Here is a 113,712-nt window from a genome sequence, read left to right as displayed (position 1 = left end):
TGGCGAGCGCGGTGCGCGAGGTGGAGCTGGTCCTCGCCGACGGCTCGACGCTCACGATCGGGCGGGGTGAGGAGCGCTTCGGCGGTGCGGTGACCTCGCTGGGCGCGCTCGGGGTCGTCACCGCGCTGACGCTGGACCTGGAGCCGTCGTACGACGTCGAACAGCACCTCTTCACCGAACTCCCCTTGGCGGAGCTGGACTTCGAGACGGTGATGGCGGCGGCGTACAGCGTCAGCCTGTTCACCGACTGGCGGGCGCCGGGCTTCCGGCAGGTGTGGCTCAAGCGGCGGGTGGACCAGCCGCTCGCCGACTTCCCCTGGGCCGCGCCCGCGACCGAGAAGCTGCACCCGGTGCCGGGGATGCCCGCGGTCAACTGCACCGAGCAGTTCGGGGTGGCGGGCCCCTGGCACCAGCGACTGCCGCACTTCCGGGCCGAGTTCACCCCGAGCAGCGGGGCGGAGCTTCAGTCGGAGTACCTGCTGCCGCGCGAGCACGCCGTCGCGGCGCTGCACGCGGTCGACGGCATCCGGGAGACGGTCGCCGGGGTGCTCCAGACCTGCGAGGTGCGCACGGTCGCCGCGGACGAGCAGTGGCTGAGTCCGGCGTACGGCCGGGACACCGTGGCCCTGCACTTCACCTGGATCGAGGACACCGCGGCCGTGCTGCCCGTGGTGCGGCGGCTGGAGGAGGCGCTCGACGGATTCGCGGCACGGCCGCACTGGGGGAAGGTGTTCACCACGCCGGGCGCGGCGCTGCGCGAGCGCTATCCGCGGCTCGACGACTTCCGGGGGCTTGCGCGTGACCTCGACCCGAGCGGTAAATTCGCCAACGTCTTCGTGCGGGACGTACTGGGCGACTGACTTTATAAAGCCCCTTTCCTAACCCCTTGTCGAAAGGCTGTGGCGGTCATAGCCTTGCCGCGCGCCGGTGCCGACGTCGTCCCGGCACGAGCCGAAGGGACGGGGGGCCACCTGGTGAAGCGCACCTCACGTGACATCCGCACCGCGAACCGCTACGAGGTGCTGCGCCAGATCATCGCCAAGTCGCCCACGTCCCGGCAGGAGCTGGCGGCCGCCACCGGGCTGAGCCTCGCCACCGTCGCCACGCTCGTCGGGGAGCTGCTCGACCTGCGGATGATCACGGAGGTCGGGTTCGAGGACTCGGCGGGCGGCCGTCCCCGCGGGCTGGTCGCGGTCAACGCGTCGGGCGGCGCGCTGATCGGTGTCGACATCGCGGAGACGTACGTCCATGTCGAGCTGTTCGACCTCGGGCTGAACGTGCTGGCCCGGGCCGAGGAGGACGTCCGGCCGAGCGAGAGCCGGCCCGAGCAGGTGGTCGGGCATGTGGCCGCGGTCGTCGGCTCGGTGGTCGCGCAGGCCGGGATCGAGGGGGCGCGGGTCCTCGGCGTCGGGGTGAGCGTGCCGGGCCAGGTCGACCGGGCCACCGGCATCTCGGAGTACGCGCCCAACTGGGACTGGCACGACGTGCCGTTGCTCGACCTGCTGACCGAGCACATCGCCTACCCCCTCTATCTGGACAACCCGTTGCGCGCCTCGGCGGTGGCCGAGCTGTGGTTCGGGGCGGCGCGCGGGCGCGGGGACGCCGTGGTGGTCAACCTCGGGACGGGCGTGGGTTCCGGGCTGATCCTCGGTGGCGGGCTGCACCGGGGTGTCAGCAACAGCGCCGGGGAGTGGGGCCACACCACGATCGTGCTGGACGGCCGGCTGTGCCGCTGCGGCAAGAACGGCTGCGTGGAGGCGTACGTCGGCGCGTCCGGGATCATGCTGACGCTGCGCGAGTCGAGCGCCGACAGTCCGCTGCTGCACCCGGAGGACCAGACGGCGACGATCGCCGCGCTGGCGCGGGGGCTGGCCGAGCGGGACCCGGTGGCCGTCAAGGTGGTCCGCGACACCGTCCGTTATCTCGGCGCCGGCATCGCCGACCTGGTCAACCTGTTCAACCCGGAAGTGGTCGTGCTCAGCAGCTGGGTCGCGGCCGCCCTCGGCGAGCCCCTGGTCGAGGAGGTGCGCGAGGCCGTCGCCCGGCACGCGCTGCCCCGGCCGAACGCCGCCACCGAGATCGTCCTCTCCCCGATCCCCACCGACCCGGTGTGCCTGGGCGCGGCCACGTTCGCGCTCGAAGGGGCACTCCAGTCGGTCGGGCAGAGGCAGCAGAAACGCATCCCGTCGGCGCGAGCCGAAGCACACCACCGCCAGTAGCACAGACCGCCGAGAGAGGGTCGCGGGCCGCCGGGACGACGGTCCGCACCTCGTGACGTCCGACATCCCGAACGTCACACAACGCTTCGCACAGACTTCGTCCAACCCCTTGCCGAAGCCTTAGCCGAAGGTTAACGTCCCGCACCGCAACTCCTTTTGAGCCAGGGGCGCTGAGCCGCAGCCGTACTCGAGACAAGGACGTCACATGTCGGCACTGAGCAACAACAACTGGTCCCGCCGATCCCTCTTCCGGGCCGCAGCGGGGATGACGGCCGCCGGGACGCTGGCCGCCTGCGGCAGCAACACCGGCCGTGGCAGCGGCTCCGGGGACACGCTCGTCCAGTACTTCCACGCGTACGGCGAGGCGGGCACCGAGCAGGCCATCAAGCGGTACGCCAAGGCCTACAAGGACGCCAACGTCACGACTCAGTGGATCACCGGCAGCAACTTCGAGAACAAGCTGTTCCCGGCCCTGCTCACCAAGAACGCGCCCGACGTCTTCGAGTTCCACCCGCAGCTTCAGCTGGTGACGAGCGGCCAGGTCGCCGACCTGTCCGACATCATCAACCCGGTCAAGGACGACTTCAACCCGGCCGACATCGCCTCGCACACGGTCGACGGGAAGATATACGGCGTCCGGATGATCGACGACCCGCAGTTCTTCTACTACCGCCCCTCGCTGTTCGAGAAGGCCAAGGTCGAGGTCCCCCAGACGCTGGAGGAGCTGATCGAGGCGGTCAACAAGCTGACGACCGACAAGGTCAAGGGCGCCTTCCTCGGCAACGACATCACCCCCGTCCAGAACCCCCTGATCTGGTCGGCCGGCGCGGACACCCTCAACGCCAAGAACGAGATCGCGTACCACACGGACGCCGTGGCCGACGGTCTCGGCCAGCTGCGCAAGCTGTTCACCAGCGGCAACCTGCTCCTCGACGCCCCCGCCGACTGGTGGGACCCGTCCGCCTTCACGCAGGGCCTGACCGCGATCCAGTGGTGCGGCATGTGGGCCATGCCGGTCATCCAGAAGGCGCTCGGCGACGACGTCGGCATCTTCCCCTTCCCGAAGGTCGGCTCGGCCGGCAAGTTCTCGGTCACCAACGGCGGTTGGTCGATGTTCGTCAACGCCAAGGGCGACAACGTCGACGCGGCCAAGGAATACGTCAAGTGGCTGTGGATCGACCAGAAGAAGTACCAGGAGGACTGGGCGCTCTCCTACGGCTTCCACATCCCGCCGCGCACCTCGATCGCCCAGTCCGCCACCAAGCTCAAGTCGGGTCTGCCGGCCGAGGGCGTCAAGCTCTTCAGCGAGTACGGCCACTTCGACAACATCGGCTGGACGCAGGCCATGATCGCCGCGATCAACGACGTGATCGCCAACTCGGTGCGCAAGGGCGGCAGCCCGGACGCCGCGCTCAGCGCCGCCGACAAGAAGGTCAACGCAGAGCTCAAGAAGCTCTTCGGATAGACCGGCGGACGGATCCCGACATGTCGACCACCACCGAGATCGACCTCGCGAACCCCGCCCCGGCCAAGCCTGCGAAGGCACGGTCGCGGCGGGGCCTGCGGGCCAACGCCACGCTCAACTTCTGGCTGTTCACCGGTCCCTTCCTCATCGGCCTGATCGTCTTCGTGTTCGTGCCGATGGGCTGGAGCATCTACCTCAGCTTCTTCGAGGCCCGCTTCACCGTCTCGCCGAGCAGTTTCATCGGCTTCGACAACTACAAGGCGATCCTCGACAACCCGGACTTCACCGGGTCGCTGGTCACCTTCACCGTGTTCGCCGCGTTCATCGTCCCCACCACCTGGGCGCTCTCGCTCGGGCTGGCGCTGCTGGTGCACCGCATCCGGTTCATGAAGGCGTTCTTCCGGTCGGTGTTCTTCCTGCCCACCGCCGTGTCCTACGTGGCCGCGGCGCTGATCTGGAAGATGTCCATCTTCAACGGCGTCCGCTTCGGCATGGCGAACACGATCCTGAGCTGGTTCGGCGTCGAGAACGTCGCCTGGCTCGCCAACCCCGACCCGCCCTGGTACTGGCTGGTCATCGTGACGCTGCGGCTGTGGTTGCAGGCCGGCTTCTACATGATCCTGTTCCTCGCGGCACTCCAGAACATCCCGGCCGAGCTGTACGAGGCCGCGGCCATCGACGGCGCCAAGCCGGGCTGGCAGACCTTCCGGTACATCACCCTGCCGCAGCTGCGGGCCACCTCCACCGCGGTGATCCTGCTCCTGCTGATCGCCGCCTACCAGGCCTTCGACGAGTTCTGGAACCTGCTGAGCAAGGCGACCTGGGGCCAGCCGCCGCTCGTCGAGCTGTACAAGACGGCACTGGGCGAGAACCAGGACTACGGCCAGGGCAGCGCGGGCGCGGTCATCCTGACCCTGCTCATCCTGGTCATCACGCTGTTCCAGGGCAGGATCATGGGCTTCGGAAGGGGTGAGGAGTCCAAGTGACCACCACCGCACCTGACCTCGGGAAGACTCCCGCGAACGCGAAGAAGAAGCGCGGCGGCGGGGTCATCGGCAACACCGGTCTCTACCTCGCCACCGGCGTCGCCGCCCTGCTCTTCCTCATCCCCTTCTACCTGATCGTCCGCAACGCCCTGATGACGGACCCGGAGATCACGGGCGAGAACTGGAAGTGGTTCCCCACCGACATCCAGTGGGGCAACATCACCGAGCCGTTCAAGGACGAGACCGTCGACTTCGGCCGCGCCCTGTGGAACTCGTGGGTCGTCGCGATCCTGCACACCAGCGGCATCCTGCTGATCTGCTCGCTCGCCGGTTACGGTCTGGCCCGCATCCCGTACAAGCACGCCAACAAGGTCTTCTACGGCGTCCTGGTCACCCTGATGATCCCGACCGCGGTGACCTTCGTGCCCAGCTTCGTGCTGGTGTCCTCGCTGGGCTGGGTCGACACCTATCGCGGTCTGATCATCCCGGGCCTGTTCAGTGGTTTCACCTGCTTCCTGTTCCGGCAGTACTTCCTGGGGTTCCCCAAGGAGCTGGAGGAGGCGGCGCGCGTGGACGGACTCTCGTACTGGGGGGCGTACTGGCGGGTCGTCGTGCCCAACTCGCTGAACTTCTTCGCGGCGATGGCCACGATCACGTTCATCAGCGGCTGGAACTCCTTCCTGTGGCCCCTGGTCATCGGCCAGGACCCCAGCGCCTGGACCATCCAGGTCGCGCTGTCCGCGTACATGACCAACCAGACCGTGAACTACCACCTGATCTTCATGTCCACGGCCATCTCCATCCTGCCCCTGGTGCTGGTCTTCCTCTTCCTCCAGCGCTGGCTGGTGCAGGGGATCGCGCAGACCGGCATCAAGGGCTGACATCCCGTTCCGAACGACCTGGAGACCGATGTCCTTCCGCACCACCGACGTCGACTACATAGAGGACGTCTCGCCCGGCAGCGGGGCCCTCCCGCCCCGCGCCTGGTACGCCTCCTCCGACGCCACGTCCCTGTCCCTGAACGGCAGCTGGCGCCTGAGGGTGTCCCCGACCGCCGACGCCGAGGACGACTCGTTCGCCGAGGAGGGCTACGACGCCGGGGACTGGGCCGAGGTCACGGTCCCCGGGCACTGGGTCCTCCAGGGCGACGGCGCCTTCGGGAAGCCCGTCTACACCAACCACCTCTACCCCTTCCCGGTCGACCCGCCGCACGTGCCGACGGAGAACCCGACCGGCGACCACCTGCGCGTCTTCGACCTGCCGGACGACTGGCCCGCGCTCGACGAGGGCGGAGCCGTCCTGCGGTTCGACGGTGTGGAGTCCTGCGCCCGCGTCTGGCTCAACGGCACGGACATCGGCGAGTTCAAGGGCTCGCGCCTGGCGCACGAGTTCGCGGTCGGGCATCTGCTGAAGCCGTCCGGCAACGTCCTCGCGGTCCGCGTCCACCAGTGGTCGGCCGGCTCCTACCTGGAGGACCAGGACCAGTGGTGGCTGCCCGGCATCTTCCGTGACGTCACCCTGCTGCACCGCCCGGCGGGCGGCGTCCTCGACTTCTTCGTGCACGCCGACTACGACCACGTCACCGGCGAGGGCACCCTGCGCGTCGACTCCGACGTCGACGGGCGGGTGCTCGTGCCGGCCCTGGACATCGATGTCGCGACCGGTGCGCCGGTGACGGTCCCGGTCGAGCCGTGGAGCGCCGAGACGCCGAAGCTGTACGACGGTGAACTGGTCACCGAGGGCGAGCGGGTGCCGTTGCGGATCGGCTTCCGCACGGTCGTCCTGGAGGACGGCCTCATCAAGGTCAACGGCCGGCCGATCCTCTTCAAGGGCGTCAACCGGCACGAGTGGCACCCGCGGACGGGCCGCGCGCTGGACCTCGCGACCATGCGCGAGGACGTGCTGCTGATGAAGCGGCACAACCTCAACGCGGTGCGCACCTCGCACTACCCGCCGCACCCGGCATTCCTGGACCTGTGCGACGAGTACGGCCTGTGGGTCATCGACGAGTGCGACCTGGAGACCCACGGCTTCACCGAGCAGGACTGGCGGGACAACCCCGTCGACGACGACCGCTGGACCCCGGCCCTCCTGGACCGTGCGGCCCGCATGGTCGAGCGCGACAAGAACCACCCGTCGATCGTGTTCTGGTCGCTGGGCAACGAGGCCGGCACCGGTCGCGGCCTGACCGCCATGGCCGAGTGGATCCACAGCCGGGACACCTCGCGCCTCGTGCACTACGAGGGCGACTGGAACTGCCGTGACACGGACGTGTATTCGCGCATGTACGCGAGCCACGCCGAGGTGGAGGCCATCGGCAAGGAGCTCGACGGCGGCACCCTGAAGCGGCGCGGGCTCCCCTTCATCCAGTGCGAGTACGGGCACGCCATGGGCAACGGCCCGGGCGGGATCGCCGACTACCAGGAGCTGTTCGAGAAGTACGACCGCATCCAGGGCGGCTTCATCTGGGAGTGGATCGACCACGGCATCGAGCACGCCGAGCTGGGCTACGCCTACGGCGGCGACTTCGGCGAGGAGCTGCACGACGGCAACTTCGTCTGCGACGGCCTGATCTTCCCCGACCGCACCCCCTCCCCCGGGCTCGCCGAGTACAAGAAGGTCATCGAGCCGGTCCGCATCGAGGGCGACGGCGCCGACGGCACCGTACGGGTGACGAACAGGTACGACTTCGCCGACCTGTCGGCGCTCGCCTTCGTGTGGTCGTACCAGGTGGACGGCGCGACGGTGGAGTCCGGCTCGCTGTCGGTGCCCGCGCTGAAGCCGGGCGAGTCCGCCGACGTGAAGCTGCCGGAGCCGCCCGCTCACCAGGGCCCGGCGGAGACCGGGTGGACGGTGCGGGCGACGCTCGCCGCCGACACGGCGTGGGGCGAGCGCGGGCACGAGGTGGCGTGGGGTCAGTTCCCGGGTGCCGTACGGGTGTTGCCGTCCGTGGCGGCCACCGACGGGCCCGTGCGCGACGGACGGACGATCACGCTCGGCCCGGCCGCCTTCGACGCCCGCACCGGCACGCTCACGTCGATCGGCGGAGTGTCCGTCGAGGGGCTGCGCCTGGACGTGTGGCGGGCGCCCACCGACAACGACGAGGGCACCGACTGGGTGTCGGGCGTCCAGTACTCCGTGCTGTGGCGCACGCTGGGCCTGCACCGGATGCGGCACCGGCTCGACGCGGTGGAGCTCACCGACGACACGCTGACGGTGCGCACCCGGGTGGCTCCGGCCGCCCGTGAGGTGGGACTGGCCACCGTGTACCGGTGGACCTCCGACGGCAGCCGGCTGAAGCTGACGGTGTCCGTGGCGCCCGAGGGCGAGTGGAAGGTGCCGCTGCCCCGCCTCGGCGTCCGGCTCGGGCTCGCCGAGGCCGAGGCGGTGACGTGGTTCGGCGGCGGTCCCGGCGAGGCGTACCCCGACACCCGTGCGGCATCGCGGATCGGCCTGTGGACGTCCACCGTGGACGACCTCCAGACGCCGTATCTGCGTCCGCAGGAGAACGGCGCCCGGGGCGACGTCCGGTGGGCGCGGCTCGGCGGTCTGCGGATCGAGGGCGACCCGGAGTTCGCGTTCAGCGCCCGCCGCTGGACGAACGAGCAGCTGGAGGCGGCCTCGCACCTGACCGACCTCAAGGCCGGGGACACGGTGTGGGTGAACCTCGACCACGGGCAGAACGGCGTCGGTTCACAGTCGTGCGGCCCTGGCCCGCTGCCGCGGCACCAACTGACGGCCGCACCGGCCGAGTTCTCGTTCGTGTTCTCGACCGACAAGTAAACAGACCATTAATCGATTGACCGATTGATCGACTTTCCGACACTGTCGGGACGTCGTCGGCGGCCGGTCGGCGCCTCTGCCGACCGGCCGCACTTCTTTTGTCCTGCGAAGGAGTTGATGCCACTTGAATGCCGGTATAGAGGTCCGCGGACTGTCCCGCACCTTCCACACCACCGTCCGCCGTCCGGGCTTCACGGGAGCGGTCCGCTCCCTGGTGAACCCCGAGCGGGTCGCCAAGCACGCCGTCACCGACATCACCTTCGACGTCGCCCCCGGTGAACTCCTGGCCCTGCTGGGCCCGAACGGCGCCGGCAAGTCCACCACCATCAAGATGCTCACCGGCATCCTCACCCCCACCTCCGGGCATGCCCGGGTCGCGGGCGTGACGCCCTACGAGGAACGGGAGCGCAACGCCCGCAACATCGGCGCGGTGTTCGGGCAGCGCACCCAGCTGTGGTGGGACCTGCCGGTGCGGGAGTCGTTCGCGATCCTGCGGGACATCTACGCCGTGCCGAAGGCCGAACACGCCGCCCGGCTGGAGGAGTTCGACGCGCTGCTCGACCTCTCCTCCTTCTGGGACACCCGGGTGCGCCACCTCTCCCTCGGCCAGCGCGTGCGCAGCGACCTGGCCGCCGCCCTTCTCCACGACCCGCAGGTCGTCTTCCTCGACGAGCCCACCATCGGCATGGACGTGGTGGTGAAGGAGCAGGTGCGGGAGTTCCTGCGCCACCAGGTCACGGAGCGCGGCCGTACGGTCCTGCTCACCACCCACGACATGACCGAGGTCGAGCGGCTGGCCGAACGGGTCGTCCTCGTCAACCACGGGCGGCTCGTCCTGGACGGCACCCTCGACGAGATCCGCCGCAAGTTCGGCTCGACCTGGCAGGTCCGGGCGACGCTGGCCGACGCGCACGCGGAGGTCGCCGCGCTGCCGGGCGTCGCCCTGCTCCAACGGACCGGCCCCCAGGTCGTGTTCGGGCCGGACGGCCCCGACGCCCCGACCGTGCACCAGGCGCTGAAGGCCGTCATCGAGCGCCACGAGGTCACGGACGTCGCCCTCGACGAGGCGGACCTGGAAGACGTGATGCGGGCCGCCTACGTCCACGGGGAAGAGGTCTGACATGGCGATGCTCCACGCCTGGCGCGCCGCCCGCGTCACCCCGCTCGGCGAGCTGCACACCCCGCCCCGGATGACCGCCGTACTGCTGCGCCTCACCGTGCAGACCGTGCTGGTGGCATCGCTGTGGCACGGCCTGTACGCCGACACCGGCACCACCGCCGGACTGAGCCGCGACCAGGCGGTGACGTACGCCGTGCTGGCCGTACTCGCCTCCAGGATGCGCGAGTTGGACCAGTACGCGGGCCGCGACACCGTGCTCCAGCACATGCACTTCGGCACGATCGTCTATTGGTACCTGCGCCCGCTGCCCCCGCAGCGCTACCACGCCCTGCGCGCGCTCGGCGAGAAGCTGTACGGGTTCGCCTGGGCGCTGGCCGGATACGCGGTGTGCCGCACGGCCGGAGTCGTCGAACCGCCCGAGTCGGCGGCGACGGCGGGGGTGTTCGTGCTGAGTCTGCTGCTCGGCCAACTCGTCCTGTACTACGTGCTGCTCGTCCTGGACCAGCTGTGTTTCTGGACGGTCCGCAACAACGCGGCGATGCTCATCCTGATCTTCGCGCAGAACCTGCTGTCCGGCGTGTACGCGCCCTTGTGGTTCTTCCCGGACTGGTTCGTGACCCTGAGCGCGTTCCTGCCCTTCCAGGCGACGCTCAACGTGCCGCTGTCGCTCTACATCGGCCGCATCCCGCTGTCGGACGCCGGTCTCCAACTCGCCGTGCAGGCCGCCTGGGTGGTGGCGCTGCACCTGTTCACCCGGTTCCTGTGGCGGCGGGCCGCCCTTCGTGTCATGTCCCAGGGAGGCTGAGGACCGTGCATTCCCTGCGGATCATGTGGCGCATCACGCTGCTCAACTTCCGTGCCCAGCTGGAGTACCGCACCGAGTTCCTGCTGATGGTCGCGATCGGCGCGATCTGGCAGGTGTCGGTGCTCGTGTTCGCGACGGTGCTGCTGGCCCGGTTCACCGGGATGGGCGGCTGGGACAGCTCCGAGGTCCTGCTGATCCCGGCGACCCGGATGCTGGCGCACGCCCTGTTCGTCCTCTTCCTGGGCCGGGTGCACGGCGCCGGCCGGCAGATCCAGGAGGGCAGGATCGACACGTACCTCCTGCGCCCGATGCCGGTGCACCGCCAGCTCCAGCTGGCCTTCTTCCCCACCAACGCGATCGGCGACCTGACGGTGGCGGTGGGCCTGATGATCGGTGCGCTCAGCCGCAGCGAACTGGACTGGACGCCGGGCCGGATCGGCTACCTGGCCGCCGCGGTCATCGGCGGGCTGTTCCTGGAGGCCGCCCTGTTCACGGCGCTGGCCAGTGCGTCGCTGCGCTTCCCGGCCGCCGACTACTGGAGCTACTGGCTGGAGGAGCTCCTCGGCACGTTCGGCAGCTATCCGCTGAACGTCCTGCCGCGCGCGGTGGGCGGCTTCCTGACGTACGGTCTTCCGCTCGCGTTCGTCGCGTACTTCCCGGTCGCCGTCCTGACCGGCCACGGCCATGACACCGGCGCCCCCTACTGGCTGGCGGCGGCCTCGCCGCTGCTCGGGGTGGTGGCGTATCTGGGGGCGCGGTGGCTGTGGCGGTGGAGCCTGCGGCACTACAGCGGGATCAACGGCTGACGCCACTGGCCGGGCCCCTTGCAGGCGGCCCGGCCAGTGGCATGCGGAGTGATCGTCAGGGACAGCTGAGGCGGGTGTCGCCGGTGTCCGTCGTGCAGGTGTCGGTGCCGAAGCCGCCGTTGGCGGTGTCGTTGCCGGAGACGCTGTCGACCGTGTTCAGGCGGTCGTTGCCGTAGTTGCCGATCAGGTTGTCGTTGCCGGGGCCGCCGTTGAGGGTGTCGTCGTCGAAGCCACCGTCGACGCGGTCGTTGCCGTAGTTGCCGTACGCGGTGTCGCTGCCGTAGCTCGCGTTGATGGTGTCGTCGCCGCCGAGGCCGCAGATCACGTCGGTGCCGTAGGTCCCGGTGATCGTGTCGTTGCCGCTGGTGCCGATGCGGGTGCAGCCGCGGGCGTTGTTGACCGTGGTGGTCACCGTGGCGGTGTTGTTCGCGGTCGCCGGGTCGGTCTGGGTGGCGGCGACCGTGGCCTTGTCGGTGAGGGTGCCGGTGGCCCGGGGTTCGGCGACGACGGTCACGGTGGCCTTGGCGCCCGGTGCGAGGGTGCCGAGGGCGCAGGAGACGGCGGTCGTGCAGGTGCCCTGGGAGGCGGTCGCCGAGACGACGGAGCCGGCCGGGCCGGTGAGGGTGTCGGTGAGGGTCACGCCGGTGGCGCTCGTGGTGGTGCTGGTGTTGGTGACGGTCACGGTGTACGTGGCCCGGTCGCCGATGCTCACCGTGGCGGTGCCGGTCTTGGTGACCGACAGGTCGACGCCGGTGGGCGGGGGCGGCGGAGGGGTGCCGGTGCCGCCGAGGTAGCGGGCGAGGGCGCGGTCGTCGCCGGTGTCGCCGGCCGCGACGATCTTTCCGTCGGTCTGGAGGGCGAGGGCGCCCACCCGGTCGAAGGCGCCGAAGTCGGTGGTGGTCCGGCCGCCGGTCGCGAAGCCCGTGTCGGCGGTGCCGTCGGCGTTGTAGCGGGCCAGCGCGAAGTCGGTGCCCGCGGAACCGCCGGCGAGGATCCGGTCGTCGGGCTGGACGGCGAGGTCGTTCACCGCGGACGTGGGGCCGAAGTCGGTGGTGACGACGCCGCCGGTGCCGAAGCCGCCGTCGAGGGTGCCGTCCAGGTTGTAGCGGACCAGGGTGAAGTCCTCGCCGGTGCCACCGGACATGAGGATCTTGCCGGTGGACTGGACGGCCACGGTCTCGCCCCAGTTGTAGCCGCCGAGGTCCGTGGTGACCTTGCCGTCGCCGCCGAAGGTGGTGTCGAGGCTGCCGTCGGGGTTGTAGCGGGCCAGGGCGAAGTCGAAGGAGGTCTCGCCCGAGTAGCCGACCAGCACGATCTTGCCGTTCGACTGCACCGCCATGTCCTTCGCGATGGCGCCGCCCTCCGCGCTGAAGGAGGTGTCGACGACACCGTCGCCGTCGAAGGAGGTGTCGAGGGTGCCGTTCGGCAGAAGGCGCACCAGCGCGAAATCGCCGCCGGCGCGGGCCCCGGCGAGGATCTTGCCGTCCGGCAGCACCGCGACGCCGGCGGCGTCCTCGGCCCCGCCCGCGAGACCGGGGCTGATCCAGCCGTCGCCGCCGCCGAAGGAGGTGTCGAGGCTGCCGTCGGTGGTGTAGCGGGCCACCGTGAACCAGCAGCAGCCGGCGAACTCGTCGTCGGTCTCCTGATGGCGCCCGACCACGACGATCTTCCCGTCGCCCTGGAGCGCCACCCCCTGGGCGATGTCCTCGCCGAACTCGAAGTCGGTCAGCACCTCGCCGTCGCCGCCGAAGGAGGTGTCCGGGGTGCCGTCGGGGTTGTGGCGCAGCACGGTGAAGTCGGACGCGTCGAAGTCGGAGCCCTGGCTGGAACCGACGGTGACGATCTTGCCGTTGCCGGCCTGTACGGCGACGTCCTGGGCGTCGGCGCGGAACCCGCTGTCGACGACGACTTTCCCGCCCGTGCCGAACGAGGTGTCGAGATCACCGGGTGCGGCGAGGGCGCTGCCCGGCAGGGCGACGACGAGCGCGAGTGCGGCTGCGCCCCGCAGGACCGCCGCGCGCAGAGATCCCCGTAGGGAGTCAAGGGTGGACATGCGCCCAGCTTCCGGACGCCGGTACGACACGGTGGCGTGGCTGGCCGGTGCCTGGTCCCACTGGGCCGCACACTTCCACCCCACGGGGTGACCGGACCGACAATCGGCCCGCGCGGCCTGCGGCATAGGGTCGGGCGCGATGGACGAGCGACAGGAAAAGGAACGGGCGTACGCCGCCGAGGGGGCCGTGTGGTCGCGGCTCGCCGGGCTGCTGCCGGGCGCCGAGGACGTGGACGGGATCCAGGGGTGCTGGGACATCGGTGAGCAGGAGGCCGGTCTGTTCCGGCTGGTGGACCGGCTGTTCGAGCTGGGGCTGTCCGTGGACGACCGGACGCGGGCCGACCTCGCGGCGATGGCCCAGCAGTGGGGGGTGTGGGACCAACTGGCCACGGACATCGTCGATCTGCCCGGCTTCGAGGGGAAGGTGCGGGTGGTCGAGGGTCTGGAGCCGGTCCACCGGGCCGGTGGTCTGGCGCTGGTGCCGTGGATGCGGTGCGAGCCGTGCGGCCGCATCCTGGCGCTGGAGCACCGGCGCGAGGCGTGGGGCGCCCTGTCGTTCTCACCGGTGTCGTACGTCGTGTCCGTCCCGGACGGCTCGGGCACCCAGCTCGTGATCGACGCCGAGGGGGCGGACGCGGTGTGGCGGGCGCTCGACGCGTTGACGGCGAGCTGCCGGTAGGGAGCTGGCCACCGGCGCGGCTCAGGCGTCGACGAGGTCGTACCGCTCCATGGAGTCCAGGCCGCGGATGCCCGGTATCGGTGACGGCAGCAGCCACAGGAGCGACAGCATGCCGCCGACTGCCGCCACGACAAAGGTCGTTCGCAGTCCGACGCCGGTGGCGAGCGCGCCTCCGGCGACGGCGCCGAGCGGCCGTATCCCGTAGTTGACGGTGCTGTACGCGCCGGTGACCCGACTGCGCATCTCACCCGGAATCGCCGCGGCCATCAGCGAGTTGAGGTTGACGTCGAAGATCATGACGCCGAGGCCGATGAGGAACTGGGCCCCGCCCAGCACCCCGGCACGCGCCCACAGCGGACCGTCGGCCACGACCACGAGGGCGAAGGGCGCCGGGAACAGCACGGCCCCGACGGCGACGGCGCGGCCGATGCCGATCCGGCGCGACACCCAGGGCGCGAGCAGCGCGCCGACGAGGGAGCCGCTCGCACCGATGCCGAGCGTCAACCCGATGACTCCGGGCGGGAGATGGAGCTCACGGTCGGCGAACAGCACGACCAGGCCGCTGCCCGTCAGGAACGTGAAGAAGTTGATGGTCGTCGTACAGCCGAGACTAGCCCGCAGCACCGGATGACGGAGGACGAACACCAGCCCCTGCCGGGCGCCGTGCCACACGCCTCGCCGGTTCCGGCGCTCCGGCACCGGTTCCTCGACCCGTACCCGGCGCAGCAGGAGCGCCGAGCCGAGGAAGGACACGGCGTCCACGACGACCGCGACCGGCGCGGTGAGCGCCTGCACGAGCCCTCCGCCCAGCGCGGGCCCGGCGATGAAGGAGGCCGAACGGGCCGCGCTGAACTTGCTGTTGGCGTCGACGTACGACGTCCGCGGCAGCAGCCAGGTGAAGAGGGGCGTGAACGCGCAGCCCGCCACCACGCCCGCGACACCGCACAGCAGGACGACGGCGAAGAGGTGCGCCGTCGTCAACATGCCCCACAGGTAGGCGGCCGGCAGGGTCAGCAGCACGGCCGCGCGGAACACGTCGCACCCGATGATCAGCCGCCGTTTCCCCGCACGGCCGTCGACCCACGCCCCCAGCAGCATCCCGAGCAGATTCGGCGCCCAGGCCAGCGCGGTCAGCCACGCCACCTGGCCGGCGGAGGCGTCCAGCACGGTGACGGCGATGAGCGGCACGGCCACCTCGGAGACCCGGTCGCCGACCTGCGAGACCGCGCTGCTCGCCCATGTGAGAAGAAAGGGCCGCTCACGCCACAGGGAGCCGGCATCTCGCCCAGAAGCAGCGCGCGCGGCGTCATCTCCCCCCGGGGTCACTCCCCCTCGCCCGCTTCCGGCAGCGCGTACCGCAGCAGCCGTACGCCCCGTGTGCCCGGTGGGCGGTCCGCGGCGTCGCGTGTCACGTACGGCGCGAGTACGGCCTCCACCGCGTCCTCGATCGCGGCGAGCTCCTCGGCGGAGACCACGACACGGGTGTTGGCGAGCCGGGCGACCCGGCGCCAGGCGGGCTCCAGTTCCGGCTCGGTCTCGGCCGCCCAGCGTTCGATCTGCTGGGCGCCCCGGGCGAACATCTCCATGCCGAGGGCCCGCGCGGCCGACAGTCCGTCCTCGTCGTCCGGCATCTCGAAGCGGAACCCACGGGCCACCGCCTCCCACCGCCGTTCGCGCCGGTCGACGCTCCCCTCGGCGTCCCGCACCAGCCCGAAGCCGGCGAGATGGCGCAGATGCCAGCTGGTCACGGACGGGGTCGCACCGACGTGCGGCGACAACTGGGTCGCTGTGGCGGGCCCGTTGCGCTGGAGCCGCTCCAGGACGGCCAGCCGTACGGGGTGCGCGAGCGCCCGCATGGTCTTCGGGTCGGTGATCTCGATGTCACCGAGGCGGTTGCCGGACGTGCCGTGAGGACGAGCGTCGGGTTCCATGACGTGAGAGTGTCCTCTCACAAAATATGAGAGTCAACTCTCACGTCACCTGTGAATGTTGAACAGTTTTCTCAACTACCCTTTTTAATCACTCGCGTTGACATGAACATGGACCCATGAGACGACTCCTCGGCACCCTCGCGGCCGCGGCCCTGGCCCTCACCGGCCTCACCGCCACCGGTACGACACCGGCCGCCGCTGCCACCACCGGCACCTTCAACGTGCTCACGTACAACGTCGCCGGCCTCCCGGAAGGCCTGAGTTCGGGACATCCACAGACCAACACCCCGCTGATCTCCCCCCGGTTGGCGCCGTACGACATCGTCAACGTGCAGGAGGACTTCAACTACCACGCGGCCCTGTACGCGGGCGACAACCACCCCTACCGCACCGCGACCAGCGGCGGCGTCCCCTTCGGTGACGGCCTCAACACCCTGTCGGACTACGCCTTCGACGACTTCGAGCGGGTGAAGTGGAACGACTGCACCGGCACCAACTGCCTGACTCCGAAGGGCTTCTCCCTCGCCCGGGTGCGGCTGGCCGAGGGCGTCTACGTGGACCTGTACAACGTCCACACCAACGCCGACGACACCGACGACGCGCTGGCCGCCCGCCGCGCCAACGTCAAGCAGCTCTCCGACTTCATCCAGGCGAACTCCGCGGGCAACGCGGTGATCGTCATGGGGGACACGAACACCCGCTACACCCGCTCCGGCGACAACATCCGCACGCTGGCCGACGAGAACGGCCTCACGGACGCGTGGGTGCAGCTGGTGAAGGGCGGGGTGCGGCCGACGCAGGGCGCGGACCCGCTGGTGTGCCCGACGACGGCGCCCACCAACAGCTGCGAGGTCGTGGACAAGGTCCTGTACCGGGGCAGCAAGCTGTTCTCCCTCACGGCCACCCGCTACAACGACGAATGGGCGTCGTTCCTCGACTCCGCGGGCGGCAACCTCTCCGACCACTTCCCGCACACGGTCGACTTCTCCTACACCCTCAACTCGTCCCTGAAGGCGAGCGACTTCTTCGGCGGCCCGCACGGCACCGCCTTCAACGACGCGGACGACCTCCCGTCCACCGTCTCCCCGCGCACCCTCACCCTGCGCGGCGCCTCCCGCCTCGACGGGGTCTCGCTCACCCACGACGGCGGTACGACGATCGGTCACGGCGGTACGGGCGGCACGGCGACGTCGCTGACCCTGGCGTCCGGCGAGCACCTCACGTCCGTGAAGCTGACGCAGGGTCAGAAGGACGGCCGCACCAGGATCTTCTCGGCGGCGTTCACCACGGACAAGGGCCGCACCCTGTCCTCCGGCACGGCGACCTCGGACACGAAGACCTTCACGGCACCGACGGGCTGGCAGATCGCCGGCTTCACGGGCCGCGCGGGCGACGAGATCGACAAGCTGGGCGTGCTGTACGCGCCGATCGGCTGACGGGGCCGCCGAGCGGCCCGAGTTGGAGTTTCCGGGGTCCGGCCTGTACGTAAGGAGTGATCCGTACACGCTGGAGGGGGACCGGTGACGCCGGAGGCTCTTGGACCGTTCAACCGCCGGGTTCGCCTGGTCGTCGAGGTCCGCGACGACCAGGACGAACGAGAGCTGGCCGGCCGCCTGTTCGAGGCCCAGGGCTGGGGGGTGCGGCCGGTCCGGGACAGTGACGCGGTCACCCCCGACGACGGGTACACGGCGTTCATCGTCGAGATACCCGTGCACGGCTCGCGCTGGACGGCCCGCGGGGCGGCCGTCGAGCGGCTGACCTCGCTCGCGGACCGGCGGAAGGTCGACGTATGGGTGCGGGAGACCAAGCTGGTCCCGCTCAAGCCGGCCGTGCCGCACACCACTTATCACGTGCATCACAAGGTGCCCGAGGGGGCGGGCCCCGTCCTGCGCCGGCTCGCCGAGCAGTGGATCGCCGTGGGCGGGTGGGACGTACGGCACACCCTGCATCTGCGCGGGGAGCCCGGCGACGACCAACGCGAGCGGGCGCTGGCCGAGTTGGAGGCGCGCAACATCGGCGGTCGGCCGTTCGACCGGGAGGTGCACGACGTCCGGGTGGCGATGGGACCGGCGAGCAACGAGACGTCGGCCGATCCGCGACGGCGGGCGCTCACGGTCGGGGTGGTGATCACGGTCGCCCTGGCATGCCTGGCGTCCGGCATCGTTCTCGGCGCCTTCTCGACCCCGTGGCGATGGGCGGCCCTGCTGCCTCCCGCCGGGCTCGCCTGGCCGGTGGGCGCCTGGCTGACCTCCAACGCGCCCCGTCCGTGGCCGGTCAGGCTGGGGTGCGGTGCGGTGTTCATGGCGGCCCTGACCTTCGGGGGCTACCTCTGGGTGAGCTCCCAAGAGGCGAGCCTGTCCCAGCAGTTCGTCTGGCTCCTCGTCACCCTGGGCATCGGCTTCGTCGCCCTCGGCCTCTGGTACGCGCTCAGTGCGTCGTGGTTCAGCCGCAACGTGCAGTGGTTCCTGCCGGTGCTCGCCGCGCCGCTGCCGTTCGTCGTCCCGTGGGTCGGGGCGTTCCTGCACGCGGTGTACCTGGAGGACATGTTCGGCATCCCGGCGGACTCGGTGCACGTCGGCTTCTTCTGGCAGTACGCCGTGGCGCTCAAGCCCCTGGCCGTGGCGGTGGCGTGTGTCCTGACGGCCCTCGCCGTGGGCGGCTGGGCCCGGCACTTCAACGTGGCGCCGTCCGTCAGCGGCTTCTTCCGGCTGATGCTGGTACTGGCCGGGCTGGTCGCGGTGCTGACGACCGTGACACTCTCCCTGCACACGACGGAGAAGGCCGCCGACCGGGCGATGAACGCGGCAGCCGAGGGCCGCCGTCCCCCCGCCTACTACGGCCTCCAGCCCGAACTGGTCTGCATACACCCCCTCGCCCGGCGGATCCCGGTCATCAACGGCCCCGCCCCCACCACCCACCCCGTCCTGTCCTTCCAGGCGAGCGGCGACACCCTCTGGCTCTGGGACCCATCCCCGTCCCACGGCGACGACACCACCCGCCACGCCCTACGCCTGCGCGCGGAGGACGTGACGCTGACGGCGGCGACCGGCAGACACTGCCGGTGACCCTGTGGGCACTAGCGTGTAACCTAGGGTCTCTAGGTTGGTCGGAGAGCCGGAGACGAGACCCCCATGGCCCGCGCAGGAATCACCGCCGATCGGCTCACCGAGGCGGCGGCCGAGCTCGCCGACGAGGTCGGGTTCGAGAAGGTCACCATGTCCGCGCTCGCCCGGCACTTCGGGGTCAAGGACGCGAGTCTGTACTCGCACATCAAGAACCTCCAGGAACTGCGCACCCGCGTCGCCCTGCTCGCCGGGGCGGAGATGATCGACCGGATCGCCGTCGCCGTCGCGGGCCGGGCCGGCAAGGACGCGCTGGCCGCGTTCGCCGGGGCGTACCGGGAGTACGCCCTGGAGCGGCCCGGCCGCTACGCGGCCACCCAGATCCGTGTCGACCAGGCCCTCATCGCCGACTCCCCCGGCTTCCGCCGAACCGCCGAGATCACCTACGGCATGCTCCGCGCCTACGGCCTGAAGGAACCCGACCTCACCGACGCCGTACGCCTGCTGCGCAGCACCTTCCACGGCTACTGCGCCCTGGAGTCCACCGGCGGCTTCGGTGCCGCCCGCGACGTACGGAAGTCCTGGGCCCGCGCGATCGACGCCCTGCACGTCCTGCTGGAGAACTGGCCCCGCGAGGCGTCCACGGACGAGTGAGCGGCGCACGAGGCGCTCGTCGACGCGTGCCGGTGGTCCGCCCGCGGAGAACGTGATCGACCATGCCGGTGACGGCCCGGGCGGGGGTGTCGTGCGGATGCTCGGTCATGGACCGGCACGCCGGAGCCGTAACCGTTCGGCCCCCGTCGAAGTGTCCTCGCCCGCTACTCGCCGCGTTCCGCCTGGCTCCGCTCCACGCAGAACTCGTTGCCCTCGGGGTCGGCCATCACCACCCACCCGGTCCCGTCGGGCCTGCGCTGGTCGTCCACGACGGTCGCGCCGAGGGCGAGGAGGCGCTCGACCTCCTCGTCGCGGGTGCGGTCCTGGGGCTGGAGGTCGAAGTGGACGCGGTTCTTGACCGTCTTGGTCTCGGGGACGCTCACGAAGAGCACACCCGCGGCCTCGATCAGCGCCATGGGGTCACCGGGCTCGTCCTCCTCGTGGAGGGGCTGGTCGAGCACCTTGGACCAGAACGTCGCGAGGGCGTAGGCATCGGAGCAGTCGATCGTCACATGGCGAATCAGAGAGGTCATGTGAGCGATCTTGGTGCCCTGCCGTGAAGCCAGGCAACCCATTACCCGACCCGCGGATGGTCAGTCCCGCCCGCCCTGGGCGGCATCCATGGCCCCGACCATCCGCCGCATGACCTCGACCGGCAGCCCCGGGTTCCGCGCCGCCGTCTCCACCCCGCCCCCGCGCAGCAGCCCGACCAGCAACCGGGCCGGCATCCGCGGGTGCAGTGCCGCGGCCTGCCGTACGTGCTCGTACGGGTCCTCCAGCAGCCGTGCCACGGCGGTCGCCGACAGCCGTGGGTCGGTCGCGGCGCGGTACCGCACCTCCACGCTGCCGTCCCGGCTGAGCCGCTCGACCAGCTCGGGCGTCGACTCGGGGTCGTCCAGGGCCAGTTGACGCATCCGCGGGTTCGGGTCGTCGGCGTACCGGACGAGGCCGCGGCGGGGGAAGTTCGGGTGGCCGCGCGGCCGGTCGGGGGTGCTGAGGCTGCCGTCCCACCACTGCCACACCCGCAGCAGCAGGTCGGCGGGCGCGTCGTCGCAGGACTCGGCGAGGAACAGCTGGACGATCCGGTCCTCGTCGCGGGCGAGGCGTTCGACGACGTCCGGGGGCAGACGCCGGGCCCTGGCCACGCCTCTGCGCACGAGGAAGTGGGCGGAGGCGGCCAGGCGCCGCATGGCGTCCTCGTCCTCGTGCAGGTCCTTGACCCAGTCCAGCTCGAAGTAGCGGATTCCCGGGTCGCGTTCGACCGGGACGGCGGCCCGCTGCTCCTCGGTGAGGTCGGGCCGGGTGGACACCTGGAAGCGAACCCCGTCGTCCGGGTCCTCGGCGAGAAGGGCGACCAGGTCAGGGTCCAGACGCGGGTTGGCGGCGAGGGACCAGCGCTGCGCACGGTCCCCGTGGCGGACCAGGTGCTCGGCGAGGTCACGCTCCAGGAGGCAGGTCTCCAGAGCCGCGCTCTCCACGTCCTCGGCGTCGAACACCGACCGGGGCATCGGGTGGTCCCGGTGGTACAGCACCCGCGCCCTGGCCCGCACGACGGCGTGCGGGTCGGCGAGGAGCGCCTCGCGGCCCGCCGCGTCGAGATGAGGCCAGGCGGTCCGGCAGGCCACGGCACGCACACCGTCGGCCGGGTCGGCGGCCAGCGCGACCGCCACGGAGGCGGGCAGCCCTTCGAGGCGCGCGGCCTCGGACCGCACGCGCGCGGACGGGTCGGCGGCGAGGACCCGGCAGGCGTCCTCGGCGACCCGGGCCCGGAACTCCCCCGCCGTCATGGCGAGGAGCCACCGCTGCCGCTCGTCCCGCTCGGCGAGGAGCACGCGGCCCCACTGCTCGGGGGTGATGCCCGGCTGGGTGCCGGCGGTCCTGAGCCGGACCTCCCAGTCGGGGTCGGCGAGCAGTCCGTCCACGACCTCGGTCGGCAGGGCGCCGTACAGGGCGTAGGAGGTCAGCACCGGCAGCAGCGGCCGCAGTTCGGTCGGCAGGGCGGGGTTCAGCGAGAGCCCGCTCGCCCAGGAATCCAGCACCCGCGGCGGGCACTTGGGCCCCTGGAACAGCGCCTCCCAGGCAGCCGCCCGCTCCTGCGGGCTCTCCCGCCCCGCGACCCGGGCAGCCTCCTCCCGCCGCGCCCGAACCCCTTCGACGGCGACGAGCCGCACCGCGTCCTCCCCGGTGCCGGCCCCCACCAGGGCGTCCCCGTCCAGCGCCATGGTGACGAACCCGGTGTGCCCGGGCCGCTCCCCGAGCACACCGGCGAGATCCCACTCGCCGCGCAGCCGCACCCTCACCCACCCGTCGGTCCGGCTTCCGGGAAAGTCGACGAGGAACACCCCATCAACACCGAAGACCCCGGCCTCGGACGCCAACCGATGCCACGCGGCGTTGAGTTCACCGACGCGGGCGGCCCGCTCCAGGGAAACCGACACGGCCGCCTCGACCTCCCCCGCGACGACGTACCGCCAGGCGAACGGAGGCGGCAGCACCTCCTCGACCCGCCGCTCCCCCACGACGTCGAGCCCGGCCCGCCCCAGCAGTTCTACGAGTTCGTCTCCCCCACCCATGATCCCCATACTGCCCGAGCCGGCTCACCGCACGGCGTTGACGTCCACACCGGCACTGTCCACCCGAGCCTCGACCGCCCCCTCGCCTCCCCAACGCACGTGCAGCACACCCGAGTTGTCGAGACGCACGCGCACCGCGTCCTCCAACGGCTCGGCCTCCGCCTCACCAGTGAGCCGGACCACGGCGACGAACAGGCTGTCCCCGTCCCCGGTCACGCCGGACAGCCCGGGCCCCAACCCGACGACCGGCAGGATCTCCGCCCGCACCCCCTCGACACCGGCCCACCCCGTGACCCGCACCGGCGTCCCCGGCTCCACCCCCGCCACCAGGTGCGCCCGTACCTCCACGGCTCCGTGCGCCAGCACCAGACTGGTCACCCGCGCTCCCCCACCCGCCGCGTGCCGCGAGGCCGCCCAGCCGTCCCCGACGCCCAGCGGCTCGATGTCCGTACGGCTCGGATCGTCCCCGACGATCACGCTGTTGTCGTACGACGGTGAAGGCGTCGTCACCGTCGAATAGGCGAGGCGCGTGTAGTACGGGTCGTAGCGGACGTCCTCGCTGCCGTGGTTGTGGAGACGGACCAGACCATCCGAACGCGTCGACTGGATCAGCCAGTTGGGGGCGCCGATCGACCGCACCACGTCCGCGCGCTCCGCCGGTCCGGGTTCCTCGGGGGCCGTCCACACCTCGTGCTCGGGCGGCAGCAGCAGCCCGAGGAAGGCCTTGCTGGCCCAGTACGGGGAGGCGGGACCGGAGTACCCCTGAAGGACGGCCTCGTCAGGACCGTGCCAGCCCAGCGTCAACAGCCCGTCCGTGTTCACCGCACCCCGGTCCAGGAAGTACTTCAGCGCCCCGGACGCCAGCCGCCGCGTCTCCCCCGGCGTCAGCGGGGTACGGCCGGTCAGGGCGCCGAGCCACAGCGGGGCGGTGGTCGCGAAGCGGTAGGTGAGGGAACGCCCCTGGTGCAGCGGAGCGCCGTCGCCGCCGAACAGATGGGCGTAGTCGGCGAGATGGGCTTCGAGGCGGTCGCCGTACCGGCTCAGGAGCCGGCTGTCGTCGGCCAGCCAGGCGTGCAGCACCGGGTAGAGGTGCATCGCCCAGCCGTTGTAGTAGTCGTACTTGCGGCCGTCGCCGTCGGTGTACCAGCCGCCGCCGACGTACCACTCCTCGATCCGCTCCAGACCACGGTCGATCGCCTTGCCGGCCGCCTCGGTCTCGTACCCGATCTCCTTCAGGAACCCGCCGACGGTGACAGGGAACAGCTCCCAGTTGCAGGGCCAGGCCTCGGCGCCGAGCGCATCACCGAGCCAGCCGACCGCCCGCTCCCGCACACCGTCGTCGAGCCGGTCCCAAAGGAGGGGTCGCGTCAGCCGCAGCGCGAGGGCGATCGAGGCGGCCTCGACGAGCGGCTGGCTGCGGTCCTCGATGCGCGGCCAGACACCGGAGACCCCGGCGGCGAGCCCGTCCGCGTACCGCCCCAACGCGGTCTCGTCACGCCGGAAGGCGGCGAGCAGCAAGGTGCGGGCGTACCCCTCCAACCCGTCGGAAAGCCGCCCGGACCAGCTCGTGTGCGTACCGGGAAACTGATAGAGAGCGCCGCCTTCGACGGCATACGGCTCGGTCGCGGCGAGCAGCCGGTCCGCGGCGGCTTCCCAGTGGGCGCGGGTGTAACCGGTGTAAGGGCTCACGACACGGTCTTCGGAGGGAAGGTGCATGGGCTCGCTTTCGATCTTGGCGAAGTATGACGTCCCGAAGGGGCGCGGGGCTGTATCCCTATGCGGCTCCGCCGCGTGGGCGCGACCAGCCCCCACCGGCCCGCCGACGCATACCCGCCCCTCGGCCGGTAGGCCTGGGGCGCCCCGGTTCCGGTCGAGGCGCCCCAGGGGCTCATTCCGCCCGCACCAGGCCTTCCGGCACCAGATGCTGGGCAAGCAGTTCGTCCCGGACGAGCCCGGCGTACACCGTGGCCCCCTGCACGGACGTATGCGTGTTGTCCCGCTTCTCGTTGTACAGGTACAGCGCCTTGGAGCCCTCCGTCCCGAGCGACTCCACGAGCGACTTCGTCCTCGCGGTCAGATCGATCAGCGGGACGCCGTTGTCTGCCGCGACCGAGCGGATGACGGCGGGGTGGTCGACGCCGAGGCCGTTGACCAGGAGTGCGGTGTTGTTGTTCAAGGTGCCGTCCGAGTTGAACCAGCGTCGCACGATCGGCGTCACGAGGACAGGCTCACCGCCCTTTTCGCGGATCCCGGCGACCAGAGTCTCCAGGTTCGCCCGGTAGGTCGCCCCGTCGGTCGTCTTGTCGTTGTGGGCGAGCTGGACGAGAACGAGATCGCCGGGGCGGATCAGCGGCTGGACGGTGCCCCAGAGCTGGGGACTCGCGAGGTAGCTGACCGTGCTCTCGCCGGAGTCGGCGTAGTTGGCGACGGAGAGCCCCTTGCGCAGGTACTGGGGCAGTTGCTGGCCCCAGCCGGAGTAGGGGTCGCCGGGCTGGTCGCAGACGGTGGAGTCGCCGACGAGGAGGATCTGGCGGGCATGACGCGCCGGGGTGACCTTGATGTCGGCGAGCGCCGGGGCCGTGCCGCCGATGACGAGGTCGAGGCCGGGGCTGCCCTCGGCGCCGGTGGGCTCGCCCTCGGGGGTGCGGACGTTCACGGTGAAGCTGCGGGCCACCCGCTCACCGGCGGGCGCGGCCGTCGCCGGCAGCAGGGAGCGCCGGGTCTCGCCGCTGATCGCGGTGCTGGAGTCGGCGTCGCCGCCGAGGAGGACCTTCACGTCGTACGTGCCCGCCGGGACGTCGAAGTGGCAGGCGCCGGCGGTGCAGTTGGCGATGCCGAGCGGGGCGTGCGCCTCCCCGGCGCGCACCTCTCCGGCGTGCGCCGGTACGGCGGTGAGTCCGGCGCCCAGAGTGAGGGCCGCCAGCACGGCGAGGTTGAAACGTCTCATTCGCTGCTCCTCCGACACATGGCAAGACCTGGCGGCTGGACCGTACCCCTATCGGCAAGCGCTTTCTAGACCTCGGATCGATTTCACAAGATTGCCAACCTCCCGCAAGCGAAAGCCCTTTCGCGAAATCGATTCAACTGTCACTCTCACTGACACCCGCACCTCCCCCACATGTCTCTCGAAGGAGGCACCCCCATGTCCGGAGCCGCATCCCGCAGAGCGGTCGGCCGCCGCGCCTTCGTCATCGGCAGCGCCGCCGCGGCCGGTACCGCCGCGCTCGCCGGGCCGCTCGCCCGGCCGGCGTCCGCCGCGTCCTTCGGCTGGACCGACGACGGCTCGAACTACGTCGTCGACACCGGCGCCAACCTCGTCTTCAAGGTCAGCAAGACCAACGGCGACCTGACCTCGCTGGTCTACAAGGGCACCGAGTACCAGGGCTACGGCGGAAAGAACTCGCACATCGAATCCGGCCTCGGCACCTCGACGGTGACGATCCGTCAGTCCGGATCGACGATCCTGGTCTCGGTCGCGTACGGCACGCTCAGGCACTACTACGCGGCCCGCAGCGGCGAGAACAACGTCTACCTGTGGACCAACCGCGCCGACACCTCGGTCGCCTCGACCCGCTTCATCCTGCGCGTCAAGGCCGGCCTGTTCCTCAACGACGAGCCCGATTCCTACACTTACGCGCCCACCACCATCGAGGCCTCGGACGTCTTCGCGAAGTCCGACGGCCAGACCCGCTCCAAGCACTACTCCAAGCTGCGGGTCATCGACTACAACTACATCGGCTGGAGCGCCAACGGCGTCGGCCTGTGGATCGTCCGCTCCAACCACGAGAAGGCCTCCGGCGGCCCCTTCTACCGCTCCCTCCTGCGCCACCAGAGCGCGGACGGCGGCGGCCTGTACGAGATCCTGCACTACGCGCAGAACCAGACCGAGGACGAGCGCTTCGGCCTCCAGGGCCCGTACGTCATCGCCCTCACGGACGGCGGCGCCCCCTCCTCCTCGCTCTACCCCGGCACCCTGACCACCTCCTGGGCGGACTCGCTCGGCATCGCCGGGTACGTGGCGGCGAGCGGCCGCGGCCGGGTCGCGGGCGTCGGGATCACCGGCCGCGACACGGCGTACCCGTACACGGTCGGCGTAGCCAACTCGGCCGCCCAGTACTGGGGTTCGGCGCGGTCGTCCGACGGCTACTTCTCGATCGCCGGAGTACTGCCGGGGACGTACACGCTGACCGTCTACAAGGGCGAACTCGCCGTCCACACCACCTCGGTGACGGTGACCGCGGGTGGCACGACCACCCTCAACACGATCGCGATCCCGTCCTCGAACGATCCGAGCAACGCGAGCGCGATCTGGCGCATCAACGACTGGAACGGCACCCCCAGCGGCTTCAAGAACGCCGACCTGATGACGTACGCCCATCCGTCCGACGTCCGGGCCGCGGCCTGGACCGGCAACGTGGTCATCGGCAGCGGTACCGAGACCTCGGCCTTCCCCTGCTATCTCTGGAAGGACGTCAACAGCGGTCTGCTGGTGTACTTCAAGCTGACCGCCGCCCAGGCCGCCGCCGCCCACACCCTGCGCATCGGCGTGACGACGGCCTACGCCAACGGACGGCCGCAGGTCGTCGTCAACGACACCTGGACGTCGGCCATCCCCTCCCCGCCCACCCAGCCGAGCACCCGGTCACTGACCAACGGCTCCTACCGGGGGAACAACTACACGTTCACCTACAGCGTCCCGGCGAGCGCCTGGCTCACGGACACCAGCCAGTACAACATCCTGAAGATCAACGTGGTGAGCGGTTCGGGGTCGACCGCCTATCTCAGCGCGGGCACCTCGATCGACGCGATCGACCTGCTCGCCTGACGTAGGGTCACGTTCCGCGCGTCCACTGCTGGTTGGTCGCTCCGTTGCAGGTGTACGTGATGATCGCGGCGGAGTTGGCGGTGGACGCGCCGTTCACGTCGAGGCACTCGCCGGTGGCGCGGGCCTTGATGGTGACGTACGAGCCCGAGGCGGCCACCGACCACTGCTGGGTGGTGGCACCGGAGTTGCAGTTCTCCTGGGTGACGTCGGCGGCGTTCTCCTGGAGGCACAGGGAGCTGCCGCGGCCGACCAGCTGGTAGTAGCCGGTGCCCAGGTCCTTGAACCACCACTTCTGGTTGCCACCGCCGTTGCAGGTGTACTGGCTGATGGCGACGCCCTGCCAGAGCGACTGGTTGGCCACGTCCGCGCACTTGGAACTGTGGCGCGCGATCAGCGTGTTGTACGTGGCGCTCGTCCCGCCGATGGTGCCGGCGGCCGTGTCCACGGTGATCTCCGGGTACCAGGACATGGACATCGTGGTGGAGGTGGGGAAGGTCAGCGGCAGCCACACGTACCGGGAGTCGCTGACGGTCCCGCCGAAGGAGTTGCCCCAGCGGTCGCCCATGTAGAGGTACGAGGTGCCGGACGTCCCGGAGATCGGGAGGACGTACGCGGTCTGGGAGTTGTACGTCGTGGAGTCGCCGACGTTCGCCATCGAGGACCACGGTCCGGCGAGCGAGGTGGCGGTGGCGTACTGCTGCTGGTTGGCGCTCCAGCCGGTGGCGCCCGAAGTGAGCATGAAGTAGACGCCGCCCCGCTTGAACAGCGCCGGTGCCTCGCGGTGGCCGCCCGGCCAGGGGTTGGCGACCAGGCTGTCGATGCCGGTGTAGGAGGCGTTGAGCCTGTAGATGTGCAGGTCGTAGTTCTCGTTGGCGGCCGAGACCATGTAGGCGGTGCCGTCGGTGTCGACGTACGTGGTGATGTCCCGGGACATGTACTGGCCGAGCGGGCGGAAGCTGCCCTGGTAGGTGTAGCTGCCGTCGACGGTGTCGGAGACGGCGACGGCCGCGCGGGCCTCGCTGTAGTCGGTGCCGTTCTCCTTGTGCATCCACATCACGAACTTGCCGGTGGCGGCGTTGTAGATGACCTTGGGCCGCTCGATGTAGGCGGTGCCCAGCTCCGAGGCGGAGGACTGGGTCAGGACGTTGTTCCTGAACTCCCAGTTCTTCAGGTCGGTGGAGCGGTAGACGGAGACGGCCTTGAAGGTGTTGTCGGCGTTGCGGTTCTCACCGAACCAGTAGTAGTACGACCCGACCTTGATGACGCCGCCGCCATGGGCGTGCAGGGCGTTGCCCGAAGTGTCGGTGAACTGGACGCCGTTGGGGATGGTGAGGGCCGCGGCCTGGGCGGGACCGGCGGTCACGAGGGCGCCGGCGAGGGCCAGACAGAGGGCGAGCAGTACCGCGTACGCACGTCTCATGACGCGACCTCCAGGTCCGTGACGGTGGTGTCCGCCACCGGGATGCCGAAATCGGGGGTGCCGTCCGCGTGCCAGCCGAGCTTCTGGACGCGGGTGTGCCGGTTGGGGTCGTTCAGCGGGTCGCCGACGATGTCCTTGTACGGGCGTGCGTGGTAGACGAGGACGTCGCTGCGGCCGTCCTCGGCGACGGTGAAGCAGTTGTGGCCGGGGCCGTACTGCTTGGTCGTGTCGTTGCTGGTGAAGACCGGCGTCGGCGACTTGGACCAGTTCGCGGGGTCCATGAGGTCGGCGTTCGCGTCGACGGTCAGCAGGCCCATGCAGTAGTGGAAGTCGGTGGCGCTGGCCGAGTACGACATGAAGAGCCGGCCGTTGCGGGCGATGACGGACGGGCCCTCGTTGACCTTGTAGCCGACGCACTCCCAGTCGTACTCGGGCGTGGACAGCCGTACTTGAGGGCCCGTCAGGGTCCACGGGTTCGCCATCTTCGACAGCCACAGGGCGGTGTTGTTGTCCATCCCGGGCTCGTGCTGGGCCCAGGCGAGGTAGCGGGTGCCGCGGTGGGTGAAGGTGGTGGCGTCGAGGGAGAAGGTCTCCCAGGCGGTCTTCATCTGGCCGCGCTCGACCCAAGGGCCCTTGAACGGGTCGTGGTTGGCGTTCTCCAGGACCCAGATCCTGATGTCCCACACGCTCTCGGCGGGCGCGGACGCGAAGTAGATGTACCACTTGCCGCCGATGCGGTGGATCTCCGGCGCCCAGATGTGCGCGCCCATCGGGCCGGTGGCGTGCTTGGTCCAGATGACCGACTCGGCGGCGGTCGCGAGACCGTTCAGGGTGCGGGAGCGGCGCAGGATGATCCGGTCGTACTCCGGGGCGGTGGCCGTGAAGTAGTACGTGCCGTCGGAGTGCCGGTGGATGTGCGGGTCGGCGCGATTGCGGACCAGCGGGTTCACGAACGCGGCGGCCTTCTCCGGGCTCGGTGCGGCTACGGCGATGGTGGGGGTCGCGGCCAGGGCGCCCGCGGCCAGGGCGCCCTTCAGCAGCAGTCGTCGGTCGGGGGCGGGGGGAACGCGGCTCATACGGACTGCCTCTCGGGTGGGGGTGTCCTGAGAGTGATGTTCGATATTGAGAACATCTGTTGTTATTGCGAACAGCCGAAAGGTACGGCGGGTAACAGGGGAGGTCAACGGGTTGGACGCGACGAGAGAAGGCGCTTTCTGCGAGCGCTTTCTGTTGGCGTGTCCCGGACGCCTGCGGAGGCGTGTCCTCAGGGCCGACTTTCTGTTATCGCCCGCCGCCCCGCCGCGTCTCCCCTCCCGTGCACAGCCATACCCACAAGACAGCAGCGGCCGCCGGCGCCCTCGCCGCGGTCGCCGCCCTCCTCGCCACCGCTCCCCCTGCCCAGGCCGCCGGTGCCCGGGACGTCACCGCCGACGTGCTCGCGGGCCGGGACGTCACGCTCACCGGCGACACGGTCGTCACCGTGCCGTCCGGGACGACGACGTACGACGGGGTCTTCCGCGGCGAGGGCACGCTCACCGTGCGCGGCAGCGGGACGCTGATCCTGACCAGGGACAGCGACTTCACGCTCCCGAAGGCACGGCAGCGGCAGAAGGTGTCGGTCCAGGGCGGCAACCACCCCTACGTCACCACCGCCACCCCCGACCCGCCCGCCATCACGGTCGCCCGAGGCGCCACGCTCCAGTACGGCAACGGCGGCTCGGCCGGGGTGATCGGCCACTACCCGTACAACACCCCGGCGTTCCGCCTCAACCAGGACAACATCCGGGTCGACGGCACCCTGCGGCTGTCCCTGAAGGACGTCGCCTACAACCTGGGCACCATCAGCGGCACCGGCCTGATCACCCAGCCCCGCTTCCTCTGGGCCACGTGGGACGTGACGTCCGGCCCCTTCTCGGGCGTCATCGACAACGGCACGCAGACGAACGCCGGACGGCCGGAGTACGCGACCTCCCTGCCGGGGACGCGCAAGGTCCTCAACCAGGGCACCTGGACCGTGGACACCCCGCTCGGCCAGACGGTCACGATGGGCATGGACTTCTACCAGCGCGAGTACGGCAGCGACATCAACGTCCAGTCCCGGCCCGGCAGCAAGGTGATCCTCAGGGGCCAGTACAGCTGGTCGGACCAGGGCGGCGACACCGACCCCTCGCTGAGCGACCCGGCCCTGAACTGGACGCCCGCCCGCAAGAACGTCAACAAGCGCGGCACCAACATCAAGGGCGCCAACGTCCAGTGGGGCGACGGCACCACGCACAAGATCTTCATGCCGGGCACGGCGGAGACGGTCTACATCAACCTCCTGGCCGCACGCTCCCGTTCCCTCCTCACCTTCGACTACAACGGCCCGGTGACGCTGGGCGCCCCCATCGGCGGCGGCAGGTTCCACGACACGCTGGCGGCGCCCGGCGCCGGGGACATCGTCATCGCCGGGACACGCGGCAACGACGTCACGTTCGCGGCCGTCCAGTACTACGACGGCTCCACGACCGTCGAGAAGGGCGCGGTGCTGCGGTTGGGCAGCGGCCGGGCGGGCGCCGACGGTGGGCTGTACACGGCAGGAAGCCTGTACAAGGTCGTCAACAACGGCTCGCTGGTCCTGAACAACGTGACCAAGCCCCTTGCCCTGCCCCGGATCAGCGGCAGCGGCTCGCTCACGCAGACGGGCAGCGCGACGACGACCCTGACGGGGACCTCGGTGACGTACACCGGGACGACGACGGTGAAGAAGGGCACGCTGGCGCTGCGCGGCGGGGCAACTCTGCTGCGCAGCAAGGCGATCCGGCTGACCACGCCCGGCGCACGCCTCGACGCCGGTACGGCGGGGCTACGAGTGGCGACCTCGCTGAGCGGCGAGGGCACGGTGAAGGGGGCGGTGACGAACGACGGCGTGGTGCGGGGCGGCCTCACGGTCGCCGGGGCGTACACGCAGCGCGCGAAGGGTGAACTCGTGCTGGGTGCCGAGCCGTTGAAGGTGACCGGCGCGGTCCGGCTGGCCGGTGACCTCGACCTGGCGGCGGCCGGGGCCGACCCCGCGAAGAAGATCACCGTGCTGGACCACGAGGGGGCGGCGAAGACCAAGGGCGCCTTCACCGGGCTGAAGGAGGGCACGAAGCTCAAGCTCGACGACACCACCTACCGGATCAGCTACCAGGGCGGCGACGGCAACGACGTCGTCCTCACCGCGGCCGCACCCAAGACCACCAAGGCAGCAGCAACCCCGCCCGCCGCAGCCGACGTGACCCGCACCGCGGGCGCCGAACAGGACGACCGGCTCGGCTGGTGGCCGTACGCCCTGGGTCTGGGCCTCCTGGGTGGCCTGGCGGTCCCGGCGACGCGGTACAGGCGCGGACGGGGTGGGCGAGGTGGACGGCACGCGGCACACTGATGAGCACCGCGGAGTCACGCCCCTCGGGGGCGCGGGGCTGTGTCGATGTGCGGCTCCGCCGCGCGGGCGCGACCAGCCGCCGCCGGCCCGCATCCGGCCACGACCATCGACAGGCACCCCCGTAGCCGCAACGACTACTGTCAACACCATGACCAGCACCTCCACCCTCGCCCAGGCACTAGCCACCCGCACCGTCGTCCTCGACGGCGGCATGTCCAACCAGCTCGAGTCCGCCGGGCACGACCTGAGCGACGAGCTGTGGTCGGCCCGTCTGCTCGCCGAGCGCCCCGAGGCGATCACCGAGGCGCACCTCGCGTATTACGAGTCGGGCGCGGACGTCGCGATCACCTCCAGCTACCAGGCGACGTTCGAGGGCTTCGAGAAGCGCGGCATCGGCCACGACCGCGCCGCCGAGCTGCTGTCCCTCAGCGTGGAGCTGGCCCGCGAGGCGGCCCGGCAGGCGCAGGCGAAGGGCGTCACCCGCCCGCTGTACGTCGCCGCCTCCGTCGGCCCCTACGGGGCGATGCTCGCGGACGGCTCCGAGTACCGCGGCCGGTACGGGCTGAGCGTGGCCGAGCTGGAGGCCTTCCACCGCCCGCGCCTGGAGGTGCTGTCCGCGGCCGGACCCGACGTCCTGGCCCTCGAAACGGTGCCGGACGCCGACGAGGCGCAGGCGCTGCTGCGGGCGCTGCGCGGTCTGGACACGCCCGCCTGGCTGTCGTACTCGGTCGCGGGCGACCGTACCCGCGCCGGGCAGCCCCTGGAGGAGGCGTTCGCCCTGGCCGCCGAGGCGGACGAGGTCATCGCGGTCGGCGTGAACTGCTGTGCGCCCGAGGACGTGGACGGGGCGGTCGAGATCGCGGCCCGCGTCACCGGCAAGCCGGTCGTGGTCTATCCGAACAGCGGCGAGGCCTGGGACGCCGAGGCCCGTGCCTGGAACGGCCGTTCCAGCTTCGCGCCGGGCGAGGTGCTGGCCTGGGAGGGGGCCGGGGCGCGGCTGATCGGCGGGTGCTGCCGGGTGGGCCCGGAGGCGATCGCGTCGATCGCGGGGACGCTGTCGTCGCACGCCTAGTCCGCACCCTCCCTCTCCTCCCGGCTCGCTGCTAGCCTCCGTTTCGGGAACCGGTTGCCGTCACGTCGCCGCAGTTCCCGCGGGGTGGGCGCGAACTCGGGGCGAGGGGCGGGGGCGGCGATGACCAGGAAGAGCGAGGACGCGAGCCGGAGCACCATCCGGGACGTGGCGGCCCGCGCGGGGGTGTCCGCGTCGACCGTGTCGCGGGTGCTCGGCGGGGTCTATCCGGTGAGCGCGACGACCCGGACGCGGGTCCTGCGGGCTGTTCGCGAGCTGGACTATGTCGCCGACGCGCGCGCCAAGGCGATCGCGGGCGTGGCCACCCCCACGCTGGCGTTCGTGCTGGAGGACCTCACCGGCCCGTCGTTCGCGCTGATGGCGCACGGTGTGGAGCGCGAGGCGAGCCGGCTCGGGCAGCTGTGTCTGGTGTGCAGCACGGAGGGCGACGCCCGGCGCGAGGTCGAGTTCGTGGAGATGATGCGCGCCCAGCGGGCCGCCGCGGTGATCCTGGTCGGCGGCGGCGCCGACACCGCCGAGTACCGCGACCGCACCCGACGCATGGCCGACTCCCTCGCCTCGGCCGGCTCCCGGCTGGTGCTGTGCGGACGTCCGCCGCTGGGCCCCGGGGCGCCGGTGACGGTCATCGAGTACGACAACGAGGGCGGTGCCTACGCCCTGGTCGCGCACGTCCTCGCGCAGGGCCATCAGAGGGTGCTGTTCCTCGGCGGCAAGCCGGACCACACCACCGCCCAGGGCCGTGCGCGCGGCTATCTCGCCGCCCACCGCGCCCGCGGCCTGGAACCCGATCCGGAGCTGGTCCTGCACGGCGACTTCACACGCGAGTCGGGCCATCGGCTGATGCGCCAAGTCCTGGAGCGGGGGCCGCAGTTCACGGCGGTGGTCGCCGCCACCGACATGGTCGCTGCGGGCGCCCTGACCGCGCTGCGCGAGGCGGGGCTGAGGGTGCCGGACGACGTGTCGCTGGCCGGGTACGACGACATCCCGTTCGCCCGGGATCTGCATCCGGCGCTGACGACCGTGCATGTTCCGTACGAGGAGCTGGGCAGGCTCGCGGTGCGGACCGCGCTGGGGCGCGAGCCGGACACGCCGGACGAGCATCTGCTGTTGGGGACGCATGTGGTGGTGCGGAACTCGGTGGCGAAGGCGGCGGAGGCCGCGGCGTAGCACGGCCACGGCGCCCCCTTGTCGCCGAACCGGGCGTTTCCTATGCTCACGGCGACAGCAACCGGTTTCCGTCCGGGGAGTACCGCGTATGCCCATCGGCCCGATCCGTCTCACCGACCGCGCGTCGAGCGCGCTGCGCCCGGCGACCGCCGCCCGCGTCACCGGCGGCTTCTGGGCCGAGCGGCGCAGGACCAACGCCGAGGTGAGCATCCCGCAGGGCCCGGCCCGGCTGGAGTCGGCCGGGAACCTGGCCAACCTGCGGGCCGCCGCCGTGGGCAAGGGCACCTTCACGGGGGACTTCCCGTTCCAGGACTCGGACGTCCACAAGTGGCTGGAGGCGGCGTCCTGGCAGCTGGCCGACGCTCCGGGCGACACCGAACTGGCCGCACAGGTCGCCGAGTTGACCGGTCTCCTCGCCGCCGCCCAGCAGGCCGACGGCTACCTCCAGACGTACTACCAGCTCGCCCACCCGGAGAAGCGCTGGCAGGAGCTGGGCTGGGGGCACGAGTTGTACTGCGCGGGCCATCTGATCCAGGCCGCGGTCGCCCACCACCGGGCGACGGGCCGCCGCGAACTCCTGGACGTGGCCGAGCGGTTCGCCGTACTCGTCGACTCGGTGTTCGGCGCGGACAAGGAGATCGACGGGGTGTGCGGGCACCCCGAGGTCGAGACCGCGCTGGTGGAGCTGTACCGGGAGACCGGGGAGCGGCGCTGGCTGGAGCTCGCCGGGTACTTCGTGGACCGGCGCGGGCACGGGCTGCTCGACGCCGACGTCAACCCGCATCTGGGCAAGGCCTATTGGCAGGACCACACACCGGTGCGCGCGGCCACGTCCGTCACCGGGCACGCCGTACGGCAGTTGTACCTGCTGGCGGCCGTGACGGACCTGGCCGCGGAGACCGGCGACGGTGAACTGCGGGCCACCGCCGAACGGTTGTGGGACGCGATGGTGTCGTCGAAGACGTATCTGACGGGCGGGCTCGGGGCCCGGCACGAGGGCGAGGCGTTCGGGGAGCCGTACGAACTGCCGCCGGACCGCGCCTACGCGGAGACCTGTGCGGCGATCGCGTCGATCCAGTGGTCGTGGCGGATGGCGCTGCTGACCGGCGAGGCGAAGTACTCCGACCTCGTGGAGCGCACGCTCTACAACGGTTTCCTGGCCGGTGTCGGCCTCGACGGCGACAGCTGGCTCTACGTAAACCCGCTCCAGGTCCGCGAGGAGTACGAAGGAGCCTTCGAGCCGGACAAGACGGCCCGCCGCACCCCGTGGTTCCGCTGCGCCTGCTGCCCGCCGAACGTCATGCGGCTGCTGGCCTCGCTCCCCCACTACCTGGCGAGCGGGACCACCGGGGACGCCGCGGGACTGCAACTGCACCAGTACGCGACCGGCGTGTACGAGGCCGGTGGCGGCCGGGTCCGGGTGGAGACCGCGTACCCGTGGCAAGGGCGGATCGCGGTGACCATCGAGGAGGCGCCCGCCGACGCCGACTGGACGCTGTCGCTGCGCATCCCGGCCTGGTGCACGGACTTCACCGCCTCGGCCCCCGACGGCGCGGCGCCCGCCGAGACCCACCCGGGCTGGCTGCGGCTGCGCCGCCGCTGGTCCCCCGGTGACACCCTCACCCTCGACCTGGAGCTGGACACCCGGCTGACCCGCCCCGACCCCTACGTGGACGCCGTACGGGGCTGTGTGGCCATCGAGCGCGGGCCGCTGGTGCACTGTCTGGAGGCCGTCGACCAGCCGCCCGGCGTCCGCTTCGAGGACCTCACCCTCCCCGACGACGCCCGCCTCGCCGCCCACCACGACCCCGGGCTGCTCGGCGGGGTCACCGTGGTCACGGCCGACGGACGGAGCCGGGGAGGCGAAGACGTCGTACCACTGACCGCAGTTCCGTACTACGCGTGGGCGAACCGGCGGCCAGGGGCGATGCGGGTGTGGATTCCACGGGAGTGACCTCCGGGGCCCACAGGGCCAGCTCGGCGTCGAGCGGGCCGTACGCGAGATGCGGCTCGCCGTCGCCGAAGATCCGCACCGGGTGCGTGGCGTCCCACGCCTGCCACCCAGGGTTCCCGTCCTTGACGAACCGCACCCACGCCCCGTGCATGGCGTCGCTCAGCTCCTGCGGCGCGCCGTCGCCCGCCAGCTTGGCCGACTCGGGGCTCTCCCCGGTGTCGAAGACGAACCCGAGTTCGAGGGCGTGGCAGGAGCCGAGGTCGGGGAGGTTCGAGGGCCAGGCGAACTCGTAGACATACGACGTGCCGGGGCGGGCGTCGGCCAGCCGGTGCAGCGGGATGCGCAGCAGGTGGTCGGTGACCATCTGGCCGACGATCTCGGCGGTCCCCGCGTCGGGGTGCAGGGCGCGGTAGCCGCGCGGCACCTCGTGGCCGGTGTGGCAGCGGGCCATGGCGCCGGCGAGGGCGACCGGGCCGAGCCGGTCGACGCGTTCCAGCAGGCCGCCGGGGACCAGCCAGAGCCGGTACTCGTCCCGGGTCCAGCCGGTCATCAGCTCGACGTCACGGGCCGCGTCGCCCTCGACCAGGGCGTCCAGGGGGTCGCGGGGGACGAGGTCGCCGTCGACGACGATGCCGAAGGCGGGACCGCCGAGCACCGGGCTGCTGAGCTTGCCGACCTCGGCCTGGGTGCGCAGCAGCAGCTCGCGGTCGACCTCGGCGAAGGCCGCTGCGGTGGCGGGGATCTTCAGCCGGGTCGCCATCCGGCGGACCATGCGCCGCACCTTGTCCCGGTCGGAGGCCTCGGGCGGGCCGCTCTGCAGGATCGCGCGCCGGACCAGGCCCTGGGCCTGCGGTGCGGCGAGCAGGGCGCCGGTGCTGATCGCGCCGGCCGACTGACCGGCCAGCGTGATGCGGGCGGGGTCGCCGCCGAACTCGGCCACCGACCGGTGGACCCACTCCAGGGCGGCGAGCTGGTCGCGCAGGCCGGGGTTGGCGGGGGCGTCGGGGAACAGTCCGTAGCCCTCCACCCCGAGCCGGTAGTTCACGGAGACGAAGACGACGCCGTCCCGGGCGAAGGCATGCCCGTCGTAGACCGGCACGGCCGAGGACCCCCTGGTCAGGGCGCCGCCGTGCAGCCACACCAGGACCGGGAGCCGGGCCCCGCGGCCCGGCTCCGGTGTCCACACGTTGAGGTTGAGGCAGTCGTCCCCGGGCACCACCGGGTCGGACAGGTACTGCGCGAAGGCCTCGGAGTACGGCGGTTTCGGGGCCGTCGGCCCGAAGGCGACGGCGTCCCGCACCCCGTCCCAGGGCTCGGGCGGCAGCGGCGGCCTGAACCGGCGTGCTCCGAAGGGCGGCGCCCCGTAGGGGATGCCCCGGAACACCGCCACACCCCGCTCGTACCGGCCGCGGACGGCCCCGTAGGGCGTCCTGACCACGGGGTTCGCCTGGTCTGCCGTCATGCGCCCACCAGCCCTTCGCCGCGCTCGTGCACCGGTAACACAAGAGCATCACAGCCCTGGCTCGTATTCCGGTGCACGGGCACTGGTGAGGGCCATTCGGTGGACGCGGCTGCCGCTTCGGCGGGTTCCGACTCATCTGTGAGTCAGGAGCAGTAAGCGCATTCCCTGTTTCGAAAGTCATGGAGCACCCAGCCATGCCAAGTCCGGCCTCCTCCGGACTTCATGGGCGACCTAGGGTAGTAAGCAGGACAGGAAGCGCTTACTGTTTTCCGCGCTGGTCGAAACTTTCCACGGCCCACGGGCGGGCCGGAGAGGCGGTTCCCGATGGTCCGTACGGGAGGTACGAGCGTGGCGGCCGGGCCGACCCTCGCGGTCGTGGCACGGGAGGCCGGGGTGTCCGTGCCCACCGCCTCCAAGGTCGTCAACGGCCGCGAGGACGTGGCGCCCGAGACGCGACGCCGGGTCACGGAGGCCCTGGACCGGCTGGGATATGTGCGCAGGCCCCGGTTCGACGCGACGAAGCCGCCCGGACTCGTCGACCTCGTCGTGCACTCGCTGGAGACGTCCTGGGCGGGCGCCGTGCTGCACGGGGTGGAGGAGGCGGCCCACGACGCGGGTCTGGAGGTGGTCGTCTCGGCGGGGCTCACTCGGACCCGGGGCGGCCGCCCCGAGCGGGGCTGGCTCGACAAGCTCACCGCCCGCGGCTCGTCCGGGGTGCTGTTCGATCTGGCCGAGCTGACGCCGTCCCAGTACGCGTGGCTGGAGCAGCACCGCATCCCGTTCGTGATGATCGACCCGGTGCTCGAACCGCCGCCGGGCGTGGTGTCGGTCGGGGCGGCGAACTGGCAGGGCGGGGTGAGCGCGACCGAGCATCTGCTGGGGCTGGGCCATGAGCGGATCGCGGTGATCGCCGGGCACCGGCGCAGGATGTGCAGCGGCGCGAGGGTGGCCGGCTACCGCTCGGCGCTCGCGTCGGCCGGCGTCCGGCAGCGTCCCGAGTACGTGCGGTACGCCGGTTTCGACGAGGGCGAGGCCCGCCGCCGCACACTGGAACTCCTCGACCTGCCCGAGCCGCCGACGGCCGTCTTCGTCTGCTCGGACCGGATGGCGCTGGGGGTGTACGAGGCACTCGCCGAGCGGGGCCTGCGGGTGCCGGACGACCTGAGCGTCGTCGGCTTCGACGACTTGCCGGAGGCCCGCTGGGCGAGCCCGGCCCTCACCACGATCCGCCAGCCACTGTCGGAGATGGCGGCGACGGCCACGCGGCTGCTGGTACGGATGATGGACGGCGAGCGGCCGGAGGGGACGCGGACGGAGTTGTCTACGCGGTTGGTGGAGCGGGGGAGTACGGGGCGGCCGCGGGGGTGACATCGGGGCCCCGTACGGGGCTTGGCGGCAGAGTGTTCAGCAGCCCTGAGTATTGGTGTGCACCGGCATGGTCACCTTTCCTACGTCGGGATTGGGATGCTCCCAGACGATCCAGCCGGTCGCCGCGACGCAGTAGTTCGCCGTGCCGGTCACACCAACAGGCCCTGCGTGGTAGGCATAGTGGCCGAAATCCGTGTCGGAAATGGTGGCGTCGCAGCCCTGCCCCTCACCCGATCTCTGTGAACATCGATAGATGGTGACCTCAGTACCGGCGTAGACACCATAGGAAGCACCGCGGTGGTAAAGGCACGCGCTGTTGGTGCCACCGTTGCTGCTGTTGTAGTAGATGACCAGCTCACCGATGACGGTGCTGCGGCCGATGATGTAGACCGGCTGGCTGTGGGTGATGGTGCCGGAGCAGGAAGTGGCAGCCTGCGCCGGGCCGGCGGCGAACAGGTTGATGCTCAGGAGTGCGGCCACGGCGGTGAGGATGGCCAGGGCACGGCGGGGGAAGAGCACGGGGTTCCCTCCATCACCTGGTGACGGTTCATCAAAATCCTTTTTCCTAAAGCCACTTGGCGTGGCCCTACGGTGCCGGCCAGACCGTCATGTCCACGTACAGGGAGCTCATCCCAGGCGTGTCCCACATGGCCGTCGACTTCAGCTGGATGACGAGCAGTGCGATGTCTCCGGAGGGATGCTTGACGCAGTACTCGGTACCGGCGGCGGCCGAGGCCAACGACCAGTCACGGAACCTGTCTTCTTTGGCGCCACCGAGGAACAGTTCGCAGTCCTCGAAGGTGGTGCCCGGGTCGCCGAACATCTGGACCATGTGGCTGGTGTCGCTCTCCAACGCGCAGCCGATTTTCTCGCAGTTGAGGCGGATGTCCCCCTTGCGGTCGTCCCGCGTGCCCGGCTTGTCCACATGGATGTACAAGGAGTTGTCCTCGTCCAGCCGCTGCTGTGGGTAGGCATGTGCTCGCGGCGGCCCGGACGCGCTCGGCGACGGACTCGAAGCGGGCTCCACGGAATCCTTGCCCGCCGAGCCCGCGTCGTCCGCCGACGACGATCCCGCCGACTCCCCGGACGCCGTCGCATCCGGTGTCGAAGAGGACGATGACGTCGTGTCCCGGTCCCTCGTGTCGTCCGCGTTCTGTCGGGACTGCCACACCAGCCCCGTGATCAGCAGCACGCCCGCCGTCACCGCGGCCGCCGTGCTCGCGGCGATGCGGCGGCGTCGGCGATGTCTCTCCGGCGTCACCGGGACCGTCGCCCGCACCGGTGCGATCAGTGGCTCCGGGTGGGCCGGCGCGATCAGAGGCTTGGTGGGCGCCGGGGTGCTCAGCTGCTGGGTGTGCGCCGGTGCGGGGGCGGAAGGCGGTCCCGGGATCGTCGGCTCGGGGCCCGTGATGTCCCGCCAGACCGTCGGCCCGGCGCCCGCGTCGGCCTGGGTGCCGAGTTGGCCGCGGCACCATTCGACGATCTCGGTCAGCGTGGCCCGTTGCGTCGGGTCGGGGGTCAGGCAGCGGGCCAGCAGCGACCGCAGGGGCTCGGGCAGGCGGGAGAGGTCGGGTGCGGAGTGGACGATGCGGTAGAGGACGGTGGCGGCGGGACCGTTGCCGTACAGGGGCTCGCCCAGGGCCGCGAACGCCGCCGTCTGGCCGAGCGCGAAGACGTCGGTGGCCGGCGTGATCTCCCCCGCGACGGCCTGTTCCGGCGCCATGAACTGCGGTGTGCCGATGGCCGCGGCGCCGGTCGCCGTGTACGCGGTGAGGTCGGCGGCCAGCGAGATGCCGAAGTCGATGACACGGGGGCCGTCGGCGGCGAGCAGCACGTTGGACGGCTTCAGGTCACGGTGCACGATCCCGGCGGCATGGATGGCCGCCAGCGCCTCGGCCACGCCCGCCATCAGCCACAGCACGGCCGGGACCGGCAGCGGACCACGCCGGTGCACGGCCTCCGCCAGCGAGGGTCCGGGGACGTAGAGCGTGGCGAGCCAGGGCGGGGCGCCGTCGGCGTCGGCGTCGATCAGTTCGGCGGTGTAGGCGCCCCGGACCCGCCGGGCGGCCTTGATCTCGCGGCCGAAGCGCCGCCGGAAGTCCGGGTCGTCGGCGAGTTCGGGGCGTACGACCTTGATCGCGACGGGTCGGCCGCCCGCGGTGTGGGAGAGGTACACCCGGCCCATGCCGCCGGCGCCGAGCCGGGCGGCGAGACGGTAGCCGGCGATCACGGGCGGATCGTCCACCTGGAGTGGCTGGAACACCTCAGCCGCGTCGTTCACCGGTCCCCCTGATCCCCTAGTCCCCAGGTCCCCAGCTCCCCTGGGCCCTCTGCTCCCCCGTCACGGCGGTGCGATCATCCGTGCGACAGCAGCAGCCTAAAGGGTTTTCTGTGACGGCACTCCTGCTCATCACCCGGAGCGGACGAGGCGGGGGCCCCAGCGCTCCCCCTCTTGCCGCACAGGTGTTCCATCACGGACCCGCCCCTGCGTAGCCTCGATCGCACGATGAACACGATTCCCGCACGCCTTGACCACCTCGTCCTCGCAACCCCCGACCTGGCGGCAACGGTCGCCGACTTCACCCGGCGTACGGGAGTGGCGCCCGCTCCCGGCGGGGTGCACATCGGCCGGGGCACCCGCAACTTCCTGGTGTCGCTGGGCGGCACCGCTTATCTGGAGATCATCGGCCCCGATCCGGAGCAACCCGAGCCCGTGGGGCCGCGCCCCTTCGACGTCGACGCCGTCAGCCGTGCGCGCACGGTCACCTGGGCGATCAGCCCGCCCGACCTGGACGCGGCGGTCACGACCGCCCGGTCCCGGGGATACGACCCCGGCGACATCCATCCCATGAGCCGCCGCACCCCGGACGGCACTCTCCTGGCGTGGCGGCTGACGGACGGCGACACCCAACACCCCTCCGGGCTCGTGCCGTTCCTCATCGACTGGGGCACCGCACGCCATCCGTCCGCCTCCGGCCTGCCCAGCACGCCGCTCCTGGCGGTCTCGGCGAGGGCCCCCGACCCGGACGAGATCCGCCGCCGGCTCGCCACTCTCGACACCGAACTCCCGGTCACCGAGGGCCCGGTGGGCCTCACCTTCACGGTGGACACCCCGCGCGGACCGGTCACCTTCGACTGACGGGGCATCAGCCCCCACGCCGGTGCCGAGTTCGAGAATGCGGCCCACGGGACGGCTCGCCGCGAGCACCGCCAGGAGGCTTCACCGTGCCCGCGTAATGCCCGCGCCATGTCCGATTCCTTCAAGACCACACCCCTGCGCGCTGCCTACGGTGGCCGCATGACTCCACGATTCGACGCCATCGGCCTGATCGTCTCCGACATGGCCGCCTCGGTCGCCTTCTACCGCCGCCTCGGGTTCACCTTCCCGGAGGGCGCGGCGGACGAACCGCACGTCGAGGCCCAACTTCCGGGCGGGCTGCGCCTGTTGCTCGACACCGAGGCGACGGTCCGCTCCTTCCACGCGGGCTGGCGGCCGCCGGCCGGAGGCGACAGCCGCACCGCCCTCGCCCTGCGCTGCGACAGCCCGGCCGAGGTGGACACGGTGTACGAGGAGATGGTGAACGCCGGTCACCACGGCGAGCTCAAGCCCTGGGACGCCTTCTGGGGCCAGCGCTACGCGACCCTGCACGACCCGGACGGCAACGGCGTCGACCTGTTCGCCCCGCTACCGCCGGCCCAGTAGCTCCCCGAGCGGCAGGCCCGCCAACTCCCGTACGTCCCGGGCGAGATGAGCCTGGTCGGCGTACCCGGCACGGGCCGCCGTCTCGGCGTACGGCACCCCGCGCCGGGCGAGCCGCAAGGCCCGCTGGAGCCGCAGCACTCGGCCCAGGGTCTTGGGCCCGTACCCGAACGCGGCGAGGCATCGCCGGTGCAACTGGCGGGCCCCGAGGCCGAGTCGGTCGGCGGTGGCGGCGACGGGCCGGCCCGCGCCGAGGGCGTTCACGACCTCCCCCAGCAACGGATCGGGAGCGTCGGCGTCGGCTGCCAGCCGCAGAGCCGCCTCTTCGAGCCCGTGCGCGGGATCGGCGGCGGCGTTCACCCGCGAGGTGAGCCACCGTACCCGGGCGGCGGGCCAGAGGTCGGCGAGCTCGACCCGCCGGTTGAGCACCTCGGGGGCGGGGACGCCGAGGAGGGTGGGCGCGGTGCCGGGGAAGAAGCGGACACCGGCCCAGGCACTCCGCTCACCCCCCGTGACGAACGCGCGCGTATCGGGACCGGCGACGAGCAGCCGCCCGTCGTGCCAGAGCAGATCCATACAGCCGTCGGGGAGAACACGGCCGGGCTGTAGCAGGGACGGGGTACTGGTCCACACAACGGAGCCGGGAAGCCGTCCAGTTCTCTCCGTGTACATGAGAACAAGGCTAGGGGCCACGCCCTCGACGGGCGCGGGTCCGTGTCGATCTGCGGCTCCGCCGCGTGGGCGCGACCACCCCCGCCGGCCCGCACCCGACAACGGCCCCTGCGCGCCCTACACCCCCCTCCCCCGATGCTCCTGCGGACTCACCCCGTACACCCTCTTGAACGCACTCGACAAAGCGAACGCGCTCCCGTACCCCACCTGCCGGGCGATCGCCTCCAGCGTCGCGTCCCCCTCCCGCAGCCGGTCCGCCGCCAACGCCAGCCGCCATCCCGTCAGATACGTCATCGGCGGCTCCCCCACCAGCTCCGTGAACCGCCGCCCCAGCGCCGCCCGCGACACCCCCGCCTTCGCCGCGAGCGACGCGACCGTCCACGGATGGGCGGGGTCGTCCTGGAGGAGCCGCAGGACCCGGCCCACGACAGGGTCCGCCAGCGCCCGGTACCAGCCGGGTGCCGCCGCCTCCGGGCGGGCGAACCAGGCGCGCAGCGCGGCGATGACGAGCAGGTCGAGGAGGCGGTCCAGGACGACTTCCTGGCCGGGTTCGTCGCGGACGATCTCCGTCATGAGGAGCCGCGTGAGCGGGCAGTCCCACACCTCCGGGGTGAGCGTCAGCAGCGGCGGCAGCGCGTCCAGCAGGCGCCCGCTGACCTCGCCCTGCCACAGATACGTGCCGATCAGCATCACGGCCGACCCGTCGAGCCGGTCGCCCCAGGTGCGGACGCCGAGGTCCATGACGCCGTTGAGCGAGCGCCCGTCGGGGTAGCGGCACTCCCCACCCGGCAGGATCAGCGCCTGCGGCTCGGTGCCGGGGTCGTCGGCGCAGGTGTACGGGTCGGGGCCGCGGGCGATGGCGAGGTCGCCGGCACGCAGCCGGACCCTCTCCCGGCCTTCGGCCGGGGGGAACCCCGTCTCGCTTCGCTCGCCCGCGTCCGGCATGACCCACGCCTCGCCGCGGACCATGAGCATGACGGTGAGCGGGGCGCGGTCCTCGACGCGCACGCTCCAGGGCGGTTCGAAGCATGCCCGGATCATGAAGGCGCCCCGCGCGCGGGGCCCTTCGAGAAGGCCTGCGAGAGCGTCCATGGCGTCAGCGTAGACGCCCGCGCATGGGAATGAGCCGTTCAGCGATGGGGTCCTGGCGGGCCCGGGCGTTGACTCGAGGACATGACGCAGAACGCGAAGAAGCACAACGCGAAGAACATGACAGTGGTGGTGACCGGCGCCTCGGGTCGTACGGGCAGCCGGGTGGCGACGGCGGTGCGGGCGGCCGGTCTCGAGGTGCGGGCCGCGTCCCGGGCCCGGGGCTTCGACTGGGAGGACCCGACGACCTGGGCCGGGACCCTGCGGGGCGCGGACGCGGCGTATCTCGTGTACCCGTCGGACGTGGGCGCCCCGGCGGCGACCGAGGGCGTCGGCGCGCTGGCACGGGAGGCCGTGGGGCTCGGGGTGCGGCGGCTGGTGCTGCTGTCGGCGCGGGGCGAGCGGCAGGCGGCGGCGACCGAGGAGGCGCTCAAGACGTCGGGGGCGGACTGGACCGTCGTACAGGCGTCGTGGTTCTCGCAGAACTTCAGCGAGGGGCCGCTGGTGGAGGAGGTGCGGCAGGGCGGGCTGACGCTCCCGGCGGGCGAGGTGCGGGAGCCGTTCATCGACGTGCGGGACATCGCGGACGTGGTGGCGACGGTGCTGGCGTCCGGGGAGCGGTACGTGGGGCGGTCGGTGGAGGTGACGGGGCCTCGGCTGCTGTCGTTCCGGGAGGCGGTCGCGGAGATCGGGGCGGCGACCGGGCGGGAGCTGACGTACACGCCGGTTCCCGCGCGCGCCTACGGGGAGGCGCTCACCGGGTTCGGGGTGCCCGCCGAGGAGGCGGAGTTCCTGGTGGAGGTGTTCGAGGGGCTGCTCGACGGGCGCAACGCGCGGGTGACGGACGGGGTGCGCGAGGTGCTGGGGCGGGCGCCGCGGGACTTCGCGGAGTTCGTACGGGAGTCCACGGCGGCCTGGGTGTAGCGGTTACGTACCGTCGGGCGACTTGTGCGGCGGGTGGGTGCTCTTCACATGGGTGCGCAGCCTGGACGTCACGTCCTCCGGCGGGAGGAAGCGGGACCACCGCTCGGGGAACTCGGACGGCATGTCCGGGTCGTCGGGGTCGTCCGGGTCGAGGTCCCGGTGGGCGGCGGCCCGGGCCACGTACCCGGCGACCTGCGCCTCGCGGACGCGTTCGTTGGCGGCGCGGGCCGCCGCGGTGGCGGCGGCCGGCCAGACGCGGTCGATGGCGGCGTTCACGGCGGCGCCGACGAGGACGGCGAAGGCGGAGACGCCGATCCAGAGCATGACGGCGACGGCGGCGGCGAGCGAGCCGTAGATCGAGGCGCCCTCGATGGTGTTGGTGAGGTAGATGCGCAGCAGGAAGCTGCCCAGCACCCACATGGCGAGGGCGACGAGGGAGCCGGGGACGTCCTCGATCCAGGGCGACCGCACGGGGACCGAGACGTGGTAGAGCGTGGTCAGGAAGGCGATGGACAGCACGATCACCACGGGCCAGTACAGGATCTGTACGAGCGTCGCCGACCAGGGCACGATCCGGACGACGGCGTCGGGGCCCGCGACCATCAGCGGCAGCGCGATCGAGCCGATGACCAGGGCGGCGAGGAAGAGCAGGAACGCCACCACGCGGGTCTTGACGATGCCGCGGACGCCGTCGAGGCCGTACATGACGGTGATGGTGTCGATGAAGACGTTCACCGCGCGCGAGCCGGACCACAGGGCGAAGAGGAAGCCTATCGAGATGACGTCGGGGCGGCCGCCCTTCATGACGTCGTCGAGGATCGGCTGGGCGATCTGCCGGACGCCCTTGTCGGAGAGGACCGTGCGGGAGGCCTCCAGGAGGTTGGCCTCCAGGCTGCTGATGGAGTCGGTGCCGGTCCAGTCGTCGACGTAGCCGAGCAGGCCGATCATGCTGAGGAGCAGCGGCGGCACGGACAGCAGGGTGAAGAAGGCGGCCTCGGCGGCGAGGCCGAGGATGCGGTACTCCATGCAGGAGTTGACGGTGTCCTTGAGCAGCAGCCAGGCGGTCCTGCGCTTGGAGACGTTCCGGTAGAGGGCACGCGCCCGGTGGAGACGGCCGGAGGGGGGCCGCTGAGGGGATTCACTTGCTGGCTGCACGACCTAACGGTATCCGCCGTACGAGGCTGTACTCATCCCCCACGGGCCCGCGGCCTCGGTGATTCAGGGCGTTTTCCTGTCATGTCCTCGTTGGTGGACGGTTCGACCACTCCTGTGAACCGCCTCCCGGGGCGGTAGGTTCGCAGGTATGGCAGGCAGCACCCACACCGTGACCAACCAGCCCCCGCCTCTGACCGGCTACGACGTCTTCACCGCCGACAAGGCCCTGACCGCGGCGGTGGAGCGGCATGTGGAACCCGGTGCCCTGGACGACGTGCGCGGTGAGCTGGAGGCCCTGGGCCGGGCCTCCGGGTCGGCGCAGCTCCAGGAATGGGCCGTACAGGCCAACGACAACCCGCCCCGTCTCAGGACCCACGACCGCTACGGCCACCGCGTCGACGAGGTCGAGTTCCACCCCGCCTGGCACCGCCTCCTCGGCAAGGGGGTCGCGGCCGGCCTCACCGCCGCCTGGAACCGCCCGGCGGGCCATGTGCGCCGCGCGGCCGCGTTCCTGGTCTGGACGCAGGTGGACGCCGGCAACCTCTGCCCCCTGTCGATGACCCACGCCGCCGTGCCCGCCCTGCGCCAGGAGCCCGTGCTCGCGGCGGAGTGGGAGCCCCGGCTGACGTCGATGATCTACGACCGCGAAGCGCGCCCGGCGCACCGCAAGGCCGGCGCCCTCTTCGGCATGGCGATGACGGAGAAGCAGGGCGGCAGCGACGTCCGCGCGAACACGACGACCGCGACGCCGCTCGCGGAGGAGGGGAGGTACGAGCTGACGGGGCACAAGTGGTTCTGCTCGGCGCCCATGTCCGACGGCTTCCTGGTGCTGGCCCAGGCCCCGGAAGGCCTCACCTGCCTCCTCCTGCCCCGCGTCCTGGAGGACGGCACGCGCAACACGTTCCGCATCCAGCGGCTGAAGGACAAGCTCGGCAACCGGTCCAACGCCTCGGCGGAAGTGGAGTTCGACGGGACCTGGGCGCGCCGGGTGGGCGAGGAGGGGCGCGGGGTGCGGACCATCATCGAGATGGTCGCGGCGACCCGGCTCGACTGCGTCCTCGGCTCGGCTGGTCTGATGCGGCAGGCCGTGGCGCAGGCGGTCCACCACTGCACGCACCGCGCGGCGTTCGGCGGAAAGCTGGTCGACAAGCCGCTGATGCGCAACGTTCTGGCCGACCTCGCGGTGGAGTCCGAGGCGGCGACCACGCTCGCGCTGCGCCTGGCGGCCGCGTACGACGACGGCGGCGAGCAGGAGCGGGCGTTCCTGCGGATCGCGGTGCCGGCCGCCAAGTACTGGGTGACGAAGCGCTGCGCCCCGCTGGTCGTGGAGGCCGCCGAGTGCCTGGGCGGCAACGGCTATGTGGAGGACTCCGGCCTCCCCCGCCTGGTCCGCGAGTCCCCGCTCAACTCCGTCTGGGAGGGCGCGGGCAACGTCCAGGCCCTGGATGTCCTCCGAGCATTGCAACGCGAACCGGCGGCCTTCAACGCCTACCTCCAGGAGATCGGCACGTCCCGGGGCGCCGACCACCGCCTGGACGCGGCGATCAAGGACCTCCTGACGGACCTGGCGGACCTGGACGGCATCGAGTCCAGGGCAAGGCGCCTGACGGAGCGGCTGGCACTGGTCCTCCAGGGCTCGCTCCTGGTCCGTTTCGCGCCGTCCGAGGTCGCGGACGCGTTCTGCGCGTCAAGGCTGGGCGGGGACGCAGGCGCAACGTTCGGCACCTTGCCGTCGACGCTGGACCTGGCGTCGGTGGTAGACCGAGCCCGACCGGTCAACTGACCTCGGGGCGACGTACCCAGGGGCGCGGGGAACTGCGCGACAAGCCCCCACCGGCCCGCACACGCCGACGGACCCGAACCAGGCACCCCGTCCCGCGAAAAACCGCCAAACCGCCAACCCGCCGGACGGCAAGGGGTGGTGCTGCGCCGACACGGCACCACCCCCGCCTTGGCCCGTTCGAGGCCGCGAACGCCGCTCGGGACGGCGTCGCTCAAGTTTCAATCAGCTGCGCCCGGTTCACCAGGGTTGCAGGGGGTTGCAACTTGCTGCTGTCTGTGGCCGGACTGTATCCCTCCGCGACGGGCGAACGGCACTATGAGACGAACAGTCAGGACGGACATCCAGGCCGTGGCCGAAAGCCGAGGGGAAACCGGTTGTCCGCAGCCCCTCCGGGAGGACCAGTGGCGCTCTCGCCGACGGATGTCACCCAGCTGGCCGCCGTGGACTCGGCACGGGCGGCACGGCTGCTGAGCGACGTCCGCTCCGCCACGCTCTCCGGTCAGCGCGCGCCGGTGGCCCCCCGCCCGGTGATCGAGCAGTCGTGGGGCCGGATGCTGCGCGGCGGCGTCGATCCCGACCACGACTTCCGCACCGGGCTGCTGCCCCGGGAGGAGGTGCAGCGGCGCCGGGAGAGCTCGGAGCTGCGGCATGTCCTGCCGGTGCTGCGCGAGGGGTTGCTGTCGGTCGCGGACGTCGCCCACCACATCATGGTGGTCGCCGACGAGGAGGGCCGGGTGCTGTGGCGGGAGGGCAGTTCGCCGGTGCTGCGCAAGGCCGACGGGACCGGGTTCGAGCTCGGTGCCGACTGGCGGGAGGGCGTCGTCGGCACGAACGGCATCGGCACACCGGTGGTGGCGCGCCGGCCGGTGCAGGTGTTCGCCTCGGAGCACTTCGTGCGCTCACAGACCTCGTGGACCTGTACCGGGGCGCCGATCACCGACCCGCGAAACGGCCGGCTGCTCGGCGTCGTGGACGTGAGCGGGCCGCTGGAGACGATGCATCCGGCCACCCTCGCGTGGGTCGACTCGGTGGCCAAGCTCGCCGAGTCCCGGCTGCGCGAGCTGCACCAGTCCTCGCTGGAGCAACTGCGCGCGGTGGCGGCGCCGGTGCTGGCGCGGCTCGGCGGCCGGGCCGTGGTGGTGGACCGGGACGGCTGGACGGCCGCGGTGGCGGGGATGCCGTACCAGGGCCGGGTCGCGTTGCCCAAGTCGCCGCCGGCGGGCCAGCGGTGGCTGCCGACGCTGGGGCTGTGCACGGTGGAGCCGCTGGCCGGGGGGTGGTTGATCCGGGCGTCCGACGAGCCGTTGCCGCGCAGCGCCACCCGGATCGTGCTCGATCTGTCGCTGCCGCGCCGCTGGTCGATGACGGTGTCCGGGGACGCCGGCACCTGGAGTCATGAACTGAGCCCACGGCACGCGGAGTTGCTGTATCTGTTGGCACTGCACCGCAGCGGGCGCAGTGCGGCGGGGCTGGCCGAGGACCTGTTCGGCGATCCGGGGCGTACGGTGACGGTGCGGGCCGAGATGTCGCGGGTGCGCCGGTATCTCGGGGGATTTCTGGAGCATCGGCCGTATCGTTTCTGCGAGGACGCGGAGATCGAGGTGCTGCTCCCCGACGACCCGCGTGACCTGCTGCCGCACTCCACGGCCCCGGCGGTGGTCGACGAACGGCTGTCCCGCCAAGCCCCTTGAGAACACCGGCCGGTACACCGGCCGGTACCTCCGCCGGTACAGCAGCCGGTACACCCAAGAAGCGGCATCTTCCGCATATTTGCAAGGTCTTCGTCCCCGGCACGCCCTCACTGCCGTAGCATCCCTCTACGGGCCACCCCACCTGCTCCTCGGTCAACGTACGGATCACCAGGCGCAGTTGGCCCGCCTCGGGAGGTACGACATGATGCATCGCGGGAGACACCGCAGGCGGAAGCGGGGCAAAGCGCTGCGCGCGTTCCTGGCCGGGACCGCCCTCGCTCTCACCGCCGCGGCCACCATGATCAGCGCCTCGCAGGCCACCGTCGCCGCCGATCCGGGCGCACTCAAGCCGCTGGCCACCGCCGCCGAGACCGACGCCTTGCGGCTGCACGAGCAGCTGGAGCCGCGGTCCACTCTCGACCGGCTCGCCTCCGCGATGGGGCGGCCGGAGGGTGTCGGTGCCGTCCTCGCCGACGCCGACCACTCCCTGCGCGCCGCGGCGGACTGCGCTCCGGCCGAGCGCAAGGCCCTGCCCGTCGAGCCCGCGGCCACCCGCGCCTACTGCTGGGGCGCCGCCGACACCCGCTCCTGGCGGCCCGGCGCGGTCACCACCTCGGGCGACGCCGACGACGACGGCCTGTGGGGGCAGAACCGGGTGATCCTCTCCGCCTGGAGCCAGGGCGCCCAGAACCTGGCCCGGGTCGCGTTCATCGACGCGAACGACATCGACCGCCTCACCTACACCTGGGTGCTGCTCGCCGTCCCCACCGACGGCGGCCGCGACTTCCGCGCGCTCGACTCCCAGGTCTCCGGCATGGTCTGGTACCAGGACAAACTGCTGGTCACCGCGGCCGACGGGCTGTACGTGTACGACATGAACCGCGTCCAGCGCGCCACCACGAACGCCTCCGCGGTCGGCCGGGTGCCCGGCGGCTGGGCGGCGCACGGCAACCGCTGGGTGCTGCCCGCCGTCGGCAGCTACCGCGCCGACGCCACGCACCCCGACTACCTCTCCCTGGACCGCAGCACCTCCCCCGACAGCCTGGTGGCGAGCGACTGGGTCTCCACGGACAGCGACCGCGACGTCCGGCTGTGGCGGTACGACCTCAGCTCGTCCTCCGACCGCTCCGGCCTGCTCACCACCGACCCGGCCGGGTACACCCCCGTCGACGAGGCGTACGAGACGCGCACCCCCGGCGTCGGGGCCGTGCTGTCGTACCGCTCGGAGTGGTACCTGGGCCGTACGTCGGACGACCAGGACGGCCGCGGGACGCTGTGGCGCCAGGACGCGACCGGCGCCCGCGCCACCCGCTGCGGCACCGACGAGACGACCCGCTGCTGGAGCGGCGAGGCGGAGTCCCTGTCCTACTGGGAGGCGACCGGCGAGGTCTGGTCCCAGTCGGGCCGCATGCTGTTCGCACTACCGCTGAGCACGATCGACAGGTCGCTGCGGTAGATCGTCGAGCCCGGGTGGATCGACAGATCGCCGGGCCTCGGCGGCAGACCGACGGGGCCCGCGGCGGATCGCCAGTGACAGGGGTGCACCGACAGGTCCCTGCGGCAGATCGCCGAGGCCCGGGGCAGGTCGGCGGCTCTCTGCGGCACATCCGGCGGGGCCCGGCGGACCAGCGGGTCTCGGCGATACATAGGCAGGCCCTCGCCCCAGACCGTCGAGGCCCCGCAGTAGATCGTCGGCGCCCGGGGTGGATCGACAGATCGGCGGGGCGGATGGTTGCCTGGGGGGCATGCCCAACATCCCCGTGACCACCTGGTCCCTTGAGCAGACCGCCCCGACCGACCTCCTCCCGGCCGCCGCGCCGGACGGCGATGTCCGGATCGTCCGCGCCGAGGTGCCCTCCCCCGAGTTCAGCCGTTTCCTCTACGCCTCCGTCGGCGGCGACATCCGCTGGATCGACCGGCTGGGCTGGACCTACGCCCAGTGGGAGGAGCACCTGAACCGACCGGGCGTGGAGACCTGGGTGGCCTACGACCGGGGCACGCCCGCGGGGTACGTGGAGCTGGAGCCGCAGGACGACGGGGTCGTGGAGATCGTCTACTTCGGGCTGATCCCGGGCTTCCGGGGCCGGCGGATCGGCGGCCATCTGTTGTCGTACGGCGCCGCGCGCGCCTGGGACCTGGCGGACCGCTGGCCGGGGCTGACCGACACCAAGCGGGTGTGGCTGCACACGTGCAGCCTGGACGGCGAGCACGCGATGGCCAACTACCAGCGCCGGGGCTTCACGCTCTTCGACACCAAGGTCGAGGAGCAGCCGCAGGTGACCGCGCCGGGCCCCTGGCCGGGGGCACACCCCGCCTGACCTCGGCCGCCCGCTCCGCGGCATAGCGCGGCTGACCTGCGCGGACAAGACCTCCCGCGGCGCATGTGATCGACGCCACCCTTGTCTCACCCTACGAGACAAGGGTGTCCGCATGATGGACGAAGCTGGACTGTGTCCAGATCGCCGTGACACGCTTCCGTCATGTCTGGAACTGGAATTGCCTTGGTGAGTCGGCGGCACGTCGACCTCGGCCGCATGTCCAGCGCCATCTGTCCGGCGCGCTGACGAGCCGCAGCCGCCCGACGCCTCCTGACTCTCTGCCTCCCCCTGCGCAATGCCGCGCACGTATTTCCATGCGCCTGTACGCGCAGGTCAGAGCCGCATTCCCGCCTGTCCCGAAGGACGTAACAACCATGGCCGCCACCCCGCAGAACCCTGCCGCCGCGACTCCCCGCCGCAAGGTGAGCCGTCACCGCGGTGAGGGTCAGTGGGCCGCGGGGCACCACACCCCGCTGAACGGCAACGAGCAGTTCAAGAAGGACGACGACGGTCTCAATGTGCGGACACGCATTGAGACGATCTACTCCAAGCGCGGGTTCGACTCGATCGACCCCAACGACCTGCGCGGCCGGATGCGCTGGTGGGGGCTCTACACCCAGCGCAAGCCCGGGATCGACGGCGGCAAGACCGCGATCCTGGAGCCGGAGGAGCTGGACGACAAGTACTTCATGCTGCGGGTGCGGATCGACGGCGGACGCCTCACCACCCAGCAGCTGCGGGTGATCGGCGAGATCTCGCAGGAGTTCGCGCGGGGCAGCGCGGACATCACCGACCGGCAGAACATCCAGCTGCACTGGATCCGCATCGAGGACGTCCCGGAGATCTGGAACCGCCTGGAGGCGGTCGGGCTCTCCACGACCGAGGCCTGCGGTGACACCCCGCGCGTGATCATCGGCTCACCCGTCGCCGGGATCGCCGAGGACGAGATCATCGACGGCACCCGGGCCATCGACGAGATCCACGAGCGCTACATCGGCAGCAAGGAGTTCTCCAACCTGCCGCGCAAGTTCAAGACGGCGATCTCCGGCTCCCCGCTGCTGGACGTGGTCCACGAGATCAACGACATCGCCTTCGTCGGCGTCGAGCACCCCGAACACGGCCCCGGCTTCGACCTGTGGGTCGGCGGCGGCCTCTCCACCAACCCCAAGCTGGGCGTCCGGCTCGGCGCCTGGGTGCCGCTGGAGGAGGTCCCGGAGGTGTGGGCCGGTGTGGTCGGCATCTTCCGCGACTGGGGCTACCGCCGGCTGCGCACCCGCGCCCGGCTGAAGTTCCTCGTCGCCGACTGGGGCCCGGAGAAGTTCCGCCAGGTCCTGGAGGACGACTACCTGGGGCGCAAGCTGGTCGACGGCCCCGCCCCCGCCGAGCCCTCGGGCCGCTGGCGTGACCACGTCGGTGTGCACCGGCAGAAGGACGGCCGCTACTACGTCGGCTTCGCGCCGCGCGTCGGCCGGGTCGACGGCGCGACCCTCACGAAGATCGCCGAGGCCGCCGAGGCCCACGGCTCGGGCCGGGTCCGGACGACCGTCGAGCAGAAGATGATCATCCTCGATGTCGAGGAGGCGCAGGTAGAGCCGCTGGTCGAGGCGCTGGACGCGCTGGACCTGACGGCCAAGCCCTCCTCCTTCCGGCGCGGCACCATGGCCTGCACCGGCATCGAGTACTGCAAGCTCGCCATCGTCGAGACCAAGGCGCGCGGCGCCGCGCTGATCGACGAACTGGAGCGCCGTATCCCGGACTTCGACGAGCCGCTCACCATCAACCTCAACGGCTGCCCGAACGCCTGCGCCCGTATCCAGGTGGCGGACATCGGTCTCAAGGGCCAGCTGGTCCTCAACGACCGGGGCGAGCAGGTCGAGGGCTACCAGGTGCACCTGGGTGGCGCGCTGGGTCTGGAGGCCGGTTTCGGCCGCAAGGTCCGTGGCCTGAAGGTCACCTCCGAGGAACTGCCCGACTACGTCGAGCGGGTCCTGAAGCGGTTCCAGGCCGAGCGCGAGGAGGGCGAGCGGTTCGCCGCCTGGGCCTCGCGTGCCTCGGAGGAGGCGCTGTCGTGAGCGTCGGCGAACGACAGCGAAAGGAGGGGCCATGAGCGAGCGGGCCGCCCCCTTCTACTGCCCCTACTGCGGCGACGAGGACCTGCGCCCGTCCGAGCAGGGTCACGGCGCGTGGGAATGCGCGGCGTGCAACCGCGCATTCCAGCTGAAGTTCCTCGGGCTGCTCGCCCGGGGCCTTCAGACCGACGACGCAGGGGGAGACGAGACATGACCGCGGTTCAGGAAGACCGTACGACCGACGAGCTCAAGGCCCTCGCCGAGCAGGCGGGCCGTGACCTGGAGGACGCCTCCGCCCTGGAGATCCTCCAGTGGGCGGTCGACACCTTCGGCAAGCGCTTCTGCGTGACCTCCTCGATGGAGGACGCGGTCGTCGCCCATCTCGCGTCCCGCGCGATGAAGGGTGTCGACGTCGTCTTCCTCGACACCGGTTACCACTTCGAGGAGACCATCGGCACCCGGGACGCGGTCGAGGCCGTGATGGACGTCAACGTCATCACGCTGACCCCGCGTCAGACGGTCGCCGAGCAGGACGCGCAGTACGGCCCCAAGCTGCACGACCGCGACCCGGACCTGTGCTGCAAGCTGCGCAAGGTCCAGCCCCTGGAGCAGGGCCTGACGAACTACCTGGCCTGGGCGACCGGCCTGCGCCGCGACGAGTCCCCGACCCGGGCGAACACCCCGGTCGTCGGCTGGGACGAGAAGCGGCAGAAGGTCAAGATCTCCCCGATCGCCCGCTGGACCCAGGACGACGTGGACGCGTACGTCGCCGAGCACGGCGTCCTCACCAACCCGCTGCTGATGGACGGTTACGCCTCCGTCGGCTGCGCCCCCTGCACCCGCCGGGTGCTGGAGGGCGAGGACGCGCGCGCCGGCCGCTGGGCCGGACGCGGCAAGACCGAGTGCGGGCTGCACGGATGACGACGACAACTCAGGAGAACCAAGTGACGACCGGAGCCACCGTCTGGCTCACGGGTCTGCCGAGTGCCGGCAAGACCACCATCGCGTACGAGCTGGCCGGCCGGCTGCGCGAGGAGGGCCACCTCGTCGAGGTGCTCGACGGCGACGAGATCCGCGAGTTCATCTCCGCGGGCCTCGGCTTCAGCCGCGAGGACCGGCACACCAACGTGCAGCGCATCGGCTTCCTCGCCGAGCTGCTCGCCCGCAACGGCGTCAAGGCGCTTGTCCCGGTGATCGCGCCGTACGCGGACAGCCGTGACGCGGTGCGCAAGCGCCATCAGGAGGGCGGGGCCGCCTACATCGAGGTGCACGTGGCGACTCCGGTCGAGGTGTGCAGCGAGCGCGACGTGAAGGGGCTGTACGCCAAGCAGGCCGCGGGCGAGCTGACCGGGCTGACCGGCGTCGACGACCCGTACGAGGCGCCCGAGTCGCCCGATCTGCGGATCGAGTCGCAGAACCAGACCGTCCAGGAATCCGCGGCCGCGGTCCACGCGCTGCTCACCGAGAGGGGACTGGCATGACGACGACCGTCGCGGCGGTGACGGAGGGCACCCAAGCTCCGTACGCCCTCTCGCACTTGGACGCGCTGGAGTCCGAGGCCGTGCACATCTTCCGTGAGGTGGCGGGTGAGTTCGAGCGGCCGGTGATCCTCTTCTCCGGCGGCAAGGACTCCATCGTCATGCTGCACCTGGCGCTGAAGGCGTTCGCCCCGGCGGCGATCCCGTTCTCGCTGCTGCACGTGGACACCGGGCACAACTTCCCCGAGGTCCTGGAGTACCGGGACCGCACCGTGGCCCAGCACGGGCTGCGGCTGCATGTCGCCTCCGTGCAGGACTACATCGACCGCGGTGTGCTCAAGGAGCGTCCGGACGGCACCCGTAACCCGCTCCAGACGCTGCCGCTGACCGAGAAGATCCAGGCGGAGAAGTTCGACGCGGTCTTCGGCGGCGGGCGACGGGACGAGGAGAAGGCGCGCGCGAAGGAGCGGGTGTTCTCGCTGCGGGACGAGTTCTCGCAGTGGGACCCGCGCCGGCAGCGGCCCGAGCTGTGGAACCTGTACAACGGGCGGCACGCCCCCGGCGAGCACGTCCGCGTCTTCCCGCTGTCCAACTGGACCGAGCTGGACGTCTGGCAGTACATCGCCCGCGAGGGCATCGAGCTGCCGGAGATCTACTTCGCGCACGAGCGTGAGGTGTTCCAGCGGGCCGGCATGTGGCTGACGGCCGGCGAGTGGGGCGGCCCGAAGGAGAGCGAGACCGTCGAGAAGCGTCTCGTGCGCTACCGCACGGTCGGCGACATGTCCTGCACCGGCGCCGTGGACTCGGACGCCGTGACGCTGGAGCAGGTCATCACGGAGATCGCCGCCTCCCGGCTCACCGAGCGCGGCGCGACCCGCGCCGACGACAAGATGTCCGAGGCCGCGATGGAAGACCGTAAGCGCGAGGGGTACTTCTAAGCATGAGCACGACCACTTCCGAGGCGCTCTCGGAGACGACCCTGCTGCGGTTCGCGACCGCGGGCTCCGTCGACGACGGCAAGTCCACCCTCGTCGGCCGGCTGCTGCACGACTCCAAGTCGGTCCTCACCGACCAGCTGGAGGCGGTCGAGCGTGCCTCCGCGTCGCGTGGCCAGGAAGGCCCCGACCTCGCGCTCCTCACGGACGGTCTGCGGGCCGAGCGCGAGCAGGGCATCACCATCGACGTGGCCTACCGCTACTTCGCCACGGCCAAGCGGCGGTTCATCCTCGCCGACACCCCCGGCCATGTGCAGTACACCCGCAACATGGTGACGGGTGCCTCCACGGCCGAGCTGACGGTGATCCTCATCGACGCCCGCAACGGCGTCGTCGAGCAGACCCGGCGGCACGCGGCGCTCGCGGCCCTGCTTCGCGTCCCGCACGTGGTCCTCGCGGTCAACAAGATGGACCTCGTCGACTACCAGGAGTCCGTGTTCGCCGCGATCGCCGAGGAGTTCACGGCGTACGCGACCGAGCTGGGCGTCCCCGAGGTCACCGCGATCCCGATCTCGGCGCTCGCCGGTGACAACGTGGTGGAGCCGTCCGCCAACATGGACTGGTACGGCGGCCCGACCGTCCTGGAGCACCTGGAGACGGTCCCGGTCACCCACGACCTGAGCCACTGCCACGCGCGCCTGCCCGTGCAGTACGTCATCCGCCCGCAGACCGCCGAGCACCCCGACTACCGGGGGTACGCCGGTCAGATCGCCGCCGGTTCCTTCCGCGTCGGCGAGGCCGTCACGGTGCTGCCCTCGGGTCACGCCTCGAAGATCGCCGCCATCGACCTGCTCGGCGAGCCGGTCGACATCGCCTGGACCACCCAGTCGGTGACCGTCCTCCTGGAGGACGACATCGACATCTCGCGCGGCGACCTCATCGTGCCCAGCAAGGACGCGCCGCCGACCACCCAGGACATCGAGGCGACGGTGTGCCACGTGGCCGACGCCCCGCTGACCGTCGGCCACCGGGTGCTGCTCAAGCACGGCACCCGCACGGTCAAGGCGATCGTCAAGGACATCCCGTCCCGTCTCACGCTCGACGACCTGTCCCTGCACCCGCACCCGGGACAGCTCGTCGCCAACGACATCGGCCGCGTGAAGATCCGCACCGCGGAACCGCTGCCGGTGGACTCCTACGCCGACTCGCGGCGCACGGGCTCGTTCATCCTGATCGACCCCAGCGACGGCACCACGCTCACCGCGGGCATGGTCGGCGAGTCGTTCGCGTCCCCCGAGCCCGTCAAGGACGCGGCCGAGGACGACGGGTGGGACTTCTGACATGAACTCCACCGACTACTTCTCCACGTTCGCGAAGGAGGGCGGCCGCGTCGGCAGCGGCGACCTCGGCAGCGGACAGGGCGGAGTCGCGCGATGTGCGCGATGACGTACGCGCACCGCTTGCGCGCCCTGTCCCCCCACCCGACGTCCCGGAAGCGACGAAGACCTGCCGACCTCCCGGCCACGACCTGAGAGACCGTGACCGCCGGGCCTCCGAGAGGAACACCTCCCGTGCCTGCCACACACGCCTTCCGCCGCACCTTCGCGGTCATAGCCGCGCTCCCTCTCCTCACCCTCGCCGCCTGCGGCTACGGGTCCGACGCCAAGGACGACGACACCGCCAAGGTCGCCGCCGGCGCGAAGAAGATCGACGGACTCGACTCCGTCAAGATCGGCTACTTCGGCAACCTGACGCACGCCACCGCGCTGGTCGCCAACCAGAAGGGCTACTTCCAGAAGGAGCTCGGCGCCACGGAGGCGAAGTACCAGGTCTTCAACGCCGGCCCGTCCGAGATCGAGGCCCTCAACTCGGGCTCCATCGACATCGGGTGGATCGGCCCCTCCCCGTCGATCAACGGCTACACCAAGTCCAAGGGCACCAACCTGCGCATCATCGGCGGTTCGGCGTCCGGCGGTGTGAAGCTCGTCGTCAACCCCAAGAAGATCAAGTCCCTGAAGGACGTCAAGGGCAAGAAGATCGCCACCCCGCAGCTCGGCAACACGCAGGACGTGGCGTTCCTCAACTGGATCGCGGACCAGGGCTGGAAGGTCGACGCCGAGAGCGGCAAGGGCGACGTGTCGGTCATCCGCACCGACAACAAGGTCACCCCGGACGCCTACAAGGCCGGTTCCATCGACGGCGCCTGGGTGCCGGAGCCGACCGCGTCGAAGCTGGTCGCCGAGGGCGCGAAGGTGCTGCTCGACGAGTCCGACCTGTGGCCGGACAAGAAGTTCGTGATCACGAACATCATCGTGTCGCAGAAGTTCCTCAAGGAGCACCCGAAGGCGGTCGAGGCGGTCCTGAAGGCCTCCGTCGAGACCAACAAGTGGATCAACGCCAACCCGGACGAGGCGAAGGCGGCGGCGAACAAGCAGCTGGAGGCCGACTCCGGCAAGGCGCTGCCGGCCGAGGTCCTGGACCCGGCGTGGAAGTCCATCCAGTTCACCAACGACCCGCTGGCCTCCACCCTCAACACCGAGGCGGAGCACGCGGTGAAGGCCGGTCTGCTGGAGGACCCGCTGCTCAAGGGCATCTATGACCTCACGCTGCTGAACAAGGTCCTCAAGGCCGACGGCGAGAGCACGGTCGACGACGCCGGGCTCGGCGTCAAGTAAGCCCTGATCCCGAGAGTTCCCAGGAGGTGACGACCATGGCCACCGCGGTTGCCAAGGCCGAGCAGGCCGAGTCAGTCGAGTACGCCGCCCGCATCGAGCACGTCTCGAAGTCCTTCGGCGGGCCCGCCGGGCAGCAGCTCGTCCTCGACGACATCACGCTCGATGTCGCGCCGGGCGAGTTCGTCACCCTCCTGGGGGCCTCGGGCTGTGGCAAGTCCACGCTGCTCAACCTGGTGGCGGGTCTCGACGACCCGAGCGCCGGCAGCATCAAGACCGACGGGCGTCCGGCTCTGATGTTCCAGGAGCACGCCCTGTTCCCGTGGCTGACCGCGGGCAAGAACATCGAACTCGCCCTGAAACTGGGTGGAGTCGCGAAGAACGACCGGCGCGAGCGCGCCGAGGAACTGCTCGAACTGGTCCGGCTCAAGGGCTCGTACGGCAAGCGGGTGCACGAGCTGTCCGGCGGTATGCGCCAGCGTGTGGCGCTCGCCCGGGCGCTGGCCCAGGAGAGCCGGCTGCTGCTCATGGACGAGCCGTTCGCGGCACTGGACGCGATCACGCGGGACGTGCTGCACGACGAACTGACCCGGATCTGGGAGGAGACGGGGCTGTCCGTCCTGTTCGTCACGCACAACGTGCGCGAGGCGGTGCGGCTCGCGCAGCGGGTCGTCCTGCTGTCGTCGCGCCCGGGCCGGATCGCCCGCGAGTGGACGGTCGCCATCCCGCAGCCGCGCCGCATCGAGGACGCCCCCGTGGCCGAACTGTCCCTTGAGATCACCGATCAACTGCGTGGGGAGATCCGCCGTCATGGCCAGCAGTGACACGAAGACGGCCCGGACGGACGAGACGCGGGAGCGGTCCGCCGGTCTGGAGGCCGGTCTGGACGCCCTGGAGACGTCGGCCACCACACGGACGCCGTTCTCCGTGACCGCCCGCACCAAGATCCTCCCGCCGCTCGTGGCGACGGCCGTGGTGCTGGTGATCTGGCAGGGGCTGATCTCCTTCAACATCGTCACCGACCCGACCAAGCTGCCCTCCCCCGGTGACGTGGCGGCCGAGTTCAAGGACGCCTGGCTGGAGGGCAAGCTCCTCGGCTACATCTGGACCAGCGTCGAGCGCGGTCTGCTCGGCTTCCTGCTGGCCCTGGCGATCGGCACCCCGCTGGGGCTGGTCGTGGCCCGGGTGAAGTTCATCCGGGCGGCCATCGGGCCCGTCCTCTCCGGCCTCCAGTCACTGCCGTCGGTGGCGTGGGTGCCGCCGGCCGTGCTGTGGCTGGGGCTGAACAACTCGATGATGTACGCGGTGATCCTGCTCGGCGCGGTCCCCTCCATCGCCAACGGTCTCGTCTCCGGCATCGACCAGGTGCCGCCGCTGTTCCTGCGGGCGGGCCGCACGATGGGCGCGACCGGCTGGAGGGGCGCCTGGCACATCGTGCTGCCGGCCGCGCTGCCCGGCTATCTCGCCGGTCTGAAGCAGGGCTGGGCGTTCTCCTGGCGCTCGCTGATGGCGGCCGAGATCATCGCCTCCTCGCCCGACCTGGGCATCGGACTCGGCGCGCTCCTGGAGAACGGCCGCAACGCCAGCTCCATGCCGATGATCTTCGAGGCGATCTTCCTGATCCTGTTCGTCGGCATCGCCGTCGACCTGCTGATCTTCAGCCCGCTGGAGCGGCGGGTGCTGCGCAGCCGCGGCCTGCTGGTGAAGGGGTAAGTCCGTTGTTCAGGAAGCCCGTTCTTCTCGTCATCGCCCACGGCAGCCGCGATCCGCGGCACGCCGCGACGGTGCACGCCCTCGTCCGCCGGGTGCGCGCGCTGCGCCCGGACGTACGGGTGGAGACGGGCTTCCTGGACTTCAACATCCCGTCCGTACAGGGCGTGTTGGAGTCGCTGGCGACGGAGGGTGTACGCGAGGTCGTCGCCCTTCCCCTCCTGCTGACCCGCGCGTTCCACGCGAAGGCGGACATCCCGGCGGTACTGCGGGACGCGCCGCCGCAGCTGCGGATCCGGCAGGCCGAGGTGCTCGGCCCGTCGCCGCTGCTGCTGTCCGCGCTCGAACGGCGCCTGTACGAGGCGGGGTTGACGCCCGCCGACAAATCCTCGACCGGGGTCGTGCTGGCCTCGGCGGGGTCCACGGACCCGGAGGCGATCGCAGTGATCGCAGACATCGCGCGGGAGTGGCGGCACACCGGTTGGTGCGCCGTGCGACCTGCGTTCGCCTCCGCCGCACTGCCCCGGACCGAGGACGCGGTACGGGAGCTGAGGGAGATGGGCTGCTCCCGGGTGGCCGTCGCGCCGTACGTCCTCGCGCCCGGATTCCTGCCAGACCGGATCGCGCGAGGCGCGGTGGACGCGGATGTGCTGGGGGATGTGCTCGGGGCGTCCGCGGAGGTGGCGCGGGTGCTGGTGGAGCGGTACGAGGCGGCACGCCGGCCGGTGTTGGCCGCGCTCGGTGCCTAACGGCAGAGCTGGTCGCCCAACTCCGTGCGCGCGTACCGTACGACTCTTCCGTTGCGCGTCCTGCTGAGCAGTCCCGCGTCGTAGAGCACCGTGAGGTGCTGGCTCACCGCGCCCGGCGTCACCTTCAGGCGGTGGGCCAGTTCGGTCGTCGAGGCCGGTTCCGCGAGGAGCAGGAGGAGGCGGGCGCGGGGGCGGCCGAGGAGGCGGACCAGGGCGTCGCCGGTGACCGGCGGCGGTTCCTCGGAGAGCGTGGCCCTGCCCCGGGCCGGATAGATGATCGTGGGCGGCCGGGTGGGGTCGATCAGGGGCTGGGCGCCACGGGCGAACAGTGACGGCAGCAGGACCAGTCCGCGTCCGGCGATGCTCATGTCGGTCCAGGGTGCCTGGAGCATGAAGTCGTCGGTGGACAGGAGCAGTTGGCCGTCCACCCAGCTGAGCCGCCGGTCGAGTCCGGCGAACAGCGCCCCGGCGCCCTGCTCGGCGAGCACCCGGGCCTGGTGGGCGAGGTCGGCCTCCATGATGCTCTGCAAGCGGGGCCACCAGTCCGGTGCCAGACAGGTGTGCCAGTAGGCGTCGAGGGCCGTGACGACGCGTTCGAGGAAGCGGGCCGGCGCGGCGAGCCCGCGGGCGACGACCGGCGGCAGCGCGTTCTCGTGGCGGTAGGCGGCCCGGAAGTCGGCGTCGAGCAGGTCCGGCGGAGTGGCGCCGAGCCGTACGAGTTCGTCGGCGAAGGCGGGGCGGGCCCGGTCGGGGCGCGGCATCAGACAGTCCGGCACCCACAGCCAGGGGGCCGTCAGCGCGCTGAGCAGCTCGTGGTCGAGCGTGTCCAGGCGCGGGCGGATGCGGCGCAGCCAGGGCCGGTGATGGGGATACCGGGCCGGGTCGTGCAGACAGCGCAGCGAGAACACGGCCTCCTGGAGCGGGGAGTACGCGAAGGAGGTGGTGGCGAGGTCACCGACCTCGAAGCGGAACTCAATCATTGAGCGCCACGCTAAATCATTGTCGGCGTGGTGCCGCCGCCGGGTGGGATGTCCGCATGACCACGACACCCGTCACCACGCCTGTCGAACCCGAGCTACGGCCCTCCCGGCTCCCCACCGACCCCACCCTGCGCCGCGCCACCCTGCTGACCGCCGCCAACTCCCTGGGCAACGGGCTCTACTTCCCGCTCGGCGTCCTGTACTTCACCCGCATCGTCGGCCTCGACGCGACCTCGGTCGGCCTCGGCATGACGGGTGCGGGGCTGGTCGGCGTGGCGGCCGGGGTGCCGGCCGGACGGGCCGCGGACCGGTGGGGCGCCCGGCGCGTGGGGGCGTGGCTGTGGGCCGGGACGGGCGTGGCGACGGCCGCGTACGTGTTCGTGCACTCGTACGTCGGTTTCCTCGTCGCGGTGGTCTGCGCCACCGGGCTCCAGATGGCGAGCCGCGGGGTGCAGGGCGCCATCTACGCCGACGTGCTGCCCGCCGCGACCCGGGTGGAGGCGCGGGCGTATCTGCGGATGATCACCAACGTCTTCATGGGCGTGGGCGGCGCGTTCGGCGCGATCGCCCTGCAACTCGACACGAGAGGCGCGTATGTGACGGTCATCCTGGTCAACGCGGTGTCGTTCGCGGGTCCCGCGCTGCTGCTGCCCCGGCTGCCGCTGGCCCCGCACGCCCTGGAGCGCAAGGCCCCCGAGGCCGGCGCTCCGGCGGCCGACCGCTGGCGTGCGGTGCGCGACCTGCCGTTCCTCGCGGTGACGGTGCTGAACGCGATCCTCGTCGTGCAGTACACGCTGTCGGAGGTCGGGCTGCCGCTGTGGATCGTGGAGCGGACCGAGGCACCGCGCTGGACGGCGGCCCTGCTGATGATCCTCAACTGTGTGCTGGTGGCGCTGCTTCAGGTGCGGGTGGCCCGCAGCGCCTCCCAAGTCCCCACCGCGGTCAGGGCGATGCGCTGGTCGGGTCTGCTGCTCACCGTGGCCTGCGCGGCGTACGCGGTGTCGGCGGGCCTGTCCCCGGTGTGGGCGGTGCTGGCGCTGACGGTCGGCGCGATCGTGCAGGTCTTCGCCGAGGTCCTGTCGGCGGCGGGCGGCTGGACCCTCGGCTACGAGCTGGCCGACGCCCGCGTCCACGGTGTCTACCAGGGCGTGTTCGGCGCGGGCATGTCGGCGGGCATGATGGCGGGCCCCGCCCTGGTCACGGTGACCGCGATCCAGCACGGCAGGGCGGGCTGGGCGATCCTCGGTGTCCTGTTCGCCCTCGCGGGCCTCGCGGTGAGCCCGGCGGTGAGGTGGGCGCTGCGGAACGGGGAGTGGCGGGGCGACCAGGCCTAGTCGAAGCTGAGGCCTCCGGTCCGGGTGCGCTTGAGCTCGAAGAAGTCCGGGTCGGTCGCCAACACACGGAAGCTGTCGAAGAGTCGCGCCGCCCGGGCGCCTCGCGGGATCGCCCGCAGCACGGGCCCGAACCACACCGTGCCGTCGACGTGCAGCGTGGGCGTGCCCACGTAGCCGCCGGAGTCGGGCTCGACGCCCGCCTCGTGGCTGCGGCGGACGGCCTCGTCGTACGCGGTGTCGTGCGCGGCGGCGGCGAGATCGGTCCCGAGCCCGAGTTCGGCGAGGGACTCGGTGACGACGGCGTCGAAGTCCTCCTGCCTCCGTTCGTGGATACGGGTGCCGAAGGCCGTGTAGAGGTCACGGAGCACCTTCTCGCCGTGGCGTTCCGCGGCGGCCACGGCGACCCGCACCGGGCCGATCGACTTGTCCACCAACTCCCGGTACCAGTCCGGGAGTTCGTTGCCGATGTTGTGCAGGTACAGGCTCATGGCGTGGAAGCGGAGGTCGAGGGGACGCTCCCGCTCGACCTCCAGCAGCCAGCGGGAGGTGATCCAGGCGAAGGGGCAGGCGGGGTCGAACCAGAAGTCGACGCGGGTGGGTTCTGCGGTGGTCATGGCATCGACGGTAAGGGGTCATTGGCCCAGTGTCCTGGTCCAATCAAGCGCCGCTTGAGTGGTCCACTTGGTCCGTGTCAGGCCGCTTCGGAAGGGGCCACGGCTTCCTCCGCCAGCCGCACCAGCTCCCCCACCGGCATCGACCCCGGCGCCCGGTGCTCCCGCGCGAAGGTGTTGGCGAGCCGCTGGAGCAGGTCGTTGAGCGGGGTCGGGACGCCGTGCAGGCGGCCGAGGAGCGCGATCTCGCCGTTCAGATAGTCGGCCTCGATGGTGCCGGTGCCGCGGTTCAGGGACTGCCAGGAGGAACCGCCGCCGCGGGGGACGCCGTCGAGGGGGACGAGGGTGACCTTGTCGCCGCGGGCCGCGCGCTGCTCCTCGGCGCCGGCGTACGCGATACCGGCGGCGTCGAGAACGGCCGCGCCCTCGGCCCGTACGCGTGCGGCGAGCCCTTCCGCGTCCTCCCCGGCCACGGGACCGCTGACGGCCTCCACCGCGTTGACGAGGTTGGCGAGCAGCTTGGCGTACTGCCAGCGGGCCACGTCCGGCACGACCGGCGCCTCGAAGTGGGACTTCTCCAGGTCGGCGGCGATCAGGCGGGCGGTCTCGTCGGTGCCGTGGGGGTGGCGGCCGAGGTGGAGGATGCCGGTGAGCGGGGCGCCGGCGGCGCTGACGACGCCGGGCTCGACGAGCGTGCAGGGCAGCCAGACGCAGACGCCGTACACCCTGCGGAACGTCCGCAGGGCCAGCCGCTGGCTCTCCACGCCGTTCTGCGCGCAGACCAGCGGCAGCCGCTCGGCGGCCGTGCCCCCGCCGGCGACCGGGGCCGGCCCCCAGGTCCGCAGTGCGGCCTCGCTGTCCTGGGTCTTCACGGCGAGGACGAGCACGTCGTCGGCGCGCAGTTCGCCGAGTTCGGCCGGTCCCTCGACGACGGGCAGCCGATGGGTGAACTCGCCGTCGGGCACCCGGAGTCGCAGCCCGCCCTCACGCAACGCCGCCTGGTGCGCGCCCCGCGCCACGAGCACGACCTCGCACCCCGCCCCCGCGAGCCGCCCACCGACGACGCCTCCGACCGCTCCTGCCCCGATGATGATGTAGCGCATGCTTCGAGCCTCGCACAGTTGACCTTGCCCCTGGGTAAAGGATCAGGGTCCTCGGCGCAGGCCAACTCGCTTCGCTGGTTCGCCGGTTGATCATCCACCGGCTCCAGGGACCGCGTTTCGGCTACGACATCCGCGCGGCTTCTCCAGGACCTCGCCCTCACGGACGCGGCGGGGAGCCGGTAGCCGTGCCGGATGAGATCACCTCGTACACGACCTACGCCGGCGTCCGGCAGGTCACTCTGCTGCGGTCATCTCCACCAGCTTGAGCACGGTGTTCCAGTTGCGGCTCGTGGCGGTCAGGCCCTTGTTCACGCGGGGCTTGGCGAGTTGCTCGGCGAGTTTGGAGCGGCCCAGGCCGTCCGGGACGTACAGATACAGGGCGCGGTCGCCGAGGCGGAACTCCTCGGGGAGGAAGGCCTGTTGATCGATGCCGGCGAAGCGGTCCGCGTCGACCGCCTGCGAGAAGTAGGTGACATGGAGCTGTTTCGCCTCCAACTCCGCCGCCGGGAAGGGGCAGTCGTCGGCGATCGCGGCGAGGTAGGCGTGGTCGCGGACGATGACGTCGACGGAGAAGCCGAAGTGCTTCTCGATCGCGGCGGTGAGTTCGGCCGCGAGGGATTCCTCGTCTCCGTGGTCGGCGGTGAAGACCGCCTGGCCGCTCTGGAGGTAGGTCCGCACCCCTGAGTGGCCGAGGCCGTCCATCAGGGTGCGCAGGTCGGCCATCGGGACCTTCTTCGCGCCGCCCACGTTGATCCCGCGCAGCAGCGCCGCATACGTCGTCATGCGCTCACCATAGGACGACCGTGTGTAGTTGTAGGGGACATACTCCTCCCCAGTGCGGAGACGGCCCTGGTCCGCGAGGACGAGCCGCTCACCTGCACTTCACCGGGCAGCACGACGTGACGGGTTTATCCGGCCCATACCTTCGAAACGAAAGGTGGCGGCAGGGGGCCGCGACCGTTGTCGAGGGGGCAAGCCCGTCATGGGGAACGGAGAAACAAGGGTGCGGGGCCTGGCGGCCCGGGCCGGCGGCTGGAGTGCCCGGCACCGCTGGGCCGCGGTCGGCATCTGGGTGCTGTTCGTGGTCCTGGCCATGGGACTCGGTTCGGCGGCGGGCCGGGTCGACGTCGACGAGAGCGAGGGTCTGAAGGGCGAGACCCACACCGCCGCGCGGATCGTGAAGGACGCCGGTATCGAGGAGCCCGCCGGTGAGACGGTGCTCGTCCAGGCCAAGGACGGCCGGCTCAAGGCGACGGACGCCCAGTTCCGCGCCGCGGTGAACGCCGTCGTCCAGGCGGTCGACGCGACCGGCAAGGTCACGGACGTCACCTCGCCGTACGACACGGACACCGTCTCCAAGGACGGCCGCAGCGCGCTCGTGCAGTTCGACATGAAGGGCGACGCGGAGACGGCTGGCGAGCGGGTCGAACCCGTGCTGGACGCCGTGGCGAAGGTCCAGAAGGACCACGGCGACCTGCGGATCGAGGAGATCGGCGGCGCCAGCATGCAGAAGACGTTCGACGACGCATTCGGCGACGACTTCCAGAAGGCCGAGTACTCGGCCGTGCCCGTGGCGCTCGGCATCCTGCTGATCGCGTTCGGCGCGCTGGTCGCGGCGCTGCTGCCGGTGGCCCTGGCGCTCACGGCGATCATGGCGACGATGGGCCTGATGGGCGTCATCAGTCACGTCATGCCGATGGGCGATGTCGCCAACTCCGTGATGCTGCTGGTCGGTCTGGCCGTCGGCGTCGACTACTGCCTGTTCTATCTGCGCCGGGAGCGCGAGGAGCGCGAGGCCGGGCGGGACGCCCAGACCGCGCTGCGGATCGCCGCCGCCACCAGTGGCCGCGCGATCATCGTCTCCGGTGTCACGGTGTGCGTGGCGATGGCGGGCATGCTGTTCACCGGGATCGCCGACTTCGAGGCGATGGGCCTGGCCTCGCTGATCGTCGTCGCCGTCGCCATGATCGGCTCCATCACGGTGCTGCCCGCGCTGCTGTCCCTGCTGGGCGAGCGGGTCGAGAAGGGCCGTATCCCGTTCCTGCGGCGCCGCAAGCGCACGGGCAACGGCGAGAGCCGGCTCTGGACGGCCGTCCTCAGTGGGGTGCTGAAGCGGCCGATGGTCTCCGTCGTCGTGGCGGCCGGCGCGCTGCTCGCGATCGCGGCGCCCGCGGTCGGCATGAAGACCCAGAACCTCACGCTGGACCAGGAGTTCGGCGACTCGCTGCCCATCGTGCAGACCTACGACCGCGTCAACAAGGCCTTCCCCGGCGGCTCCGAGCCGGCCGAGGTCATCGTCAAGGCGGACAACATCAACTCCGCGGACGTGCAGAACGCGCTCGCCGACTTCAAGGAGCAGGCGGTCGCCTCGGGTGCGTCACGCGGCCCGGTCGAGATCAAGCTGCACGAGAAGCAGAACCTCGCCTTCGTCTACGTCCCGCTCGTCGGCGGCTCCGACCTCGACAAGGCGGGCGCCAGCCTGGAGAAGCTGCGCGACGAGGTGCGGCCCGCGACCCTCGGCAAGGTGGACGGCCTCCAGGCACCGATCAGCGGTCAGGTCGCCGGGTCGAAGGACTTCAACGACCAGCTGACCGGCGCGGTCGTCCCGGTCTTCGCCTTCGTGGTGGTCTTCGCCTTCTTGCTGATGCTGCTGTCCTTCCGCTCGCTGACGATCGCGATCACCTCGATCGTGCTGAACCTGCTGTCGGTGGGTGCGGCGTACGGCATCCTCGTCGCGGTCTTCCAGCACGGCTGGGGCGCGTCCCTGGTGGGCGCGGAGGGCGTCGGCGCGATCATCTCCTGGCTGCCGCTGTTCCTCTTCGTGATCCTGTTCGGCCTGTCGATGGACTACCACGTGTTCGTGGTCTCGCGCATCCGTGAGGCCCGGCTGAAGGGCCGTACGACCAAGGACGCGATCCAGCACGGCGTGGTCACCACGGCCGGCGTCGTCACCAGCGCCGCCGTCATCATGGTCGCCGTGTTCGCGATCTTCGGGACGCTGTCCATGCAGTCCATGAAGCAGATGGGTGTGGGCCTGGCGACGGCGGTGCTCGTCGACGCGACGATCATCCGGGGTGTGCTGCTCCCGGCGGTCATGGCGCTGCTCGGCGAGCGCAACTGGTACCTGCCGAAGTGGCTGGACCGGCTGCCCGACCTCACGCACGACGAGGCGGCGGACGTCGTGGCGCACGAGGTGGAGGAGCCCGCCCGGGTGTGACACCTCCGCAGGAACCTGCCCGGGCGCGACCGCCCGCGGCACGGCGCAGGGCCCGTTGGTCACCGGGGAGCCAACGGGCCCTGCGCATTCCCCTGCCGGGCCTTACCGGGCGGGCAGTTCGGCCTCGATGAGGTCGGCTGCCCGCCGCGTACCGCCCTCCTCGGCCATCCCGGCCTGGATGTCCTTCAGCCGCCGGGCGACCTCGGGGTCGTCGACGAGCGCGAGGGCCAGGTCCCGCAGGGTCTCGGCGGTGGCCTCCTCGGTGGGGACCCGCCGGGCCACGCCCAGCGCCTGGAGCATGTCCGCGTTGCCGAACTGGTCCACGGCCTGCGGTACGGCGATCATCGGCGTGCCGGTCGCGAGGCCCTCCTGGCTGCCGCCGGCGCCGGCGTGGGTGACGAACAGGTCGGCCTGCCTCAGCACCGCCAACTGCGGGACCCACGAGGTCACTTCGACGTTCGCGGGAACGTCCCCCAGCTCGGCCGGGTCCACGCTCGCGCCAATCTGGAGCACCAGATGCCAGCCGGGCAGATCGCCGAAGGCCTTCACGCACTCCCGGTAGAAGCCGGGCTGCTTGGTGAAGGCCGACCCGAGCGACACGAGCACGACCTTGTCCGCGCCGGCGGGCCGCTGCCACTCCCCCTCGGCGCCGCGGTCGCCCTGACAGGCGCCGACGAACGAGTGGACGCGCTCGTCGACCCGGTCGGCGTGGGGCTGAAGGGCCTTGGGGATGAGGACGATCGACCGGTCGGGCCGGCCGGCGAACGGGTCGGGGTGCAGGGTGATCCCGTTCTCCTCCAGCCAGCCCTGGAAGCGGGCGTAGTACGCCTGCCCCCGCTCGGTCTTCTTCGGCTCCGCCCACATCGGCTCGGCGACCTCCTCCTCGTAGCCCTCCCAGGCCACGAGGTTCGGCGAGAGCGAGACCGCGGGCACGCCCCAGCGGTGGGCGAGCACTCGGGCCGGGTAGGAGGTGATGTCGTGCAGGACGAGGTCCGGTTCGTCCCCCTCGTACGCCTCGATCAGCTGTGGGAGCGCCTGGATGGCGTCGGCGAGGAAGGGTTCGACGTTGTCGAGGAGGGTGCTGCCCCATTCCTCCGGGTCGGCGCCGGGCCCGGGCAGGGTGGAGTTCCAGAGCTTGGGCTCGGCGCCGGTCGCGGCGACCTTCTCCGCGAACACCGGCGGGATCGCGTACGTCACCCGGTGGCCGCGTGCGACGAGCTCACGGATGACGTCGAGGCTCGGGTTCACGTGGCCGTGGGCGGCGATGGAGAACATGGCGATGTGTGCGGGAGTGGTCATGCCGTCGAGGCTAAACGAGACGAGACGTCTCGTGCAATTCATTAAGCCGCGTGTGCAGCCGCAGCCACCGCGCCGGAGACACCTCCCCGACCAGGGCGTCCCTGTCGAGGCCCGCCGCCCTGAACGCCGCGTCGACCTGACGTCGTGGGTACGCGCCCCGCAGCGAGGCATGGAGGCTGCCGCCGACGCCGGAAAAGCCGAGCTCGACCAGCCGGCACCAGCTCGCGTACCCGGCACGGTCGAGGAGCGGTGCGCGGCGGCGCTCGATGCGGACGATCCCGGCGTCGACGCGCGGCCTGGGGCGGAACCTGCTCCGGTCCACGCGCCCGACCAGCCGCCACTCGTGACGCGGCCAGCTGCGGACGGTCAGCAGCGTCCAACTCCCGTAGTCCCCCGTGCGTTTACGGGCGTACTCCAGCTGGGTGAGCAGGGTGGCGTCGGTGAGGTGCGGGGCGCGCAGGCACCAGTCGACGATGTCGGCGGTGCGGGAGAAGGGGACGTTGCCCGCGACGGCGAACGGGGTGCGGGGTGGCGGTGCGGCGAGGAAGTCGCCGTGCACGATCCGCACGTGAGGTGTCCGCGCGAAGCGGGCACGCAGCCCTGGGAGCAGGCGCGGGTCGATCTCGTAGGCGTGCAGTTGTCGGCAGCGTGGGGCGAGCGCGGCCGTCAACGCGCCTTTCCCTGCGCCCACTTCGAGCAGCAGAGGGGTCCTTCCGGGCTGCGGTACGGCGAGTCGGGCGATGCGTTCGACGGTGGCACGGTCGGTGAGGAAGTTCTGCGAGAGCGCGCGGGAGACGCGCGTGGGCCGGGCCATGGCCTGGGGTCCTTGTCTTCCGGGAAAGGTGGGATGGGCAGCCGAAGGCCCTGACCGGAAGACAGAGGGAAAAAGCGAGGGTGGGTCACCGCCGCGTCAGCGGGCGCCGCTCCCCGGGCCGGTCAGGGCTCCGAGGCAGCGACGCATCCGGATGGAGTGCGTGCAGCCCCGGCCGTGACCGGAGTTGATGATCGCGTTGAAGGCTCCCACGGACGGCACGCTAGGCGCGGTCCGCCGGAGCCGACAACCGAATTTCGCCGGCTTCGCTTCAGCGCTGGTAGCGGGCGAGGACGAGGTTGCCGTCCTTCTCCAGGCGTGCGCGCAGCTCGTCGAGGCCGATCGCGCCGCTGTAGTACTCCTGGAACGCCGGGGTGGCGACCTTGTCCTTCCACTCGGGGTAACCGCGCACGGACTGGGCGGGCGCCGAGCGCAGGTGGGCGGCGAGGGCGGTGCCGGTGGCCCAGCCGTTCTCGGCGGTGTGCAGGGCGGGGTCCTTCAGGGCCTGGGTGCCGGTGGGCAGCATCCAGTCGCCGAGCGCGAGGCGCACCATGTTCTTCGGCCGGAGCAGGAAGTCGACGAACGCGACGGCCTCCTTCTGGTGCGGGCTGTCCTCGGCGACGGACAGCGTCTGCGGGCTGACGCCCTGACTGAGTCCGTCGGCGCCGGCCGGCGCGGGCAGCACCTGCCACTCGAAGCCCTTCGGCGCCTGCTGCGCGATCTGCTGGCGGTAGGAGAAGCCGAGCGGGACCATCGCGTACTTGCCGCCGAAGAAGCCGGGCAGGGTGTCGGAGCCGCCGCTGCCCAGGGTGGTGGGCGAGGCGCTGTGGTCGGTGTTCGCCTGGTCGTGGATGGTCCGCGGGACGACCTCGTCGCCCTTCCCGAACCGGATGGTCACCTTGCCGTCGGCACCCCGGTGGAAGAGCTGTCCGCCCGCCGACAGGGACAGGTTGAGGGTGGCCGAGACGGGTTCCTTGAGCGGCCAGGCGACGCCGTACGTCCCGTCGCCGCTGAGCTCCTCGGTGATCCGCCGGAACTCGGGCCAGCTCCAGGGCCTGTCCGGCGTCGGGACGCGCACGCCGGACTCCTTCAGCCACTTCGCGTTGGCAACAATCACCCGTGGCTCCTGGAGGAACGGCACGCCGTAGATCCCGTCCCCGAAGGTCGTCGTCTCCCAACTGCGCCGCGGGATGTCGGACTTGAGCCGGGCGGGCAGCAGGTCGGTCAGGTCGGCGAGATAGCCGCCGTAGGCGAAGTCCGCGAGGTCGTCGGAGGCGTCATGGATGATGTCGGGGGCCTCGCCGCCCTCGAAGGAGGTGAGCAGCTGGTCGTGGACGCTGTCCCAACTGCCCTGGACGTACTCGACCTTGACGTCCGGGTGGGTCGCGTTCCACTCCTTCACCAGCTGCTTGTTGGCCGCGACGGACTCCTCCTGCCAGGCCAGGGACTGGAAGCGCAGGGTGACCGTGCCGTCGTCGGAGGTTCCGCCGCCGCCGGTGCAGGCCGTCAGCAGGAACAAGAGGACCAGGATCGCTTTCGTCCGCATCAGCTCTTCACCGCCCCGGCGAGCATGCCGCTGGTGATCCGCCGCTGGATGAGGGCGAAGACGACCAGCGAGGGCAGTGTCGCGAGGAACGCGGCGGCGGCCAGCGGGCCCAGGTCGGCGACACCCTCCGCGCCGATGAAATGGGTGAGGACGACCGGCAGGGTCTGTTTCTCCGGGGTCTTCAGCAGGACCAGCGCGAAGAAGAACTCGTTCCACGCGGTGATGAACGCGAACAGCGCCGTCGCCACGATCCCCGGCGCCAGTAGCGGCGCGGTCACCGACACCAGCGTCCGCAGCCGCCCGGCGCCGTCGACGGCCGCCGCCTGCTCCAACTCCTCGGGCACCGCCCGCACATAGCCGACCAGCATCCACAGCGCGAACGGCAGCGCCCACACCACGTACAGCAGCACCAGCCCGAACAGCGAGTCGATCAGCCGCAGGTTCTTCAGCACCAGGAACAGCGGGATGATCACCAGCACCAGCGGGAACGCCTGGCTGACCACCACCCACCCGGTCGCCGCCCGCGCGAGCAGGCTGCGCCGCCGGGCCATCACATACGCGAGCGGTGTCGCGATCAGTACGGCGATCAGCGCGGCGCCGAGCGCGGCGAGCAGGGAGTTGCCCGCGGCGCGCAGCAGCGGCTGTTCGTCGAAGGCCTGCCGGAAGTTGTCGAGGGTGGGGTCCCTCGGGATCCAGGTGGGGTGCAGGCTGCCCAGTTCCCGGGGGGACTTGAAGGCGACGGAGAGCAGCCAGAGGAACGGGAAGGCGAGGAAGACGAGATAGGCGAGCAGGGCGGCGTACTGCCCGACGCGGCCCGTGGTGCTGGTCCTCATGCCTCGTCACCGCCCTTCAGCCGGCCCGCCAGGAAGACGGCGAGCAGCACCGAGATCACGGCGACCATCACGCATCCCATGGCCGCCGCGTAGCCGAACTGGCCGTAGCGGAAGGCCTCTTCGTAGGCGAACAGCATGGGCAGCCGGGTACGGCCGCCGGGTCCGCCGCTGGTCAGGACGTAGACCAGGGCGAAGGAGTTGAAGTTCCAGATGAAGTTGAGCGCCGTGATCGCGAGCGCGACCGGCCGGAGGGCGGGCCAGGTGACCGTGCGGAACCGGCGCCAGGCGCCCGCGCCGTCCATCGCCGCCGCCTCGTGGAGTTCGCGCGGGGTGTTCTGGAGGCCGGCGAGCAGGGCGACCGTCGTCTGCGGCATGCCGGCCCACACGCCGACGACGATGACGGCGGGCAGGGCGGTGGACAGGCCCGCGAGCCAGTCCCGGCCGTCGCCGAGGCCGAGGTCGCGCAGGGTCTCGTTGAGGACGCCCGCGTCCGGGTTGTAGACGAGCCGCCACATGACACCGACGACGACCTCCGGCATGGCCCACGGGACGATCGCCAGCGCGCGGGCCAGCCAGCGCAGTCTGAGGTCCTCGTCGAGCAGCAGCGCGAGGCCGAGCGCCAGCAGGAACTGGGGCACGGTCACCCCGACGGCCCACACCAGGCCGATCCGGAACGACTCCCAGAACAGCGTGTCGTGCAGCAGGTCCTGGAAGTTGAGGCCGCCGATCCACTGGGTGGACCGGGTGCGCCCCGACTGGGCGTCGGTGAACGCCAGCAGGATGCCGTAGAGCAGCGGTCCGACGCTCAGGACGAGGATCGGGATCAGCGCGGGCAGCACCAGGAACCAGGCGCCGCGGTCCACCGCCCCGCGGCCCCTCTCGGCGCGTGGCGCACCCCGCGTCGACCGCTTCGTCGCGGTCAGCGATGTCACGTGATCGGCTCCTTAGCGGCTCGGGACGCTCCGGGGGCCGACGGGCCCCGGTCATGGTCGTGAAGGGGGTGTGCGCCGTCAAGGCACCGTGCACACCGTCCGACCTGTACGAATGCGAGACTGGGCGTCGGATGGCGGGAACTCGACGCCCGGTGTGCGCGGTGCGCACGCACAGCGGCGGGAACGGGACACGGAGGCGGGACGATGGACGAGGCACGGGCGCGCGAGGTGCTGGCCGAGGCGGCGGTGCTGCCCGGGGCGGCCGGGGAGGCGCGGCTGCTGGCGCTCGGCGAGAACGCCGTGTTCGCCGCCGGTGACCTGGTCGTGAAGGTGGGCCGGGACGCCGAACTCCTGGACCGGGCGCGCCGGGAGCTGGACATCGCGCTGTGGCTCGCCGAGGCGGAGGTGCCCGCGGTACGGGCGGCCGAGCCGAAGCCCCTGCTCGTCGCGGGGCACCCGGTGACGGTGTGGCACCGGATGCCCGACGCCGTACGGCCCGCCGAGCCCCGGGATTTGGCCGAACTGCTACGGGTCGTCCACGCCCTGCCCTCCCCTTCCTTCGAACTGCCGCCCCGCGAGCTGCTGGGCGGTGTGGAACGCTGGCTGCGGCTCGCGGGCGACGCGATCGACCCCGCGGACGCGGCGTATCTGCGGGAGCGCCGGGACGGCTTCGCGACGGCCGCCGCCGCGCTCACCCCGCACCTTCCGCGCGGCCCCATCCACGGCGACGCGCTCCCCCGCAATGTGCATGTCGGCCCCGACGGTCCCGTCCTGGTCGACCTGGAGACCTTCTCCGCGGACCTGCGCGAGCACGACCTGGTGGTGATGGCGCTGTCCCGGGACCGGTACGGGCTGCCGGCGGCGGCTTACGACGACTTCACCGAGGCGTACGGCTGGGACGTGCGCGCGTGGGAGGGCTGCTCGGTGCTCCGGGGCGCCCGGGAGACGGCGAGCTGCGCCTGGGTGGCCCAGCACGCGCCGAGCAACCCGCGGGCGTTGGCGGAGTTCGAGCGGCGGGTGGCGTCGCTCAGGGACGGGGACGAGACCGTGCGCTGGTATCCGTTCTGAGCGTGGGGCGGGACGGGTCAGACCGTCTCGTCCGCCGTCAGCTCCCGCAGCGGCCACGTCCCGTCCACCACGGCGTCCGTCTCTCCCTTGCGGCGCAGGAAGTTCTGGAAGTCGGCCGCCCATTCCGCGTACCAGGTGATCTGGCTGCGGTGCAGGTCGGCCGGGCCGAGGGCGGCGATCTTGGGGTGGCGGTCGGCTATCGCGCCGGCGAGGCGGGCCGCGGCGAGGGCGTCGGCGGAGGCGTCGTGGGCGGAGTCGAGCGGGACTCCGTACTCCCCGCAGACGGCTTCGAGGTTGCGCTTGCCGCGGCGGTAGCGGTCGACGGCGCGGTCGATCGTGTACGGGTCGACGACCGGGGCCGGGTCGATGCCGCCGAGGCGGTCGCGCAGGGACGGCAGGCCGTGGCGGTGGAGTTCCGCGGAGAGCAGGGTCAGGTCGAAGGCCGCGTTGTAGGCGACGACCGGGACGCCCGCCTTCCAGTAGGTCGCCAGCACGTCCGCGATGGCGTCGGCGACCTGGTCGGCCGGCCTGCCCTCGGCGGTCGCGTGTTCGTTGCTGATGCCGTGGACCGCGACCGCGTCCGCCGGGATCTCCACGCCCGGATCGGCGAGCCACTCGCGGTGGCCCATGACCTGCCCGGCCCTCACCTCGATCACGGCCCCCGTGACGATGCGCGCCTCGCGCGGATCGGTCCCGGTCGTCTCCAGGTCGAAGCCGATCAGCAGCTCCCGGTGCCAGCCCATGGGCGGTCCCCCTTCTTGGTGGTGCTTTCCCCCAGTGGTCTCCACGATCCCATGCGCCACTGACAATCAGAGGATCGCGTTCCGGTTCCCGCTCCACGGGGGACGTTCACGACACCGGCCGCGAATCCGCCCAAGCCGTCTCGAACTCCTCGCGATACGTCGGGAAGAGACCGCTCTCGTCGATCTCGCCCGGTTTGACGACTTTGTTCCCGTTGCGCAGCACCAGCACCGGTGCCTCCATCCCCCGCGACCGCCGCAGATAGGACTGCACGACGGCGACCCCGTCCGTGCCGTCGCCGTCGACGAGGTAGGCGGCGAAGCGCGGCGTCTCGTCGTAGACCTGGATCTCGAAGGCGCCCGGGTCGCGCAGCCGGGAGCGCACCCGGCGCATGTGGAGGATGTTCATCTCGACGGCCCGGCTCAACTCGCCGCGTTTCATGCCGAGTTCCCGCTCGCGCCGCTTGACGGCGCTGGAGGCGGGGTTCAGGAACAGCAGCCGCACCCGGCAGCCCGCCTCGGCGAGCCGCACCAGGCGCCGGCCGGAGAAGTTCTGCACGAGGAGGTTGAGTCCGATGCCGACCGCGTCGAGGCGGCGGGCGCCGCCGAAGATGTCCTCGGCGGGGAACTGGCGCAGCAGCCGCACCCGGTCGGGGTGTACGGCGACCACGTCCGCGTACCGGTCGCCGACGAGGTCCTCGACCGCGTCCACGGGGAGCCGGCGCGCGGAGGGGACGTCGCCGCCCGCGCCGAGTATCTCCAGGAGCCGCGCCGAGGCCCGTTCGGCCTGGCCGAGGACGGCCTCGGACAGGGCCCGGTTGCGGGAGACGACGTTCCGGGTCACTTCCAGCTCGTCCAGGGCGAGTTCGACGTCCCGGCGCTCGTCGACGTAGGGCTCGAAGCAGGGCCAGTGCTGCACCATCAGCTCCCGCAGCTGCGGCAGCGTGAGGAAACTGAGGACGTTGTCGTCGGCCGGATCGAGCAAGTAGCCCTTGCGGCGGCTGACTTCGCGTACGGCGACCGCGCGCTGCACCCATTCCTGGCCGGCGGGCCCGGCGGCGGCCACCACCCAGTCGTCGCCGTGGACGGGTTCGTAGATGGGACGCAGAACAGCGGCCACGACCGCGCGCAGCCGCTGTTCGACCAGGTTCAGCCAGATGTAGGCCCGGCCGGCTCGCTGGGCGCGCGTACGCACCTCGCGCCAGGCGTCGGCGTCCCAGTCCAGCTCCGGCCCGATGGAACCGGCGGCGTCCATGGGCCGGGCCAGCGACACCGTGCCGGGCGGGACGTCTGCGGAGTTCCCCTCGTGACCCTCGTCACCAGGGGGCAACTCCAGCCCTCCCGAGCCCACCCGCGCACCGCCTTCCGCTCCCCCGAGCTCTCCCCGTGCCAACGATCAAGGAAGGGTACTCCGGGAGTGGTCGGCGGTGCAGCCGGATGGACAGGGTCGTTTCTCAACTACCGCCTGTGTAGTTGCCGTTCTGCCCGGCGAGGTCCGCCGGAGTGAGCGGATTCATAGCGGTGACGTCGCGCGGGACGATCGAGAAGCCCTGCCAGTGGACCGGCATCGGCTGCTGGTCCTCGTCGCGGGCGATGTGGTGGAAGCCGACGTTGACCCAGGCGACCGGGTGCGTGAGCGTCTGGCCGTTGACCCACTTGTCCACGGACTTGGGGTGGTCGCGGTCACAGCGCGGGTTGTTGCTGGAGAACAGCTCGCACTTGTCGTACTGGGTGAAGTAGATGTCGTGCTTGGTGTAACTGCGGCCCGGGTAGCGGGTGGTGGGGCCGGGGACGAACTCGTAGGACCGCGCGTGGTTGTCCTTGTTCTTGCCGGTCGCGCTGACCATCCGCCACCAGCGGTAGGTCTTGGCGTCGCCCGCGAGCTCCTTGGTGACCTTGGTGCGGGTGGTCTTGACGGTGGGGGTGTCCGCGCCGCGCGGGGTGAGCGTGGAGTCGTACTGCTCGACCCGGTTCTTGGTGGAGCCGTCGAGGGCGAAGTCGAGCCGCCAGAAGACGTTGTGGGTGTGGCTGGTGGCCTTGTCCTTGGCGGCGCCCTTGCCGATGGGCCAGCCCTTGCCGTCGCCCGCGTCGTAGTCGAACGGCGAGAGGGTGCCGGTGGCGCCGACGTTCATGTTGATGGTGCCGTCGTCCTGGAACCGGAACTCGGTCATGTACTCGTACCAGCCGACCTGGTTGACCGTGTAGACGAGGAAGTCCTTGCCCTGGGCCTGGTAGACCTTGTTCGCGGTGTCGCCCTGCATGCGGTAGGCGTGTCCGCGGGACCGGGTGGTGGTGCACAGGCCCTTGACGTTGGGGTTCTGGTCCGGGTAGGGGTCCGGGATCTTGACGGTCTTGATGGTGCCGCCGGGGCATTCGGCGGGCGCCAGGTTCATCAGGTCCTTGGCGAAGTCCTGGCCGGTCAGGTCGTCGTACTCGGCCCGTCCGTCGTCGTACGGGACGTGGATCTGGCCGAGCCGGGCGCTGTTGAGGACCTTGATCGGGGCGGGCTCACCCTTGGGCTGGTAGGTGATGTCGTCCAGGACGAGGCCGGCCATGCTGTCGTAACGCCAGCACATCCGCCAGGTGGTGCCGCTGGCGAGCTTCTGCTCGATGCGGAAGGCGGCGCTGCAGTCGGGCGCGGCCGCGGCGGCGCTCTGCGGCTGCGCGGTGGCCGGTCCGGCCCCGGTGGTCAGTCCGGCGGCCAGCGCGGCGACGGCGAGGCCGAGGGCCGCCGTCCGGCCGCGGGCGTGGCTGATTCTGTTGACGCGCATGAAGGAGTGACTCCCTTGCAGGAGGTGCGAGTTCGAAAAGTGGACGGACGCCGGCCCGGCAAGGGAGCGCGTGCGGCGGCCGAGTGGTCAGTTCGGCTGCCGTGGCTCGATGGCCGGGCGGTGGCGGTGGAGCGGTCCGGTCAGCGGCCGGGCGTCGGGCTCAGTGCTTGAGTTCGGCGACCTTGTGGGCGCTCAGGTCGATGACCAGGAACGTGGTGTCGATCCACGGCCCGTTCTTGACCTTCGTGAACAGCCGCACGCAGCGGTGCTCGCCGCACTTGTCCAGCGCGGCCGGCTGTGCGCCCGGCGCGGCCCGGTAGATGCCGCCACTGAGCTGGAGCTGGTCCGGCGAGGTGAGCTCCTTGCCCATCGCGTCCTTGTAGTCGGCCTTGAGGCCGGCTCCCAGCGGGTCGGCGATCAGCAGGGCCGCCGCCGCACTGCTCTCGGCGCGGCTCGGCGGCGGCTGGACGCCGTGCTGGTCGGTGGAGTCCACGACCTTCCCGGTGTCCAGGTCGACGGTCTTGGTGACCAGCGTGTCGTCCCGGTAGTCGTAGTACGACACGTCGGCCCGCCGGGACGTGTCGGTGCCGTCGTTCTCCGGCTCGGCCAGGTCGACGGTCAGCTGCTGCGGACCGCGCTCGCCGTCCACGTCCTGCGTCGCGGCGAACGTCTGCCGGTTCACGGCGATCTTCTGGGCCCGGGCGATCTCGTCGTCGGTCAGCGGATCGCCGCCCTTGCCCTTGTCCCCTTCGTCCGGGGCCTCCTGGACGACGCCCGGCGCGACGGGCGCGCCCTGCTCGTCCTGCCCCAGCTGCTGGGCGGCGGCCGCCTTGCCGTCGCCCTTGGTCCCGCCCGTTTCGTCGGCGCCCGCCGTCCCCGGCAGGGTGACACCGACCATCACGGCGGTCGAGGCCACCGCGATGGCCGCACCTGCCACCACCTTGCCCAGGTGGCGGTGCACTATCTTGCGCACATCTTCCCCCTACTCCCCCTTCGATCCCGGGAGTACGTCTTAGCCCCACACGTTTCGGCATACCGCGTATGCACTGGTCGATCGGTAAGAGGGACGTAAGTCATAGGAGGTTCCATCACTTTCGTGGAGACTCGTGGTCAAGGCGCCACGGCGGCGGCGACGAGCTGAAAGAGTCGTGTCCATGCAGGTCTGGCCTGGAGAGGCATATCCACTCGGTGCCACGTACGACGGCGCCGGCACGAACTTCGCGGTCTTCACGGAGGCCGCGGACCGAGTTGAGCTGTGTCTGCTGCACGACGACGGCTCTGAGACGGCGGTGGAACTGCGCGAGTCCGACGCGTTCGTACGGCACGCGTATCTGCCCGGCGTGATGCCGGGACAGCGGTACGGCTTCCGGGTGCACGGCCCGTACGCCCCGGAGCGCGGACTGCGCTGCAACTCCGCGAAACTGCTGCTCGATCCGTACGCGCGTGCGATCAGCGGTTCGATCCGGTGGGGCGAGGAGGTGTACGGCTACCACTTCGACGCGCCCGAGAAGCGCAACGACCTGGACTCCGCCCCGCACACCATGAGCTCGGTCGTGGTCAACCCGTACTTCGACTGGGGCGACGACCGCCGCCCCCGTACCGACTACCACCACACGGTGATCTACGAGGCCCATGTGAAGGGCCTCACCATGCGCCACCCGGGTCTGCCCGAGGAACTGCGGGGTACGTACGCCGCCCTCGCGCATCCGGCGATCATCGAGCACCTCACCGAGCTGGGCGTGACGGCGCTGGAGCTGATGCCGGTCCATCAGTTCGTCAACGACCACCGGCTGGTCGACATGGGCCTCAACAACTACTGGGGCTACAACACGATCGGCTTCTTCGCCCCGCACAACGCGTACGCCTCCTGGGGCGACCGCGGCCAGCAGGTCCTGGAGTTCAAGTCGGCGGTCCGCGCGCTGCACGAGGCCGGGATCGAGGTCATCCTCGACGTCGTCTACAACCACACCGCGGAGGGCAACCACCTGGGCCCGACGCTGTCCTTCCGGGGCCTGGACAACCCGTCCTACTACCGCCTCACCGACGATCCCCGCTACTACATGGACACCACGGGCACCGGCAACTCCCTGCTGATGCGCTCCCCGCACGTCCTCCAGCTGATCATGGACTCGCTGCGCTACTGGGTCACCGAGATGCATGTCGACGGCTTCCGCTTCGACCTCGCGGCGACCCTGGCCCGGCAGTTCCACGAGGTGGACCGGCTGTCGTCGTTCTTCGACCTGGTGCAGCAGGACCCGGTGGTCTCGCAGGTGAAGCTGATCGCCGAACCGTGGGACGTCGGCGAGGGCGGCTACCAGGTGGGCAACTTCCCGCCGCTGTGGACCGAGTGGAACGGCAAGTACCGCGACACCGTGCGCGACCTGTGGCGCGGTGAGCGGCGGGCGGTCGCGGAGTTCGCGTCCCGGCTGACCGGTTCCTCGGACCTCTACCAGGACGACGGACGCCGCCCGCTGGCCTCCATCAACTTCGTGACCTGCCACGACGGCTTCACGCTGCACGACCTCGTCTCGTACAACGACAAGCACAACATGGCCAACGGCGAGGAGAACCGGGACGGCGAGAGCCACAACCGGTCCTGGAACTGCGGGGCCGAGGGCGAGACCGACGACCCGCACGTGCTGGAGCTGCGCGCCCGCCAGATGCGCAACTTCATCGCCACGCTGATGCTGTCCCAGGGCGTGCCGATGCTCAGCCACGGCGACGAGTTCGCCCGCACCCAGCGCGGCAACAACAACGCCTACTGCCAGGACAGCGAGCTGGCGTGGGTGCAGTGGCCGGAGGAGGGCGAGGTGTTCGGCGACCTGCTGGCCTTCACGCGCGCGATGGTGTGGCTGCGCCGGGACCATCCGGTCTTCCGCCGCCGGCGGTTCTTCCACGGGCGGCCCGTGGAGGGCACCCACGACGAGCTGTCGGACATCGCCTGGTTCACCCCGGAGGGCGAGGAGATGACCCAGCGGGACTGGGACCGGGCCAAGGCGTCGGCCCTCTCGGTGTTCCTCAACGGCAACGCGATCTCCGAGCCGGGCCCGCGCGGGGAGCGGATCAGCGACGACTCGTTCCTGCTGATGTTCAACGCCTCGCACAAGACGCTGGACTTCGTGGTGCCCGTCAACCACGGCCGCCAGTGGGAGGTCGTCGTCGACACCGCGCGCGCGGAGGGACAGCCACAGGGCTCCGGCCCGAAGGTGCGGGCCGGGGACCGGCTGACCCTGGTGGACCGGAGCATGACGGTGTTGCAGCGCCCGGTCTAGCCACGAGCGCGGCCGAGCGGGCGCGGCCCAGTGGGCCGATCAGCCGTACGGACATGCAGGGAGTGATGACACGAAAGGCGGCGGGGCGGGTACGTAGGTCTGCATGACACCTGCGCGACCCGACCCGGCGGTGCCGACGGCCACCTACCGGCTTCAGCTACAGCCCGAGTTCCCCTTCGACGCCGCCGCGGCGGCCGTACCGTACCTCGCCTCGCTCGGCGTCTCGCATCTGCACCTGTCCCCCGTCCTGGAGGCCGTCCCCGGCTCCCCGCACGGCTACGACGTCGTCGACCACGCGCGCGTGCGCGGCGAACTGGGCGGCGAGGAGGGCCTGCGCGCGCTCGCGCGGACCGCGCGGGAGCACGGTCTGGGCCTGGTGGTGGACATCGTGCCGAACCACATGGCGATGGCCCCGCGTCACAACCGGGCGCTGTGGGAGGTGCTGCGGGAGGGCCCGAAGTCGCCGTACGCGCGCTGGTTCGACGTCGACTGGGAGGCGCAGGGCGGGCAGATCCTGCTGCCGGTGCTCGGCGGCCCGCTCGGCGGCGAGCTGGAGCGGCTGGTGGTCGACGGGGACGTCCTGCGCTACTACGACCACGCCTTCCCGCTCCGCGACGGCACCCGGGACCTGCCGCTGCCCCAGCTGCTCGACGCCCAGTGGTACCGCCTCGCGTGGTGGCGGCTGGCCCGTACCGAGCTCAACTACCGGCGGTTCTTCAGCATCTCGGAGCTGATCGGGGTGCGGGTGGAGGACCCGGAGGTGTTCGAGGCCACCCACGGCAAGATCCTCCAGCTGCTCCACGAGGGAGTGGTCGACGGGCTGCGGATCGACCACCCCGACGGGCTCGCGGACCCGGACGCCTATCTGCTGCGGCTGCACGAGGCGACGGGCGGGCGCTGGACGGTCGTGGAGAAGATCCTCGCGGACGGCGAGCCGCTGCCCGCCTCCTGGCCGGTCGCGGGGACCACCGGCTACGACGCGCTGCGCCACGTGGACGGGGTGTTCACGGACCCGGCGGGGTTCGGGGAACTCCTCGGGCAGTACCGGCGGTTCGCGGCCCCGCAGACCGACCGGGGCGGCCACTGGGAGGCGACGGTGCGGCGAGCGGCGTACAAGGTGCTCACGCACGAGCTGGCGGCCGAGACCGAGCGGCTGACCCGGGTGGCGGTCCGGCTGTGCGCCACGTCCCCGGAGCCCGCGCTGCGCGACCGGGCGCCCTGGGCGCTGCGCACGGCCCTCCAGGAGCTGCTGGTGCGGATGGAGGTCTACCGGCCGTACTCCTCGACCGACGCCGCGACCGTGGTGACCGAGGAGGCCGCCGAGGAGGCGCGGCAGGCGTTCGTCGTCCCGGAGGAGGCGGGCGCGGTCGACGTCGTCCGCGATCTGATGCTCGGGCGGGCGGGCGACGGGCCGGAGCACCTGGAGTTCCGGGCGCGGTTCGCGCAGACCTCGTCGGCGCTGCGGGCCAAGTCCGTGGAGGACACGGCGTTCTACCGCTACGTGCCGCTGCTGTCGGCGACCGAGGTGGGCGGGAACCCGGGCAGCCCGGCGGTGTCCCCGGAGGACTTCCACGCCTACTGCGCGCGCGTGCAGCGCGACTGGCCGGCCACCGGGACCGTCGTGTCGACGCACGACACCAAGCGCAGCGCGGACGTGCGGGCCGCGCTCGCCGTGCTCACCGAGTGCCCGCAGCGCTGGGCCGACGTGCTGGCCGAGGTGACGCGCACCGGCGACGGCGTCCCCGACGCCCAGCTGGCGTGGGCGGCCTGGCAGACCGTGTTCGGGCTCGGCCCGGCGAGCCCGGACCGGGTGCGGGGGGCGCTGCTGAAGCATGTGCGCGAGGCCGGGCTCTACACCAGCTGGACGGAGCAGGAACCGCCCTACGAGGAGGCGGTGGCGGCGTTCGTCGCGGCGGGGCCGTGCGGGGTGCCGGGCGAGCACGTGGCGGCCTTCCGGAGCGCCCTGGAGCCGTCGGTGCGGGCGAACCTGCTCGGCACGGCGCTGGTCCATCTGACGATGCCCGGGGTGCCGGACGTCTACCAGGGCACGGAGGCCGAGTACCGGGCGCTGGTGGACCCGGACAACCGGCGGCCGGTGCGGTTCCCGCCGGAAGAGCCGGGCGAGAAGGGCGCGTTGACGGCGGCGGCGCTGCGGCTGCGCGCCCGTCGGCCCGCCGCGTTCGGTGACTCGGCGTCGTACGAGCCGCTCGCCGCCGAGGGCCCGGCGGCGGCCCACTGTCTGGCGTTCGCCCGCTCCGGGGAGGTCGTCACCGCCGTCACCCGGCTGTCGCTGCGGCTGGCGGAGGCGGGCGGCTGGGGCGAGACCCGGCTGCCGCTGCCGCCGGGGCGGTGGGCCGATGTGCTGGCCCCGGAGCGGGAGTTCACGGGACACGCGCGCGTGGCGGAGCTTTTCGAGGGCCTGCCGGTGGCTCTGCTGGAGAGGGTGGGGTAGCCACGGCGGGGGCGCGCGCCTCGGGTCGAGTTGCTGCGGTAGGGGGCGCGCCGCGGGTCGGGGTGCTGCGGTAGGGGGCGCGCCGCGGGTCGGACAGCCGCTGTGGGGAGTGCGCGTCGCGCGCGGCCGGCGGGTGTCGGGGAGGTGCGCCCAGCGCGCGCGCCTTCGCCGTGCGCCGCGGTCCCGGCCCGGTGACCGGCTCGCACCCGCGCGCGCTCCCGGGGCCCCTGTCGGTCGACCGGCGCGTGGTGACACGGCCCGTGCCGACGACCAGCGCGTGCTGACGCCGCCCGTGCCGACGACCAGCACGTGCTGACGCGACCCGCGCCGACGACCGACGCGCGCTGACGCGGCCCGTGCCGGAGGACCGGCGGGGGTGGCAGGCGTCGGCACCGTCCTCGCGGCCTGGTCGACGGCCGCCGCACCCGTGCTCGACGACGCCTCACGCGCGCGTACCCGCACGCCCTGCCGGGCGCCGGTGCCCGCGACCGCGGTCCGGCGGGGCCCGGGCACCCCCGTCGGCACCAACGGCCTTTCCCGTCGGCGGTAAATGCATCTGGGCGCCCCCTGGAGCCTCCCCCGGTGCGTCCTTGACAGTCCACGGAGAGCGTGGGGTACTGCGGATTGCGAAGCCGGGCGGATGTGTCGGGGGTGAGTCTCCTGCCGGAGCTGCGCTACCCCACAGTGACCGAAGTCGTCGCGTCGGCAAGGGCGTTGGCCGCTCATCGGCCCGCTCTGTGCACCCTGCGGCAGATCGGCCGGTCACGGGCGGGCAGACCCCTGCTGCTGCTGTCCGTGGGCCGTGCGGAACGCGCCGTGCTCGTCGTCGCCGGCGCCCACGCCAACGAGCCGACCGGCGGCGCCACTCTGCTCGACGTCGCCGAACGGGTCGTACGGGAGCAGGAGTTGCGGGCGGACACGTCCTGGCACTTCCTGCTGTGCGCGGACCCCGACGGGGCGTCCCTGCATGTGACCCCGGCGCCGCGCACCCTGTTCGACTACCACCGGGGCTTCTTCCGGCCCGCGGGCCACGAGCAGCCGGAGTGGTCGCCCGCGGTGCTGCCACCCGACCGGCTGCCGCCCGAGACCCGCGCCCTGACCGGCGTCATCGACGAACTGCGCCCCTACCTCCAGGTGACGCTGCACGGCACCGACCTGGGCGGCAGCTGGGTGCAGCTGACGAAGGACATACCGGGGCTCGCCGAGCCGTTCGCCAAGTCCGCGGCGGAGCTCAACATCCCGGTGGAGACCGGCGCCTCGGACGCCGCGGGCTGGCCGGCGTCGGGGCCTGGCGTGCATGTGATGCCCTCGCCGGGCGCCGGGGCGGCGTACCCGAGCATGCCGGACGACGCGCGCAACAGCACCTGGTACCACGCGCATCGGTACGGCGGGCTGACCGCGATCGTCGAGGTGCCGATGTGGGCCAGTGACCTGGTCGACGACCCGGTGCCGCATCCGGCGCCCGCGGTGGCGCTGCGCCGGCTGGCGGAACGGCTGCTGCTGGACACGCGCCGGGTCGAGCGGGTACTGACCGACGCGCTGCCGCGGCTGCCCGGCGTCGAGGGACCGCTGCTGCGGGCCGCCAAGTGGGGTCTCGACCTGGTGCCGGGACTGGCCGCGGACTGGACGCACACGGCCCCGGCCGACAACACGCGCGCGTACGTGGGCAGCGTGGACGCGTTCGCGCGCCGGCTGCCGCTGCGGGCGGCGGCGATGCTGCTGCGGGTCCTGACCGAGCACGACGACCCAGCGGCGCCACGCCTGGAGCGGCTGGTCGCGACGTGGAGCGAGGCGTTCGCGGTGCGCTTCCGGGCCCGCTGGGTGCCGTTGGAGCACCAGGTGGAGCACCAGTCGCGCACGGTGGTGGCGGCGGCGCGGCACGCGCGCGACCGGGCCGCGTGACCGCCGCCGCCCCACCCGCGCGGGGGTCAGCCGTCGAGCGCGAACACCGATCCGGTGCGTCCGGCCATCACGCATCCGTTGGAGAAGGTCTCCGTGTACTCGACGGGCCGTCCGTTCCACTGCCCGCGCGCGTGTGCGGTCACCGGGGCGTAGAGCATCGGGCAGTAGCCGCCCTTCGGCGGGAGGGCCGCGAGGTCGCCGTCGACCGCCGCCAGTTCCGCGCAGGCCTCGGCGGCGCGGCCGTGCCCTTGGGGCGGGTCGCACAGCAGGAGGGTGCCGCGGGTGTCGCTGGAGCGGGCGTCGCCCTTGGTGACCGTGAGGTAGAGCCAGGTGCCGGTGCGGGAGTGCTGGGCCGTCGCCTGGGCGGGGGCCGTACCGGCGACGAGGAGGGCGGTCGCGGCGAGCAGGGCGCCTCGGGCCGCCTTCGATGCAGTGCGGTTCTTCATTCCCGTTGCATCGGCACGGCCGTCGGGGAACCCCACCCCGACTCACCCGATCGAGAGCCCACGCGCGCGTGCCGCCCGGCCGCCAGTTCGAACGCGGCCTGCACCACCCGCGCCTGGTACTCCACCTGGCGGCCGATGGGGATCCAGTGGGCTCCGCAGCCGTCGAGGTAGTCGGCGCACCACAGGTCGATCAGCCGGTCGAGTTCGGGCAGCACGCCGGCCGGGTCGGTGCCGGCGGCGGTGACGAGCTGGTGCAGCAGTCCCGCCGAGCGCAGCGCCAGCCGGCGGCCGGAGATGCGCAGGGTGGCGAGGTGGGCGGTGCTCAGGGGCGGCAGCGGGCGGCCCCCGTCGGTGCCGGTGACATCGGGGTCCCAGGCGTCGGCGAGGCCGGGGCAGACCAGTAAATAGTCGTCCACCGGGGCGAGCAGCCGCTCCGCGTCCGGTACGGCGGCGACGTGCGGGCGGATCCGGGCGAGCAGTTGCTCCAGGAGGCCGGTGTCGTGCCGCAGCGTGCGGCTGACGAGGCGCAGGACGGTGTCGGCGTCGACGGGCGGGGAGCCGTCCTCGACGGTGGCCACGCCCCACATGGGCGCCTCGACGACCGCGGTCACGGTGCCGTGCCGGTAGGGGTGGAACCAGGTGGACTCGACGGCGGCCTCGGTGATGGCCGCGGCCAGGTCACCCCGGCGCGGCGGCGGGATGCGGTAGACGGCGGGGCCGAGGCCGGGCCAGTACAGGGTGTCGTACGCGCCGAGTTCGCGCGGGATGCCGAGCCGGCCCGCGATCCGGGCGACGCGTCCGGCGAGTCCGGGCAGGTCGTGGGTGAGCTCGACGAAGCCGCCGCCGACGTCGACGCCGTGCAGCGAGCACTGAAGGAAGGGCCGCAGCTCGTCCTGGAGGTCGAGCAGGGCGCGGGTCTCCGGCAGGGTGACGGCGGCGGCGCCGTCGGGCAGCCACTCGGGCTGTTCCAGGAAGCCGGGCCGGAAGAAGTGCCGGAAGTAGCGGCCGAGGGTGTACGGGCCGTGCAGCCAGCCCTCGTTGCGGCGCAGGCCGTCGGGGTCGAGGCAGAGCAGCAGGTTCCACGTGGCGTCGGCGGCCTCGGCGGGCCCGGGGTCGGCGAGGGCACGCTCGGCCAGGTGCAGGACGGTGGCGCCGCCCACGGGTTCGTTGGCGTGCGGGCCGGCGACGACGAGGGCGTGCCGGCTGCCGTGGCCGACGGACAGCAGCCACATCGGGGTGCCGGCGCGGGAGGTGCCGACGTGGCGGAGCCGGGCGTCACGGGGGTGGCGGGCGACGAGTGCGGCGGCGCGCGCGCCGAGTTCGTCGACGGACGGGTAGCGGAGGAGGGGCGACAGGGCACACCTCCACATGTGGTGCCGTCGGTTCACCTGATGTGCATGGTGGACGTACAGTCAGTCACGACTTGGGGGGTACGTCAACACCGCGGTAGGCACAGGGAATTGGGCGTTACACAGCGAGCAAATCCCAGGCCAGAGCTAAGGTTCGGCTCAGTTGAGGGGCCTCAGTTCGCGGCCAGCCGGAACCACATCCGGCCGAACCCGACCTGGTCGCCCTCGCGCACGACGGCCGCCCCGATGACACGGCGTCCGTTCACCGTCGTGCCGTTGGTGGAGCCGAGGTCGCGCAGCACCCACATGCCGCCCTGGCGGCTCAGTTCGGCGTGCACCCGCGAGACCGTCTCGTGGCTCAGGCGCAGGCCGTTGGCGGGGTCGCGGCCGATGCGCAGCGGGTGGCCGCCCGCGGGGTGGGGCAGCAGCAGCTTGGGCAGCCGCTCGGCCTGCCAGGCGCGGCGCAGCCGCTGGGTGAAGCCGGAGACCGCCTCGACGGAGCCGAAGACCACGCGGGAGAAGCGGCTCTCGGCGGGCAGGTCCGCGGTGAGCGCCGCGAGTTCGTCCGAGCGGCGGGCGGCGAGCGCCAGTTCCATCCGCCGGATGAACGTGTCGTGCGACAGCCGGCCCATGGCGACGCCGTCGCGGAGCACCTTCAGCGCCTGGTCGCGCTCCGCGTCGGAGAGCCGCGCGGGGTACGTGTTGAACTCGAAGGACGACGTCACGATCGTGATTGTCGGGCAGTGAACGCCGGGTGTCCAGAAAACGCGAGAACGGCCGCCACGCGCGCGGACTGATCGCGTTTGAAGCACCATGGACGGGCTACATCACGGTGAGCAGACGAAGGGGAACCGTCCGTGCAGTTCGAGGTGTGGGCACCGCAGGCAGACCGTGTGACGCTCCAGTGCGACGGCGTCACGCGCGCGTTGGAGCGCGATCCCGACCGCGCGGGGTGGTGGCGGGGCGAGGCCGAGGCGCGGGACGGCAGCCGGTACGGCTTCGCGGTCGACGACGGCCCCGTGCTGCCGGACCCGCGCTCGCGCCGCCAGCCGGACGGCCCGGACGGGCTGAGCGCGGTCGTGGACCAGGGCCGGTACGCGTGGCGTACCCAGTGGGCGGGGCGGCCGCTGCCGGGCGCGGTCCTGTACGAGCTGCACGTGGGCACGTACACCCGCGAGGGCACCCTGGACGCGGCGGCGGGCCGCCTGGAGCACCTGGCGGAACTGGGCGTCACACACGTGGAGTTGATGCCGCTGTGCCCCTTTCCCGGGCGGCACGGCTGGGGTTACGAGGGCGTGTCGCTGTGGGCGGTGCACGAGCCGTACGGCGGCCCCGAGGCGCTGAAGCGTTTCGTGGACCGGGCGCACGAGCTCGGTCTCGGCGTCGTCCTGGACGTCGTGCACAACCACCTGGGCCCGTCGGGCAATTACCTGCCCGCGTTCGGCCCGTACTTCACCGACACCCACCACACGCCGTGGGGCTCGGCCGTGAACCTGGACGCGCCGGGCTCCGACGAGGTGCGCGCGTATCTCGTGGACAGCGCGCTGGCGTGGCTGCGGGACTACCGGCTCGACGGGCTGCGCCTGGACGCGGTGCACGCGCTGGCGGACACGCGCGCGTGCCACTTCCTGGAGGAGCTGTCGACGGCGGTCGACGCCCTCGCCTGCGACGTGGACCGGCCGCTGTTCCTGATCGCCGAGTCCGACCTGAACGATCCCCGTCTGGTCACCCCACGCGCGGAGGGCGGCCTCGGCCTTCACGCCCAGTGGAACGACGACTTCCACCACTGCCTGCACACCGCGCTGACGGGTGAGTCGCAGGGCTACTACGCCGACTTCGGCAAGGCACCCTTCGCGGCCCTCGCCAAGACGCTCGGCGGCGGGTACTTCCACGACGGCACGTACTCCAGCTTCCGCGGCCGCCACCACGGCCGCCCGCTGGACCGCGCGCGGGTGGCCGCGCACCGGCTGCTCGGTTACAGCCAGACCCACGACCAGGTGGGCAACCGCGCCCAGGGCGACCGCCTTTCGGCCTCCCTCTCCCCCGGCCTGCTGGCCTGCGCCGCGACGCTGACGCTCACCGCGCCCTTCACGCCGATGCTGTTCATGGGCGAGGAGTGGGCGGCGGGGACGCCCTGGCAGTTCTTCACCGACCACACCGACCCGGAGCTCGCGGAGGCCGTACGACGCGGCAGGCGGCGGGAGTTCGCGGCGCACGGCTGGGCGGAGGAGGACGTGCCCGACCCGCAGGACCCGGCGACCCGGGACCGTTCCTGCCTGGACTGGTCCGAGCCGGACCGTGAGCCCCACGCGCGCGTGCTCGCCTGGTACCGCCGCCTCATCGCCCTGCGCCACGAACAGGCCGACCTCACCGACCCGGACCTCGCCGACACCAAGGTGGCCTTCGACGAGCGGCAGCGCTGGCTGGCCTTCCGGCGTGGGGACGTACGGGTGGCGGTGAATCTGGCCAAGGAGACCGCGGCGATCCCGCTGGGGCCCCGTCAGGCGCGTGTGCTGGCCGCCTGGGAGCCGGTGGCGGCACCGGGCGCGGACGGCGTGCTGGAGGTGCCCGGGGAGTCGTGCGTGGTGCTGTTGCAGGAGTGACCGGCGGCTCGGTCAGAGCTCCTCTTCCCGAGAGCCCGCCCAGCCCCGCCTAGATCTCCTCTTCCTCGCCGTCGTCCCGCAGCTCCGTCACCCGCTCCAGCAGGATCGCCTCCCACGCGTGGCGGAGCCGGACGCGCAGTTCCGGCAGAGGGGTGTCGTCGCGGCCCTGGAGGCCGGCGGCGAGGCGGACGACGGCGTCGCAGCGGGCGAGCCACAGGCCGCGCAGGCAGGGGCGGGCGCCGTAGCCGGCGAGGGTGGCGGCGCGGACCGCGGCGGGCGAGCCGACGGCGAGGGCGAGGCACGCGATGTCCTCCGCGGGGTCGCCGAGGACCGCGTCGGCCCAGCCGAGCACGCCGCGCACCCGTCCGTCGGCGCTGACGACGAGGTGGTCGCCGGTGAGTCCGTGGTGGACGAGGACGGCGCTGCCGGGCTGCGCGGCGAGCTGCACGGCGGCCGGCTGGGAGAGCTGGTGGAGCCGTGCGGGGTCGAACTCGTCGGCCGTGGCGAGGAGTTCGGCGGCGCGCTCGGCGGCGCGGCGCAGTGCCTCCAGGGAGCGCGGGGCGGTGCGCGGGACGCCGAGTGTCTCGGCCTGCCGGACCGGTACCTCGCGCAGCCCGGTGAGCAGCGCGGCCAGGTCGGCCTCGCCGACGGCGGACACGTCGTGCTCGCGCGCCGAGCCGCCGGGCAGCTTGCCGTCGAGGGTGTACGTCAGCCCCGGCGCCCACTCGCCGTGGGCGACGCTGGTCGGTACGGCGACCGGGACGTGCGCGCGGACGAGGTCGCGCAGGCGCAGTTCGCGGCGCTGGCGCACGGTGGCCTCGCGGTCGGGGGCGAGGCGCAGCACATGGCGGCCGCCGACCCACCAGACGGCGGGCTCGGCGCTCTCGGCGACCGGCCGGATCTCGGGTCCGGCCGCGTCGGAGGCGTCCTTGAGGAGGGAACGGACCAGCCGGCGGACGGTGTCCGCGGTGGGTGTCGGTGCCTGGGTCATGGTCGCGCCGCTGTCACTCGGGGTCGGGGCTCCTGGGGGCTGTTCAGTCCACGACGACCATCTCGCGGGTGGTGTCGTTGAGTCGGCGGCCGCCGTCCTCGGTGACCGTGACGATGTCCTCGATGCGGACGCCGAAGCGGCCGGGCAGGTAGACGCCGGGTTCCACGGAGAAGCACATGCCGGGGACGAGGGGCTGCTCCTCGCCCTCGATCATGTACGGCGGTTCGTGGGTGGTGACGCCGATGCCGTGGCCGGTGCGGTGGATGAAGTACTCGCCGTAGCCGGCGTCGGCGATGACCTTGCGTGCGGCTCGGTCGACCTCCTGGCAGGCGACGCCGGGGCGTACGGCACGGAAGCCGGCCTCCTGGGCCTCGCGGACGAGGTCGTGCACCCGGCGTTCCTCGTCGGTGGGTTCGCCGACGTGCACGGTGCGGGAGGTGTCGGAGCCGTAGCCGTCCTTGAGGCCGCCGAAGTCGAGGACGACCATGTCGCCGTGTTCGATGACGCGGTCGCCGACCTCGTGGTGCGGGTTGGCGCCGTTGGGGCCCGAGGCGACGATGGTGAAGTCGACCTGGGAGTGCCCGAACCGGCGCAGCAGGTCGGCGAGGTCGGCACCGACCTCGGACTCGCGGCGGCCGGCGAAGGGAACCTTCCGGATCTCCTCGAACGTTGCGTCGGCAGCCGCGCCCGCGGCTGCCAGGAGCTCCAGTTCGGCCGCGTCCTTGACGGCCCGGAGCATCGGCAGGGCGTCGGTGAGGGCGGCGTAGGAGGTGTTGGGCAGCGTCTTCTGGAGGCCCAGCAGGTGCATGGCCCAGGCGTTGTCGCTGATGCCGAACCGGCCGCCGGAGTCCAGGAGGGCGGCGGTGGCGGCGTAGGGGTCCTTGCCGTCGGTCCAGTCGCGCAGGGTCAGTGCGGGCGCACCCACCGCGTGGGCGGCGTCGGGGGCCTCCAGGGTGGGGACGACGAGGACGGGGTCCTGGCCGGGGGCGAGCACCAGCAGGGTGAGCCGTTCGGTGATCGCGGTGGGGGTGTAGCCGGTGAGCCAGACCAGGTCGGGGCCGGGGGCCACGAGCAGGCCGGCGAGTCCGGCGTCGGCGGCCGCCCGGGTGGCGCGCTCCATGCGGGCCCGGTAGTCGTCGGCGGTGAAGGGCGCGGTCTTGCTGCCGGTCATCCGGGCCTCCCTGGGCGGACAGTGGGACAACGGGGGCTACGGGCAGCATCCTGCCCGGTCGACGGGGGCGGCGCGAGCCGGTTCACGGTCCCCGCCGGGGCGGCCTCGCCCGTGGCGGCCGCCTTGGGGTTGGCGGTGAGGAGCGCGGTCAGGCCGAACGCGGCGACCAGGCCCCAGACGAGGACGCGGGTCTCGTTGCCGAGCACCGAGGGTGCTCGGCATGGGCTCATCGTGGCGGGGGCAGGGGGCAGCCCTTTTCCCGGCTTAACGGTTATGGATTGCCCAAACATTAGCACTAATGCTTGAATCTGCTCACACCATTAACCCATCAGGGGAGGCGTACGACCGTGCTCGTGCTCGCGCACATCAGCGATCTGCATCTGGACGGAAGCGAACGGGCCACCACGCGCGCGAGGCGCGTCCGCGACCACCTGTGGAGGCTGCCCGGGGCGGTGGACGCGCTGCTGGTGACGGGGGACATCGCGGACCACGGCGCGGAGGCGGAGTACGAGGAGGCCGCGCGCCTGCTGAGCGACGCGCCGTTCCCCGTGCTGACCTGCCCGGGCAACCACGACAGCCGCGCCCCGTACCGCAAGGCGCTGCTCGGCGTGCCCGCCTCCGACGGGCCGGTCAACAGCGTGCGGGTCTTCGACGACGCGGCGGTGCTGATGTGCGACTCCAGCGTTCCGGGCGCCGACGAAGGGGCCCTGGACGACGAGACGTACGACTGGATCGAGGCCACGCTCGACGAACTCGGCGGCGAGCGGCGGGCGTTGCTCGCCTTCCATCACCCGCCGGTGGCACTGCACCACCCGCTGCCCGACCGCTACCAGTTGGCACGGCCGGAGCGACTGGCCGCGCTGCTCGACCGCCGCCCCGAGATCGCGGGCCTGATCACGGGGCACGCCCACACCCCGGCGGCGAGCGTGTTCGCCGGGCGGCCGCTGACGGTCGGGCCGGGGGTGACGTGGACGTTGCGACTGCCCTGGGAGGGCGACCAGGTGGCGGACCGGGACGCGCCGGTGGGGTTGGCGTTCCATGTCCTGGACGACGCGGGGCGGCTCACCACCCACTTCCGGGTGGTCACGTGACGATGCCGGGCACGGCGGTCAACTGCTGGTAGCCGCCGCTCTGGTGCCGGATCGTCAACGTGACCTCCTTGCCGGGGCGTACGGCGGCGACGGCGCGCGCGAGGTCGGCCGCCGAGTCGACGCGCTTCTTGCCGACCTGGAGGAGCACGTCGCCCCGGACCAGGCCGGCCGTGTAGCCGGGGCCGGGCACATGGACGCCGACGAGCAGCGCGCCCGCCTTCTCGGCGTCCACCGCCTCCACTCCGAGTGTCGCGGCGATGCCGGTCGAGGAAGACGGGGTGGGCGAGGGAGGCGGCGAGGGGGCCTGGTGGGACGGGACGGCCGGGCTCGGTGCGGCCGCCCCGCCCAACTCCCGCTGCATCTCGGCGAGTTTGCTCATGCCGATCACCGTGGCGCCGACGGTGCCGAGGCCGACGCCGGTGAGCACCAGGACCGTCCCGACGAACAGCGCGAACAGCACGGTCCGCAGCCGTCGGCCCCGCCTGCGGGCGGCGTGCGGACGCCGGGCGGGGCCGGGCCCGGTGCCGCCGCCGGGCTCCTGGCCGGGCATCGGCTTGGGGCGCAACGCGGTCTGTTCCATGGCTTGCCTCCGGCGGACGCGGGTCGCCTCCGGCGGATACGGGGCGGTCCCGGCAGGTGCTCTACCCGTCACACCGACGCCCGACGAGCCACGAACGAGTGAGACTGACCAGCGGTCAGCGGAGGGAAGCCATAGGCATCGTGGCCTTTCGCGGTACGGGTCCGCTCACCCCGTGAGCACGTCCGCCAGCCGCGCCGCCGCTCCCCGCGGCGCCCCCGTGTGCACGAGTTCCGTCCGGTGCACCACCCGGGGTTCGGTGACCGGCACGGCGGCCGTGCCCGCCACCCCCGTGGCCATCGAGCGGGGCAGCAGCGTCAGGCCCCGGCCCGCCGCCGCCAGGGACGTGAGGGTGTGGAGGTCGGTGCCGTCGTAGTGGAGGGCGGTACGGAAGCCGTGGCCGCCGTTGGCCGCGCGGAGGTGGGCCAGCGGCAGACCGGCGTCGGGGGCGTCCAGCCAGCGGGCGTCGGCCAGGTCGCCGAGGCGCAGTCCGGGGCGCCGGGCCAGGGGATGACCGGCCGGCAGGAGGACGCACACGGGTTCCTCGCCCGCGCCGCGCGTGGTCAGCGGCGCCACGTCGGGCAGCCGGAGCGGGTCGCTGGGGGCGGCCAGACCGTCGACCAGACCCAGATCGGCGGTGCCGGTGGCGACGGCCGCGGGGATCGCGTCGCGGGCCAGCACCCGCAGGGTCACGCCGGCCGCCGGGAGCGCGGCGAGGACGCGGGCGGCGAGCGCGGTGGGGGCGGCGGCGAGGGTCAGTCCGTGCTCGGGCGCGGACGCCATCCGTACGACGTCCGCGCGGGCCGCGTCCAGGCGCAGCAGGAGCGGGCCCGCGTGTTCGAGGAGCCGCTCACCGGCCGCCGTGGGCGCGACCGGGCGGCGGGTCAGCAGTGGTGCGCCCAGGTCCAGTTCGAGGGCCTGGATGTGCTGGGAGACCGCCGACTGGGTGTACCCCAGCTCCCGCGCGGCCTCGGAGAAGGAGGCGAGCCGGGCGACGGTGACGTAGGTGCGCAGGAGGTGCGGGTCCATGCCCTCAGCGTCTCATCAGCATCGCTTATCGAGCATGCAGAAATCATCGTTGGACGCGATCCGGCGCTCCCGCCCAGGATGAGGGCATGACCGATTCAGCAGCCCGTATCGCCCTGGTCGGCGACCGCTCCCCCAGCGTCGTCTCCCACACCCGCGTCCCGCTTCTCCTCGACGCCCTCGCCGAACGCGACCGGCTCGTCCTCGACGCCTACTGGATCCCGTCCGAGGACGCCGGGGCGGAGGGCGCCGTCAGCGGCTTCGACGCGGTGTGGGTGCTGCCGGGCAGTCCGTACCGCAGCGAGGAGGGGGTGCTCAAAGCGATCCGCACCGCGCGCGTGGAGGGCATCCCGTTCCTCGGCACCTGTGCCGGGCTCCAGCACGCGCTGCTGGAGTACGCCCGCAACGTGTGCGGCCTCACGCGTGTGGCGCACGCCGAGACCGACCCCGACGCCGAGGATCTCCTCATCGAGCCGCTGGCCTGTTCGCTCGTCGGCCACGAGGCCGTGGTCGTCGTCGAACCCGGTTCGCTCGCCCAGTCGGTCATCGGCTCGGAGCGCACCGTCGAACGCTACTTCTGCGCCTACGGCCCCTCCCGCCACCTCGACACCTTGCGCGCGCACGGCATGCGCTTCTCCGGGTACGACGAGGACGGCCACGTCCGGATCGCCGAACTGCCGGGCCACCCGTTCTTCCTGGCCTCCCTCTTCCAGCCGGAGCTGTCCGGTGACGGCTCGCGCCCGCACCCGATGGTCCGGGCGCTGGCGCGAGCCGCCGTGGCCCACGCGGCCCTGAGGGAGGCTCAGCCCGCCGGGTGACCGACCCCGGCCCGGTTCGAGCGGGCGGCGAGCTCTCGGAGTCCGCCGGGTGCGGCGTCCGGAAGGAAGCCGTGGGCGCGCCGGGCCAGGAAGTCGGGCTTGTAGCGGTCGACCGTCCGGTGCCAGTGCAGGATGCCCGCCATCCAGTTCTGGAGATCGAGGACGTAGTTCCGCATGACCTCGCGGGCCTCGTCGGACAGGGCGAAGTCGTCGTACACGATCGGCAGTTCGTGGGCGACGACATGCTGGAACTGCTGCATGCGCTGGGTCGTCAGGTCGTGGACGACGCCGAGGGCGGTCGGGTAGTCGATGCCGAAGAAGTTCTGCACGACGAGGATCGCGTTGTGGATCTCGCCCTCGTACTCGATCTCCTTCTGGTACGAGAAGATGTCGTTCAGCAGGCACGCGTAGTCGATGGCGGCGTTCTCCAGCGAGCGGACGGGCCCGCTGCGGTAGACCTCCGGCGGGACGGCCGGGCCGTGGCCCGTCCGGCACATGCTCAGGGTGAGGTCGGAGCCGAAGGTGGCGCGGCGCATCTCCAGGTAGTCGACCGGGTCGGGGATGCGGTTCTGGATCTGGTTGGCGAGCTCCCAGACCCAGCTCTCGGTCATCACGTTCACGGAGTCCTTCAGGGACCGCCGCGCGTCCGGGGTCATCCCGGCCGTGGTGCGGGTCCACAGGTCGACGAGGCCGCGCTCCATGCCGTTGACCGGGACGGGGATCTCCTCGCCGTCGACGGGCATGCAGTCCGCCAGCCGCCGGGTGGCCGCGCGGGCGGCGACGAGGTCGCGACGCCGGCCGAAGACGAGGGGGTAGTAGTCGTCCGCGTACGTCCCCCAGGCCAGCCAGTGCGCGCTGAGGTCGAGGGCCTCGGGTGTCGCGTCCGGGTCCAGGCCCGCCGAGCACAGGGCGAGGTCGGCGGAGGCGAGCCGGTCCTCGTCCCAGACGCCCTCCTGGAGCATGCCCATGCGGTGCATCCACGCGGTGAGGCGGGGGCGGGCGGCGTCCAGATGCGGGCTGAGCTCGACCTGGAAGGGCATGTGGAAGTCGGGCAGCAGGGACGGGCCGACCTTCTGGTACGGCACGTGCGTGTGGGCGCGCAGGCGTTCCGCGGCGGCCGAGGCGAGCAGGGCGGCGACGTCGGCGGCGGAGGTGCCGGCGCCGGTGGGGCCGTGCCACGGCGAGGCGGAGCGGGCGCCCTTGTTCATGTAGCGGCTGGAGCGCAGATGCCATTCGTGGCCGCCGGACTGCCAGTCCTGAAGTCCCTTGGCGTAGGCGGCGACCGCGGCGGTCTCGGGCGGGGTGAGACCTTTCTCCAGGGCGAGGGCGGGCACCTCGGTCAGGGCGGTGTGCTCGAACTGGTGGAGGCGGGAGGTGAGGACGTCGTTGACGAGGTCGGCGGCCTCCTGCGTCGTACAGCCGAAGAAGGTCTCCAGGACCAGGACGCCGTTGCTGTTCTCGCCCTCGTCCTCGACCTCGCGCTGGTAGGAGAACAGGTCGTTGCGCAGGTGCACGGCGTCGGAGAACGTCTCCATGAGGACCCTCAGCGGCCTCGACCCCGCGACGGCATCGGGGACTTCGGCGGTCGCGTACTCCACGAGCCCCGCCGACCAGGGGGCGCCGCCCACCTTGCGGCGCATCTCGATGTACTCGACGGGGTTGGCGATCCGGCCCTCGTTGATGTTGGACAGCTCCCACAAGGACTCGTTGAGCAGATGCTCGGTGGCCACGCCGAAGCGGCGCCGCCAGTCGGCCGACATGGCGGGCACGGTCCGCGTCCACAGGTCGGCGAGCCCCGCCTCGACGGGGTTCAGCGGCTCGGGCATCGGGGTGCTCAGGTCCATCGGCATGAACAGCGGCAGCCGGTCCAGGTGGGCCTTGCCGGCGGCGCGGTCCTGGGTGCGTTTGAACATGTCCAGGAAGTGGTCGTCGAAGAAGAAGACCCACACGTACCAGTCGGTGATCAGGGAGAGGGCGGGGCCGTCGCAGTCGGGGTGGGTGTAGGCGCAGAGCAGGCCGTAGTCGTGGGCGTCGAGGTCGGACTGCTCCCAGATCCCGGACCCTTCCAGCATGCCCATCTCGCGCGCCCACGCCGTCGAGTGGGCACGGGCCTCGTCCAGGTGCGGGTTCAGCCGCGCGGGATACGGCATGTAGAAGTGCGGGAGTTCGAAGGGCTGCTGCGTCATGGCCGAGGCACTACCCGCGCCTTTCGGGGGACATCCGCCGCGCGGCACATGATCACACCATCGCGTGAATCGCGGCTGAACTCGGGAGTTCTGGCGGGCACTTGTGGTGTTCATGGGTGGGTCAACCGCCGCGTACCGCCCGTCCGACCGCTGATCTGAGAGCCACGAACTCCGGCAGCCCGCGCGTGCCGATCTGGTCCCGCTTTCCCGGCAGTTCGACCGGCAGGTCGAGGACGACGCGGGAGCCGGGGCCCGGGGACAGGACGACGACGCGGTCGCCGACGTAGACGCTCTCGTCGATGTCGTGGGTGACGAACACGATGGTCGTGCCGTCGGTGCGGTGGACCTCCAGGAGGAGGTCCTCCAGGTCCTCGCGGGTCTGGGCGTCCAGGGAACCGAAGGGCTCGTCCATGAGCAGCAGGGAGGGCCGGCAGACCAGGGCGCGCGCGATGGCGACGCGCTGCTGCATGCCGCCGGAGAGCTGCCAGGGGTGGCGGCGGGCGGTGCCGTCGAGGCCGACGCGCTCCAGGATGCGCTCGGCCGCGGCGCGGCGCCCGGTGCGGCCGAGGCCCTGGCGGCGCAGCGGGAGGGCGACGTTGTCGCGGACCGTGAGCCAGGGGTAGAGGGAGCGGCCGTAGTCCTGGAAGACGACCGCGAGCCGGTCGGGGACGCCGGTGACGGGGGTGTCGTCGACGGTGACCTCGCCCTCGCGGGCGGGCAGCAGGCCGGCGACGGTGCGCAGCAGGGTGGACTTTCCGCAGCCGGACGGGCCGACCACGCACAGGAGTTGGCCGTCGGGGACGGTGAGGGTGAGGTCGCGCAGGACCGGGTGGTCGCCGTAGTACTGGCCGACTGCGTCGAGGCGGAGCATGCGGTCGTGTCACCTGGCCCGGGAGTCGTGGGGTGGCTGCGTACGGGTACGGGTACGTGTACGGGTGCGGATCATGCGGTCGCCCTTCCCTTGCCGACCAGGCGCTTCTCCACCGCCAGGAGGGCGGTGTTGAGCAGGTGGCCGAGGGCGCCGAGCAGGACGAGGGCCGCCCATACGGTGAGCAGGTCGGAGCGGGTCTGGGCGTCGGTGAGGGTGAAGCCGATGCCGTTGGCGGTGCCGGGGAGCAGTTCCGAGAACACCATGAGGATGAGGGAGAGCGAGAGGCTCAGCCGCAGGCCCGCGAAGATGCGGGGCAGTGCGGACGGGAGGATGAGGAACCGGAGTCGTTCGACGGGGCCCAGGCGGAGCACGGCGGCGACGTCGAGGCGCAGGGGGTCGGTGTTGCGGGCGCCCTCCGCGGTGTTGATCAGCACCGGCCAGACGGCGCTGAAGACGATCGACGCGATCTGCATGGGCGTACCGAAGTCGAAGACCACGACGAACACCGGGACCAAGGCGGGCGGTGGGACGGCCCGCGCGAACTGGAGGACCGGGTTGCAGAGGGCGTACGCGCGCCGCGAGCGGCCGACCGCGACGCCGAGCGCGATCCCGGCGACGGCGGCGAGCGCGAACCCGGCGGCCATCCGCCCGAGGCTGGGCAGGATGTCGGCGACGGCGGCCTCGGTGAGGAACAGGTGTCGGACGGGGCCGGAAAACCACAGGTCGTACATGTGGCGGGCGATGCGCCCGGGTGGCGGGAAATAGACGCTGCCGTGCACCCGGGCGGCAAGCTCCCACGCGGCCACGGCAAGAGCGAGGACGACCCAGCGGAGAAGAGCATGCGGGAGGCCGGCGGGGAGGCGGGGGCGGCTGGGTTGATGCCGTGGGGGTGGCGTGGGGGGCGTGTCGGGGTGGGCGAAGGGGGTGGAGCGGCGTCCCGTGGGCGGCGCCTCGGTCACCCCCTGGGCCTCGGACCTCGGGCGTCCCGTGGGCGGCGCCTCGGTCACCCCCTGGGCCTCGGACCTCGGGCGTCCCGCGAGCGGCGCCTCGGTCACCCCCTGGGCCTCGGAATCGGGCCCACCCAGCCCCGCGCGCGCCTTCCCGCCCCGGCCCGCCTCCTCGCCGTCGCTCGAGTCCCCACCCCCGCTCACGTCCCCACCCCGACCCCCCGCTCCCCCGACGTCCACGGGAACAGCCGTCGCTCGCCCCACACCAGCACCCCGTTGATGACCAGCCCCAGCGCCCCCGCCCACACCACACCCGCGAGGACGTCCCGGGTGCCGTTCGTGGCCAGGCCGGACTGGGCTATGAAGATGCCGAGGCCCTCGCCGAAGCCGGAGAGGATCTCGGTGGCGACGGCCAGGATGAGGGCGACGGCCGCCGAGATGCGGATGCCGGCGGCGATGAACGGCGCGGTGCCGGGGAGTTCGACGCGGAGGAGCACCGCGAGGCGGCCGAAGCCGAAGGCGCGCAGGGTGTCCTTGGCGAGGGGATCGGTCTCGCCGAGGCCGTAGACGGTGTTGAAGAGGATCGGCCACACGGAGGCGTACGTGACGAGCGCGACCTTCGTCTCCGTGCCCGAGCCGAGCAGCAGGGAGACCAGCGGGATCAACGCCACGGACGGCAGGGGCCGCAGGAACTCCACGATCGCGCGGACGGCGGCGTCGACGACCGGCACGCTGCCCAGCAGCAGACCGAGCGGGACCGCGAGGGCGACGGCGAGGCCGAGGCCCAGCGCCCAGGCGTGCAGGGTGGCGCCGACCCCTTCCAGGAACGTCCGGTCACCCGCCAACTCCACTGCTCTTCGCAGGACTTCGGAGGCGGGCGGCAGATAGCTGCGACGCACGATCCCGGCCCTGCTGACCGCCTCGCACACCCCGAAGGCGAGCAGCACACCGAGCGCCCCGAGCATCAGCTCCTGCCGCCGCCTCACCGCACGCCCTCCAGAGACCTCTCCCTCACTTCACCAGCAACGCCGCCGGGTCGATCGGCTTCTGCACCATCCCCTGCTTCTTCATCAGCTCGGTCAGGCGGGCGATCTGGGCGGCGTCCATCGTCGGCGGGAAGACCGGCAGGTCGATCTGCTTCGCCTGCCGTGCGGTCACCTTGGTGTAGGTCGGCAGGATGTCGCGTACGGCCTCCGGGTCCTTGGCCGCGATCTCCACGGCAGCCTTGAGGGCGCGCTGGAACGCGGCGAGGGCGTCCGCGTGCTCGCTCGCGTACCGCTCCGTCGTGATGTAGCCGCTGAGCGGGATGGACCGCACCGGTGCGGACGCCCCGTCCACCAGCACCCGCGCCCCCAACTCGTCCTGGATGGCGCTGTCGTAGGGCTCGACCGCGTGCACGGCGTCGACCTGCCCCTTGTCGAGGGCGGCGCCCATCTGCGGGAAGGGGATCTGCCGGTAGACGGGCTTTCCGGCGCCCTGTTCCGCCACGATCTCGTTGAAGGTGAGCGACTGGACGTTGTTGAGGACGTTGACCGCGAGCTTGCGGCCCGTGAGGTCGGCGACGGACTTGATGTCCGAGTCCTTCGGCACCAGCACGTCCATCATGTGCGGCGCGGCCCGGATGGCCTCGGCGACGATGCGGATGTCGAGGGTGCCCTTGTCCTGGGCCTGGAAGTAGGTGACGTAGTTCGCGCTCGCGACCATGTCGATCTGCCCCTTGGACAGCGGCGGCAGCGCCTGGAGGCTCTGCTGGATCTGCTGGACGCGGACGTCGAGCCCCTCCTTCTCGAACAGGCCGCGGTCCTGGGCGATGTAGAGCATGGCGCAGTCGACCAGCGGCAACGCGGCCACGGTGACCTTCGTCCGCCCGCCGTCCGCCGCCCCGGAGGCCTCGTCGTCGCCGCAGGACGTCAGCGTCAGCGCGAGGACCGTCGCCAGCGCGGCCGCCGTTCCCTTTCCCGCACTTCCCGAACACGATCGCCGTAACGCCATGCGCGCATGATGACGCCCGACTTGGCATGATCACTACATACATGCCAGCCGAATCGCGGCTCTGCGAAATACCGTCGTCCTTGGAAAATCACCCGGCCTCGGCCACCGTGGTGCGCATGACCCCTACGGCGCCCACGGCCCCGCCGGTTCCCGATGTGTTCGACCCCCGCCGGTACGCGGCCGGAGTGCCCTACGACGCGTACCGCGTCCTGCGCGACCACCACCCCGTGGCCTGGCAGGAGGAGCCCGAGGTGCTGGACTGGCCGGCCGGGCCGGGGTTCTGGGCGGTGACCCGGCACGCGGACGTGGTGCGGGTGCTGCGGGACCCGGCGACGTACTCCTCCTGGCTCGGCGCCACGCAGATCCGGGATCCCGATCCGGCCGACCTGCCGTTCATCCGGCGCATGATGCTCAATCAGGACCCGCCCCACCACGGGCGGTTGCGGCGCCTGGTCAGCCGGGCGTTCACCCCCGCGCGCATCGCCCGCTTCACCGAGGTCGCCGAGGAGCGGGCCCGCACCCTGTTCGCCCGGGCCCTGGAGACGGCCCGGGCCACGGACGGCACCGTCGACCTCGTCGCCGCGGTCACCGACGACTACGCCCTGCTCAACCTCGCCGACCTGCTCGGCGTCCCGGAACAGGACCGCGGCCTGCTGCTCCACTGGACGCGGCGGGTGATCGGCTACCAGGACCCCGACGAGGCCGGCGAGCCGGTGCGCGACGCGGCGGGCAGGCCGGTGAACCCGCGCTCCCCCGCGATGCTCGGGGACATGTTCGGGTATGCCCGCCAACTGGCCGCGCACAAGCGCCGGCATCCGGCGGACGACGTGCTGACCACCCTCGCCGAGGACACCGAACTCACCGACGCCGAGCTGGAGATGTTCTTCTTCCTGCTCACCGTCGCGGGCAACGACACCGTCCGCAGCGCGGCCCCCGGCGGACTGCTGGCACTCGCGGACCACCCGGAGTCGTACGCTCGGCTCCGTGCCGGCGGGGTCGAACTCACCCTTGCCGTCGACGAGTTGCTGCGCTGGCATCCGCCGGTCCTCAGCTTCCGGCGCACCGCCGTACGGGATGCCGAGCTGGCGGGGCGGCGCATCCGGGCCGGTGACAAGGTGGTCGTCTTCCACGCCTCCGCCAACCGGGACGAGCGGGTCTTCGACGCCCCCGACCGGCTGGATCTGTCCCGTGCACCGAACCCGCACGTGTCCTTCGGCGACGGCCCCCACGTGTGCCTGGGCGCGCACTTCGCCCGGCTCCAGCTGCGGGTGCTGTACGCGGAGGCGCTGCGCACGCTGCCGGTCCTGCGGACGGCGGGACCGGCCCGGCGGCTGGTGTCGAACTTCATCAACGGGCTCAAGTCCCTGCCGGTGCAGGTCACTTGAGACTTGAGATGCGTCACGGCCGCACCTGGATGAGCGCGTGGGTGCCCCCGGTCCGCCAACGCTGCCCCTCCGCCGCCACCAGCGCGGCCTCCGTGGCGGGCGTGAGGCCGGTGATCACGTCGGACTTCAGGGTGCGCAGGGCCGCCACCGGGCCGGGGAAGTGGGCGGTGACCTCGGCGAAGGGTGTGGTCGGCGGCCAGCGCCGATCGCCCACCAGACGGCGGTAGTTGAGGTCGCCCTTGAGGACGGTCAGGGTGGCGCCGGCGAGTTCGGCGCGCAGGTCGTCGGGCATGGCCTCGTACGGCAGCGGGGCGCAGGAGAAGGGGTGGGCGCGAAGGGTGAGACGGCCGTCCGCCATCGCCGCCCAGAGCTCGCGCCCGTACCCGGCGGCCGCGCCCCCGGCCCGGGTCAGCCGGCGCAGGGCGTCGACCACGTCGGCGGTCGTGGCGTCCGAGACGTAGTACGGGTGGGACTTGACGTGCAGGACCGCCCGCCGGACCCGGCCCCGGGCGAGGAGATGGGCGATGAGGAGCAGGTCGGGGACGAGTTCGCGGCCCGCGTTGTCGGCGACGAGGCACAGGGTGTCCGCGCCGTCGAGGAGCGTCCGGAGGGCGGCGCTGTCGTCGGCGACCAGGGCGGGGACGGCGGCGCGGGCCTCGGCGTCCCCGTCGGACAGCCGGAAGCCGAGGTCGGCGCGGTTGCCCCACAGGGAGCCGTGCAGCAGGGCTTCGGCCTGTTCCTCGGCCGGCCGGTCCGCGAGGTCGTCGAGCGCGGCCAGCTCCTCGTCGGTCTCCGGGGATTCGAGCTCGGCAAGCTTGAAGGGGCGGAAGGGGTCCACTCCTTGCCAGGGGCCGGGGCCGAAGTAGCCCACGGCGTCGAGGAGTCGGCGGTAGAACCAGCTCTCGGACCACAGCCAGGGGATGTCGAACCAGGACCGCCCGATGTGCTCGTCCATCCCCCAGTCCGTCCAGAGGTCACGGCCGGGGGCGTCGGCGGGGAGCGGCTCGATCACGCCCTTCGTGCAGTTCTCCAGGAGCGTGTCGAGGGCACGGTGCTGGTCCGGGCCGTAGGGGAAGGCCTCCCGTACCTGCCCCACGATCGCGGGATGCCGCTCGGCGAGCACGCTGTACGGGAACGAGCCGGGTTCGTCGCTGAGAAGCACGGGCGGGATTGCGGACATGCGCGCCACCGTACCGCCCGGCTCAGGGAATTCTGATCTCCCGCTCCAGCTGGGTGGCGAGGCTCAGATAGCGGGCGCGGCGGGGTACCGGCACCATGCCGCGGATCAGGAGGTGCCACATCTCGGCCAGCCGGCGCGGATGCCGGGTGACGGGTTCCAGGGAGCGGCCGACGACCCGGGTGCCGACGAGGGAACAGACCAGGGAGTGAGCTGCGGCTTCGACATCGATGTCCGGGTGGAGGTCGGCGTCCTTGACGGCGCCGAGGAGTTTGCGGGTGGTGATGTCCAGCCATTCCTCGAATGGGTGGGAGAGCGGCGGGGGTACTTCCAGTCCGCCGGTGGCCAGCCGGAGTCCGGCCCTGGGGACGGGGCCTTCGACGGACAGCCGCGCGATCCCGAAGGTGGTGCGGATCAGGGCTTCGAGATGGGAAAGGCCGCGGCTGTCCATATCCGCCGCCATCCGGCGCAGAGTTCTGGACTGAAGCTCCAGAATGGCGTGAGCGAGATCCTGTTTCGCCGCGAAGTGGAAGTAGAGGGCACCCTTGGTTACTTGGGCGTGCTCGACGATGTCGCTCAGGCTGGTCGACTCGTAACCCTGCCGGTCGAACAGATCCGCGGCGGCCGCGATGATCGCCGCTCGGGTCTGCTCGGCGCGTAACTGCCTAGCCATCGATGGGACGCTCCTGGGGGCGAGAGAGCAGGACCCGAAAAGAACAGGCCACGCCGTTTGTTTCTTACTCCCCGTACACGATATCTCACCGTACGACGGCCATTCGAGGGCACCCCAATTCCCTTCAGTCTTCAGACCTCCCACAACTTATTCACCGATTGCGTGTAGAGCGCAATGGGCGTGGATAAAAACCGGTCGCTCAGTACAGAAAAAGGCGGGGGTGGCTCAGAAAGTCAGCTTCCAGCTGTTGAGCGTGCCCGTGTCCTGGGCCGCGGTGTCCTGGACGCGCAGCTTCCAGGTGCCGTTGGCCGTCTCGCTCGAAGCGTCCACGGTGTAGGTGGTGTTGACGTTGTCCGCGGAGTCCGAGGAGCTGGCGGACTTCAGGCTGTAGACCGTGCCGTCCGGGGCGACGAGGCCGATCACCAGGTCACCGCGGTAGGTGTGGGTGATGTCGACGGCGACCTTGAGGGCCGAAGGGGCGTTGCCGGTACGGCCGCTGACCGTGATGGCGGACTCGATCGCCGAGCTGTTGTCCGGGATGGCGACCGCGGAGGTGCTGGAGTACGTCGTCCCCGTCGTCGTACCGCCACCGCTGACGGCGGCCACGGTCTTCGCGGCGTCCGCGAGACCGGCGCCGCAGCCGCCCGAGCAAGCGCCGGGCAGGGCACGTGCGTTGGCCTTGATGGCCGACTCGATCTGGGCCGGGGTCAGCGAGGAGTTGGCCGACTTCAGCAGGGCGGCGAGGCCCGCGATGTGCGGGGTGGCCATGCTGGTGCCCTGGTAGTAGGCGTAGTTCTCGCTCGACGCCGTCTTGGTGCCGGAGTTCAGCGTGGACAGGATGCCGTTGGCGGTACCGGTGCTGGTCTGGCCGCCGGGGGCCGAGATGTCCACCAGGGAGCCGTAGTTGGAGTACGAGGCCTTCGCGCCGGTGCGGTTGGTGGCGGCCACGGATATGACGTTGTTGCAGTTGCCCGGCGAGTGGTTCGCGACGTTGTCGTTGTCGTTGCCCGCGGCGACGGCGATCGTGGTGCCGCGGTTCACGGCGGCCGTGATGGCGCTCTGGGTCGCGCTGGTGCAGGCACCGTCGCCGCCCAGGCTCATGTTGATGACCTTGGCGACGTTGGTGTTGGCGGGCACACCGGAGACGGTGCCGCCGGACGCCCAGGTGATGGCGTCGATGATGTCGGAGTCGTATCCGCCGCACTTGCCGAGCACGCGCAGCGGGGAGATCTTCGCGCCGTAGGCGATGCCCGCGATGCCCTTGCTGTTGTTGGTTACCGCGGCGATGGTGCCGGCCACGTGCGTGCCGTGCCAGGAGGAGTTGGAGGCCGGGATGCCGTCGCCGCACTCGTTGGCGTTGTACCAGTCGCCCGGGTCGGCCGGGTTGCTGTCGCGGCCGTCGCCGTCCACCGAGACCGCGGTGTCGGAGATGAAGTCGTAGCCGGCGACGATGTTCGCGGCGAGGTCGGTGTGGGCGACGTAGCCGGTGTCGATGACGGCGACGGTCACGCCGGAGCCGGTCGCGGTGGACCAGGCGCCGGGGACGTTCATGCCGGCCGTGGCCTCGAACAGGTCCCACTGCTTGGCGTACTCGGTGTCGTTCGGGTCGGCCTGCGGCTTGTTCAGGCGGTCCGGCACGACGTAGGCGACCTGCGGGTCGGCCTTGTACTCGGCCACGACGTCGGCGACGTCCGCGCGGGTCGCGTCGGCGCCCAGGTCGACCAGGGCGGCACCTGTGCCGAGGCGGCGCCGGAAGTCGACGTCCTCGCCGGCCTCCTTGCCCTTGGCGGCGGCGTCGGCCTTGGCGGCCGAGTTCGACTTCGCCTCGGTGGCACCGGACTTGTAGCCGACGATGAGCCGCTCGGCGGTGACGCCGGGGGCGGCCTCGGTCTGGGCGGCGGGCACGGCGGCTGCCTTCGGGGCGGCGGCCTCCTGGGCCGTGGCCACCGTGGCGGTGGCCGCCGTGAACAGCGCGGCCGAGACCGCGGCGACGGAGATCATCCTCCGTCGGAGGGAGGGCGGGGTACGCAAGGGCTTTGCCTTTCGTGGCCGTGCTCCGGGCAGCGCGGAGCAGCGGTGGGGAACGCTTCGTCGGTGAAGCGGCGGGGGGTGGGTCGAAAAGCGGCGTGGGACCGGCCGAGCGCCAGCCGACCAGGGAGGGGGTTACCTGTGGGTCAGCTGTGGCCTGAACGATAGGCAAAGCGCAGGTCATGTGAATACAGGGGAAACCCTCGATCCGGCCGGAAACCCACCCTCGCCGTCCGGAAGTCGGGGGCGAATGCACCCCGGCTGCACCCTTTCGCGGTCGATGTCCCGCGGTGAACGCGCCGGGCCCGGTTTCCGTACTGCACGGGAGCAAACCGTTCCCGCCTCGGCCGAGGAGACGTTCCGGATGCCCCGGATGACCGCATACCGCATGGCCGTTCTGACGGTCGTGGCACCGCTGGCGACCACCGTCTGGGCGGCCTCCCCGGCCCAGGCGCACGGCGCGCCGACCGATCCGGTGAGCCGGGTGTACGCCTGCTCCCCCGAGGGCGGCGACCGGGCGCAGTCCACGGCCTGCCGGGCCGCCGTCGCCGCGAACGGGGCACCCTTCACCGCCTGGGACAACCTGCGCATCGCCAACGTCAACGGCCGCGACCGGCAGACCGTCCCCGACGGCGAGCTGTGCAGCGGCGGCCTGCCCGCCTACAAGGGCCTCGACCTCGCCCGCGCGGACTGGCCCTCGACGCATCTGACGCCGGGCGCGACGCTGACGATGAAGTACGCCTCGACGATCCCTCATACGGGAAGCTTCAAGCTCTATCTGACCAAGCCCGGCTACGACCCGACGAAGCCGCTCGCCTGGTCCGACCTGCCCGACAAGCCGTTCGCCACGGTCAAGGACCCGGCGCTGACGGGCGGCGCGTACCGCATCCGTGCGACGCTGCCGTCGGACCGTACGGGCCGGCATGTGCTCTACACGATCTGGCAGAACACGAGCACGCCGGACACGTACTACTCGTGCTCGGACGTGGTGTTCCCGGCGACGAAGGGCAAGGCCGAGCGGAGCGCGAAGCCGTCACCCTCACCTTCGGCATCGGTCTCGAAGCCGGCTTCGAGCGGCGCCGCGAAGGCCCGTACGACCAAGAGCCCGACGCCGAGCGCCGAACCCCGTACGACGGCCTCGGCTGCCGGCACCGCGCCGGTGGCCGCCACGGAGACTCCCGGCACGGGACCGTCCGCCCCCATGGTGGCGGGCGGCGCCGCCGCGGTGCTGGTGCTCACCGGGGGCGCCGCCCTGGCGCTGCGTCTGCGTCGACGCTGAACGCCGTTCGTACGAGGGTCAGTTGACGAAGACCGCCGCACCGTCGGAGGTGGCGACCGGGGCGTACTTCGCGGTCCAGAAGCCACTGCCCGGGCAGAGCGAGGAGCCGGAGGTCCGGGTGAACTGCTGGTTGGTGAACTTGATGCTGTTGTCGGCGTTGTCGGCCGCGCCGGAAAGGCTGCCGTTCGTCGCCTGGTAGACACAGGTGACGCTGCCCAGCAGGGTCCTGAGCACGACGGTGGTCTGGATCGGGCCGGCGGTGCCCGGGGTCACGGCGACGGTGCCGTCGGAGGCCACGGTGGTGGTGTACGCCAGGTTGTTGACCGTGACGCTGGTGACGCCGAGGACGCCCACGTTGTTCGAGGTGCAGTTGCTGAAGGTGTGCCCGGTGAGGGTCTCGGAGGCGGTGCCGGGAGCGGCCGGGTTGCTGTCGACCGTCGCGGTGAACTGCGAGGTGGTGCAGGTGATGCCGGTCGTGCCGGTCGCGCTGGAGTAGAGCGTCGCGGTGGTGCCGCTCGCCAGGGACGCGGTGACCGTGGCGTTGGTGGCGACGGCGTCGCCGCCCGCGGAGCCGGTCGTGAGGACGTTGTCGGCGGCCGACGCGGGGCTGACGCCCGACAGGGCGAAGGCGGCGACGGCGGCGGTGAAGGTGAGCAGGGAACGCGTACGCATGCGGGATTGCCTCTTTTCCGAGGTGAGGGGGGTTGAGGGTTGAGGGGGGTGGTTGGTGGGGGGCGGTTGGTGGGGGGGAGTGGACGCGGCGCGGCGTCCGCCGGCGTCGGCCCGTGACGCCTTCTCCGTACGTCACGGACCGACGACGGCAGCCGACCGGTCACCGGCCGGGGAACGTGGGTGGTCCCCGGCCGGGCCGGGCGGGAGGCGGCGACCCGGCACGGACCAGGGGGGAAGTGACCGTGCGGGTGCCAGGGAGAGGAGACGGGCACGGGGTGTGCCCGGAGACGGACAGGACGTCCGGGAGGCGCGGACAGTGCCGCGCGATGGATCCGGCGCCACGGATCCGGGTCGAGCCAGGGCAAGTTGTAGACCTGATGCTCAGTCAACGTCAAGGAGTAGAAGGCCAGTTGACGGACAGTCAAATAGCGGCCCGGCACCTCGGCACATCTCGCCCCACAGGCGGGGCACAACCAACACCCTTTTTTCACAACTCTCTTGACCCTTAAATGTAACCACCGGTAACTTCCTCGGCGGCTACTGCGGAGTACGCGAAAGCCCTTGCATCCGCCGGGAGATGCGAGGGGGCGCGAGCCGCCTGCGCTGTCCGCGCCAGGACAACGTGCCATTTGATGCCAGACCGCACTGTCTATGCCCTGGGAGCACACATGGCCTCGTCTTCGGACGCCACTTCGGCCGCCGACAACACACCAGAGAACGCGGAAAGCGGTTCCGCGCCGGAGCCTGCCAGACGCGGTCGGGTCCGCGCGCGCCGGGCCGCCGTGATGGCCGTACCGGCCACGCTCGTCGCCGCCACGCTGGCGGTGCTGACCGCGGAGGGCGCGCTGGGCGTGCAGTTCGCGATCTCCGGCATGGCGTTCACCGTCACCGCGAAGGAGCTGAACGGCACCGGCTTCGAGCAGTTCGGCGCCCTCGACAACATGGCGGAGGGCAGCCCGAACGCGGGTGACACCGGGGGCCAGGTGCTGGTGGTCACCTCCGCGATCAAGAACGCGACGCTGGACAGCCTCTGCCAGAGCGTCGACCTCGGCGGGACCAACCTGCTCATCACCGCCGGCAGCGGGTCGCAGAAGGTGAAAGCGACCGACCTGACCACCGACTCCACCGAGCTGACCGGTGACGCCGACTTCAACAACATCGAGATCGGCAACGACGCCAGCACGCTCACCAAGGCCGGGGTCAAGGGCCCGATCGGGGTGTTCAGCCAGCAGTCGGACACGGTGCACATCGCCAACCTGCGGCAGACCAACTACGCGACGACCGCGGGTGTCTTCAAGCTTCCGGGCCTGAAGCTCCGTTTCAGCAGCTCGGGTTGCTGATGTCGGACACGGACACTCCACGTCGGGGAGTGCGGTCGGCCTTCCGCGCGTGGCGGGCCGACCGTCCGTTCTGGGGCGGGCTGCTGCTCGCCCTGGGCGGGGCGGAGATCCTGCTCACCGAGAAGGCGTCGCTGAAGGTCGTCCTGCACATCGGTATGCAGGGCCTGGCCGGCTATCTCCTGCCGGCGCTGATGCTGCTGCTGGGGCTGCTGATCCTGTTCAACCCCACCCAGCGGCTCTTCTACTCGATCACCGGCGTCCTGCTCGCCCTGGGCACCTGGCTGACCTCGAACCTGGGAGGCTTCTTCATCGGCCTCCTCCTCGGCGTGGTGGGCAGCTGCCTGGCCTTCGGCTGGCTCCCGGACCAGGATCCGAGGGTGAGCCGCAGAAAGCGCCGCAAGGCGGCCCGAGCGGCGAAGAGCCCGGCGGTGCTGGGCTCGCTGGGCGCGGTGGGGCCGGAGGCCGGTGACCCGGAACCGGCCTGAGGACTCGCGGGGCGGGAGAGCGTCCTGATGCCTTACGGGGCCCGGAAAGCGCCCTGATGGCCGTGGGGGGCGCAACCGGGTGCCCGCCCCGCACACAAGCAGGAGCGGGAACGGGCCTGACCGCACACGGGCAGGAGCCGGGACGAGCCTGACCGCACACGGGCAGGAGCCGGGACGAGCCTGACCGCACACGGGCAGGAGCCGGGACGAGCCTGACCGCACACCGGCCACGGCCGGGAAGGGACTTACCCCCACCCGACCGGGGCCAGGACGAACCCGACCGCACACCAGCCAGGACCAGCACGGGACTTACCCCCACCCGACCGGGGCCAGGACGAACCCGACCGCACACCAGCCAGGACCGGCACGGGACTTACCCCCGCGCAACCGGGGCCAGAACGAGCCTCACCGCACACCAGCCAGGGCCGGGAAGGGACTTGCCCCCGCGCAACCGGGGCCAGGAACGGGCCGGCCCGCCCCAGGGCCGGGGCTGGGAACCGGCCTCACCAGGCACGGCCAGGGCCCGGAACCGGCCTACCCGCACTCGACCGGGCCCCTGGCCTACCCGCACACGACCGGGCCCTGGCCCGCCCGCCCGCACACGACCGGGCCCCCGGCCCGCCCGCGCACTAGCAGGGCCCGCACCGGCCAGGCGAGCGCCCCCGCTCGGCGCCGCCGCCCACCACCGCCCAGCCGCCGCCCGCCCGCACCCCGCCGCCCCATTCCGGCCAGCCCCCCCGTGCACCCTCGCGCACCCCGCTCCCCGCCCCCTAGCGTGACCGTGGCGCACGGCCGCCCGGGGCAGCCCGTGGGGTCGTGCCGCGCTGTCCGGGCACCCCGAACCGTGGGTGCCGGGAGCCCACGGGACAGGGGGAGTTCGATGGAGTTCAAGGACCCGGTCGTGATCGACCCGACCGGTCGTGACATCCACGGCGAAGCCGCGCGGATCAGGGAGCGCGGCCCCGTCGCCCCGGTCGAACTGCCGCACGGCGTGCCCGCCTGGGCGGTCAGCAACCCCGCGCTGCTGAGGCGGCTGCTCGCCGACCCGAGGGTGTCGAAGGACGCGCGACAGCACTGGCCGCGCTGGGCCGAGGGCCGCGTCTCCCCGGACTGGCCGCTGTTCACGTGGGTCGCCGTGCAGAACATGTTCACGGCCTACGGCGCCGACCACAAACGGCTGCGCAACCTCGTCGCGAAGGCGTTCACCGCACGCCGCACCGCCGCCCTGCGCCCTCGTGTGGAAGCCGTCACCGACGCACTGCTCGACCGGGTCGCCAAGGCCGGAGAGGGTGGTCAAGTCGTCGATCTGCGCGAGGAGTTCTGCTACCCGCTGCCCATCCAGGTCATCGGCGAGCTCCTCGGCCTCCCGGAGGAGCAGGGCCCGGAGCTACGGGCCGTCGTGGACGGCGTCTTCCACACCTCGGCCGACGCCGCCGAAGTGGCCGACACCTACGCCCGCTTCTACGCGGCCATGCGGCAACTCGTCGAGACCAAGCGGGCGTTGCCCGGCGACGACCTCACCTCCGCGCTGATCGCCACCCATGACGACGACGGCGCCCACCTCAGTGAGCAGGAGCTGCTCGACACCCTGGTGCTCATGGTCAGCGCCGGTCACGAGACCACGGTGAACCTGCTCGACAACGCGGTCCACGCCCTGCTCACCCACCCCGGCCAGCTCGCCCTGGTCCGTGCCGGGCAGGCCTCCTGGGACGACGTGATCGAGGAGACCCTGCGCGCCGAGGCACCGGTGGCGAGCCTGCCGCTGCGGTACGCCGTGACGGACCTGGACCTGGCCGAGCTGGGCGGCCCCGAGGGCGCCGTGATCCGGACGGGCGAGGCGATCCTCGCCGCGTACGCCGCCGCCGGACGCGACCCGGGGCACCACGGCGAGGACGCGGACGTGTTCGACGTCACCCGGGCCGACAAGGACCACCTGGCCTTCGGGTACGGCGCCCATCACT

Annotated in this window: 97 protein-coding genes (2 of these 97 cut by a window edge); 52 read left to right on the top strand and 45 right to left on the bottom strand. The window is 71.7% G+C overall.

Translation table 11 applies throughout. The features are described from left to right. From EJC51_RS36855 to EJC51_RS36815, 9 genes are all read left to right on the top strand, one after another. On the top strand, positions 1 to 860 hold the 3' portion of the coding sequence (locus EJC51_RS36855; RefSeq protein ID WP_126275013.1) for an FAD-binding protein. 385 nt of this gene lie to the left of the window's left edge; only the last 860 of its 1,245 coding nucleotides appear in the window; its start codon lies off the left edge, out of view; the stop codon is at positions 858 to 860. 114 nt (positions 861 to 974) lie between these two features. Further along, a complete protein-coding gene (locus EJC51_RS36850; RefSeq protein ID WP_126275012.1) occupies positions 975 to 2,219 on the top strand; it encodes an ROK family transcriptional regulator in 1,245 nt (414 codons plus the stop codon). 205 nt (positions 2,220 to 2,424) lie between these two features. After that, a complete protein-coding gene (locus tag EJC51_RS36845) occupies positions 2,425 to 3,684 on the top strand; it encodes an ABC transporter substrate-binding protein (RefSeq protein ID WP_126275011.1) in 1,260 nt (419 codons plus the stop codon). Between the two features lie 20 nt (positions 3,685 to 3,704). Beyond that, positions 3,705 to 4,670, top strand: a complete 966-nt coding sequence (locus tag EJC51_RS36840; RefSeq protein ID WP_126275010.1) for a carbohydrate ABC transporter permease — start codon at positions 3,705 to 3,707, stop codon at positions 4,668 to 4,670. Next, positions 4,667 to 5,551: a carbohydrate ABC transporter permease gene (locus EJC51_RS36835; protein ID WP_126275009.1), complete on the top strand. Its 885-nt coding sequence runs from the start codon at positions 4,667 to 4,669 to the stop codon at positions 5,549 to 5,551. The genes EJC51_RS36840 and EJC51_RS36835 overlap by 4 nt, the downstream gene beginning before the upstream one ends. A 28-nt stretch (positions 5,552 to 5,579) precedes the next feature. Next, positions 5,580 to 8,453, top strand: coding sequence for a glycoside hydrolase family 2 TIM barrel-domain containing protein (locus EJC51_RS36830; RefSeq protein WP_126275008.1), 2,874 nt, complete (start codon positions 5,580 to 5,582; stop codon positions 8,451 to 8,453). A 124-nt stretch (positions 8,454 to 8,577) separates the two neighbouring features. After that, positions 8,578 to 9,573: an ABC transporter ATP-binding protein gene (locus EJC51_RS36825; RefSeq protein ID WP_126275007.1), complete on the top strand. Its 996-nt coding sequence runs from the start codon at positions 8,578 to 8,580 to the stop codon at positions 9,571 to 9,573. Between the two features lies 1 nt (position 9,574). Beyond that, on the top strand, positions 9,575 to 10,378 hold the full coding sequence (locus tag EJC51_RS36820; RefSeq protein ID WP_126275006.1) for an ABC-2 family transporter protein: 804 nt from the start codon (positions 9,575 to 9,577) through the stop codon (positions 10,376 to 10,378). Positions 10,379 to 10,401: 23 nt separating this feature from the next. Further along, positions 10,402 to 11,184: an ABC transporter permease gene (locus EJC51_RS36815; RefSeq protein WP_399582216.1), complete on the top strand. Its 783-nt coding sequence runs from the start codon at positions 10,402 to 10,404 to the stop codon at positions 11,182 to 11,184. 55 nt (positions 11,185 to 11,239) lie between these two features. Here the strand turns inward: EJC51_RS36815 and EJC51_RS36810 are convergent, their stop codons facing one another. After that, positions 11,240 to 13,237, bottom strand: a complete 1,998-nt coding sequence (locus EJC51_RS36810; protein WP_126275004.1) for a DUF11 domain-containing protein — start codon at positions 13,235 to 13,237, stop codon at positions 11,240 to 11,242. Positions 13,238 to 13,376: 139 nt separating this feature from the next. On the opposite strand from EJC51_RS36810, the gene EJC51_RS36805 reads away from it, so the two are divergent. Then, a complete protein-coding gene (locus tag EJC51_RS36805) occupies positions 13,377 to 13,916 on the top strand; it encodes a hypothetical protein (RefSeq protein ID WP_126275003.1) in 540 nt (179 codons plus the stop codon). A 21-nt stretch (positions 13,917 to 13,937) separates the two neighbouring features. Here EJC51_RS36805 and EJC51_RS36800 read toward each other — a convergent pair whose 3' ends face one another. Both EJC51_RS36800 and EJC51_RS36795 read right to left on the bottom strand, forming a co-directional pair. Beyond that, complete coding sequence (locus EJC51_RS36800) at positions 13,938 to 15,242, bottom strand: MFS transporter (RefSeq protein WP_126275002.1); 1,305 nt, start codon at positions 15,240 to 15,242, stop codon at positions 13,938 to 13,940. Continuing rightward, positions 15,239 to 15,847 carry an ArsR/SmtB family transcription factor gene (locus tag EJC51_RS36795; protein WP_126275001.1) on the bottom strand — a complete coding sequence of 203 codons (609 nt, stop codon included), beginning with the start codon at positions 15,845 to 15,847 and terminating at the stop codon, positions 15,239 to 15,241. Before EJC51_RS36795 ends, EJC51_RS36800 begins: the two co-directional genes overlap by 4 nt. Positions 15,848 to 15,963: 116 nt before the next feature. Between EJC51_RS36795 and EJC51_RS36790 the strand changes: the two genes are divergently transcribed. From EJC51_RS36790 to EJC51_RS36780, 3 genes are all read left to right on the top strand, one after another. Continuing rightward, complete coding sequence (locus EJC51_RS36790) at positions 15,964 to 17,283, top strand: jacalin-like lectin (protein WP_126275000.1); 1,320 nt, start codon at positions 15,964 to 15,966, stop codon at positions 17,281 to 17,283. 84 nt (positions 17,284 to 17,367) lie between these two features. Then, positions 17,368 to 18,912 (top strand): hypothetical protein, encoded by a 1,545-nt coding sequence (locus tag EJC51_RS36785; protein ID WP_126274999.1) that lies wholly within the window; start codon positions 17,368 to 17,370, stop codon positions 18,910 to 18,912. 66 nt (positions 18,913 to 18,978) lie between these two features. Then, on the top strand, positions 18,979 to 19,563 hold the full coding sequence (locus EJC51_RS36780) for a TetR/AcrR family transcriptional regulator (RefSeq protein ID WP_126274998.1): 585 nt from the start codon (positions 18,979 to 18,981) through the stop codon (positions 19,561 to 19,563). Positions 19,564 to 19,727: 164 nt separating this feature from the next. Here the strand turns inward: EJC51_RS36780 and EJC51_RS36775 are convergent, their stop codons facing one another. From EJC51_RS36775 to EJC51_RS36760, 4 genes are all read right to left on the bottom strand, one after another. Next, a complete protein-coding gene (locus tag EJC51_RS36775; protein ID WP_126274997.1) occupies positions 19,728 to 20,096 on the bottom strand; it encodes a VOC family protein in 369 nt (122 codons plus the stop codon). A gap of 60 nt (positions 20,097 to 20,156) precedes the next feature. Then, positions 20,157 to 22,136, bottom strand: coding sequence for a PE-PGRS family protein (locus EJC51_RS36770; RefSeq protein WP_126274996.1), 1,980 nt, complete (start codon positions 22,134 to 22,136; stop codon positions 20,157 to 20,159). Positions 22,137 to 22,160: 24 nt separating this feature from the next. Continuing rightward, a complete protein-coding gene (locus EJC51_RS36765) occupies positions 22,161 to 23,852 on the bottom strand; it encodes a DUF2264 domain-containing protein (protein WP_126274995.1) in 1,692 nt (563 codons plus the stop codon). Positions 23,853 to 24,024: 172 nt separating this feature from the next. Further along, on the bottom strand, positions 24,025 to 25,083 hold the full coding sequence (locus tag EJC51_RS36760) for a rhamnogalacturonan acetylesterase (protein ID WP_126274994.1): 1,059 nt from the start codon (positions 25,081 to 25,083) through the stop codon (positions 24,025 to 24,027). 195 nt (positions 25,084 to 25,278) lie between these two features. Here EJC51_RS36760 and EJC51_RS36755 point away from each other — a divergent pair, with 195 nt between their 5' ends. Next, complete coding sequence (locus tag EJC51_RS36755) at positions 25,279 to 26,961, top strand: rhamnogalacturonan lyase B N-terminal domain-containing protein (RefSeq protein ID WP_126274993.1); 1,683 nt, start codon at positions 25,279 to 25,281, stop codon at positions 26,959 to 26,961. Positions 26,962 to 26,968: 7 nt separating this feature from the next. On the opposite strand, the gene EJC51_RS36750 is transcribed toward EJC51_RS36755, so the two are convergent. Both EJC51_RS36750 and EJC51_RS36745 read right to left on the bottom strand, forming a co-directional pair. Then, positions 26,969 to 28,381 carry an RICIN domain-containing protein gene (locus EJC51_RS36750; RefSeq protein WP_126274992.1) on the bottom strand — a complete coding sequence of 471 codons (1,413 nt, stop codon included), beginning with the start codon at positions 28,379 to 28,381 and terminating at the stop codon, positions 26,969 to 26,971. Then, positions 28,378 to 29,457 carry a glycoside hydrolase family 43 protein gene (locus EJC51_RS36745; protein WP_126274991.1) on the bottom strand — a complete coding sequence of 360 codons (1,080 nt, stop codon included), beginning with the start codon at positions 29,455 to 29,457 and terminating at the stop codon, positions 28,378 to 28,380. Before EJC51_RS36745 ends, EJC51_RS36750 begins: the two co-directional genes overlap by 4 nt. A 239-nt stretch (positions 29,458 to 29,696) precedes the next feature. On the opposite strand from EJC51_RS36745, the gene EJC51_RS36740 reads away from it, so the two are divergent. From EJC51_RS36740 to EJC51_RS36725, 4 genes are all read left to right on the top strand, one after another. Further along, positions 29,697 to 31,787: an autotransporter gene (locus tag EJC51_RS36740; protein ID WP_126274990.1), complete on the top strand. Its 2,091-nt coding sequence runs from the start codon at positions 29,697 to 29,699 to the stop codon at positions 31,785 to 31,787. Between the two features lie 148 nt (positions 31,788 to 31,935). Beyond that, positions 31,936 to 32,859: a homocysteine S-methyltransferase gene (gene mmuM, locus EJC51_RS36735; protein WP_126274989.1), complete on the top strand. Its 924-nt coding sequence runs from the start codon at positions 31,936 to 31,938 to the stop codon at positions 32,857 to 32,859. Between the two features lie 120 nt (positions 32,860 to 32,979). Continuing rightward, on the top strand, positions 32,980 to 34,044 hold the full coding sequence (locus tag EJC51_RS36730; protein WP_126274988.1) for a LacI family DNA-binding transcriptional regulator: 1,065 nt from the start codon (positions 32,980 to 32,982) through the stop codon (positions 34,042 to 34,044). A gap of 88 nt (positions 34,045 to 34,132) precedes the next feature. Further along, positions 34,133 to 35,998, top strand: a complete 1,866-nt coding sequence (locus EJC51_RS36725) for a glycoside hydrolase family 127 protein (RefSeq protein ID WP_126274987.1) — start codon at positions 34,133 to 34,135, stop codon at positions 35,996 to 35,998. On the opposite strand, the gene EJC51_RS36720 is transcribed toward EJC51_RS36725, so the two are convergent. After that, positions 35,880 to 37,460 carry a carboxylesterase/lipase family protein gene (locus tag EJC51_RS36720; RefSeq protein WP_208870767.1) on the bottom strand — a complete coding sequence of 527 codons (1,581 nt, stop codon included), beginning with the start codon at positions 37,458 to 37,460 and terminating at the stop codon, positions 35,880 to 35,882. The genes EJC51_RS36725 and EJC51_RS36720 overlap by 119 nt on opposite strands. 324 nt (positions 37,461 to 37,784) lie before the next feature. Between EJC51_RS36720 and EJC51_RS36715 the strand changes: the two genes are divergently transcribed. Beyond that, the gene (locus EJC51_RS36715) at positions 37,785 to 38,828 is read left to right on the top strand and encodes a LacI family DNA-binding transcriptional regulator (protein WP_126274986.1); all 1,044 of its coding nucleotides are present in this window, start codon (positions 37,785 to 37,787) and stop codon (positions 38,826 to 38,828) included. 36 nt (positions 38,829 to 38,864) lie between these two features. On the opposite strand, the gene EJC51_RS36710 is transcribed toward EJC51_RS36715, so the two are convergent. Together EJC51_RS36710 and EJC51_RS36705 are read right to left on the bottom strand one after the other, a co-directional pair. Further along, positions 38,865 to 39,347, bottom strand: coding sequence for a hypothetical protein (locus EJC51_RS36710; RefSeq protein ID WP_208870766.1), 483 nt, complete (start codon positions 39,345 to 39,347; stop codon positions 38,865 to 38,867). 67 nt (positions 39,348 to 39,414) lie between these two features. Continuing rightward, complete coding sequence (locus tag EJC51_RS36705) at positions 39,415 to 41,109, bottom strand: serine/threonine-protein kinase (protein WP_207924820.1); 1,695 nt, start codon at positions 41,107 to 41,109, stop codon at positions 39,415 to 39,417. A 225-nt stretch (positions 41,110 to 41,334) separates the two neighbouring features. On the opposite strand from EJC51_RS36705, the gene EJC51_RS36700 reads away from it, so the two are divergent. Then, entirely contained in the window at positions 41,335 to 41,967 is a 633-nt protein-coding gene (locus EJC51_RS36700; RefSeq protein WP_126274985.1) for a VOC family protein, read from the top strand. Positions 41,968 to 42,126: 159 nt separating this feature from the next. Continuing rightward, entirely contained in the window at positions 42,127 to 42,531 is a 405-nt protein-coding gene (locus EJC51_RS36695; protein ID WP_208870765.1) for a VOC family protein, read from the top strand. Here the strand turns inward: EJC51_RS36695 and EJC51_RS36690 are convergent. Together EJC51_RS36690 and EJC51_RS36685 are read right to left on the bottom strand one after the other, a co-directional pair. Beyond that, positions 42,514 to 43,200, bottom strand: coding sequence for a helix-turn-helix domain-containing protein (locus EJC51_RS36690; RefSeq protein ID WP_126274983.1), 687 nt, complete (start codon positions 43,198 to 43,200; stop codon positions 42,514 to 42,516). The two genes, EJC51_RS36695 and EJC51_RS36690, sit on opposite strands and share 18 nt — an antisense overlap. A 117-nt stretch (positions 43,201 to 43,317) precedes the next feature. Next, complete coding sequence (locus tag EJC51_RS36685) at positions 43,318 to 44,292, bottom strand: AraC family transcriptional regulator (protein ID WP_126274982.1); 975 nt, start codon at positions 44,290 to 44,292, stop codon at positions 43,318 to 43,320. Between the two features lie 81 nt (positions 44,293 to 44,373). On the opposite strand from EJC51_RS36685, the gene EJC51_RS36680 reads away from it, so the two are divergent. After that, the gene (locus EJC51_RS36680; RefSeq protein WP_126274981.1) at positions 44,374 to 45,213 is read left to right on the top strand and encodes an NmrA family NAD(P)-binding protein; all 840 of its coding nucleotides are present in this window, start codon (positions 44,374 to 44,376) and stop codon (positions 45,211 to 45,213) included. Between the two features lie 3 nt (positions 45,214 to 45,216). Here EJC51_RS36680 and EJC51_RS36675 read toward each other — a convergent pair whose 3' ends face one another. Next, positions 45,217 to 46,368, bottom strand: coding sequence for a YihY/virulence factor BrkB family protein (locus EJC51_RS36675; RefSeq protein WP_126274980.1), 1,152 nt, complete (start codon positions 46,366 to 46,368; stop codon positions 45,217 to 45,219). Between the two features lie 148 nt (positions 46,369 to 46,516). Between EJC51_RS36675 and EJC51_RS36670 the strand changes: the two genes are divergently transcribed. The 15 genes from EJC51_RS36670 to EJC51_RS36600 all read left to right on the top strand — a co-directional run bounded on the left by EJC51_RS36670 (position 46,517) and on the right by EJC51_RS36600 (position 61,773). Next, positions 46,517 to 48,151 (top strand): acyl-CoA dehydrogenase family protein, encoded by a 1,635-nt coding sequence (locus tag EJC51_RS36670; protein ID WP_126274979.1) that lies wholly within the window; start codon positions 46,517 to 46,519, stop codon positions 48,149 to 48,151. Positions 48,152 to 48,552: 401 nt separating this feature from the next. After that, entirely contained in the window at positions 48,553 to 49,842 is a 1,290-nt protein-coding gene (locus EJC51_RS36665) for a GAF domain-containing protein (RefSeq protein WP_126274978.1), read from the top strand. Between the two features lie 202 nt (positions 49,843 to 50,044). Beyond that, positions 50,045 to 51,298: a hypothetical protein gene (locus tag EJC51_RS36660; protein WP_126274977.1), complete on the top strand. Its 1,254-nt coding sequence runs from the start codon at positions 50,045 to 50,047 to the stop codon at positions 51,296 to 51,298. A 289-nt stretch (positions 51,299 to 51,587) separates the two neighbouring features. Continuing rightward, positions 51,588 to 52,160, top strand: coding sequence for a GNAT family N-acetyltransferase (locus EJC51_RS36655; protein WP_126274976.1), 573 nt, complete (start codon positions 51,588 to 51,590; stop codon positions 52,158 to 52,160). A 162-nt stretch (positions 52,161 to 52,322) separates the two neighbouring features. Beyond that, entirely contained in the window at positions 52,323 to 52,406 is an 84-nt protein-coding gene (locus tag EJC51_RS49425; protein WP_310591794.1) for a putative leader peptide, read from the top strand. 128 nt (positions 52,407 to 52,534) lie between these two features. After that, complete coding sequence (locus EJC51_RS36650) at positions 52,535 to 54,232, top strand: nitrite/sulfite reductase (protein ID WP_126274975.1); 1,698 nt, start codon at positions 52,535 to 52,537, stop codon at positions 54,230 to 54,232. 31 nt (positions 54,233 to 54,263) lie between these two features. Next, entirely contained in the window at positions 54,264 to 54,443 is a 180-nt protein-coding gene (locus EJC51_RS36645; protein ID WP_126274974.1) for a hypothetical protein, read from the top strand. Further along, a complete protein-coding gene (locus EJC51_RS36640; RefSeq protein ID WP_126274973.1) occupies positions 54,440 to 55,150 on the top strand; it encodes a phosphoadenylyl-sulfate reductase in 711 nt (236 codons plus the stop codon). Before EJC51_RS36645 ends, EJC51_RS36640 begins: the two co-directional genes overlap by 4 nt. Beyond that, positions 55,147 to 55,710, top strand: coding sequence for an adenylyl-sulfate kinase (cysC, locus tag EJC51_RS36635; RefSeq protein WP_126274972.1), 564 nt, complete (start codon positions 55,147 to 55,149; stop codon positions 55,708 to 55,710). Before EJC51_RS36640 ends, cysC begins: the two co-directional genes overlap by 4 nt. After that, positions 55,707 to 56,645, top strand: coding sequence for a sulfate adenylyltransferase subunit CysD (gene cysD, locus EJC51_RS36630; RefSeq protein ID WP_126274971.1), 939 nt, complete (start codon positions 55,707 to 55,709; stop codon positions 56,643 to 56,645). Before cysC ends, cysD begins: the two co-directional genes overlap by 4 nt. A 2-nt stretch (positions 56,646 to 56,647) precedes the next feature. Then, on the top strand, positions 56,648 to 57,982 hold the full coding sequence (locus EJC51_RS36625) for a sulfate adenylyltransferase subunit 1 (protein WP_126274970.1): 1,335 nt from the start codon (positions 56,648 to 56,650) through the stop codon (positions 57,980 to 57,982). Positions 57,983 to 58,213: 231 nt separating this feature from the next. Beyond that, the gene (locus tag EJC51_RS36615; RefSeq protein WP_126274969.1) at positions 58,214 to 59,317 is read left to right on the top strand and encodes an aliphatic sulfonate ABC transporter substrate-binding protein; all 1,104 of its coding nucleotides are present in this window, start codon (positions 58,214 to 58,216) and stop codon (positions 59,315 to 59,317) included. A gap of 35 nt (positions 59,318 to 59,352) precedes the next feature. Then, positions 59,353 to 60,138 carry an ABC transporter ATP-binding protein gene (locus EJC51_RS36610; RefSeq protein ID WP_126274968.1) on the top strand — a complete coding sequence of 262 codons (786 nt, stop codon included), beginning with the start codon at positions 59,353 to 59,355 and terminating at the stop codon, positions 60,136 to 60,138. Further along, the gene (locus tag EJC51_RS36605) at positions 60,125 to 61,027 is read left to right on the top strand and encodes an ABC transporter permease (RefSeq protein ID WP_126274967.1); all 903 of its coding nucleotides are present in this window, start codon (positions 60,125 to 60,127) and stop codon (positions 61,025 to 61,027) included. Before EJC51_RS36610 ends, EJC51_RS36605 begins: the two co-directional genes overlap by 14 nt. A 5-nt stretch (positions 61,028 to 61,032) precedes the next feature. Next, positions 61,033 to 61,773, top strand: a complete 741-nt coding sequence (locus tag EJC51_RS36600; protein WP_126274966.1) for a sirohydrochlorin chelatase — start codon at positions 61,033 to 61,035, stop codon at positions 61,771 to 61,773. Here EJC51_RS36600 and EJC51_RS36595 read toward each other — a convergent pair. Next, the gene (locus EJC51_RS36595; protein WP_208870764.1) at positions 61,770 to 62,753 is read right to left on the bottom strand and encodes a helix-turn-helix domain-containing protein; all 984 of its coding nucleotides are present in this window, start codon (positions 62,751 to 62,753) and stop codon (positions 61,770 to 61,772) included. The two genes, EJC51_RS36600 and EJC51_RS36595, sit on opposite strands and share 4 nt — an antisense overlap. A 56-nt stretch (positions 62,754 to 62,809) precedes the next feature. Here EJC51_RS36595 and EJC51_RS36590 point away from each other — a divergent pair, with 56 nt between their 5' ends. Continuing rightward, positions 62,810 to 64,087: an MFS transporter gene (locus EJC51_RS36590; RefSeq protein WP_126274965.1), complete on the top strand. Its 1,278-nt coding sequence runs from the start codon at positions 62,810 to 62,812 to the stop codon at positions 64,085 to 64,087. Here the strand turns inward: EJC51_RS36590 and EJC51_RS36585 are convergent. The 3 genes from EJC51_RS36585 to EJC51_RS36575 all read right to left on the bottom strand — a co-directional run bounded on the left by EJC51_RS36585 (position 64,084) and on the right by EJC51_RS36575 (position 66,584). Further along, complete coding sequence (locus EJC51_RS36585; RefSeq protein ID WP_126274964.1) at positions 64,084 to 64,701, bottom strand: mycothiol-dependent nitroreductase Rv2466c family protein; 618 nt, start codon at positions 64,699 to 64,701, stop codon at positions 64,084 to 64,086. The two genes, EJC51_RS36590 and EJC51_RS36585, sit on opposite strands and share 4 nt — an antisense overlap. A gap of 77 nt (positions 64,702 to 64,778) precedes the next feature. Next, positions 64,779 to 65,801, bottom strand: coding sequence for a ketopantoate reductase family protein (locus tag EJC51_RS36580; RefSeq protein ID WP_126274963.1), 1,023 nt, complete (start codon positions 65,799 to 65,801; stop codon positions 64,779 to 64,781). A gap of 234 nt (positions 65,802 to 66,035) precedes the next feature. Then, complete coding sequence (locus EJC51_RS36575) at positions 66,036 to 66,584, bottom strand: DUF1697 domain-containing protein (RefSeq protein ID WP_126274962.1); 549 nt, start codon at positions 66,582 to 66,584, stop codon at positions 66,036 to 66,038. A 199-nt stretch (positions 66,585 to 66,783) separates the two neighbouring features. Between EJC51_RS36575 and EJC51_RS36570 the strand changes: the two genes are divergently transcribed. Continuing rightward, positions 66,784 to 69,018 carry an MMPL family transporter gene (locus tag EJC51_RS36570; protein WP_126274961.1) on the top strand — a complete coding sequence of 745 codons (2,235 nt, stop codon included), beginning with the start codon at positions 66,784 to 66,786 and terminating at the stop codon, positions 69,016 to 69,018. 102 nt (positions 69,019 to 69,120) lie between these two features. Here the strand turns inward: EJC51_RS36570 and mgt are convergent, their stop codons facing one another. The 5 genes from mgt to EJC51_RS36545 form a co-directional block, all read right to left on the bottom strand. Continuing rightward, complete coding sequence (gene mgt / locus EJC51_RS36565; RefSeq protein WP_126274960.1) at positions 69,121 to 70,317, bottom strand: macrolide-inactivating glycosyltransferase; 1,197 nt, start codon at positions 70,315 to 70,317, stop codon at positions 69,121 to 69,123. A gap of 10 nt (positions 70,318 to 70,327) precedes the next feature. After that, positions 70,328 to 71,131, bottom strand: a complete 804-nt coding sequence (erm, locus tag EJC51_RS36560) for an ErmE/ErmH/ErmO/ErmR family 23S rRNA (adenine(2058)-N(6))-methyltransferase (RefSeq protein ID WP_126274959.1) — start codon at positions 71,129 to 71,131, stop codon at positions 70,328 to 70,330. 268 nt (positions 71,132 to 71,399) lie between these two features. Then, the gene (locus tag EJC51_RS36555; RefSeq protein WP_126274958.1) at positions 71,400 to 72,674 is read right to left on the bottom strand and encodes an ABC transporter substrate-binding protein; all 1,275 of its coding nucleotides are present in this window, start codon (positions 72,672 to 72,674) and stop codon (positions 71,400 to 71,402) included. Then, the gene (locus EJC51_RS36550; RefSeq protein WP_126274957.1) at positions 72,674 to 73,507 is read right to left on the bottom strand and encodes a carbohydrate ABC transporter permease; all 834 of its coding nucleotides are present in this window, start codon (positions 73,505 to 73,507) and stop codon (positions 72,674 to 72,676) included. Before EJC51_RS36550 ends, EJC51_RS36555 begins: the two co-directional genes overlap by 1 nt. Next, positions 73,504 to 74,439: a carbohydrate ABC transporter permease gene (locus tag EJC51_RS36545; RefSeq protein WP_126274956.1), complete on the bottom strand. Its 936-nt coding sequence runs from the start codon at positions 74,437 to 74,439 to the stop codon at positions 73,504 to 73,506. Before EJC51_RS36545 ends, EJC51_RS36550 begins: the two co-directional genes overlap by 4 nt. A gap of 204 nt (positions 74,440 to 74,643) precedes the next feature. On the opposite strand from EJC51_RS36545, the gene EJC51_RS36540 reads away from it, so the two are divergent. Then, positions 74,644 to 75,507, top strand: coding sequence for a phosphotransferase enzyme family protein (locus EJC51_RS36540; RefSeq protein ID WP_126274955.1), 864 nt, complete (start codon positions 74,644 to 74,646; stop codon positions 75,505 to 75,507). 17 nt (positions 75,508 to 75,524) lie between these two features. On the opposite strand, the gene EJC51_RS36535 is transcribed toward EJC51_RS36540, so the two are convergent. The 4 genes from EJC51_RS36535 to EJC51_RS36520 all read right to left on the bottom strand — a co-directional run bounded on the left by EJC51_RS36535 (position 75,525) and on the right by EJC51_RS36520 (position 79,991). Further along, a complete protein-coding gene (locus tag EJC51_RS36535; RefSeq protein WP_126274954.1) occupies positions 75,525 to 76,250 on the bottom strand; it encodes a 3'-5' exonuclease in 726 nt (241 codons plus the stop codon). A gap of 106 nt (positions 76,251 to 76,356) precedes the next feature. Further along, complete coding sequence (locus EJC51_RS36530) at positions 76,357 to 77,598, bottom strand: SAV2148 family HEPN domain-containing protein (RefSeq protein WP_126277275.1); 1,242 nt, start codon at positions 77,596 to 77,598, stop codon at positions 76,357 to 76,359. A gap of 103 nt (positions 77,599 to 77,701) precedes the next feature. Next, positions 77,702 to 79,018 (bottom strand): copper amine oxidase, encoded by a 1,317-nt coding sequence (locus tag EJC51_RS36525; protein WP_126274953.1) that lies wholly within the window; start codon positions 79,016 to 79,018, stop codon positions 77,702 to 77,704. 160 nt (positions 79,019 to 79,178) lie between these two features. Then, positions 79,179 to 79,991 carry a Tat pathway signal sequence domain protein gene (locus EJC51_RS36520; protein ID WP_126274952.1) on the bottom strand — a complete coding sequence of 271 codons (813 nt, stop codon included), beginning with the start codon at positions 79,989 to 79,991 and terminating at the stop codon, positions 79,179 to 79,181. Positions 79,992 to 80,172: 181 nt separating this feature from the next. Between EJC51_RS36520 and glgX the strand changes: the two genes are divergently transcribed. The 4 genes from glgX (at position 80,173) to EJC51_RS36505 (ending at position 86,644) form a co-directional block, all read left to right on the top strand. Next, on the top strand, positions 80,173 to 82,290 hold the full coding sequence (gene glgX, locus EJC51_RS36515) for a glycogen debranching protein GlgX (RefSeq protein WP_126274951.1): 2,118 nt from the start codon (positions 80,173 to 80,175) through the stop codon (positions 82,288 to 82,290). Between the two features lie 103 nt (positions 82,291 to 82,393). After that, on the top strand, positions 82,394 to 84,742 hold the full coding sequence (gene treY / locus EJC51_RS36510; RefSeq protein ID WP_126274950.1) for a malto-oligosyltrehalose synthase: 2,349 nt from the start codon (positions 82,394 to 82,396) through the stop codon (positions 84,740 to 84,742). 376 nt (positions 84,743 to 85,118) lie between these two features. Further along, positions 85,119 to 85,292, top strand: coding sequence for a hypothetical protein (locus EJC51_RS47935; protein WP_166682938.1), 174 nt, complete (start codon positions 85,119 to 85,121; stop codon positions 85,290 to 85,292). A 101-nt stretch (positions 85,293 to 85,393) separates the two neighbouring features. After that, positions 85,394 to 86,644, top strand: a complete 1,251-nt coding sequence (locus EJC51_RS36505) for a M14 family zinc carboxypeptidase (RefSeq protein ID WP_126274949.1) — start codon at positions 85,394 to 85,396, stop codon at positions 86,642 to 86,644. Between the two features lie 26 nt (positions 86,645 to 86,670). On the opposite strand, the gene EJC51_RS36500 is transcribed toward EJC51_RS36505, so the two are convergent. From EJC51_RS36500 to EJC51_RS36490, 3 genes are all read right to left on the bottom strand, one after another. After that, positions 86,671 to 87,090 (bottom strand): SSI family serine proteinase inhibitor, encoded by a 420-nt coding sequence (locus tag EJC51_RS36500; RefSeq protein ID WP_126274948.1) that lies wholly within the window; start codon positions 87,088 to 87,090, stop codon positions 86,671 to 86,673. Then, a complete protein-coding gene (locus EJC51_RS36495) occupies positions 87,087 to 88,460 on the bottom strand; it encodes a M14 family zinc carboxypeptidase (RefSeq protein WP_126277274.1) in 1,374 nt (457 codons plus the stop codon). The genes EJC51_RS36500 and EJC51_RS36495 overlap by 4 nt, the downstream gene beginning before the upstream one ends. A gap of 152 nt (positions 88,461 to 88,612) precedes the next feature. Then, positions 88,613 to 89,164, bottom strand: a complete 552-nt coding sequence (locus EJC51_RS36490; protein WP_126274947.1) for a DUF1707 and FHA domain-containing protein — start codon at positions 89,162 to 89,164, stop codon at positions 88,613 to 88,615. Between the two features lie 132 nt (positions 89,165 to 89,296). On the opposite strand from EJC51_RS36490, the gene treZ reads away from it, so the two are divergent. Then, positions 89,297 to 91,042 (top strand): malto-oligosyltrehalose trehalohydrolase, encoded by a 1,746-nt coding sequence (gene treZ, locus EJC51_RS36485; RefSeq protein ID WP_126274946.1) that lies wholly within the window; start codon positions 89,297 to 89,299, stop codon positions 91,040 to 91,042. A gap of 49 nt (positions 91,043 to 91,091) precedes the next feature. Here treZ and EJC51_RS36480 read toward each other — a convergent pair whose 3' ends face one another. The 3 genes from EJC51_RS36480 to EJC51_RS49265 are packed head-to-tail and all read right to left on the bottom strand — an operon-like array spanning position 91,092 to position 93,434. After that, positions 91,092 to 92,033 carry an aminoglycoside phosphotransferase family protein gene (locus EJC51_RS36480; protein WP_126274945.1) on the bottom strand — a complete coding sequence of 314 codons (942 nt, stop codon included), beginning with the start codon at positions 92,031 to 92,033 and terminating at the stop codon, positions 91,092 to 91,094. Between the two features lie 43 nt (positions 92,034 to 92,076). Beyond that, positions 92,077 to 93,204: an aminopeptidase P family protein gene (locus tag EJC51_RS36475; RefSeq protein WP_126274944.1), complete on the bottom strand. Its 1,128-nt coding sequence runs from the start codon at positions 93,202 to 93,204 to the stop codon at positions 92,077 to 92,079. Beyond that, positions 93,201 to 93,434: a hypothetical protein gene (locus EJC51_RS49265; RefSeq protein ID WP_279631371.1), complete on the bottom strand. Its 234-nt coding sequence runs from the start codon at positions 93,432 to 93,434 to the stop codon at positions 93,201 to 93,203. Before EJC51_RS49265 ends, EJC51_RS36475 begins: the two co-directional genes overlap by 4 nt. A 117-nt stretch (positions 93,435 to 93,551) precedes the next feature. On the opposite strand from EJC51_RS49265, the gene EJC51_RS36465 reads away from it, so the two are divergent. Beyond that, positions 93,552 to 94,295 carry a metallophosphoesterase gene (locus EJC51_RS36465; protein ID WP_166682937.1) on the top strand — a complete coding sequence of 248 codons (744 nt, stop codon included), beginning with the start codon at positions 93,552 to 93,554 and terminating at the stop codon, positions 94,293 to 94,295. Here EJC51_RS36465 and EJC51_RS36460 read toward each other — a convergent pair. Together EJC51_RS36460 and EJC51_RS36455 are read right to left on the bottom strand one after the other, a co-directional pair. Continuing rightward, positions 94,288 to 94,875 carry a PDZ domain-containing protein gene (locus tag EJC51_RS36460; RefSeq protein ID WP_126274942.1) on the bottom strand — a complete coding sequence of 196 codons (588 nt, stop codon included), beginning with the start codon at positions 94,873 to 94,875 and terminating at the stop codon, positions 94,288 to 94,290. The two genes, EJC51_RS36465 and EJC51_RS36460, sit on opposite strands and share 8 nt — an antisense overlap. 165 nt (positions 94,876 to 95,040) lie before the next feature. Then, positions 95,041 to 95,901 carry a LysR family transcriptional regulator gene (locus EJC51_RS36455; protein WP_126274941.1) on the bottom strand — a complete coding sequence of 287 codons (861 nt, stop codon included), beginning with the start codon at positions 95,899 to 95,901 and terminating at the stop codon, positions 95,041 to 95,043. Between the two features lie 86 nt (positions 95,902 to 95,987). Between EJC51_RS36455 and EJC51_RS36450 the strand changes: the two genes are divergently transcribed. Then, a complete protein-coding gene (locus EJC51_RS36450) occupies positions 95,988 to 96,716 on the top strand; it encodes a CTP synthase C-terminal region-related (seleno)protein (RefSeq protein ID WP_126274940.1) in 729 nt (242 codons plus the stop codon). Here EJC51_RS36450 and cyc2 read toward each other — a convergent pair. The 5 genes from cyc2 to EJC51_RS36425 all read right to left on the bottom strand — a co-directional run bounded on the left by cyc2 (position 96,701) and on the right by EJC51_RS36425 (position 102,712). After that, positions 96,701 to 98,902 (bottom strand): germacradienol/geosmin synthase Cyc2, encoded by a 2,202-nt coding sequence (cyc2, locus tag EJC51_RS36445; protein ID WP_126274939.1) that lies wholly within the window; start codon positions 98,900 to 98,902, stop codon positions 96,701 to 96,703. The genes EJC51_RS36450 and cyc2 overlap by 16 nt on opposite strands. 121 nt (positions 98,903 to 99,023) lie before the next feature. Beyond that, entirely contained in the window at positions 99,024 to 99,773 is a 750-nt protein-coding gene (locus EJC51_RS36440) for an ABC transporter ATP-binding protein (RefSeq protein ID WP_126274938.1), read from the bottom strand. Positions 99,774 to 99,844: 71 nt separating this feature from the next. After that, on the bottom strand, positions 99,845 to 100,924 hold the full coding sequence (locus tag EJC51_RS36435; RefSeq protein ID WP_244363002.1) for an ABC transporter permease: 1,080 nt from the start codon (positions 100,922 to 100,924) through the stop codon (positions 99,845 to 99,847). After that, complete coding sequence (locus EJC51_RS36430) at positions 100,921 to 101,706, bottom strand: ABC transporter permease (RefSeq protein ID WP_244363000.1); 786 nt, start codon at positions 101,704 to 101,706, stop codon at positions 100,921 to 100,923. Before EJC51_RS36430 ends, EJC51_RS36435 begins: the two co-directional genes overlap by 4 nt. 25 nt (positions 101,707 to 101,731) lie before the next feature. After that, entirely contained in the window at positions 101,732 to 102,712 is a 981-nt protein-coding gene (locus EJC51_RS36425; RefSeq protein WP_126274937.1) for an ABC transporter substrate-binding protein, read from the bottom strand. Positions 102,713 to 102,828: 116 nt separating this feature from the next. Here EJC51_RS36425 and EJC51_RS36420 point away from each other — a divergent pair, with 116 nt between their 5' ends. Beyond that, positions 102,829 to 104,097: a cytochrome P450 gene (locus EJC51_RS36420; RefSeq protein ID WP_126274936.1), complete on the top strand. Its 1,269-nt coding sequence runs from the start codon at positions 102,829 to 102,831 to the stop codon at positions 104,095 to 104,097. A gap of 13 nt (positions 104,098 to 104,110) precedes the next feature. On the opposite strand, the gene EJC51_RS36415 is transcribed toward EJC51_RS36420, so the two are convergent. The 3 genes from EJC51_RS36415 to EJC51_RS36405 all read right to left on the bottom strand — a co-directional run bounded on the left by EJC51_RS36415 (position 104,111) and on the right by EJC51_RS36405 (position 107,948). Continuing rightward, positions 104,111 to 105,277, bottom strand: a complete 1,167-nt coding sequence (locus EJC51_RS36415; RefSeq protein ID WP_126274935.1) for a damage-control phosphatase ARMT1 family protein — start codon at positions 105,275 to 105,277, stop codon at positions 104,111 to 104,113. A 22-nt stretch (positions 105,278 to 105,299) separates the two neighbouring features. After that, on the bottom strand, positions 105,300 to 105,947 hold the full coding sequence (locus EJC51_RS36410; protein ID WP_126274934.1) for a ScbR family autoregulator-binding transcription factor: 648 nt from the start codon (positions 105,945 to 105,947) through the stop codon (positions 105,300 to 105,302). A gap of 225 nt (positions 105,948 to 106,172) precedes the next feature. Further along, positions 106,173 to 107,948: a S8 family peptidase gene (locus EJC51_RS36405; RefSeq protein WP_425276818.1), complete on the bottom strand. Its 1,776-nt coding sequence runs from the start codon at positions 107,946 to 107,948 to the stop codon at positions 106,173 to 106,175. A 391-nt stretch (positions 107,949 to 108,339) separates the two neighbouring features. Between EJC51_RS36405 and EJC51_RS36400 the strand changes: the two genes are divergently transcribed. Then, a complete protein-coding gene (locus tag EJC51_RS36400; RefSeq protein WP_126274932.1) occupies positions 108,340 to 109,254 on the top strand; it encodes a lytic polysaccharide monooxygenase auxiliary activity family 9 protein in 915 nt (304 codons plus the stop codon). Between the two features lie 18 nt (positions 109,255 to 109,272). Here the strand turns inward: EJC51_RS36400 and EJC51_RS36395 are convergent, their stop codons facing one another. After that, on the bottom strand, positions 109,273 to 109,926 hold the full coding sequence (locus EJC51_RS36395) for a Tat pathway signal sequence domain protein (protein ID WP_126274931.1): 654 nt from the start codon (positions 109,924 to 109,926) through the stop codon (positions 109,273 to 109,275). 668 nt (positions 109,927 to 110,594) lie between these two features. On the opposite strand from EJC51_RS36395, the gene EJC51_RS36390 reads away from it, so the two are divergent. The 3 genes from EJC51_RS36390 to EJC51_RS36380 form a co-directional block, all read left to right on the top strand. Beyond that, positions 110,595 to 111,266, top strand: a complete 672-nt coding sequence (locus EJC51_RS36390) for a DUF6230 family protein (RefSeq protein ID WP_126274930.1) — start codon at positions 110,595 to 110,597, stop codon at positions 111,264 to 111,266. Beyond that, positions 111,266 to 111,751 carry a DUF6114 domain-containing protein gene (locus EJC51_RS36385; RefSeq protein ID WP_244362998.1) on the top strand — a complete coding sequence of 162 codons (486 nt, stop codon included), beginning with the start codon at positions 111,266 to 111,268 and terminating at the stop codon, positions 111,749 to 111,751. Before EJC51_RS36390 ends, EJC51_RS36385 begins: the two co-directional genes overlap by 1 nt. 880 nt (positions 111,752 to 112,631) lie before the next feature. Beyond that, positions 112,632 to 113,712, top strand: partial view of a cytochrome P450 family protein gene (locus EJC51_RS36380; RefSeq protein ID WP_126274929.1) — the 5' portion only. The gene runs 161 nt beyond the window's last position; only the first 1,081 of its 1,242 coding nucleotides appear in the window; its start codon is at positions 112,632 to 112,634; the stop codon falls past the right edge of the window.

This window comes from Streptomyces aquilus, assembly GCF_003955715.1.
Taxonomy (GTDB): Bacteria; Actinomycetota; Actinomycetes; order Streptomycetales; family Streptomycetaceae; genus Streptomyces; species Streptomyces aquilus.
Note: the sequence above shows the minus strand (reverse complement) of the source record. Positions and strands in the feature narration are given on the sequence as shown.

What these genes read in the sequence shown, in the direction of transcription:
- EJC51_RS36845 (WP_126275011.1), top strand. Translation starts at nt 2,425, where the DNA reads ATGTCGGCACTGAGCAACAACAACTGGTCCCGCCGATCCCTCTTCCGG.
- EJC51_RS36840 (WP_126275010.1), top strand. Translation starts at nt 3,705, where the DNA reads ATGTCGACCACCACCGAGATCGACCTCGCGAACCCCGCCCCGGCCAAG.
- EJC51_RS36830 (WP_126275008.1), top strand. Translation starts at nt 5,580, where the DNA reads ATGTCCTTCCGCACCACCGACGTCGACTACATAGAGGACGTCTCGCCC.
- EJC51_RS36820 (WP_126275006.1), top strand. Translation starts at nt 9,575, where the DNA reads ATGGCGATGCTCCACGCCTGGCGCGCCGCCCGCGTCACCCCGCTCGGC.
- EJC51_RS36815 (WP_399582216.1), top strand. Translation starts at nt 10,402, where the DNA reads ATGTGGCGCATCACGCTGCTCAACTTCCGTGCCCAGCTGGAGTACCGC.
- EJC51_RS36810 (WP_126275004.1), bottom strand. Translation starts at nt 13,237, where the DNA reads ATGTCCACCCTTGACTCCCTACGGGGATCTCTGCGCGCGGCGGTCCTG.
- EJC51_RS36805 (WP_126275003.1), top strand. Translation starts at nt 13,377, where the DNA reads ATGGACGAGCGACAGGAAAAGGAACGGGCGTACGCCGCCGAGGGGGCC.
- EJC51_RS36795 (WP_126275001.1), bottom strand. Translation starts at nt 15,847, where the DNA reads ATGGAACCCGACGCTCGTCCTCACGGCACGTCCGGCAACCGCCTCGGT.
- EJC51_RS36790 (WP_126275000.1), top strand. Translation starts at nt 15,964, where the DNA reads ATGAGACGACTCCTCGGCACCCTCGCGGCCGCGGCCCTGGCCCTCACC.
- EJC51_RS36780 (WP_126274998.1), top strand. Translation starts at nt 18,979, where the DNA reads ATGGCCCGCGCAGGAATCACCGCCGATCGGCTCACCGAGGCGGCGGCC.
- EJC51_RS36775 (WP_126274997.1), bottom strand. Translation starts at nt 20,096, where the DNA reads ATGACCTCTCTGATTCGCCATGTGACGATCGACTGCTCCGATGCCTAC.
- EJC51_RS36770 (WP_126274996.1), bottom strand. Translation starts at nt 22,136, where the DNA reads ATGGGTGGGGGAGACGAACTCGTAGAACTGCTGGGGCGGGCCGGGCTC.
- EJC51_RS36765 (WP_126274995.1), bottom strand. Translation starts at nt 23,852, where the DNA reads ATGCACCTTCCCTCCGAAGACCGTGTCGTGAGCCCTTACACCGGTTAC.
- EJC51_RS36760 (WP_126274994.1), bottom strand. Translation starts at nt 25,083, where the DNA reads ATGAGACGTTTCAACCTCGCCGTGCTGGCGGCCCTCACTCTGGGCGCC.
- EJC51_RS36755 (WP_126274993.1), top strand. Translation starts at nt 25,279, where the DNA reads ATGTCCGGAGCCGCATCCCGCAGAGCGGTCGGCCGCCGCGCCTTCGTC.
- EJC51_RS36750 (WP_126274992.1), bottom strand. Translation starts at nt 28,381, where the DNA reads ATGAGACGTGCGTACGCGGTACTGCTCGCCCTCTGTCTGGCCCTCGCC.
- EJC51_RS36745 (WP_126274991.1), bottom strand. Translation starts at nt 29,457, where the DNA reads ATGAGCCGCGTTCCCCCCGCCCCCGACCGACGACTGCTGCTGAAGGGC.
- mmuM (WP_126274989.1), top strand. Translation starts at nt 31,936, where the DNA reads ATGACCAGCACCTCCACCCTCGCCCAGGCACTAGCCACCCGCACCGTC.
- EJC51_RS36730 (WP_126274988.1), top strand. Translation starts at nt 32,980, where the DNA reads ATGACCAGGAAGAGCGAGGACGCGAGCCGGAGCACCATCCGGGACGTG.
- EJC51_RS36725 (WP_126274987.1), top strand. Translation starts at nt 34,133, where the DNA reads ATGCCCATCGGCCCGATCCGTCTCACCGACCGCGCGTCGAGCGCGCTG.
- EJC51_RS36720 (WP_208870767.1), bottom strand. Translation starts at nt 37,460, where the DNA reads ATGACGGCAGACCAGGCGAACCCCGTGGTCAGGACGCCCTACGGGGCC.
- EJC51_RS36715 (WP_126274986.1), top strand. Translation starts at nt 37,785, where the DNA reads ATGGTCCGTACGGGAGGTACGAGCGTGGCGGCCGGGCCGACCCTCGCG.
- EJC51_RS36700 (WP_126274985.1), top strand. Translation starts at nt 41,335, where the DNA reads ATGAACACGATTCCCGCACGCCTTGACCACCTCGTCCTCGCAACCCCC.
- EJC51_RS36695 (WP_208870765.1), top strand. Translation starts at nt 42,127, where the DNA reads ATGACTCCACGATTCGACGCCATCGGCCTGATCGTCTCCGACATGGCC.
- EJC51_RS36690 (WP_126274983.1), bottom strand. Translation starts at nt 43,200, where the DNA reads ATGTACACGGAGAGAACTGGACGGCTTCCCGGCTCCGTTGTGTGGACC.
- EJC51_RS36685 (WP_126274982.1), bottom strand. Translation starts at nt 44,292, where the DNA reads ATGGACGCTCTCGCAGGCCTTCTCGAAGGGCCCCGCGCGCGGGGCGCC.
- EJC51_RS36680 (WP_126274981.1), top strand. Translation starts at nt 44,374, where the DNA reads ATGACGCAGAACGCGAAGAAGCACAACGCGAAGAACATGACAGTGGTG.
- EJC51_RS36670 (WP_126274979.1), top strand. Translation starts at nt 46,517, where the DNA reads ATGGCAGGCAGCACCCACACCGTGACCAACCAGCCCCCGCCTCTGACC.
- EJC51_RS36660 (WP_126274977.1), top strand. Translation starts at nt 50,045, where the DNA reads ATGATGCATCGCGGGAGACACCGCAGGCGGAAGCGGGGCAAAGCGCTG.
- EJC51_RS36655 (WP_126274976.1), top strand. Translation starts at nt 51,588, where the DNA reads ATGCCCAACATCCCCGTGACCACCTGGTCCCTTGAGCAGACCGCCCCG.
- EJC51_RS49425 (WP_310591794.1), top strand. Translation starts at nt 52,323, where the DNA reads ATGTCTGGAACTGGAATTGCCTTGGTGAGTCGGCGGCACGTCGACCTC.
- EJC51_RS36650 (WP_126274975.1), top strand. Translation starts at nt 52,535, where the DNA reads ATGGCCGCCACCCCGCAGAACCCTGCCGCCGCGACTCCCCGCCGCAAG.
- EJC51_RS36645 (WP_126274974.1), top strand. Translation starts at nt 54,264, where the DNA reads ATGAGCGAGCGGGCCGCCCCCTTCTACTGCCCCTACTGCGGCGACGAG.
- EJC51_RS36640 (WP_126274973.1), top strand. Translation starts at nt 54,440, where the DNA reads ATGACCGCGGTTCAGGAAGACCGTACGACCGACGAGCTCAAGGCCCTC.
- cysC (WP_126274972.1), top strand. Translation starts at nt 55,147, where the DNA reads ATGACGACGACAACTCAGGAGAACCAAGTGACGACCGGAGCCACCGTC.
- cysD (WP_126274971.1), top strand. Translation starts at nt 55,707, where the DNA reads ATGACGACGACCGTCGCGGCGGTGACGGAGGGCACCCAAGCTCCGTAC.
- EJC51_RS36625 (WP_126274970.1), top strand. Translation starts at nt 56,648, where the DNA reads ATGAGCACGACCACTTCCGAGGCGCTCTCGGAGACGACCCTGCTGCGG.
- EJC51_RS36610 (WP_126274968.1), top strand. Translation starts at nt 59,353, where the DNA reads ATGGCCACCGCGGTTGCCAAGGCCGAGCAGGCCGAGTCAGTCGAGTAC.
- EJC51_RS36605 (WP_126274967.1), top strand. Translation starts at nt 60,125, where the DNA reads ATGGCCAGCAGTGACACGAAGACGGCCCGGACGGACGAGACGCGGGAG.
- EJC51_RS36595 (WP_208870764.1), bottom strand. Translation starts at nt 62,753, where the DNA reads ATGATTGAGTTCCGCTTCGAGGTCGGTGACCTCGCCACCACCTCCTTC.
- EJC51_RS36590 (WP_126274965.1), top strand. Translation starts at nt 62,810, where the DNA reads ATGACCACGACACCCGTCACCACGCCTGTCGAACCCGAGCTACGGCCC.
- EJC51_RS36585 (WP_126274964.1), bottom strand. Translation starts at nt 64,701, where the DNA reads ATGACCACCGCAGAACCCACCCGCGTCGACTTCTGGTTCGACCCCGCC.
- EJC51_RS36580 (WP_126274963.1), bottom strand. Translation starts at nt 65,801, where the DNA reads ATGCGCTACATCATCATCGGGGCAGGAGCGGTCGGAGGCGTCGTCGGT.
- EJC51_RS36575 (WP_126274962.1), bottom strand. Translation starts at nt 66,584, where the DNA reads ATGACGACGTATGCGGCGCTGCTGCGCGGGATCAACGTGGGCGGCGCG.
- EJC51_RS36570 (WP_126274961.1), top strand. Translation starts at nt 66,784, where the DNA reads ATGGGGAACGGAGAAACAAGGGTGCGGGGCCTGGCGGCCCGGGCCGGC.
- mgt (WP_126274960.1), bottom strand. Translation starts at nt 70,317, where the DNA reads ATGACCACTCCCGCACACATCGCCATGTTCTCCATCGCCGCCCACGGC.
- erm (WP_126274959.1), bottom strand. Translation starts at nt 71,131, where the DNA reads ATGGCCCGGCCCACGCGCGTCTCCCGCGCGCTCTCGCAGAACTTCCTC.
- EJC51_RS36555 (WP_126274958.1), bottom strand. Translation starts at nt 72,674, where the DNA reads ATGCGGACGAAAGCGATCCTGGTCCTCTTGTTCCTGCTGACGGCCTGC.
- EJC51_RS36550 (WP_126274957.1), bottom strand. Translation starts at nt 73,507, where the DNA reads ATGAGGACCAGCACCACGGGCCGCGTCGGGCAGTACGCCGCCCTGCTC.
- EJC51_RS36540 (WP_126274955.1), top strand. Translation starts at nt 74,644, where the DNA reads ATGGACGAGGCACGGGCGCGCGAGGTGCTGGCCGAGGCGGCGGTGCTG.
- EJC51_RS36535 (WP_126274954.1), bottom strand. Translation starts at nt 76,250, where the DNA reads ATGGGCTGGCACCGGGAGCTGCTGATCGGCTTCGACCTGGAGACGACC.
- EJC51_RS36525 (WP_126274953.1), bottom strand. Translation starts at nt 79,018, where the DNA reads ATGCGCGTCAACAGAATCAGCCACGCCCGCGGCCGGACGGCGGCCCTC.
- glgX (WP_126274951.1), top strand. Translation starts at nt 80,173, where the DNA reads ATGCAGGTCTGGCCTGGAGAGGCATATCCACTCGGTGCCACGTACGAC.
- treY (WP_126274950.1), top strand. Translation starts at nt 82,394, where the DNA reads ATGACACCTGCGCGACCCGACCCGGCGGTGCCGACGGCCACCTACCGG.
- EJC51_RS36500 (WP_126274948.1), bottom strand. Translation starts at nt 87,090, where the DNA reads ATGAAGAACCGCACTGCATCGAAGGCGGCCCGAGGCGCCCTGCTCGCC.
- EJC51_RS36495 (WP_126277274.1), bottom strand. Translation starts at nt 88,460, where the DNA reads ATGTGGAGGTGTGCCCTGTCGCCCCTCCTCCGCTACCCGTCCGTCGAC.
- EJC51_RS36480 (WP_126274945.1), bottom strand. Translation starts at nt 92,033, where the DNA reads ATGACCCAGGCACCGACACCCACCGCGGACACCGTCCGCCGGCTGGTC.
- EJC51_RS36475 (WP_126274944.1), bottom strand. Translation starts at nt 93,204, where the DNA reads ATGACCGGCAGCAAGACCGCGCCCTTCACCGCCGACGACTACCGGGCC.
- EJC51_RS49265 (WP_279631371.1), bottom strand. Translation starts at nt 93,434, where the DNA reads ATGAGCCCATGCCGAGCACCCTCGGTGCTCGGCAACGAGACCCGCGTC.
- EJC51_RS36460 (WP_126274942.1), bottom strand. Translation starts at nt 94,875, where the DNA reads ATGGAACAGACCGCGTTGCGCCCCAAGCCGATGCCCGGCCAGGAGCCC.
- EJC51_RS36455 (WP_126274941.1), bottom strand. Translation starts at nt 95,901, where the DNA reads ATGGACCCGCACCTCCTGCGCACCTACGTCACCGTCGCCCGGCTCGCC.
- EJC51_RS36450 (WP_126274940.1), top strand. Translation starts at nt 95,988, where the DNA reads ATGACCGATTCAGCAGCCCGTATCGCCCTGGTCGGCGACCGCTCCCCC.
- cyc2 (WP_126274939.1), bottom strand. Translation starts at nt 98,902, where the DNA reads ATGACGCAGCAGCCCTTCGAACTCCCGCACTTCTACATGCCGTATCCC.
- EJC51_RS36440 (WP_126274938.1), bottom strand. Translation starts at nt 99,773, where the DNA reads ATGCTCCGCCTCGACGCAGTCGGCCAGTACTACGGCGACCACCCGGTC.
- EJC51_RS36425 (WP_126274937.1), bottom strand. Translation starts at nt 102,712, where the DNA reads ATGGCGTTACGGCGATCGTGTTCGGGAAGTGCGGGAAAGGGAACGGCG.
- EJC51_RS36420 (WP_126274936.1), top strand. Translation starts at nt 102,829, where the DNA reads ATGACCCCTACGGCGCCCACGGCCCCGCCGGTTCCCGATGTGTTCGAC.
- EJC51_RS36415 (WP_126274935.1), bottom strand. Translation starts at nt 105,277, where the DNA reads ATGTCCGCAATCCCGCCCGTGCTTCTCAGCGACGAACCCGGCTCGTTC.
- EJC51_RS36410 (WP_126274934.1), bottom strand. Translation starts at nt 105,947, where the DNA reads ATGGCTAGGCAGTTACGCGCCGAGCAGACCCGAGCGGCGATCATCGCG.
- EJC51_RS36405 (WP_425276818.1), bottom strand. Translation starts at nt 107,948, where the DNA reads ATGATCTCCGTCGCCGCGGTCTCGGCCGCGCTGTTCACGGCGGCCACC.
- EJC51_RS36400 (WP_126274932.1), top strand. Translation starts at nt 108,340, where the DNA reads ATGCCCCGGATGACCGCATACCGCATGGCCGTTCTGACGGTCGTGGCA.
- EJC51_RS36395 (WP_126274931.1), bottom strand. Translation starts at nt 109,926, where the DNA reads ATGCGTACGCGTTCCCTGCTCACCTTCACCGCCGCCGTCGCCGCCTTC.
- EJC51_RS36390 (WP_126274930.1), top strand. Translation starts at nt 110,595, where the DNA reads ATGGCCTCGTCTTCGGACGCCACTTCGGCCGCCGACAACACACCAGAG.
- EJC51_RS36385 (WP_244362998.1), top strand. Translation starts at nt 111,266, where the DNA reads ATGTCGGACACGGACACTCCACGTCGGGGAGTGCGGTCGGCCTTCCGC.